Annotated in this window: 104 protein-coding genes and 1 pseudogene (1 of these 105 cut by a window edge); 54 read left to right on the forward strand and 51 right to left on the reverse strand. The window is 63.7% G+C overall.

All coding sequences use genetic code 11. The features are described 5' to 3' along the window. Positions 1-10: 10 nt before the first annotated feature. The 5 genes from N7607_RS21095 to N7607_RS21115 all read left to right on the forward strand — a co-directional run bounded on the left by N7607_RS21095 (position 11) and on the right by N7607_RS21115 (position 5,508). Positions 11-1,171 carry a GGDEF domain-containing protein gene (locus N7607_RS21095; protein ID WP_279868192.1) on the forward strand — a complete coding sequence of 387 codons (1,161 nt, stop codon included), beginning with the start codon at positions 11-13 and terminating at the stop codon, positions 1,169-1,171. A gap of 85 nt (positions 1,172-1,256) precedes the next feature. Beyond that, entirely contained in the window at positions 1,257-2,261 is a 1,005-nt protein-coding gene (locus N7607_RS21100) for a DUF2804 domain-containing protein (protein ID WP_279868190.1), read from the forward strand. A 118-nt stretch (positions 2,262-2,379) separates the two neighbouring features. Then, positions 2,380-2,814, forward strand: coding sequence for a MarR family transcriptional regulator (locus N7607_RS21105; RefSeq protein WP_192397500.1), 435 nt, complete (start codon positions 2,380-2,382; stop codon positions 2,812-2,814). Between the two features lie 254 nt (positions 2,815-3,068). Continuing rightward, positions 3,069-5,135: a FimV/HubP family polar landmark protein gene (locus tag N7607_RS21110; protein WP_279868188.1), complete on the forward strand. Its 2,067-nt coding sequence runs from the start codon at positions 3,069-3,071 to the stop codon at positions 5,133-5,135. A gap of 94 nt (positions 5,136-5,229) precedes the next feature. Then, the gene (locus N7607_RS21115; RefSeq protein WP_137971601.1) at positions 5,230-5,508 is read left to right on the forward strand and encodes a SelT/SelW/SelH family protein; all 279 of its coding nucleotides are present in this window, start codon (positions 5,230-5,232) and stop codon (positions 5,506-5,508) included. A 126-nt stretch (positions 5,509-5,634) separates the two neighbouring features. Here the strand turns inward: N7607_RS21115 and N7607_RS21120 are convergent, their stop codons facing one another. From N7607_RS21120 to N7607_RS21130, 3 genes are all read right to left on the reverse strand, one after another. Then, positions 5,635-6,507, reverse strand: a complete 873-nt coding sequence (locus N7607_RS21120; protein ID WP_279868187.1) for a DMT family transporter — start codon at positions 6,505-6,507, stop codon at positions 5,635-5,637. A gap of 58 nt (positions 6,508-6,565) precedes the next feature. Then, entirely contained in the window at positions 6,566-6,901 is a 336-nt protein-coding gene (locus N7607_RS21125; protein ID WP_279868186.1) for a tRNA-binding protein, read from the reverse strand. Positions 6,902-6,992: 91 nt separating this feature from the next. Continuing rightward, on the reverse strand, positions 6,993-7,742 hold the full coding sequence (locus tag N7607_RS21130) for an AraC family transcriptional regulator (RefSeq protein ID WP_279868185.1): 750 nt from the start codon (positions 7,740-7,742) through the stop codon (positions 6,993-6,995). Between the two features lie 133 nt (positions 7,743-7,875). On the opposite strand from N7607_RS21130, the gene N7607_RS21135 reads away from it, so the two are divergent. From N7607_RS21135 to N7607_RS21145, 3 genes are all read left to right on the forward strand, one after another. Next, positions 7,876-8,685 (forward strand): UDP-2,3-diacylglucosamine diphosphatase, encoded by an 810-nt coding sequence (locus N7607_RS21135; RefSeq protein ID WP_279868184.1) that lies wholly within the window; start codon positions 7,876-7,878, stop codon positions 8,683-8,685. Next, on the forward strand, positions 8,682-9,719 hold the full coding sequence (locus N7607_RS21140; RefSeq protein ID WP_279868183.1) for a glycosyltransferase family 1 protein: 1,038 nt from the start codon (positions 8,682-8,684) through the stop codon (positions 9,717-9,719). The genes N7607_RS21135 and N7607_RS21140 overlap by 4 nt, the downstream gene beginning before the upstream one ends. Positions 9,720-9,789: 70 nt before the next feature. Continuing rightward, the gene (locus N7607_RS21145) at positions 9,790-10,629 is read left to right on the forward strand and encodes a class I SAM-dependent methyltransferase (RefSeq protein ID WP_279868182.1); all 840 of its coding nucleotides are present in this window, start codon (positions 9,790-9,792) and stop codon (positions 10,627-10,629) included. On the opposite strand, the gene N7607_RS21150 is transcribed toward N7607_RS21145, so the two are convergent. The 3 genes from N7607_RS21150 to N7607_RS21160 all read right to left on the reverse strand — a co-directional run bounded on the left by N7607_RS21150 (position 10,626) and on the right by N7607_RS21160 (position 13,152). Next, on the reverse strand, positions 10,626-12,014 hold the full coding sequence (locus tag N7607_RS21150) for an adenylate/guanylate cyclase domain-containing protein (RefSeq protein ID WP_279868181.1): 1,389 nt from the start codon (positions 12,012-12,014) through the stop codon (positions 10,626-10,628). The genes N7607_RS21145 and N7607_RS21150 overlap by 4 nt on opposite strands. Before the next feature lie 145 nt (positions 12,015-12,159). Beyond that, entirely contained in the window at positions 12,160-12,747 is a 588-nt protein-coding gene (locus N7607_RS21155) for an HD domain-containing protein (protein WP_279868179.1), read from the reverse strand. An 87-nt stretch (positions 12,748-12,834) separates the two neighbouring features. Then, complete coding sequence (locus N7607_RS21160; protein ID WP_279868178.1) at positions 12,835-13,152, reverse strand: Mpo1-like protein; 318 nt, start codon at positions 13,150-13,152, stop codon at positions 12,835-12,837. Positions 13,153-13,280: 128 nt separating this feature from the next. Here N7607_RS21160 and N7607_RS21165 point away from each other — a divergent pair, with 128 nt between their 5' ends. After that, a complete protein-coding gene (locus N7607_RS21165) occupies positions 13,281-14,282 on the forward strand; it encodes an AraC family transcriptional regulator (RefSeq protein WP_279868177.1) in 1,002 nt (333 codons plus the stop codon). Positions 14,283-14,446: 164 nt separating this feature from the next. Here N7607_RS21165 and N7607_RS21170 read toward each other — a convergent pair whose 3' ends face one another. Then, positions 14,447-15,901, reverse strand: coding sequence for a TrkH family potassium uptake protein (locus tag N7607_RS21170; RefSeq protein ID WP_279868176.1), 1,455 nt, complete (start codon positions 15,899-15,901; stop codon positions 14,447-14,449). 193 nt (positions 15,902-16,094) lie between these two features. Here N7607_RS21170 and N7607_RS21175 point away from each other — a divergent pair, with 193 nt between their 5' ends. Beyond that, entirely contained in the window at positions 16,095-16,442 is a 348-nt protein-coding gene (locus N7607_RS21175; protein ID WP_192397487.1) for a YkgJ family cysteine cluster protein, read from the forward strand. Positions 16,443-16,472: 30 nt separating this feature from the next. Further along, positions 16,473-17,030 carry a nitroreductase family protein gene (locus N7607_RS21180; protein WP_279868174.1) on the forward strand — a complete coding sequence of 186 codons (558 nt, stop codon included), beginning with the start codon at positions 16,473-16,475 and terminating at the stop codon, positions 17,028-17,030. A gap of 22 nt (positions 17,031-17,052) precedes the next feature. Here N7607_RS21180 and N7607_RS21185 read toward each other — a convergent pair whose 3' ends face one another. The 7 genes from N7607_RS21185 to N7607_RS21215 all read right to left on the reverse strand — a co-directional run bounded on the left by N7607_RS21185 (position 17,053) and on the right by N7607_RS21215 (position 21,372). After that, positions 17,053-17,325, reverse strand: coding sequence for a hypothetical protein (locus N7607_RS21185; protein WP_279868173.1), 273 nt, complete (start codon positions 17,323-17,325; stop codon positions 17,053-17,055). A 37-nt stretch (positions 17,326-17,362) separates the two neighbouring features. Beyond that, positions 17,363-18,685 carry a HAMP domain-containing sensor histidine kinase gene (locus N7607_RS21190; protein WP_279868172.1) on the reverse strand — a complete coding sequence of 441 codons (1,323 nt, stop codon included), beginning with the start codon at positions 18,683-18,685 and terminating at the stop codon, positions 17,363-17,365. 57 nt (positions 18,686-18,742) lie between these two features. Then, positions 18,743-19,186, reverse strand: a complete 444-nt coding sequence (locus N7607_RS21195) for a Spy/CpxP family protein refolding chaperone (RefSeq protein ID WP_279868171.1) — start codon at positions 19,184-19,186, stop codon at positions 18,743-18,745. A 111-nt stretch (positions 19,187-19,297) separates the two neighbouring features. Then, complete coding sequence (locus N7607_RS21200) at positions 19,298-19,975, reverse strand: response regulator transcription factor (RefSeq protein WP_279868168.1); 678 nt, start codon at positions 19,973-19,975, stop codon at positions 19,298-19,300. Positions 19,976-20,003: 28 nt separating this feature from the next. After that, positions 20,004-20,429, reverse strand: a complete 426-nt coding sequence (locus tag N7607_RS21205) for a hypothetical protein (protein ID WP_279868167.1) — start codon at positions 20,427-20,429, stop codon at positions 20,004-20,006. A 51-nt stretch (positions 20,430-20,480) separates the two neighbouring features. Continuing rightward, positions 20,481-20,780: a YciI family protein gene (locus tag N7607_RS21210; protein ID WP_279868166.1), complete on the reverse strand. Its 300-nt coding sequence runs from the start codon at positions 20,778-20,780 to the stop codon at positions 20,481-20,483. Position 20,781: 1 nt separating this feature from the next. Then, complete coding sequence (locus N7607_RS21215) at positions 20,782-21,372, reverse strand: septation protein A (protein WP_279868165.1); 591 nt, start codon at positions 21,370-21,372, stop codon at positions 20,782-20,784. 65 nt (positions 21,373-21,437) lie between these two features. Here N7607_RS21215 and N7607_RS21220 point away from each other — a divergent pair, with 65 nt between their 5' ends. The 6 genes from N7607_RS21220 (at position 21,438) to rluB (ending at position 26,093) form a co-directional block, all read left to right on the forward strand. Continuing rightward, positions 21,438-22,298 (forward strand): PHP domain-containing protein, encoded by an 861-nt coding sequence (locus N7607_RS21220; RefSeq protein WP_279868163.1) that lies wholly within the window; start codon positions 21,438-21,440, stop codon positions 22,296-22,298. Positions 22,299-22,311: 13 nt separating this feature from the next. Beyond that, positions 22,312-22,944, forward strand: a complete 633-nt coding sequence (locus N7607_RS21225) for an L-threonylcarbamoyladenylate synthase (RefSeq protein WP_279868161.1) — start codon at positions 22,312-22,314, stop codon at positions 22,942-22,944. A gap of 110 nt (positions 22,945-23,054) precedes the next feature. Then, positions 23,055-23,753 (forward strand): ScpA family protein, encoded by a 699-nt coding sequence (locus N7607_RS21230; protein ID WP_279868209.1) that lies wholly within the window; start codon positions 23,055-23,057, stop codon positions 23,751-23,753. Next, complete coding sequence (scpB, locus tag N7607_RS21235; protein ID WP_279868159.1) at positions 23,754-24,545, forward strand: SMC-Scp complex subunit ScpB; 792 nt, start codon at positions 23,754-23,756, stop codon at positions 24,543-24,545. It begins immediately after the preceding gene. A gap of 91 nt (positions 24,546-24,636) precedes the next feature. Beyond that, positions 24,637-24,822 (forward strand): DUF1289 domain-containing protein, encoded by a 186-nt coding sequence (locus tag N7607_RS21240; RefSeq protein ID WP_279868158.1) that lies wholly within the window; start codon positions 24,637-24,639, stop codon positions 24,820-24,822. A 92-nt stretch (positions 24,823-24,914) separates the two neighbouring features. Further along, positions 24,915-26,093: a 23S rRNA pseudouridine(2605) synthase RluB gene (rluB, locus tag N7607_RS21245; protein ID WP_279868157.1), complete on the forward strand. Its 1,179-nt coding sequence runs from the start codon at positions 24,915-24,917 to the stop codon at positions 26,091-26,093. Between the two features lie 205 nt (positions 26,094-26,298). Here rluB and N7607_RS21250 read toward each other — a convergent pair whose 3' ends face one another. The 5 genes from N7607_RS21250 to N7607_RS21270 all read right to left on the reverse strand — a co-directional run bounded on the left by N7607_RS21250 (position 26,299) and on the right by N7607_RS21270 (position 30,935). Continuing rightward, the gene (locus N7607_RS21250; RefSeq protein WP_279868155.1) at positions 26,299-27,225 is read right to left on the reverse strand and encodes a GGDEF domain-containing protein; all 927 of its coding nucleotides are present in this window, start codon (positions 27,223-27,225) and stop codon (positions 26,299-26,301) included. Between the two features lie 203 nt (positions 27,226-27,428). Continuing rightward, positions 27,429-28,169: a YciK family oxidoreductase gene (locus N7607_RS21255; protein ID WP_279868154.1), complete on the reverse strand. Its 741-nt coding sequence runs from the start codon at positions 28,167-28,169 to the stop codon at positions 27,429-27,431. A gap of 30 nt (positions 28,170-28,199) precedes the next feature. Then, entirely contained in the window at positions 28,200-28,871 is a 672-nt protein-coding gene (mupP, locus tag N7607_RS21260) for an N-acetylmuramic acid 6-phosphate phosphatase MupP (protein ID WP_279868153.1), read from the reverse strand. A 5-nt stretch (positions 28,872-28,876) separates the two neighbouring features. Next, positions 28,877-29,575, reverse strand: coding sequence for a bifunctional 2-polyprenyl-6-hydroxyphenol methylase/3-demethylubiquinol 3-O-methyltransferase UbiG (gene ubiG / locus N7607_RS21265; protein WP_279868152.1), 699 nt, complete (start codon positions 29,573-29,575; stop codon positions 28,877-28,879). 31 nt (positions 29,576-29,606) lie between these two features. Continuing rightward, a complete protein-coding gene (locus N7607_RS21270; protein ID WP_279868150.1) occupies positions 29,607-30,935 on the reverse strand; it encodes a TRZ/ATZ family hydrolase in 1,329 nt (442 codons plus the stop codon). Between the two features lie 103 nt (positions 30,936-31,038). On the opposite strand from N7607_RS21270, the gene mtnA reads away from it, so the two are divergent. Both mtnA and N7607_RS21280 read left to right on the forward strand, forming a co-directional pair. Continuing rightward, complete coding sequence (gene mtnA, locus N7607_RS21275; RefSeq protein ID WP_279868147.1) at positions 31,039-32,115, forward strand: S-methyl-5-thioribose-1-phosphate isomerase; 1,077 nt, start codon at positions 31,039-31,041, stop codon at positions 32,113-32,115. A gap of 56 nt (positions 32,116-32,171) precedes the next feature. Then, on the forward strand, positions 32,172-33,353 hold the full coding sequence (locus tag N7607_RS21280) for a TylF/MycF/NovP-related O-methyltransferase (protein ID WP_279868146.1): 1,182 nt from the start codon (positions 32,172-32,174) through the stop codon (positions 33,351-33,353). Positions 33,354-33,372: 19 nt separating this feature from the next. On the opposite strand, the gene N7607_RS21285 is transcribed toward N7607_RS21280, so the two are convergent. The 12 genes from N7607_RS21285 to N7607_RS21340 form a co-directional block, all read right to left on the reverse strand. After that, a complete protein-coding gene (locus N7607_RS21285; RefSeq protein ID WP_279868145.1) occupies positions 33,373-34,305 on the reverse strand; it encodes a glycosyltransferase family 2 protein in 933 nt (310 codons plus the stop codon). Further along, entirely contained in the window at positions 34,298-35,635 is a 1,338-nt protein-coding gene (locus N7607_RS21290; RefSeq protein WP_279868144.1) for a glycosyltransferase family 4 protein, read from the reverse strand. The genes N7607_RS21285 and N7607_RS21290 overlap by 8 nt, the downstream gene beginning before the upstream one ends. Beyond that, positions 35,632-36,897 carry a glycosyltransferase gene (locus N7607_RS21295; protein WP_279868141.1) on the reverse strand — a complete coding sequence of 422 codons (1,266 nt, stop codon included), beginning with the start codon at positions 36,895-36,897 and terminating at the stop codon, positions 35,632-35,634. Before N7607_RS21295 ends, N7607_RS21290 begins: the two co-directional genes overlap by 4 nt. Positions 36,898-37,017: 120 nt before the next feature. After that, positions 37,018-37,596, reverse strand: a complete 579-nt coding sequence (pseH, locus tag N7607_RS21300) for a UDP-4-amino-4,6-dideoxy-N-acetyl-beta-L-altrosamine N-acetyltransferase (protein WP_279868140.1) — start codon at positions 37,594-37,596, stop codon at positions 37,018-37,020. A gap of 37 nt (positions 37,597-37,633) precedes the next feature. Then, complete coding sequence (locus tag N7607_RS21305) at positions 37,634-38,770, reverse strand: DegT/DnrJ/EryC1/StrS family aminotransferase (RefSeq protein ID WP_279868139.1); 1,137 nt, start codon at positions 38,768-38,770, stop codon at positions 37,634-37,636. A 2-nt stretch (positions 38,771-38,772) separates the two neighbouring features. Beyond that, positions 38,773-39,519, reverse strand: coding sequence for an ABC transporter ATP-binding protein (locus tag N7607_RS21310; protein ID WP_279868137.1), 747 nt, complete (start codon positions 39,517-39,519; stop codon positions 38,773-38,775). Between the two features lie 3 nt (positions 39,520-39,522). After that, positions 39,523-40,260 carry an ABC transporter permease gene (locus N7607_RS21315; RefSeq protein ID WP_279868135.1) on the reverse strand — a complete coding sequence of 246 codons (738 nt, stop codon included), beginning with the start codon at positions 40,258-40,260 and terminating at the stop codon, positions 39,523-39,525. A 63-nt stretch (positions 40,261-40,323) separates the two neighbouring features. Beyond that, positions 40,324-40,869: a dTDP-4-dehydrorhamnose 3,5-epimerase gene (rfbC, locus tag N7607_RS21320; protein ID WP_279868133.1), complete on the reverse strand. Its 546-nt coding sequence runs from the start codon at positions 40,867-40,869 to the stop codon at positions 40,324-40,326. Beyond that, positions 40,869-41,750: a glucose-1-phosphate thymidylyltransferase RfbA gene (rfbA, locus tag N7607_RS21325; RefSeq protein ID WP_279868131.1), complete on the reverse strand. Its 882-nt coding sequence runs from the start codon at positions 41,748-41,750 to the stop codon at positions 40,869-40,871. The genes rfbC and rfbA overlap by 1 nt, the downstream gene beginning before the upstream one ends. Then, entirely contained in the window at positions 41,747-42,655 is a 909-nt protein-coding gene (rfbD, locus tag N7607_RS21330; protein WP_279868130.1) for a dTDP-4-dehydrorhamnose reductase, read from the reverse strand. Before rfbD ends, rfbA begins: the two co-directional genes overlap by 4 nt. After that, positions 42,652-43,710, reverse strand: a complete 1,059-nt coding sequence (gene rfbB / locus N7607_RS21335; protein WP_279868129.1) for a dTDP-glucose 4,6-dehydratase — start codon at positions 43,708-43,710, stop codon at positions 42,652-42,654. The genes rfbD and rfbB overlap by 4 nt, the downstream gene beginning before the upstream one ends. 2 nt (positions 43,711-43,712) lie before the next feature. Continuing rightward, on the reverse strand, positions 43,713-44,687 hold the full coding sequence (locus N7607_RS21340; RefSeq protein ID WP_279868128.1) for a glycosyltransferase family 2 protein: 975 nt from the start codon (positions 44,685-44,687) through the stop codon (positions 43,713-43,715). A 229-nt stretch (positions 44,688-44,916) separates the two neighbouring features. On the opposite strand from N7607_RS21340, the gene gyrA reads away from it, so the two are divergent. The 15 genes from gyrA (at position 44,917) to N7607_RS21415 (ending at position 62,701) form a co-directional block, all read left to right on the forward strand. Beyond that, positions 44,917-47,688 (forward strand): DNA gyrase subunit A, encoded by a 2,772-nt coding sequence (gene gyrA / locus N7607_RS21345; RefSeq protein WP_279868127.1) that lies wholly within the window; start codon positions 44,917-44,919, stop codon positions 47,686-47,688. 7 nt (positions 47,689-47,695) lie between these two features. After that, positions 47,696-48,781 (forward strand): 3-phosphoserine/phosphohydroxythreonine transaminase, encoded by a 1,086-nt coding sequence (gene serC, locus N7607_RS21350; RefSeq protein ID WP_279868126.1) that lies wholly within the window; start codon positions 47,696-47,698, stop codon positions 48,779-48,781. Further along, on the forward strand, positions 48,781-49,878 hold the full coding sequence (gene pheA / locus N7607_RS21355) for a prephenate dehydratase (RefSeq protein ID WP_279868125.1): 1,098 nt from the start codon (positions 48,781-48,783) through the stop codon (positions 49,876-49,878). The genes serC and pheA overlap by 1 nt, the downstream gene beginning before the upstream one ends. A 26-nt stretch (positions 49,879-49,904) precedes the next feature. Then, positions 49,905-51,014 carry a histidinol-phosphate transaminase gene (hisC, locus tag N7607_RS21360; protein ID WP_279868123.1) on the forward strand — a complete coding sequence of 370 codons (1,110 nt, stop codon included), beginning with the start codon at positions 49,905-49,907 and terminating at the stop codon, positions 51,012-51,014. Continuing rightward, complete coding sequence (locus N7607_RS21365) at positions 51,007-53,244, forward strand: bifunctional prephenate dehydrogenase/3-phosphoshikimate 1-carboxyvinyltransferase (protein WP_279868122.1); 2,238 nt, start codon at positions 51,007-51,009, stop codon at positions 53,242-53,244. Before hisC ends, N7607_RS21365 begins: the two co-directional genes overlap by 8 nt. Further along, the gene (cmk, locus tag N7607_RS21370) at positions 53,241-53,909 is read left to right on the forward strand and encodes a (d)CMP kinase (protein WP_279868120.1); all 669 of its coding nucleotides are present in this window, start codon (positions 53,241-53,243) and stop codon (positions 53,907-53,909) included. The genes N7607_RS21365 and cmk overlap by 4 nt, the downstream gene beginning before the upstream one ends. 145 nt (positions 53,910-54,054) lie before the next feature. Beyond that, entirely contained in the window at positions 54,055-55,734 is a 1,680-nt protein-coding gene (gene rpsA, locus N7607_RS21375) for a 30S ribosomal protein S1 (RefSeq protein WP_137971638.1), read from the forward strand. Between the two features lie 158 nt (positions 55,735-55,892). Beyond that, the gene (ihfB, locus tag N7607_RS21380) at positions 55,893-56,177 is read left to right on the forward strand and encodes an integration host factor subunit beta (RefSeq protein WP_137971639.1); all 285 of its coding nucleotides are present in this window, start codon (positions 55,893-55,895) and stop codon (positions 56,175-56,177) included. A 33-nt stretch (positions 56,178-56,210) separates the two neighbouring features. After that, positions 56,211-56,456 carry a lipopolysaccharide assembly protein LapA domain-containing protein gene (locus N7607_RS21385; RefSeq protein WP_279868119.1) on the forward strand — a complete coding sequence of 82 codons (246 nt, stop codon included), beginning with the start codon at positions 56,211-56,213 and terminating at the stop codon, positions 56,454-56,456. An 85-nt stretch (positions 56,457-56,541) separates the two neighbouring features. Continuing rightward, on the forward strand, positions 56,542-57,507 hold the full coding sequence (locus N7607_RS21390; RefSeq protein ID WP_279868117.1) for an NAD-dependent epimerase/dehydratase family protein: 966 nt from the start codon (positions 56,542-56,544) through the stop codon (positions 57,505-57,507). Continuing rightward, on the forward strand, positions 57,501-58,511 hold the full coding sequence (locus tag N7607_RS21395) for a glycosyltransferase family 4 protein (RefSeq protein ID WP_279868114.1): 1,011 nt from the start codon (positions 57,501-57,503) through the stop codon (positions 58,509-58,511). The genes N7607_RS21390 and N7607_RS21395 overlap by 7 nt, the downstream gene beginning before the upstream one ends. A 26-nt stretch (positions 58,512-58,537) precedes the next feature. Further along, positions 58,538-60,532 carry a nucleoside-diphosphate sugar epimerase/dehydratase gene (locus N7607_RS21400; RefSeq protein WP_279868112.1) on the forward strand — a complete coding sequence of 665 codons (1,995 nt, stop codon included), beginning with the start codon at positions 58,538-58,540 and terminating at the stop codon, positions 60,530-60,532. Positions 60,533-60,621: 89 nt separating this feature from the next. Then, positions 60,622-60,939 (forward strand): helix-hairpin-helix domain-containing protein, encoded by a 318-nt coding sequence (locus N7607_RS21405; protein WP_279868110.1) that lies wholly within the window; start codon positions 60,622-60,624, stop codon positions 60,937-60,939. Positions 60,940-61,037: 98 nt separating this feature from the next. Continuing rightward, a complete protein-coding gene (locus N7607_RS21410) occupies positions 61,038-61,928 on the forward strand; it encodes an NAD(P)-dependent oxidoreductase (RefSeq protein ID WP_279868108.1) in 891 nt (296 codons plus the stop codon). Then, positions 61,925-62,701 (forward strand): TIM barrel protein, encoded by a 777-nt coding sequence (locus tag N7607_RS21415; RefSeq protein WP_279868107.1) that lies wholly within the window; start codon positions 61,925-61,927, stop codon positions 62,699-62,701. Before N7607_RS21410 ends, N7607_RS21415 begins: the two co-directional genes overlap by 4 nt. 16 nt (positions 62,702-62,717) lie before the next feature. Here N7607_RS21415 and N7607_RS21420 read toward each other — a convergent pair whose 3' ends face one another. Continuing rightward, positions 62,718-64,898, reverse strand: a complete 2,181-nt coding sequence (locus N7607_RS21420; RefSeq protein WP_279868106.1) for a hypothetical protein — start codon at positions 64,896-64,898, stop codon at positions 62,718-62,720. A gap of 258 nt (positions 64,899-65,156) precedes the next feature. Between N7607_RS21420 and N7607_RS21425 the strand changes: the two genes are divergently transcribed. The 5 genes from N7607_RS21425 to N7607_RS21445 all read left to right on the forward strand — a co-directional run bounded on the left by N7607_RS21425 (position 65,157) and on the right by N7607_RS21445 (position 68,627). Further along, positions 65,157-65,525, forward strand: a complete 369-nt coding sequence (locus N7607_RS21425; RefSeq protein WP_279868105.1) for a DUF3302 domain-containing protein — start codon at positions 65,157-65,159, stop codon at positions 65,523-65,525. Positions 65,526-65,528: 3 nt separating this feature from the next. Continuing rightward, positions 65,529-66,488, forward strand: coding sequence for an HlyD family secretion protein (locus tag N7607_RS21430; protein WP_279868104.1), 960 nt, complete (start codon positions 65,529-65,531; stop codon positions 66,486-66,488). A 108-nt stretch (positions 66,489-66,596) separates the two neighbouring features. Continuing rightward, positions 66,597-67,757 carry an MFS transporter gene (locus N7607_RS21435; protein ID WP_279868103.1) on the forward strand — a complete coding sequence of 387 codons (1,161 nt, stop codon included), beginning with the start codon at positions 66,597-66,599 and terminating at the stop codon, positions 67,755-67,757. Positions 67,758-67,854: 97 nt separating this feature from the next. Continuing rightward, positions 67,855-68,283 (forward strand): hypothetical protein, encoded by a 429-nt coding sequence (locus N7607_RS21440; RefSeq protein ID WP_279868102.1) that lies wholly within the window; start codon positions 67,855-67,857, stop codon positions 68,281-68,283. Positions 68,284-68,294: 11 nt separating this feature from the next. Then, positions 68,295-68,627 carry a YnfA family protein gene (locus N7607_RS21445; RefSeq protein WP_279868100.1) on the forward strand — a complete coding sequence of 111 codons (333 nt, stop codon included), beginning with the start codon at positions 68,295-68,297 and terminating at the stop codon, positions 68,625-68,627. A 15-nt stretch (positions 68,628-68,642) separates the two neighbouring features. On the opposite strand, the gene N7607_RS21450 is transcribed toward N7607_RS21445, so the two are convergent. From N7607_RS21450 to mnmC, 6 genes are all read right to left on the reverse strand, one after another. Continuing rightward, the gene (locus tag N7607_RS21450) at positions 68,643-68,873 is read right to left on the reverse strand and encodes a YheU family protein (RefSeq protein ID WP_192397445.1); all 231 of its coding nucleotides are present in this window, start codon (positions 68,871-68,873) and stop codon (positions 68,643-68,645) included. Between the two features lie 62 nt (positions 68,874-68,935). After that, entirely contained in the window at positions 68,936-71,686 is a 2,751-nt protein-coding gene (locus tag N7607_RS21455) for a hybrid sensor histidine kinase/response regulator (RefSeq protein ID WP_279868098.1), read from the reverse strand. Positions 71,687-71,788: 102 nt separating this feature from the next. Beyond that, the gene (locus tag N7607_RS21460; RefSeq protein ID WP_279868096.1) at positions 71,789-72,985 is read right to left on the reverse strand and encodes an osmoprotectant NAGGN system M42 family peptidase; all 1,197 of its coding nucleotides are present in this window, start codon (positions 72,983-72,985) and stop codon (positions 71,789-71,791) included. A 13-nt stretch (positions 72,986-72,998) separates the two neighbouring features. Next, entirely contained in the window at positions 72,999-74,735 is a 1,737-nt protein-coding gene (ngg, locus tag N7607_RS21465; protein ID WP_279868094.1) for an N-acetylglutaminylglutamine synthetase, read from the reverse strand. Positions 74,736-74,755: 20 nt separating this feature from the next. Then, on the reverse strand, positions 74,756-76,525 hold the full coding sequence (locus N7607_RS21470; protein WP_279868092.1) for an N-acetylglutaminylglutamine amidotransferase: 1,770 nt from the start codon (positions 76,523-76,525) through the stop codon (positions 74,756-74,758). Positions 76,526-76,654: 129 nt separating this feature from the next. Next, positions 76,655-78,598 (reverse strand): bifunctional tRNA (5-methylaminomethyl-2-thiouridine)(34)-methyltransferase MnmD/FAD-dependent 5-carboxymethylaminomethyl-2-thiouridine(34) oxidoreductase MnmC, encoded by a 1,944-nt coding sequence (gene mnmC / locus N7607_RS21475; RefSeq protein WP_279868090.1) that lies wholly within the window; start codon positions 78,596-78,598, stop codon positions 76,655-76,657. 95 nt (positions 78,599-78,693) lie between these two features. On the opposite strand from mnmC, the gene pap reads away from it, so the two are divergent. Continuing rightward, positions 78,694-80,181: a polyphosphate:AMP phosphotransferase gene (gene pap, locus N7607_RS21480; RefSeq protein WP_279868089.1), complete on the forward strand. Its 1,488-nt coding sequence runs from the start codon at positions 78,694-78,696 to the stop codon at positions 80,179-80,181. Here the strand turns inward: pap and N7607_RS21485 are convergent, their stop codons facing one another. Continuing rightward, a complete protein-coding gene (locus tag N7607_RS21485) occupies positions 80,182-80,391 on the reverse strand; it encodes a DUF6316 family protein (protein ID WP_279868088.1) in 210 nt (69 codons plus the stop codon). 210 nt (positions 80,392-80,601) lie between these two features. Between N7607_RS21485 and N7607_RS21490 the strand changes: the two genes are divergently transcribed. After that, the gene (locus tag N7607_RS21490; RefSeq protein ID WP_279868086.1) at positions 80,602-81,561 is read left to right on the forward strand and encodes a DMT family transporter; all 960 of its coding nucleotides are present in this window, start codon (positions 80,602-80,604) and stop codon (positions 81,559-81,561) included. A gap of 9 nt (positions 81,562-81,570) precedes the next feature. On the opposite strand, the pseudogene N7607_RS21495 reads toward N7607_RS21490, so the two are convergent. The 3 genes and pseudogenes from N7607_RS21495 to N7607_RS21505 form a co-directional block, all read right to left on the reverse strand. Beyond that, a pseudogene (locus N7607_RS21495) lies at positions 81,571-82,191 on the reverse strand (NAD(P)H-dependent oxidoreductase). Further along, a complete protein-coding gene (locus tag N7607_RS21500) occupies positions 82,184-83,578 on the reverse strand; it encodes a class II fumarate hydratase (RefSeq protein WP_279868084.1) in 1,395 nt (464 codons plus the stop codon). Before N7607_RS21500 ends, N7607_RS21495 begins: the two are co-directional and overlap by 8 nt. A gap of 67 nt (positions 83,579-83,645) precedes the next feature. Continuing rightward, positions 83,646-84,656 carry a DUF2804 domain-containing protein gene (locus N7607_RS21505; RefSeq protein WP_279868082.1) on the reverse strand — a complete coding sequence of 337 codons (1,011 nt, stop codon included), beginning with the start codon at positions 84,654-84,656 and terminating at the stop codon, positions 83,646-83,648. Positions 84,657-84,914: 258 nt separating this feature from the next. Here N7607_RS21505 and N7607_RS21510 point away from each other — a divergent pair, with 258 nt between their 5' ends. The 5 genes from N7607_RS21510 (at position 84,915) to N7607_RS21530 (ending at position 89,364) form a co-directional block, all read left to right on the forward strand. Then, the gene (locus tag N7607_RS21510; protein WP_279868080.1) at positions 84,915-85,412 is read left to right on the forward strand and encodes a DUF2059 domain-containing protein; all 498 of its coding nucleotides are present in this window, start codon (positions 84,915-84,917) and stop codon (positions 85,410-85,412) included. A gap of 12 nt (positions 85,413-85,424) precedes the next feature. Continuing rightward, positions 85,425-85,730 (forward strand): BolA family transcriptional regulator, encoded by a 306-nt coding sequence (locus tag N7607_RS21515; RefSeq protein WP_279868078.1) that lies wholly within the window; start codon positions 85,425-85,427, stop codon positions 85,728-85,730. 210 nt (positions 85,731-85,940) lie between these two features. Next, a complete protein-coding gene (locus tag N7607_RS21520) occupies positions 85,941-86,879 on the forward strand; it encodes a rhodanese-related sulfurtransferase (RefSeq protein WP_279868076.1) in 939 nt (312 codons plus the stop codon). A 105-nt stretch (positions 86,880-86,984) separates the two neighbouring features. Then, positions 86,985-87,593: a DsbA family protein gene (locus tag N7607_RS21525; protein ID WP_279868208.1), complete on the forward strand. Its 609-nt coding sequence runs from the start codon at positions 86,985-86,987 to the stop codon at positions 87,591-87,593. Further along, positions 87,586-89,364, forward strand: a complete 1,779-nt coding sequence (locus tag N7607_RS21530) for an ABC transporter ATP-binding protein (protein WP_279868074.1) — start codon at positions 87,586-87,588, stop codon at positions 89,362-89,364. The genes N7607_RS21525 and N7607_RS21530 overlap by 8 nt, the downstream gene beginning before the upstream one ends. A 405-nt stretch (positions 89,365-89,769) precedes the next feature. Here N7607_RS21530 and N7607_RS21535 read toward each other — a convergent pair whose 3' ends face one another. From N7607_RS21535 to ccoG, 3 genes are all read right to left on the reverse strand, one after another. Then, positions 89,770-90,378, reverse strand: coding sequence for a hypothetical protein (locus N7607_RS21535; RefSeq protein WP_279869260.1), 609 nt, complete (start codon positions 90,376-90,378; stop codon positions 89,770-89,772). Between the two features lie 83 nt (positions 90,379-90,461). Next, entirely contained in the window at positions 90,462-91,871 is a 1,410-nt protein-coding gene (gene mapR, locus N7607_RS21540; protein ID WP_279869292.1) for a GntR family transcriptional regulator MpaR, read from the reverse strand. 62 nt (positions 91,872-91,933) lie between these two features. Next, positions 91,934-93,349 carry a cytochrome c oxidase accessory protein CcoG gene (gene ccoG / locus N7607_RS21545; protein WP_279869261.1) on the reverse strand — a complete coding sequence of 472 codons (1,416 nt, stop codon included), beginning with the start codon at positions 93,347-93,349 and terminating at the stop codon, positions 91,934-91,936. Between the two features lie 408 nt (positions 93,350-93,757). Here ccoG and N7607_RS21550 point away from each other — a divergent pair, with 408 nt between their 5' ends. After that, positions 93,758-96,202, forward strand: coding sequence for an EAL domain-containing protein (locus tag N7607_RS21550; protein WP_279869262.1), 2,445 nt, complete (start codon positions 93,758-93,760; stop codon positions 96,200-96,202). On the opposite strand, the gene N7607_RS21555 is transcribed toward N7607_RS21550, so the two are convergent. After that, positions 96,199-97,173, reverse strand: coding sequence for a zinc-binding alcohol dehydrogenase family protein (locus N7607_RS21555; RefSeq protein ID WP_279869264.1), 975 nt, complete (start codon positions 97,171-97,173; stop codon positions 96,199-96,201). The genes N7607_RS21550 and N7607_RS21555 overlap by 4 nt on opposite strands. A 127-nt stretch (positions 97,174-97,300) precedes the next feature. Further along, positions 97,301-98,077, reverse strand: coding sequence for a helix-turn-helix transcriptional regulator (locus N7607_RS21560; protein WP_279869266.1), 777 nt, complete (start codon positions 98,075-98,077; stop codon positions 97,301-97,303). A gap of 307 nt (positions 98,078-98,384) precedes the next feature. Here N7607_RS21560 and hppD point away from each other — a divergent pair, with 307 nt between their 5' ends. The 4 genes from hppD to maiA all read left to right on the forward strand — a co-directional run bounded on the left by hppD (position 98,385) and on the right by maiA (position 102,553). Continuing rightward, complete coding sequence (hppD, locus tag N7607_RS21565) at positions 98,385-99,467, forward strand: 4-hydroxyphenylpyruvate dioxygenase (RefSeq protein ID WP_279869267.1); 1,083 nt, start codon at positions 98,385-98,387, stop codon at positions 99,465-99,467. A gap of 154 nt (positions 99,468-99,621) precedes the next feature. Further along, positions 99,622-100,764: a homogentisate 1,2-dioxygenase gene (locus N7607_RS21570; RefSeq protein WP_279869268.1), complete on the forward strand. Its 1,143-nt coding sequence runs from the start codon at positions 99,622-99,624 to the stop codon at positions 100,762-100,764. 153 nt (positions 100,765-100,917) lie between these two features. Further along, positions 100,918-101,901, forward strand: coding sequence for a fumarylacetoacetate hydrolase family protein (locus tag N7607_RS21575; protein ID WP_279869270.1), 984 nt, complete (start codon positions 100,918-100,920; stop codon positions 101,899-101,901). After that, positions 101,891-102,553 carry a maleylacetoacetate isomerase gene (gene maiA / locus N7607_RS21580; RefSeq protein ID WP_279869271.1) on the forward strand — a complete coding sequence of 221 codons (663 nt, stop codon included), beginning with the start codon at positions 101,891-101,893 and terminating at the stop codon, positions 102,551-102,553. The genes N7607_RS21575 and maiA overlap by 11 nt, the downstream gene beginning before the upstream one ends. A 903-nt stretch (positions 102,554-103,456) precedes the next feature. On the opposite strand, the gene N7607_RS21585 is transcribed toward maiA, so the two are convergent. From N7607_RS21585 to N7607_RS21595, 3 genes are all read right to left on the reverse strand, one after another. Further along, the gene (locus N7607_RS21585; RefSeq protein WP_279869273.1) at positions 103,457-103,879 is read right to left on the reverse strand and encodes a hypothetical protein; all 423 of its coding nucleotides are present in this window, start codon (positions 103,877-103,879) and stop codon (positions 103,457-103,459) included. Positions 103,880-103,887: 8 nt separating this feature from the next. Next, positions 103,888-104,322, reverse strand: coding sequence for a hypothetical protein (locus N7607_RS21590; RefSeq protein ID WP_279869274.1), 435 nt, complete (start codon positions 104,320-104,322; stop codon positions 103,888-103,890). Positions 104,323-104,736: 414 nt separating this feature from the next. Next, positions 104,737-105,204 carry an Lrp/AsnC family transcriptional regulator gene (locus tag N7607_RS21595; protein ID WP_192397419.1) on the reverse strand — a complete coding sequence of 156 codons (468 nt, stop codon included), beginning with the start codon at positions 105,202-105,204 and terminating at the stop codon, positions 104,737-104,739. A gap of 198 nt (positions 105,205-105,402) precedes the next feature. On the opposite strand from N7607_RS21595, the gene N7607_RS21600 reads away from it, so the two are divergent. The 3 genes from N7607_RS21600 to N7607_RS21610 all read left to right on the forward strand — a co-directional run bounded on the left by N7607_RS21600 (position 105,403) and on the right by N7607_RS21610 (position 111,665). Further along, positions 105,403-108,870 (forward strand): indolepyruvate ferredoxin oxidoreductase family protein, encoded by a 3,468-nt coding sequence (locus N7607_RS21600; RefSeq protein WP_279869276.1) that lies wholly within the window; start codon positions 105,403-105,405, stop codon positions 108,868-108,870. A gap of 163 nt (positions 108,871-109,033) precedes the next feature. Then, entirely contained in the window at positions 109,034-110,086 is a 1,053-nt protein-coding gene (locus tag N7607_RS21605; protein WP_279869277.1) for a Glu/Leu/Phe/Val dehydrogenase dimerization domain-containing protein, read from the forward strand. Positions 110,087-110,258: 172 nt separating this feature from the next. After that, entirely contained in the window at positions 110,259-111,665 is a 1,407-nt protein-coding gene (locus N7607_RS21610; RefSeq protein ID WP_279869294.1) for an amino acid permease, read from the forward strand. 175 nt (positions 111,666-111,840) lie between these two features. Here the strand turns inward: N7607_RS21610 and N7607_RS21615 are convergent, their stop codons facing one another. Beyond that, positions 111,841-113,185, reverse strand: the 3' portion of a protein-coding gene (locus tag N7607_RS21615; RefSeq protein ID WP_279869278.1) for a methyl-accepting chemotaxis protein. It continues 263 nt past the right edge of the window; the window shows 1,345 of its 1,608 coding nt (coding positions 264-1,608); its start codon lies off the right edge, out of view; its stop codon occupies positions 111,841-111,843.

Below are 113,185 nucleotides of genomic sequence, written 5' to 3' on the forward strand. Positions count from 1 at the left end.
CAGACCCTAAGTGTCGCTGCATCCCGACTGGCTGGCCGATGTCCCGCCCAACCCCTATGCCGAGCAGCTGTCTCGCGGCTACCGCCTGTTGCATTTCGCTCCGGCCCTGGAGCGGGAGTATCGCACTTACATGCTGCGCGACACCCTGGAGCTGAAGCGGGTCGCGGTGGTCTATGCCTTGCTGGTGTGGCTGGCCTTCGCCGGGGTCGATATCTGGATGATCGAGGGGCCGCTGCTGGCGGCCCTGCTGGCCATCCGCGCAGGGGTGGCGCTGCTGTTGCTGGCCTGCGGACGGGTGATCCTCAGTCGTCGCCACCCGCAACTGGCGGCGCCCCTGGGCATCGCCTGCATCGGTGCCATGGGCTTTGGCGCGGCAGCCATCATCGCCCTGGGGCATGGCCAGGACCCGTCCTTCCCCTACGAGGGGCTGCTGCTGGTGTGTATCGCCGCCTACTTCCTGGTCGGCCTGCGCCTGATCGAGGCAGTCGTCACCTCGCTGCTGGTGCTGCTCGCCTATGGCCTGTTCGAATGGCTCGGCGGTCTGGCGCCGGAGCGCCTGTTCAACAATCTGCTGTTCCTGCTGGCCGGCAACCTGATCGGTGCGATCGGCTGCTACCAGCTGGAGCTGAAGTCGCGCGAGCACTTTCTGGTCAGCGGCCTGCTGCGCGTGCTGGCCGATCAGGACGGCCTGACCGGCCTGCACAATCGGCGCAGTTTCCACCGTGAGCTGGGCCGCCTGTGGCGCCAGGCACAGCGCGAAGAGCGTTGTCTGGCGCTGCTGCTGTGCGATGTCGACCACTTCAAGGCGTACAACGACCGCTACGGCCACCAGGCTGGCGACCGCGCCTTGCAGCAGGTCGGCGAGGCGCTGCTGCAGGCGGCCCGGCGCCCGCTGGACATGGCGGCGCGCTTGGGCGGCGAAGAGTTCGCCGTGCTGCTGTACGACATCTCGGCGAGTGAGGCCAGGCAGCGCGCCGAAACCCTGCGCCAGAGCCTGGAGGCCCGTGCCATCGAGCACGCCGGCTCGCAGACGGCGGCGGTGCTGACGCTCTCGGTCGGCGTGTGTTGCCTGCAGCCGGCGGCGGACCTGGCCATGGACAGCCTGTTCGAGCATGCCGACCGCGCCCTGTACGAGGCCAAGGCCTTCGGCCGCAACCAGGTGGTGACCTGAAGCGCCCCCCGCGCTGGCGCGAATCGTCCCTCGCAGCCTTCGGCGCGACTGCTAGCATCGGCGCTTTCCTCTGTCGGCAATCATCATGGAACGACTGATCCAGGCCAACGGCCAACCGCATTACGGCATCTTTCCGGCCGCGCCGGGACAGGTGAACTGGCGCGACTTCGACTTCCGCTCGCCCATGGGCCGTCGCCTCGGCACCCTGGCCAAGTGGCGACGCTTCCACCAGTTCCAGTACTTCGGCATCGTCAGCGACGAGCTGATCGGCGGCTGCGCGCTGGCCGATATCAGCCTGCTCACCGCCGGCTTCGTCTACCTGTTCCATCCGGCCAGCGGGCGCATGATCGAGCGTGAGTTCAAGCGGCCGCTGGGGCATGGCACTGCGTTCTCGCAGCAGCCCAACGACGGCGTCTGCGAGCTGCGCAGCGGCGCCAACCTGTTGCGTCTGGACAACCACGGCAGCGACAAGCACCTGCTGGTGGAGTTGGACGACGGCACGCGCATCGAGGCGAGCTTCTCCGAACAGCAGTTCGAGCCCATGTGCATCTGCACGCCGACGGCGGTAAATGGCTGGGTCTACGCACAGAAGGTCGCCGGCGTGCGTTGCCGGGGCAGCGTACGCAGCGAGCTGGGTGACTTCGACCTGCGGGCGCTGAACGCCTTCGCCCACCACGACTGGTCGGCCGGCTACATGCGCCCGGAGACCTTCTGGAACTGGGCCTGCCTGTCCGGCGAGGTGGCCGGCACGCGGGTGGGGCTGAACCTGTCCTGCGGGGTCAACGAGACCAGCTTCAGCGAGAACTGCTATTGGCTGGACGGTGCCATGATGCCAGTCGGCGGCGTGCACTTCCAATTCGACCGCGACGACCCGTTGCAGCCCTGGCGCATCGTTTCCGGCGATGGCCAGGTGGAGCTGAACTTCCGTGGCCATGGCCTGCACCGTGAGCAGTTGAACCTGGGCGTGCTGGCCAGCAACTTCAAGCAGGTATTCGGCTGCTTCCAGGGCACCCTGCGCCCGCCGGGCAGGGCGCCGCTGGTGATCGACAACCTGTGGGGCTTCGTCGAGGATCAGTATGTCAAATGGTGACAGCGGGCTTGGCGAAGACCGTTCCCGGAGTTATGGTTAGTTGACTAATAATTAGGTTTTTCTGCTGTCCACAGGATTCGGGGAGTGGGCGGCGGCAAGGACCAGTGAGAGTCTTCTTATGCACAACTTCGCGCACCACAGTTTCGGTATGCAACTGGCCCAGCTTTCTCGCGCCTGGCGCGCCGAGCTGGACCGACGTCTTTCCGGCCTCGGCCTGTCCCAGGCGCGCTGGCTGGTTCTTTTGCACCTGGCCCTGCTCAAGGAGGCGCCGACCCAGCGCGAGCTGGCGCAGACCGTGGGGGTGGAGGGGCCGACCCTGGCTCGCCTGCTCGACGGTCTGGAGTCCCAGGAGCTGGTGCGGCGCATCGCCGTGCCGGAAGACCGCCGGGCCAAGAAGGTGGTGCTCAGTGCCAAGGCGCGGCCGCTGATCGAGCAGATCGAGAGCATTGCCCTGCAGCTGCGCAAGGAGCTGTTCGCCGGCGTCAGCGAAGAAGAGCAGCGCCTGTGCCAGAGCGTTCACGCACGCATTCTGGGCAATCTGGAAAAGACCTGAGCCTCAGGTCTTCCGGCTACATCCAGCCTTCTCCCTATCGCGATTTAGCATAAGCGGCCATTGGCGTTTGTTTCGGTGCTTTCTTAAGCTGCCCTTATGCCCGCCAGTTCGGTACTCGCGTATCACCTCTCTGGGCGGGCTTGCCGGGCCGCAAGGGAGCGCCTGCCCGACAAGTGTTGAGCACACGCCAGACCCGCCGGGGATAACCATTACGCCCAGGGATATGCCGGTCTGGCCGTGTCGGGGAGGGGCCCATGGCTCGCATCCGTCACCTGCTGCTGACCCTCCTGTCGGGGTCTGCCTTCTACTCGGGCCTGGTGCCCGCGCTGGGGTTGGGTGAAATCACTCTGCATTCGGCGCTGAACCAGCCGCTGGACGCGCAAATCGAGCTGCTCGAAGTCGGCGACCTGAGCGCCGACGAGATCAAGGTCCGTCTGGCCAGCGTCGAAGATTTCAATCGTGCTGGCGTCGATCGCTTCTACTTTCTCAACGACCTGCGTTTCACCCCGGTACTGGGGGGCGGACGCAACCTGATCCGCGTGGCCTCCAGCAAGGCGGTGCGCGAGCCGTACCTGAATTTCATCATCGAGGTGGCACGCCCGGGGGGCAGCCTGCTGCGCGAGTACACGGTGCTGATCGACCCGCCGGGCTCGGCCGCTTTCAGCCCGCAGGCGAGTCTGGTGCCGCAGCCCCGGGAAGCTGCGGCTCCACCGGTGCGCCCGGCCGCGCCGCCACGCGCGATGCCGCTGGCCAGCCGTGGCGAGCGTTACCGGGTGCAGCCTGGCGACAGCCTGTGGAGCATCGCCGGGCGCCTGCAGGCCGGTGGCAGCGTCAGCAGCCGCGAAGCGCTGATGGCCGATCTGCATGCGCTCAATCCCGACGCGTTCAGCGGTGGTGATCGCAACCGCCTGCGTGCCGAGGCCGAGCTGCTGTTGCCGGATTCGGCGCTGGCCGCGCCAGTCGCTAATGATGCGCCGGTCGAACAGTCGATTGGGCAACCCATTGAGCAACCGGCTGCGGTAGCACCGCTCGCGGCCGAGCAGCACCAGGTAGATGCCGAGCTGGCCGGCGTCACCGCGCAGAACCAGGAGTTGCGCAGCGCCGTGGACGCTCTGCAGAGTCAGCTGGCCCAGCTGCAGGCGCAGATGGCCGAGAAAGATCGCCAGCTACAGCAGATTCGCGACGACCTGCAGCGGCGACAGTCGACGCCCGCGCCCGTGGCTATCGAGCCGCAGCCGGTGGCGCCACCTGTCAGCCCGCCCGCGCCGGCACCGGCCGAGCGCGACTGGGGTTGGGCGCTGTGGCTGGGCAGCGCCTTGCTGATCCTCATCCTGCTGGTCGGTGCCTGGCTGCTGGGCCGCCGGCGCCCGGTGCGCGAGCCCGAGCCGCAGTCCCGCCCGGTCGTTCCCGAGGCCACGCCGCAAGCGCGCAAGGTCGCTGCGCCGCCGCCTGAGCCAGTTCCGGAGCCGCAGCCACGGGTCGAAACGCAGATCGAGGACGACGAGGAGGTTTTCCAGCCTGCTGCAGTCGCTGCGCCGCCCGCGCAGCGCCTGCCCGCCAGTGCGGCCGATCCGCTGGAGGGCGCCAATATCTATATCGCCTATGGACGCTTCGCCGATGCCGGCAATGTCCTGCGCAAGGCGTTGATCCAGCATCCGGAGCGACTCGATCTGCGCCTGCGCCTGTTCGAGGTGTACGGCGAGTTGGGCGATGCCGCCGCTTTCTTCGAGCAGGAGCGTCAGCTGCGCGAGCTGGGCGCCAGTCAGGTCCAGGTTGACCAGATCCGTGCGCGCTACGCCGCGCTGCAGCGTCCGCAGCAGGATGTGCCGCTGGCCGACGCGGTGCTACAGCTGGACGAGCCGGAGCCGGTCGTGGTGGCCCCCGACGAGTTCCAGCTCAACCTCGATGACCTGTCGCTGGATGCCGACTGGGATCTGGTCAGCCCGTTCCGGCCCGAGCAGTCGGGGCGGGCGCGCGCCGCGCAGGAGCAGGCGCCCGATCCGCACTTCCGCTCCAACCTGCAGGAGCTGCCGGAAGTGCTGGAGATGGAGGTGCTGGAGTCCTTCGCCGAGCTGCCCCAGGAGCAGGTGCTGGATACCGACCTGGCGCCAGAGCCGACCGAGAAGTCCCAAGGGCCGCTGCACAGCGACCTGGATCACCTGGCCGGCGACCGCGAGCACCTGGTCAAGTTGAACCTGGCGCTGGCCTATATCGAGCAGGGCGACATCGGCAGCGCCTGCGACATCCTCAACGAAGTGATCAGCGAGGGTGACGAGGAAGAGCGCGAGCGTGCCCGGGAGTTGTTGGCGAAGATCGCATGATCAAGGGCGGGAAGGCCGACGCCGTGGCATGACCACGGCGTTGTCCTTTCTACGGCGCTATCATGGCGCCCCGATTCAGGCCAGGAGCCGCCGCATGACCAGCAAACCCGAGGTGGTGATCACCTACTGCACCCAGTGCCAATGGCTGTTGCGGGCCGCCTGGCTGGCCCAGGAGCTGCTCAGCACCTTCGCCGACGAGCTGGGCATGGTCAGCCTGCAGCCGGGCACCGGCGGAGTGTTCCGCATCGTCTGCGACGGCGTGCAGCTGTGGGAGCGCAAGGCCGATGGCGGCTTCCCCGAGGCCAAGGTGCTCAAGCAGCGCCTGCGCGACCTGATCGACCCCGAGCGCGACCTGGGTCATAACGACCGCTAGCCTGTTGCCAAGTCCGCGACGGAGCCGATTTGTAGGAGCGAGCTCTGCTCGCGAAGCCTCGCCCTGGGCGACTCGCGAGCAGAGGCTCGGCGCCTCCCTCGTTCCGACGTTGTAGTGCCTGAGGCCCTAACCGATATCCTCGACGCTGGCCGCATGCTTGCTCAGGCGCGCCGAGATCACCGTGGCCAGCAGGATCAGCGCACCGCCGAACAGCATGCGCACGCCGGGCTGCTCGTTGAACAGCCACCAGGCGAAGGCGATGCCGTAGACCGGCTCCAGGGCGAACACCACCGAGGCGCTGCGCGCATTGAGCACGCGCAGGCTGGCGACGAACAGGCTGTGTGCCAGTGCCGTGCACAGCAGGCCGAGCAGGCCGATCCACAGCCAGTCCAGCGCACGCACCTCGGGCAGCGCCGACCAGGCCAGCGGCAAGGTCACCAGCAGGATCGCCAGGTTCTGCCACAGGGCGGCCTGGGCCGGTTTCACCCCCACCGTGGTGGCGCGGTTGGACACCGAGACCAGGGCGAACAGCAGGCCGGAGAAGATCGCCCAGGCCAGGCCGATGGTGGCGTCGCTGCCCAGGTCGAAATGCGGGGTCACCAGCACCAGGCCAAGGCTGACCAACGCCACCACGCCCCATTCGGCCAGGCGCACCTTCTCGCGAAACAGCAACCCTTCCAGCAGCACGGTGAAGGCGGGGAAGCTGGCGAAGCCGAGGGTGGCCACCGCCACGCCCGAGACTTTCACCGCGATGAAGAACGCCCACCAGTGCCCGCCCAACAGCAGGCCGGCGCCGGCCAGGGCCAGACGCCGGCGCCAGCTGATGGCCGCCAGCGGCTCGCCCAGGCGGGCGAACACGCCGAGGGCGGCCACGGCGAACAGGGCGCGGCCGAACACGATCACCAGCGGCGCGGCCAGCGCCAGCTTGCCGAAGATGCCGGACAGGCCGAAGAACAGGGCGCCCAGGTGCAGGGCGAAGAGGGCAGTGCGGTGTTGCATGGGGATTCCGGATCAGTAGGGCGGGTGAAACCCGCGTGATGGATAGCGTGGGTACGGGTCAAGCGAGGCGCGCGCCGTTGGGCAATGGCTTGTCGAAACTGGCCAGCACTACCTTGCCGTCCTGATCGTAGACGCCGGTGACCAGCACTTCGGAGCGCACGCCGGCGATGCGCTTGGGTGCGAAGTTGCACACGCACAGCACCTGGCGGCCGATCAGTTCTGCCGCGCCATAGTGGGCAGTGAGCTGGGCGCTGGAGGTTTTCACGCCGAGTTCGCCCAGGTCCACTTCCAGCACGTAGGCCGGCTTGATCGCCTTGTCGTTGGGGTAGGCGTTGAGCAGGGTGCCGACGCGTAGCTCCACGCGTTCGAAGTCCTGCCATTCGATGGTCTGCATGACGACAACTCTCCTGATGATCGGCAGAGTCTAGGCGTGCAGCGCCCGACGATCTGTCGCAGGACTCGCGGGCTTTGTCGCGCGACTCGCGTCAGCGGTCGGCGCGCAGCTGCCGCGGGGTCAGGCCGAACTCGCGAACCAGCGCCGCGGTGAAGGCGCTCTGCGAGCCGTAGCCGACCCGCGCGGCGATCTCGCCCACTGGCAGGGGGCTGTGCAGCAGCCACCTCCGCCCCAGCTGCAGGCGCAGTGCGCGCACATGCTCCATCGGCGTGTGACCGGTTTCGGCGAGGAAACGCGCGTGAAAGCGCGCCGCCGACAGGCCGCACAGGCGCGCCAGGTCGGCCACCTGCAGCGGATGGGCGCAGTGGCGTTCGATATAGGCATCGATCCTGGCCAGCGGCAGGCCGGCCGTGAGCGGCGCGGGCGCGGCGGCGTTGCTCAGGCTGGCCAGGAGCAGGGCGGCGCCTTGCTGGCCGATGACCTCGTCGTTGATCGGGCTGGCGGCCAGCCAGTTGACCAGTTGGCCCTGGGCCGGGTCGAGCTGCAAACGACCGGGCCTGTCCAGCAGGCGGCGGCTGGCATCGGCGTGGTGGCCGAGGCGCTGCTGCAGCCAGCCATCCATCGGCACGTCCAGCACCAGGCACTGGCTGCCCAGGACGCTGGCGCAGGCGTGGTGGGCTCCCGGCGGCACCACGGCCAGGCTCAGGCTAGAAACCTGGCAGCCACGCCCGCCCACTTCGAAGTCCAGCTGGCCGCTGAGGCCGAATACCAGCTGGGCATGTTCGTGGCTGTGGGCGATCTGTTCGTGGTGGTAGTGGCGCAGGGAGAGCAGCTGGGGCATGGCGGGCTCCTGATCGAGCGGTCAGTGTACATGCCGGGACAGTTGCGCTGGTCGTCATGTAATGGTCATTTGCCTGTCATGGTCATTTCACCGCGGGCGCGCAATCTCGGCTAAACCCAGCCGGAGGCCGCCCATGAGCATCGCCGAGCGCAGCAAGCCCAGCCGCAAGCAGCACGTTCGCACCCTGTGGATTTCCGATGTTCACCTAGGCACCCGAGACTGTCAGGCCGAGCGCCTGGCCGGTTTCCTCAAGCGCTATCAGGCCGACCGCATCTACCTGGTCGGCGACATCATCGACGGCTGGAAACTGCGCGGCGGCATCTACTGGCCCCAGGCGCACACCAACGTGATCCGCCGCCTGCTGACCATGAGCAAGCGCGGCACCGAGGTGATCTACGTCACCGGCAACCACGACGAATTCCTGCGCCGCTACTCGACGCTGATGCTCGGCAATATCCAGCTGGTCGACGAGGCCATCCACGAGACCGCCGACGGCCGCCGCCTGCTGGTGATCCACGGTGACCAGTTCGACGTGATCACCCGCTACCACAAGTGGCTGGCCTTCCTCGGCGACTCGGCCTACGAGTTCACCCTGACCCTCAACCGCTGGCTCAACCACTGGCGCGAGCGCTGGGGCTACGGCTACTGGTCGCTGTCGGCGTTTCTCAAGCACAAGGTCAAGACGGCGGTGAACTTCATCAGCGACTTCGAGGAGTCCATCGCCCACGAGTGCGTCAAGCGCGGGCTGGATGGCGCCGTCTGTGGCCATATCCATCATGCCGAGATCCGTAAGGTCGGCGGCGTCGAGTACATGAACTGCGGCGATTGGGTGGAGTCCTGCACGGCGCTGATCGAGCACCTGGACGGCAGCATCCAGCTCTACCGCCTGGCCGATGAGCAGGCCCAGGCCGACGCGCTGGCGACCCTCGGGCAGGCGGCATGAGGATTCTCATCGTCAGCGATGCCTGGCATCCCCAGGTCAACGGCGTGGTCACCAGCCTGCAGGCGCTGGTCGGTGAGCTGCGCGGCCTGGGCCATCTGGTCAAGGTGCTGTCGCCGCAGGACTTCAACCACCTGCCGTGCCCGAGCTACCCGGAGATTCCGCTGGCCTGGGACCTGTGGCGGGTCGGCCCGGCCATCCGCGACTTCCGTCCGGACGGCGTGCACCTGGCCACCGAGGGCCCGCTGGGCTGGGCCGCGCGGCGCTGGCTGACGCGGCGAGGGCTGCTGTTCTCCAGCGCCATCCACACCCGCTTCCCCGAGTACGTGCATACCCGCTGGCCGTGGCTGCCGCTGAGCTGGGGCTATGCCTACCTGCGCCGCTTCCACCGGCCCAGCCAGGCGGTGCTGGTGAGCACCGAGCGCCTGCGCGAGGAGTTCGCCGCCCAGGGCATCGGCCGCCTGCGGCTGTGGCGCAAGGGTGTGGACGGCACGCGCTTACGCCCGCAGCTGCAGGCCCCGGCCGAACCGGTGTTTCTCTATGTAGGCCGCCTGGCGGCAGAGAAGAACCTGCGCGCCTTCCTCGACCTGGACCTGCCGGGCGAGAAATGCGTGGTCGGCGATGGCCCGGAACGGGCAGTGCTGGAGCACGACTACCCGCAGGCACGCTTCCTCGGCTTCCAGCAGGGCGAGGCGCTGGCGCACTCCTTCGCCGGCGCCAGCGTGCTGGTATTCCCCTCGCGCACCGACACTTACGGCCTGGTGATGCTCGAGGCGCTGGCCTGCGGTACGCCGGTGGCGGCCTTCCCGGTGGCCGGGCCGCTGGATGTGTTGGAGCAGGGCGTGACCGGGGTGATGGACGAGGACCTGGGCCAGGCCTGCCGGGCCGCGCTGCAGCTGGATCGGGCGGTGTGCGCCGAACTTGCCGCGCGCCAGTCCTGGCGTGCCTCGGCCCTGGAGTTCCTCGCCGCGCAGCCGCTGCTGGATGGCGAGCCCTGTGTTGAGCAGGACATCGTGGCGGGTTTGCCGACGACCTGACAGGGCTTGACCTCAAGTCGGCTTGAACCGGCAGAGTGCTCTCATCGACCGCCATGCGAAGGAGCACGATATGACCCTGCAAGCCTTGTTCGACGAACAGAGCCGACTGTGGAACGGCGCCGCCGGCCAGGCCTGGGTGCAATCCCAGGCACTGCTCGACGCGCTGTTCGCCCCCCTGGAAGCGCTGCTGCTCGACGGCCTGCTGGGCCATGAGCGGGTGCTGGATATCGGCTGCGGCACCGGCGCCACCACCCTGGCCGCGGCGCGCCGCCAGAACGCCGGTTGCGTCGGTGTCGATGTCTCCGCGCCGATGACGACCCTGGCGCAGGCGCGTGCCGAGCGCGAGGGCAGCCGGGCGCGGTTCGTCTGCGCCGACGCGCAGAGCCACGCCTTCGAACCCGCCAGTTTCGATCGGCTGATCTCGCGCTTCGGCGTGATGTTCTTTGCCGATCCCCAGGCCGCCTTCGCCAACCTGCGCCGGGCTGCCAGCGACACCGCGAAGCTGCGCCTGATCGTCTGGCGCAGCGCGGCGGAGAATCCCTTCATGACCCTGGCCGAGCGCACGGCCGCGCCCTGGTTGCCGGAGTTGCCGGTGCGTCGTCCGGGTGCACCGGGGCAGTTCGCCTTCGCCGAGGCGCTGCGGGTGCGTGAGCTGTTGACGGCTAGCGGCTGGGAGGGTGTGGAAATTCGCGCGCTGGACGTGCCGCTGAGCATGCCGGAGTCTGCGCTGGTGCCTTATCTGAGCCGGCTGGGGCCGGTCGGCATCGCGTTGCAGGAGTTGGAGGAGGGCGCCAGGGCGGATCTGATCGAGCGCCTGCGCGCGGCCTTTGCGCCTTTCGTGCGGGGTGAGCGGGTGGAGTTCACGGCGGCCTGCTGGCTGGTTGAAGCTCAGGCAGGCCGTTTCGCTTAGAGGATGACCTTGTCGCGCAGCTTCTCGGCGGCCTGGTTGAGCGCCTGGATGACCTTCTCCTTGTCGTAGTTCTGGATGCCGTTGGTATCCAAGTACATGGAGAAGCCCGGCAGCTCGTGTTCGACGTAGCTGGAGCGGGCGCCCAGGTCGCGGCGGAAGTCCACCACCTGGTAGATCTGCACCGGGCGGCTGAAGCCCTTGACCACGATCTGACCCTTGTCGCGGCACATGATCACGTCCTTGATCAGCGAGTAGGTCTCGTGGGAGATGAGAATCTCGCCGGCCTCCGAGGAGCTTTCCAGGCGGCTGGCCAGGTTCACTTCGCGGCCGATGATGGTGTAGTCCATGCGCGTGTCGGCGCCGAAGTTGCCCACGGTGCAGTAGCCGGTGTTGAGGCCCATGCGGATCTCCAGTGGCTTGGTGATGCCCTGGGCGCGCCATTGCTGGCGCAGCACCTTCATGTGCTTGCGCATGGCGATGGCCATGGACACGGCGTTTACCGCGTCCTTCTTGGCGCCCTGGCTGGAGGGGTCGCCGAAGAACACCAGCACGCTGTCGCCGACGAACTTGTCGATGGTGCCGCCGTACTTGAGGGCGATCTTCGACATTTCGTTGAGGTAGGTGTTGAGCAGGTCGGTGAGCTGCTCGGCTTCCAGTTCCTCGGCCAGTTCGCTGAAGCCCTTGATGTCGGAGAAGAACACGGTGAGCTTCTTGCGTTGGGTCTCCAGACGCACGTGCTTCTTGCCGCTGAAGATCATTTCCCAGACCTGCGGCGACAGGTACTTGGCCAGGTTGCGCGCCAGGCGCGCGGCCTTCTCCTGCTCGCGTTTGATCTCGATGCGCGCCTGGGTCAGGCGCATGCCCTGCTCGTGCACGAAGAAGGCGGTGATGCAGATGTACAGGGTGGTCAGCAGGATGCTGGTCATCGACACCAGGCTGGGGCTGGCGATATTGATTTCCGGATGGATCAGCGCGGTGTTCAGCGCCATGCTGCCCAGGGCGATGAGCAGGGCCAGGCCCATGTTGCGCAGGCCGCCGGCGATCAGCGAGCTGAACGCCAGGGTCAGCAGGAACATCAGCGTCGGCACGATCGAGAAGCCCATCAGTACGCCGGCGGCACCGGCATGGATGGCGTCGAGGAACAGCAGGACCAGGTTGGTCTGCTGCGGATAATCGCGCTTGAAACGGTTGCCCAGGTGATAGGCCAGGTGCGGGTAGAGCAGGGCGTACGGCACCATCCACAAGATGTTGTAGCCGAAGTGGTTGCCATAGGTACCGGCCGCGACGGCAGCAGCGGGGGCGATGTAGGCCAGTACCCGCGAGTAGTATTCGCGGAGCAACGGGGCAGGCTGCGCCCTGGGTGTTTCCTGGACGTTGGACTTCATGGATGGAGCGATCCCTGATGTTTTTCTGACGCTTCTGATGAGCGCCTGAACGGCTGCAAGACCTGAGCCAAGGCCATGGCGGGTAGGGGATCATAACCAGCTGCCATTCGCCGGCCAAGCGTGGCCGCCGAATGGCAGAATGCAATCACGCCGGCTGGCGCTCCATGGCGGCCTTGTACAGCGACTGTCTGGGCTGGGCGAACACCCGGCGCAGCATGGGCTCGAAGAACTCCAGCGGCAACACCTCGCCTTGCGGGTCGAAGGCGGCAGCATCGTAGCGGGCGCAGAACTCGATGGTCGCCTGGTACCGCGGGTGGTCTTTGAACTGCTCGCGCAGATGGCGATCCATGCCCAGGTGATGGAAGAAGTAGTAGCCCTGGAAGATGCCGTGCTTCTCGACCATCCAGTGGTTCTCGGCGCTAACGAACGGCTTGAGTATGGCCGCGGCGATGTCCGGGTGGTTGTAGGTGCCGAGGGTGTCGCCGATGTCGTGGAGCAGGGCGCAGACCACGTATTCCTCGTCGCGGCCGTCACGGTAGGCGAGGGTGGCGGTCTGTAGCGAGTGGCTCAGGCGGTCGATGGGGAAACCGCCGAAGTCGCCGTCGAGCAGGCGCAGGTGGCTGAGGATACGGTCGGGCAGCAACTGCGCGTACTGAGCGAAATCCTTGGCGATGATGGCCCAGTCGTCTGCCGTGCCGTCTTCCATATGGGTGAAGCGAGCGTGAGCGTTCATCCGGCTGTTCTCTTGTTGTTATGCAGGATCACGGTGGCGCGGCGGCGGGCACGGACTCGCCACCAGAGCGCTGGTGTTGCCGTCGGCTCAGAAGCGAATACGGCCGGTGAAGGCGTCCTTGAGCATCACCCAGTCGCCCATCAAGCTGTACAGCGGGTACTTGAAGGTGGCCGGCTTGTTCTTCTCGAACACGAAGTGGCCGACCCAGGCGAAGCCGTAGCCGGCGAAGGGCAGGGCCAGCAGCCACAGCCACTGCTGTGTGACGATGGCGTAGGCGAGGATGCTCAGCACTAGCAGACTGCCGACGTAGTGCAGGCGGCGGCACACATCGTTGCTGTGCTCCTGCAGGTAATAGGGGTAGAACTCGGCGAAGCTGTTGAAGCGGTCGGTGGTTTCGGCGCTCATGGCGTACCTCCTGTCATTGTCGACGCCAGTCTATGCGGACTGTCTTCCGCGGCCAGTGACATACAGGGCCAGTTTAGTATCCTCTTGGCGCCAGACCGACCGTGCCGACCAACTTATAAGAACAAACCATGAGCGAACGTACCACTTCCTCCAGCTGGGCTTCCGGGATCGTCCAGGCCCTGGAGCTGGGCGGCGTCGACTGCCGCGCGCTGTTCGTCCGCCTGGGGCTCGACTACGCGGCCCTGACCGACCCGGACGCACGCTTCCCGCAGGACGCCATGACCCGCCTCTGGCACCTGGCGGTGGAGGCATCCGGCAATTCGGCCATCGGCCTGAACATGGCCAAGGTGGTCAGGCCGGCGTCCTTCCATGTGGTGGGCTATGCGCTGATGTCCAGCCGCAACCTGCTGGAGGGCTTCAACCGCCTGGTGCGCTACCAGCGCATCATCGCCGAGGGATCGGACCTGTGCCTGCGCCCCTCGCCCGATGGCTACGAGTTGATCCAGGCGATCCACGGCGACCGTCTGCCGCCGGCGCGGCAGAGTTCCGAGGCGTCGCTGGCTTACTCCCTGGCCTTCTGCCGCTGGCTCACCGGCAAGCCGATCACGCCGCTGCTGGTCAGTTTCCAGGGGCCGGCGCCGGCCAATCTGGAGCTGTACCAGCAGGTGTTCCAGGCGCCCTTGAAGTTCAATGCCGAGCACTATTCGCTGCTCTACGCCCGCGCCGATCTGGAGACTCCGCTGCCCTCGGCCAACGAGGCACTGGCGCAACTGCACGACCGCTTCGCCGGCGAATACCTGGCGCGCTTCTCGGAGAGCCGGGTGACCCATCAGGTGCGCCAGGTGCTCTGTCGCCTGCTGCCCCAGGGCGAGCCCAAGCGCGAGGCGGTGGCCCAGGCGCTGCTGCTGTCCGAACGTACCCTGCAGCGGCGTTTGCAGGAGGAGGGCACCAGCTACCAGCAACTGCTCGACGACACCCGCCGCGAGCTGGCCGATCAATACCTGGCCCAACCCAATCTGACCCTGCTGGAAGTCGCCTACCTGCTCGGCTTCGCCGACCCCAGCAACTTCTTCCGCGCCTTCCGCCGCTGGTTCGATGCGACCCCGGGCGAGTACCGCGCGCGGCTGTGAGCTCTTGCCGGCAACTCGGTGTGCGCAGCGTGACAAAGCGTAGCGAGCGGCCTGCTGGCTAGGCGCCCCGCAGCGAAAGGCGAGACATAGCGTCTGCTAGGCGAGCCTTGAGCGAGGACGCAACGACGCCAGCGGGACGCGCAGTAGCTTTGCCACGCTGCGAGTCAGTGGCGCCAGAAGGCGGGGAGCAGCAGCACCAGTACTGTGAGGATTTCCAGCCTGCCCAGCAGCATGCCGGCGCTCAGCAGCCACTTGGCCGTGTCCGGCAGGCTGGAGAAGTTGCCGGCCGGGCCGATGATCGGCCCCATGCCCGGTCCCACGCCGGACACCGTGCTGGCCGCGCCGGACAGCGCGGTGATCCAGTCCAGCCCGCACAGGCTCAGGGCCAGCGCCAGGGCGGCGATGGTGATGGTGAAGAAGAACGAGAAGGCCAGGATCGAGCGCACGATGTCCTCGTCCAGGCGATGGCGGTTGTACTGTTGCTTGATCACCGCGCGCGGGTGCACCAGCTGCATCAGGTTGGCCTTGAGCAGGATGAAGGCGACCTGGAAGCGGAACACCTTCAAACCGCCGGCGGTGGAGCCGGAGCAGCCGCCGATGAAGCCCAGGTAGAAGAACAGCATGGTCGAGAAGCCGCCCCACAGGCTGTAGTCGCCGAGGGCGAAGCCGGTGGTGGTCATGATCGAGGTGGTGTTCACCGCCACGTGGCGTAGCGCCTCGAACCAGTGCAGTTGGGTGGTCAGGGTGTACCAGGTGGCCAGTACCAGCCAGCTGCCGAGCAGCACGAACATGAAGCCGCGCACCTGCTCGTCGCGGATCAGCGCCCGGTAGTTGCCGCGCAGGGTGGAGACGTACAGCACGAACGGCAGGCTGCCGAGAATCATCACCACCACTGCCACCCAGTGCACGGCCGGCTGCTGCCACTTGGCCAGGGAGGCGTCGGAGGTGGAGAAGCCGCCGGTGGAGATCGCCGACATGGCATGGTTGATGGCGTCGAACAGGTTCATCCCGGCCAGCCAGAAGCCCAGCACCGCCAGGGCGCTGAGGCCGACATAGGCCACCACCATGTACTTGGCCACCATGTGCGAGCGCGGCATGACCTTGTCCGAGCGGTCCGAGGATTCGGTCTGGAACAGGCGCATGCCGCCGATGCGCAGCATCGGCAGGATCGCCACGGCCATGGCGATGAAGCCGATGCCGCCCAGCCAGTGCAGCAGCGAGCGCCAGATCAGGATGCCCGGCGACATGCTGTCCAGCCCGGTGAAGATGGTGGCGCCAGTGGCGGTGATGCCGGACATGCTCTCGAAGTAGGCGTCGGTGAAGCTGGCGTGCTGGGTGAAGATGAACGGCAGGGTGGCGAAGATCGACACCAGCACCCAGCTCGACACGGTCAGCATGTACATGTCGCGCGGGCGCAGTTGGCCGTGTTGCGGGCGACCCTGGGCGATCATGGCGATGCCGGCGACGAAGGTGATCAGGCTGGACCAGAGAAAGGCGTTGATGCCCTGCGGCTGCTCGAACACCAGCAGGGTGCCGACGGGCACCAGCATGCTCACGGCCAGGGTGATCAGGAAAATGCCATTGATAAAGGCGAGGATGCGTAGGGTAGGCAGAGACATCGGGTTCCTTTCCGCGTGGTTGCCTTGAGTCTAGTGCGCCGGCAGTGCGGGAGCCGGCGAGGCTGCGGTGGGGCGCCATTCTACCTTGGCGCCATGCCCTGTAAATCCGCCGTGTGGGGCTTCACAGCGGCAAGCCGATTCATAGAATACGGCTCCATATCGCCGGCCATGCCCGGTTCATCGTGTTCTCGTCATGTCCGCCAATCATCCCTGCCTCGCCTGCGGCGCCTGCTGCGCCAACTTCCGCGTGTCCTTCTACTGGGGCGAATGCCAGTCCGCCGGCGGTACGGTGCCCGATCATCTGGTCGAGCAGATCGGTCCCTACCATGTGGCCATGCTCGGCACCACGGCCAAGCCGGTGCGCTGCATCGGCCTGCAGGGCGAGGTGGGCTGCGGCACCCGCTGCACGGTGTATGAGCAGCGCTCCAGCACCTGTCGCGAGTTCACCGCTAGTTGGGAAGATGGTCAGCACAATCCGCATTGCGATGCGGCGCGTGCCGCCTATGGCCTGCCGCCGCTGACGCCTGAACACTTCGGCTAGAATGCCCGCCTGCTTCCCTTGGAGATGGCCATGCAAGCCCTCGATCTGCTGCTCAACCGCGTATCCGTCGGCCGTCTGCTGGAGCCGGCGCCCGATGCCGCCCAGCGCGAGCTGATGTTCCGCGCCGCCCTGCGCGCACCGGACCATGGCCAGCTGCGGCCCTGGCGCTTCCTCACCGTCGAGGGCGATGCCCGCGTGCGCCTCGGCGAGCTGTTCGCCGCGGCCATGGCCAGTGATCCGGCCAACAAGGCCGAGGCACTGGACAAGGCTCGCGCCATGCCGCTGCGTGCGCCGCTGCTGATCGTGGTGATCGCGCGCCTCAGCGAGCATCCCAAGGTGCCGCAGGAAGAGCAGGTGCTGTCCGCCGGCTGCGCTGCCCACAGCCTGCTGCTGGCCGCCCAGGAACTGGGCTTCGGCGCCATCTGGCGCACCGGCGCCCTGGCTCACCACCCGCAGGTGCTGGCCGGGCTCGGCCTGCACGCCAGCGAGCGGATCGTCGGCTTCCTCTATGTCGGCAGCTTCGAGGGCGAGCGGCGCACGCCGCCGGCGCTGGAACCGGTGCAGTTCGTCAGCGTCTGGCAGGGTTAGCTCTTATTGTGTCTGCGGGCGACTATTGCAGCCTGGTGAGCGCCCAGTAGAACCCGAATACGCTGCATCCGGCATAGCCAATAACGCCTACCCAGTAGACAAGCGGTTGCTCGCTCAGCGAAAACCAGCCGCCTTGTCCGAAAACCTCACGCGTATAAAAGCTAAATAGAACGTCAATAGCCATGGCTAGCGCCATTGAATACGCTCCCCAGTAGTTCGAGTTCTGGCCCATCAATAGAGCCATGCCGGTCAACATTAGGGAAAAGAAAAGTAGTTTTCTGAAACCTCTGAGCATCCGTGTTCCTCGGGTATCGATTGGGTGGTGTGACCAGTCAGCAGCTTGTCGGCAACTCCAGGGTGGCGACAAAGCCGCCCTGTGGGTGATTGGCCAGCAACAGCCGCCCTTCATGGCGCTCCGCCGCACGGCGGGCGATGGCCAGGCCGAGGCCGTGACCCGGCGCGCTCTGTTGCGGGGCGCGGAAGAAGGGTTCGCCCAGGCGCTCGATGATCTCCGCCGGGGCGCCGGGGCCGTGATCGCGCACGGCGATGCGCAGTTGGCCATCCTGCTGACTCACCTCGATCTCGATCGGCTGTTCCGGCGGATTGAAGCGCAAGGCGTTGCGCAGCAGGTTGTCCAGCGCGCGGCCGAGCATGTCCGGCCAGCCCTGCAGGGCCAGCGGGCGGCTGTCCATGCGTACCTGCAGGCGCTGCTCGGGGGCGGCCAGGGCGGCATCTTCCAGCAGGCTGTCGAGCAACCCGCGCAGATCCACCGGCTGCGGTGTACCGGGGTCGGCATCCAGGCGGGCGAGGGCGAGGATCTCGGCGATCAGCGCCTCCAGCCGATCGCATTCCTGGGTCAGGCGGCCCCACAGCTGGTCGCGCTGGGCCGGCTCGGCGCGCTCGGTCAGGGCCAGGGCCACGCGCAAACGCGCGAGCGGCGAGCGCAGCTCGTGGGAGACGTCGCGCAGGAGCTGGCGCTGGCTGCCGATCAGGTCCTGCAGGCGCGAGCCCATGCGATTGAAGTCGCGGGCCAGCACGCCGAACTCGTCGCCGCGGTCGGCCAGGCGCGCCAGGCTGTTCTGCTGGTAAGCGGTCTGCCCCAGGTCATGCACCGCGCCGCGCAGGCGGCCGAGCGGGCGGGTGATGGACAGGGTCAGCATGAGACTGATGGCGGTCAGTACCACCAGGGCGATGGCCAGGGCGCTGAGCGGCCAGGACAGGCTCTCGCGATGCCAGGCCATCATCTCCGGGTGGGGAATGCGGTAGATGAACAGATAGGTCTCGCCCGTGGTCGGGCTGTGGTATTCCTCGGTGATGCGGCGCCAGGGCAAGCGCTTGGGATTGTCATGGCGCGCCTCGAAAGCCGCCGCGCGCGGCGGGAAGGTGCCGTAGACCAGGGCCTGGCCTTCCTCGTTGAGCACCTGGATGTTTACCCGGTAGCGCTGCTTGCGCTTTTCCAGAAACTGCTGGGCGGCTTGCGGGCCCTTGCGCTCGTAGATCTGGCTCCAGCGTTCGGCGACATCCTGCAGCGCCGGATGGCGGCCGAGCACCCAGGCGTCCTGGTCCAGCGCACGGCCCAGCAGCATGGAGAGGCCGGCGACCAAGGCGACGGCCAGCCAGAAGCTGGCGAAGATGCGCCAGAACAGTGAACGCATGGGAACTCCTCAAATGGCAAAAGCCCGGCTCAGGGAGCCGGGCCGGATAACGCCGGATTATTGGGCCTGCTTGTCCTTCTCGGCCTTCCAGGCCTCGAATTCGGCACGCTCGGCGCGGCGCTTGTCCATCTCCGCCTTGCGCGCGTCGAAGGTCTTCTGCTGCTCGGGCGTGAGGATGGCACGGAAGGCCTTGTCATGCTCCAGGCGGGCGGTTTCCAGTTCCTTCTTCAGCGCGTCCTGATCGGCCTGCGGCAGCTTGCTCAGGTACTTCTGGGTGATTTCGCGCGGATCGTTCTTGCGCTCGCGCATGAGCTTGCCCATCTGCTCGCGCTGCTCGGCGCTGAGGTCAAGGTCCTTGAGCATCCGCATGCCGTGACCGCGGTGCTCGCCGTGCATGGCCTTGTTGCAGTGCCCCGGTTCGCCGGGTGCGCCCTCGGGCATGGCCAGGGCGATGGTCGGCAGGCTGGCGGCCAGGAGCAGGGCGGTGAGGGTCTTGCGCATGATGTGTCTCCTTGTCTCGAAACCGGCGGGTTACCGGATGAGCCCAGTCTAGGGAGGGCAAGGTCAAGCGCGGTCAGTGGAGGGTAAAGGCAGCGTAAAGGGCGAAGCTTCTCAGGGCGCGTAGTAGTACCCGCGGCTACGCAGGGCGACGATGCGCGGGCGGCCATCCGGGTGCGGGCCGAGCTTCTTGCGCAGGTTGCTGACGTGCATGTCCAGGCTGCGGTCGTAGAGAGTCAGCTTGCGGCCCAGCGCCAGTTGCGCCAGGGCCTGCTTGTCCAGTGGCTCGCCCGGTTGTTGCAGCAGCGCCTCGAGGATGCGGCCTTCGGACAGGGTCAGGGTGATCTCGTGCTCACCGAGGCTGGCCACACCGCGCTGCGGGCTGTAGCTGATGTCGCCCAGCTCGACGCGGCTGGGTGTGGCCACCGGCAGGCTGCGGCGCAGCACGGCGCGCAGGCGGGCGGTCAGTTCGCGCGGGTCGCAAGGTTTGGCCAGGTAGTCGTCGGCGCCCAGTTCCAGGCCGAGGATGCGATCCAGCGGCTCGCCACGGGCCGAGAGCATCAGCACCGGCAGCTCGGCGTGTTCGCTGCGCAGCTGCTTGAGCAGCTCCAGGCCGCTGCCGTCCGGCAGCATTACGTCGAGGATCACCGCCGCCGGGCTCTGCTCGGCCAGCGCGGCGCGGGCGCTGGCGCCGTCATGGCTGGCGCGCACGTTGAAGCCTTCCTGCTGCAGCCAGCTGGCCAGCAGCTCGCAGAGTTCGCGGTCGTCGTCGATCAGCAGCAGGTCGGTCATGGTGGGGTCGGTTGGTCAGGTGGAGCGGTCAGACCCACTCGCTGCGGCGTTTGTTCCGCCCACCCGCGCTCAGGCGACCGACGACGAAGGCCAGCAGCGCGGTGCCGGCGCCGATGGCGAACCACAGCTGCTGCTCGCTGAACAGACGCGGCGGTTGCTCGGCCTGAGCCTGCTTGAGCTGCAACTTGAGGCGCTGGTTGTCCTGGCGCAGGCGGCCGATCTGCGCGGTCTCGCGCTCGCCGGAGGTGGCGGCTTGCAGCTCGCTGCGCTGGCGCTCGCTCTCCGCCAGTTGCTGCTGCAGCGCGGCGATTTGCGCGGCGCTATCGCTGATCTGGGGGCTGACCGGGGCGCTGGCCGGCGTCGGGTTGAGGGCCAGCGGCTGGGATTCTTCGGCGTGCAGCGCGGGGGTGATGCACAGAGCGGTGAGCAACAGGTAGAGCGGGCCTTGGCGCATGGGGGACTCCAGGTTTCGAATTATTGTTATGGGCCTGCGTCGTGTGTGGGGTTAGGGCAGCACCTGCTTGAAAGGCTTGACCAGCACGCTGGCATAGACGCCCGCGGCGCGATAGGGGTCGGCGTCGGCCCAGCTCTGGGCGGCGGCCAGGGATTCGAATTCGGCGACGATCAGGCTGCCGGAGAAACCGGCCGGGCCGGGATCGACGCTGTCCACCGCGGGGTGCGGGCCGGCCAATACCAGGCGGCCTTCGTTCTTCAGCTGCTCCAGGCGGGCCAGGTGGGCGGGGCGGGTAGCCAGGCGCTTTTCCAGGGACTCGGGGGCATCGCTGGCAATGATGGCGTAGAGCATGTCAGTCCTTGCTTTGCTGCGGGGTTTCGTCGTGGATGTGGCGCGCCAGGTAGACGCCCTGGGCGACCAGGAACAGCACGGTCATGCCGAGGCTGCCGAAGACTTTGAAGTCGACCCAGATGTCGTGGAAGGTGAAGGCGACGAACAGGTTGGCGCAACCGCTGAAGATGAAGAAGGCCACCCAGGCCAGGTTCAGGCGCGTCCAGACCTGCTGCGGCAGCTGCACCGCGTGGCCCATGACGCGCTGGATCAGCACCTTGTCGCCGATGAAGTGGCTACCGGCGAAGCCTGCGGCGAACAGCCAGTTGACCACCGGCGCCTTCCACTTGAGGAAGGTCTCGCTGTGGAAGGCCAGGGTCAGGCTGCCGAACACCAGGCAGGCGACCAGGGTCAGCCACTGGCTTTTCTCCAGCTTGCGCTGCAGCAGGAACAGGACGCCATACACCAGGATCGAACTGATGATCAGCACCGCGGTGGCGCTGAAGATGCCGCCCAGCTCGACGCTGTGGCCGGCCAGTTCGACGGTGCGGGGATCGAGCTTGTAGACGATGAAGAACAGGATGAGCGGGATGAAATCGATGAATTGTTTCACGGCGGCAGCCAGAAGCGGGATGTGGCGGCATAATAACAAACAACCTCATTAACGAAAGACGCGCCATGAAGGTCGATCTGCACTGCCACAGCACCGCGTCCGACGGCGTTCTCGCACCCGCCGCGGTGGTTGCGCGCGCCCATGAAAGGGGCGTGCAGCTGCTGGCGCTGACCGACCACGACACCCTCGAAGGGCTGGACGAGGCGCGCCGTACCGCCGGCGAGTTGGGCCTGCGCCTGGTCAACGGTATCGAGCTGTCCTGCACCTGGGGTGGCGCGACCATCCATGTGCTCGGTTATGCCTTCGCCGCCGATGCGCCGGCCCTGGCCCAGGCCATCGCCGAGCTGCACCAGGGCCGCTGGCTGCGCGCCGAGGAAATCGACCGACGCCTGGCGGCCAAGGGCATGCCCGGTGCCCTGGAAGGGGCGCGCGCCATCCAGCAGGGCCTGGGCGACAGCGGCAACGCGCCGGCGCGCCCGCACTTCGCCGAATTCCTGGTGCGCGCGGGGCACGTGCGTGACCACGCCGAGGCGTTCCGCAAGTGGCTGGGCTCGGGCAAGCTGGGCGACGTCAAACAGCACTGGCCGACCCTGGAACAAGCGGTCGGCACGCTCAAGGCCGCCGGTGCCTGGATCAGCCTGGCGCATCCCTGGCAGTACGATTTCACCCGCAGCAAGCGGCGCCGCCTGGTGGCCGATTTCATCGCCGCGGGCGGACATGCATTGGAAGTGGTGAATGGTCTGCAGCCGGCCGAGCAGGTCGGCGGCCTGGCCATCCTGGCCCGTGAATTCGGCATGCTGGCCAGTGTCGGCAGCGATTTTCACGCCCCGGGCGACTGGTCGGAGCTGGGTATGTATCGTCCGTTGCCGGAAGACCTGTCTCCTCTATGGGAGCGCTTCGACCATGCACGCGCTACTACCGCCTGAGCAGGGAGAGTTCATGAGTCAGTTCTTCCAGGTCCACCCGGAGAATCCGCAGCCGCGCCTGATCAAGCAGGCGGTGGAAATCCTGCGTAGCGGCGGGGTGATCGTCTATCCGACCGACTCTTCCTACGCCATCGGCTGCCTGCTCGGCGACAAGGGCGCGGTGGAGCGTATCCGCCGCCTGCGCCAGCTGGACGACAAGCACAACTTCACCCTGGTCTGTAGCGACCTGTCGCAGATCGGCCTGTTCGCCAAGGTCGACACCGGCGCCTTCCGCCTGCTCAAGGCGCACACGCCCGGGCCCTATACCTTCATTCTCAGCGCCACCCGCGAAGTGCCGCGCATGCTGCTGCACCCCAAGCGCCGCACCATCGGCCTGCGCGTGCCGGCCCACCCCATCGCCCTGGCCCTGGCCGAGCAGCTGGGTGAGCCGCTGATGAGCGTAAGCCTGATCATGCCCGGCGAAGACCTGCCAATGAGCGACCCCTACGAGATGCGCCAGATTCTCGAACACCAGGTGGATCTGATCATCGATGGCGGCTACGGTGGCCTGGAGGCCTCCACCGTGATCAACCTGGCCGAGGGCGAGCCCGAGGTGATCCGCGTGGGCTGCGGTGACCCGACTCCCTTCCAGGAGGACGAGGCGTGAGCGAGCAGGTCGACAGTCAGGCTGGCGCCCAGCAGGAACTGCCATTCGCACTCGTTTACGGCGAGGCCGTCACCGAACTGCCGATCGACCTGTACATCCCGCCGGACGCCCTGGAAGTGTTCCTCGAAGCCTTCGAGGGCCCGCTCGACCTGCTGCTGTACCTGATCCGCAAGCAGAACATCGACATCCTCGACATCCCGGTGGCCGAGATCACCAAGCAGTACATGGGCTACGTCGAGCTGATGAAGTCGGTGCGCCTGGAACTGGCCGCCGAGTACCTGGTGATGGCCGCCATGCTGGCCGAGATCAAGTCGCGCATGCTGTTGCCGCGCTCCGCCGAGGCGGAGGAAGAGGAAGACGACCCACGCGCCGAGCTGATCCGCCGCCTGCAGGAATACGAGCGCTACAAGGCCGCCGCCGAGGGTCTGGACGAGATTCCGCGCCTTGGCCGCGACCTCAGCGTGCCGCGCCTGGACGCCCCCGAGGCGCGGGCGCGCAAGCTGTTGCCGGACGTCAGCCTGGAGGAAGTGCTGCTGTCCATGGCCGAGGTGCTGCGCCGCGCCGACATGTTCGAGAGCCACCAGATCACCCGCGAGACGCTGTCCACCCGCGAACGCATGAGCGAAGTGCTGGAGCGCCTCAAGGGCAATGGCTTCGTGCCTTTCGTCACTCTGTTCACGGTGGAGGAGGGGCGCCTCGGGTTGGTCGTCACCTTCATGGCAGTGCTCGAACTGATCAAGGAACAACTGGTGGAACTGGTGCAGAATGAGCCCTTCGCGCCTATCCACGTCCGTGCCCGAGCCGAATAGATGAACCTGTCCGACCCGCAAGAACTCGCCTCCCTGATCGAAGCCTGGCTGCTGGCCCTGGGCCGGCCGTTGTCGCTGGAGCGCCTGGGCGAGCTGTTCGAGGAGGGCGAGCGCCCGGAGCCGGCACAGATTCGCGAGGCCCTGGAAGTGCTGCGCCTGTCCTGCGAGGGGCGCGCCTTCGAGCTGAAGGAAGTGGCCAGCGGCTACCGCCTGCAGGTACGCGAGAAGTTCGCCCCCTGGGTCGGCCGGTTGTGGGAAGAACGCCCGCAGCGCTACTCGCGCGCCATGCTCGAAACGTTGGCGCTGATCGCCTACCGCCAGCCGATCACTCGCGGCGAGATCGAGGATATCCGCGGCGTGGCGGTCAACAGCCAGATCATCAAGACCCTGCAGGAGCGCGACTGGATTCGCGTGGTCGGCTACCGCGACGTGCCCGGCAAGCCGGCCATGCTGGCCACCACCAAGGTGTTCCTCGACTACTTCAACCTGAAGAGCCTGGAAGAGCTTCCGCCACTGGCCGCCCTGCGCGAGCTGGAGCCCGAGCCGATGCTGGCGCTGGACGACGACATGCCGGTACCGGCCGGCCTGCAGGCGCGGGTCGACGCTGAGCTGGGTGAAGACGTGCCTGCCGAGCCGCGCGAAGAGACCAGCTTCCGCAGCCTGCTGGTCGAGCTGGACGAGATGGAGCAGGGCCTGAAGACCGACTTCGACGATTTGGCCCGGGCCGAAGAAGAGATTGCGGTCGAAGAGCACCAGGACGAGACCCTGGGCGCCGGCGACTCTCTGCATTGAGGAATAGGCCATCGGGGGCATTGAGACTTTCAATCCCGGCCTGATCCGCTTCCGCCCTATGCTGTCGGCGCCTTCCCCTACAGGTGCCGCCATGAGCAAGAATCCCTGCATCAAGGTCTGCGAGTTCGACGCCGATATCTGCGTCGGCTGCGGGCGCAGCAAGCGCGAGATCAAGGCCTGGAAGAAACTCGGCAAGGAGCAGCGCTTCGCCCTGCTGGCCGAGGCCGATATGCGCCTGCTGGCCTTCGAGGCGACCGGCCGGCGCCAGACCCGCTGAGCGGTCTATAGTCAGTCAGCCGTGCGCAGTACTGGCGATCCGCGTATGATGCGCGACCTTTTTCATCCTCAGTTACACCGGGAGGTGCCCAGATGAGTGAGTCCGAACTAGATCCCCGTCCCAGCGGCGAGAAGCTGCAGAAGGTCCTGGCCCGCGCCGGCCTCGGCTCGCGCCGCGACATCGAGCAGTGGATCACCGATGGCCGCGTCAAGGTCAATGGCGCAGTCGCCACCCTCGGCGCCCGCGTCGAACTGCGCGACGCCATCAGCGTCGACGGCCAGCTGCTCAAGCGCGAAGACATCCAGCAGACCGTGCGCCGCGTGCTGATCTACAACAAGCCGGAAGGCGAGATCTGCACCCGCGACGACCCGGAAGGTCGCCCCACCGTGTTCGATCGCCTGCCGCGCCCGAAAGAGGGCCGCTGGATCAACATCGGCCGCCTGGACATCAACACCACCGGCCTGCTGCTGTTCACCACCGACGGCGAACTGGCCAACCGCCTGATGCACCCCTCCTTCGAGATGGACCGCGAGTACGCCGTGCGCGTGCGTGGTGAAGTCACCGAGGAGATGCTCGAGCAGCTCAAGGCCGGCGTGATGCTGGAAGACGGCCCGGCCAAGTTCACCGACATCAAGGAAGCCCCCGGCGGCGAAGGCTTCAACCGCTGGTTCCACTGCGTGGTGATGGAGGGCCGCAACCGCGAAGTGCGCCGCCTGTGGGAGTCCCAGGGCGTGGTGGTCAGCCGCCTGAAGCGCGTGCGCTTCGGCCCGGTGTTCATGACCTCCGACCTGCCGATGGGCCGCTGGCGCGAAATGGGCCAGCGCGAGCTGGACATCCTCAGCGAGGAGGTCGGCCTCAAGCCCATGGCCCTGCCGGCGATGAACGAGAAAATGCGCGACAAGCTCGACCGCCTGCAGCGCAAGGCGGCTCGCCCGATGAGCCGCAACGAGCGGCCCAAGCGCGTGCTGCGTCCGGCCCAGGATGGCGCCGCGGAAACCAGCGAACAGCGTCCGGCCCGCGCCCCGCGTGGCGAAGAGCGTCCGCAGCGCGTGCCGCGCAAACCGAGTGGCGAGCGTGGTGAACGTCGCGAAGGTGGTCGTGGCACGCCGGTGGCGGAACGTCCGGCCGATGTGAACAAGAAGCGCGCCCCGCGTCCGGCTGGCGACGCCGCCGAGCGTCCGGCGCGCAAGCCACGCCCGGCTGCGCCTGGTGGCAACAAGCGGCCGCCGAGTGGTGATGGTCAGCGCCCAGGCTTCGGCCGCAAGCGCTGAGAACCTGCCCACGATCTGCTGCGCGTCGGCTAAACGGCGTTGAAAACAGTCCGGGACGCGCGTCTCGGACTGCTCATTTACCATTCGTAAACTGCGCGTCCTCGGCCATTTTCACCACCGTTTATCTCTAGCTCGCGAGATCGTAAACAGGTTCTGAAAATGAAAAGGGGCTCCCAGGAGCCCCTTTTTTGTTGGCTGGCGTTTCTCAGCCGGCCATGGACAGGCGATTGCGGCCTTCGCGCTTGGACACATACAGGGCGTTGTCCGCGCGGCGTTGCAGGCTCTCCGACGATTCGCCCGGCAGCAGGGTGGCGCAACCCAGGCTGATGGAAATCTCCAGGGCACGGCCTTCTTCCAGGTATTGCAGGCCCAGCACGGCCAGGCGCAGGCGCTCGCCGATGATCTGCGCGGCCTCGCGGCTGGTGTTGGACAGCAGCACCAGGAACTCCTCGCCGCCGTAGCGGAACACCATGTCGATGTTGCGCAGGCTGCCTTTCAGCGCGGCGGCCACGGCCTTCAGCACTTCGTCGCCGGTGGCGTGGCCGAAGCGGTCGTTGATGCTCTTGAAGTGGTCGATGTCGAGCATCAGCACCGACAGCGGCTGCAGGCTGCGGCGGGCCAGATCGATCTCGCGCTGCATGGCCTGGTTCATGGCGATGCGATTGCCGGTATCGGTCAGCGGGTCGCGCAGGGCGCTCTGCAGGGCGGCGCGGTAGAGCAGGGCGTTGCGCAGGGGGAACAGCAGGCTGGCCAGCAGCGACTCCAACTGGCCCAGCTCGTCATCGCTGAAGCGCTGGGTGCGGCGGAAGGTCAGCTCGCCCAGGTATTCGCCCTGATGGCTGAGGCGGTAGCTGGCCGAATGGTTGGCACGTTCGCCCAGTTCCAGGCGCAGATCGCTGGCGGCCAGCTGGTAGCTCAGCGCGCTCAGCGGCACCAGGCGCTGCACTTCCTGGAAGAACAGACCGAGGATGCGGTCGAATTCCAGGGAAGTCTGCAGCTGCAGGTTCAGCTGCTGACGCAGCTGGGCCAGGCTGACCGGCTTGAGCAGCGGCTGATTGCGGCTGGCATAGCCCAGGCGCTGCAGCTTGGCGGCATCGAAATCGATGGTGTTGGAGGGGTTGTGCGGAACCATAGTGCTCGACCTCTGGCGCTTGAGCGCCTTGTTGACGGAGGTAGAGCGAATTCTGTGCCACTTTTGGAAAGTGCTTTTATTTCAGCGTCTTAAGCGGTTTTATCAGGGCTGAAGCGGCAAGGGCTTGCCGCTCTATTGACGCGAGTGCTGGCAATTTGATGCCTTGTCACCGGCTGCGACGGAAAACCGGCAGCCAGTCACTTTTACTGGGCGTCGAAGGCCTGGCCGTTGACGCCCTGGCTGTCCGGGCCCATCAGGTACAGATAGACCGGCATGATGTCTTCCGGCAGCGGGTTGTTGGCCGGGTTCTCGCCGGGGTAGGCCTGGGCGCGCATGTCGGTGCGGGTGGCGCCGGGGTTGATGCTGTTGGAGCGAACCGGGGCGATGCCGTCTATTTCGTCGGCCAGGGTCTGCATCAGGCCCTCGGTGGCGAACTTCGACACACCATAGGCGCCCCAGTAGGCGCGGCCCTTGCGGCCGACGCTGCTGGAGGTGAACACCACCGAGGCATCCTCGGACAGCTTGAGCAGCGGCAGCAGGGTGCTGGTCAGCATGAACATGGCGTTGACGTTGATCTGCATGACGCGCATGAAGTTGTCGCCGGACAGCTGCTCCAGCGGTGTGCGCGGGCCGACGATGGCCGCGTTGTGCAGCAGGCCGTCGAGGCGGCCGAACTCGGCTTCGATGGTGGCGGCCAGTTCGTCGTACTGGTGCGGCAGGGCGGTTTCCAGATTGAACGGAATCACCACCGGCTGCGGATGACCGGCGGCCTCGATCTCGTCATACAGCTGGTTCAGGTTGCCCTCGGTCTTGCCCAGCAGCAGCACGGTGGCGCCATGGGCGGCATAGGTCTTGGCGGCGGCGGCGCCGATGCCGCGGCCGGCACCGGTGACCAGGATCACGCGACCCTTGAGCAGGTCGGGGCGGGCGCTGTAGTCGAACATGGGCGAAATCTCGTTATTGCGTGAATAGGGTCAGCAGCTGCACAGGGCGTGATCGAGCACGGCGCGCAGCTCCAGGGGATGGTCCACCACCACGTCGGCGCCCCAGTGGCGCGGATTGTCTTCGGGGTGGATGTAGCCGTAGGTGACGGCGGCGGTCTTGCAGCCGGCGGCGCGGCCGGCCTCGATGTCGCGGGCGTCATCGCCGACGAAGAGGACATCGGCGGGGGCGATGCCCATCTGCTCGCAGGCCAGCAGGAGCATGTCCGGCGCCGGCTTGCTGCGCGGTACGTGGTCCGGGCAGACCAGCACGGCCGAGCGCTCACTCAGTCCAAGCTGCTGCATGATCGGCTCGGCGAAGGTCACCGGCTTGTTGGTGGCCACGCCCCAGATCAGACGCGATTGTTCGATGTCGCTAAGCAGCTCCAGCATGCCGTCGAACGGCTTGCTGAGTACCGCGCAGTGCTGCTGGTAGCGTTCGAGGAACTCCAGGCGCAGGGCCTCGAAGCCTTCGGCGCCGACTTCCAGATCGAAGGTGGCGGAGACCATGGCGCGGGCGCCGCCGGAGACCACGTCGCGGATCAGCTGCTCGTCCACTGGAGCCAGGTCGCGCGCGGCGCGCATGGCCTGGCACACGGCGACGAAGTCCGGCGCGGTATCCAGCAGGGTACCGTCCATGTCGAAGAGAACCGCTCGCAGGGCCATGCGCCTTACTCCTCGCGCAGGGTCTGGATCATGTAGTTGACGTCCACATCCGCTTCCAGCTTGTAGTGCTTGGTCAGCGGGTTGTAGGTCAGCCCGATGATGTCCTTGACCTGCAGGCCGGCGGCGCGGCTCCAGGCACCCAGCTCGGAGGGGCGGATGAACTTCTTGAAGTCGTGGGTGCCGCGCGGCAGCAGGCGCATCACGTATTCGGCGCCGACGATGGCGAACAGGTAGGCCTTGGGATTGCGGTTGATGGTGGAGAAGAACACCTGGCCGCCGGGCTTGACCATCCTGTAGCAGGCGCGGATCACCGAGGACGGGTCGGGCACGTGCTCGAGCATCTCCAGGCAGGTGACCACGTCGAACTGGCCGGGCATTTCCTCGGCCAGGGCCTCGGCGGTGATCTGCCGGTACTCGACATTGACCCCGGACTCCAGCTGATGCAGCTGGGCCACGCCCAGCGGTGCCTCGCCCATGTCGATGCCGGTGACGGTTGCCCCCCGCTGGGCCATGGATTCGCTGAGGATGCCGCCGCCGCAGCCGACATCCAGCACCTTCTTGCCGGCCAAGCCGACGCGCTCGTCGATCCAGTTGACGCGCAGCGGGTTGATGTCGTGCAGCGGCTTGAACTCGCTCTCGCGGTCCCACCAGCGGTGGGCGAGGGCCTCGAATTTGGCGATTTCGGCGTGGTCGACGTTGCTCATGGCGTGCTCTTAAAAAGTCTCGAAAACGAATTCAGTGTTTGCCGGCGATGCGCTCGCCCCAGGCGCGCGCGTTGGCGACGATGCGCTGCTCGTCCAGGCGCGTCAGGCGGCCGTCGTCGAGCAGCTGCTTGCCGCCGACCCACAGGTGCTTCACGCAGCTGCGGCTGCCGGCGTAGATCAGTTGCGACACTGGGTCGTAGACCGGTTGCTGGGCCAGGCCGGACAGGTCGAAGGCGGCCAGGTCGGCCAGCTTGCCCAGTTCCAGCGAGCCGGTGCAGTCGTCCAGGCCCAGGGCGCGGGCGCCGTTCAGGGTGGCCATGCGCAGGGCGCTGTGGGCGCCGAGCGCGGTGGCGCTGCCGGCCACGGCCTTGGCCAGCAGGGCGGCGGTGCGGGTCTCGCCGAGCAGGTCCAGGTCATTGTTGCTGGCGGCGCCGTCGGTGCCGATGGCGACGTTGACGCCGGCCTGCCAGAGCTTCTCCACCGGGCAGAAGCCGCTGGCCAGCTTGAGGTTGGACTCGGGGCAATGGATCACGCTGCTGTTGCTTTCTACCAGCAGGGCGATGTCTTCGTCGCTGATCTGGGTCATGTGCACGGCCTGGAAGCGCGGGCCGAGCAGGCCCAGGCTGGCCAGGCGCTGCAGTGGGCGTACGCCATGCAGCTCCAGGCTCTGCTGCACTTCGAAGGCAGTCTCGTGGACGTGCATGTGGATGCCGGCGTCCAGCTCTTCGGCCAGCATCAGTACGTTCTTGAGTTTGTCGTCGCTGACCGAGTAGGGCGCATGGGGGCCGAAGGCCACCTTGATCCGTGGGTGCTGCTTGAGATCGTCGAACAGGCGCAGGCCCTTGCGCAGGGCCTCCTCTGCATCGCGGGCGCCGGGGGTGGGGAAGTCCAGCACCGGGATGGTCACCTGGGCGCGGATGCCGCTCTTGTGCACCAGCTCGCAGGCCACTTCGGGGAAGAAGTACATGTCGGAGAAGCAGCTGATGCCGCCCTTGAGCTGCTCGGCGATGGCCAGCTCGGTGCCGTCGCGCACGAATTCCTCATCGACCCACTTGGCCTCGGCGGGCCAGATGTGGTCCTGCAGCCAGCTCATCAGCGGCAGGTCGTCGGCCAGGCCGCGGAACAGCGTCATGGCCGCGTGGCCGTGGGCGTTGACCAGGCCCGGGGTGAGCACACAGTCCGGCAGTTCGCGCACTTCCGTGGCCGGATGGCGCAGGGCTTCGGCGCGCGGCGCGATCAGGGCGATGCGCCCGTCGCGGATGCCCAGACCGTGATCGCGCAGTACCACGCCAGCGGGTTCGACCGGCACCAGCCAGGTGGGCAGGAGCAGCAGATCGAGCGGCTGGCGCGGTTCGGGCATGGCATTTATCCGGGCAATAAAGAGGTGGCGGCAGTATAACTGAGCCATGTAACAGGCGGCTCGCTATAATCCGCGGCTTTTCGTTTCACCTTGTGGGGATGTCATGCGCGACGAACTGTTGGCGGCAGAGAAGGTAAAAGCCATCGAGTGGCGCGAAGGCACGTTGTATCTGCTGGATCAGCGCGTACTGCCGCGCGAGGAAACCTGGCTGGCCTACGATTCGGCCGCCGGTGTGGCCGAGGCCATTCGCAGCATGGTGGTGCGCGGCGCGCCGGCCATCGGCATCGCCGCCGCTTTCGGTCTGGTGCTGGGCGCGCGGGCGCGCCTGGCGGCCGGTGGCGACTGGCAGGCGGCGCTGGAGGAAGACTTCAAGGTGCTGGCCGAGTCGCGGCCGACCGCGGTCAACCTGTTCTGGGCTCTGGACCGCATGCGCGAGCGCCTGCAGCGCCTGAAAGAGGGTGAAAATGTCCTGGCGGCGCTGGAGGCGGAGGCTGTCGGCACCTTCGACAGCGATCGCGAGGCCAACCTGACCATGGCCCAGCTGGGCATGGAGCTGATCCGCAAGCACCAGGACAGCCCGCAGAAGCTGCTGACCCACTGCAATACCGGCGCCCTGGCCACTGGCGGTTTCGGCACCGCGCTGGGTGTTATCCGCGCCGCGCACCTGGGCGGGCTGGTCGAGCGGGTGTTCGCCGACGAGACTCGTCCCTGGCTGCAGGGCTCGCGCCTGACCGCCTGGGAGCTGGCGGGCGAGGGCGTGCCGGTCAGCCTGAACGCCGACTCTGCTGCCGCGCACCTGATGAAGACCGAGGGCATCACCTGGGTCATAGTCGGCGCCGACCGCATCACCGCCAATGGCGACGTGGCCAACAAGATCGGTACCTACCAACTGGCGGTCAACGCCATGCACCACGGCGTGCGCTTCATGGTGGTGGCGCCCAGTTCGACCATCGACATGAACTTGGAGGATGGCGAAGACATCCCGATCGAGGAGCGCGACGGCCGCGAGCTGCTGGATATCGGCGGTCAGCGCATCGCCGCCGACGTGCATGCGGTCAATCCGGTGTTCGACGTGACCCCGGCCGACCTGATCGACGCGATCGTCACCGAAAAGGGCGTGGTCGAGCGGCCGGATGCGGCGAAAATGGCGCAACTCATGTGTAAAAAAAGATTGCATTAGCTAGCAGGTAGCGCGCATGAATAATTTCTCTGAACCCTATCAAAAGGATTAGTGGCATGAACAAAGATATGGAAAATCCTAATGCCTACACCACAAGTCTTATCGAGCGGGTTCGAAATGTTGGTGCAGGTCTTTATGCAGATAGTCTCAATACGATGCCGTTTTGTTTTTCTGGTGATGGACTGAATGTCGTCGGTAGAAATATGGGATTTCTTACTGATGATCAATTTGTTTCAGCATTTAAGTTTGCTTTGGATAGGTTCGAGGTACCAGAGCTGAGAGGGGTGCTGGAGTCAATCATTTGGAGGAAACATATTTCATGCTCTTTGGCTTCACAGGTAATCGGTATTGATGGCGACTTCGTTGAGTGTGGTGTGGAGTGGGGGTTTGGTGTTGATGTGGTGAGCCGCTTTCTGGATTTTTCCAATATAGACAAGAAATGGTTTCTATATGATACCTATACCGGGGTTCCGGATGAACATAAGGATGAGGGTTTTGTTGTCTCGGATTTAGTCACCAAGTCCTCACAGTTCGAAAAAGTAAAGCAGAAATTTTCTTGTGTCGAAAACATAGTACCTGTTCAAGGGAAGTTGCCAGAGATTTTACGCGAGCAGTGCCCGGAAAAAATTGCATTTCTTCATATCGATTTGAATAATGCTATTGCTGAAATAGAGACTTTTACTGCTCTATACCCAAAGGTAAGTGTTGGGGGAGTTATTTTATTTGATGATTATGGGGCGTTGCTTTTTGCCAAACAGCACGTGGTTGAGAGAGAGTATATTCGTAAGCTTGGATTGACTATTACGGAGCTTCCGACAGGGCAGGCACTATTAATTAAGTCGAAGGAGCTGGACTTTTCATTAGATCCTCAAGACGAATTGGAAACCTATCAGTTCAAGAATCATGTGCGAAGGATGGAGTCTTACGCTTGCCAGTTTAGCGAGATTGAGCGTGCCGGTCTTAATGATGTGCTCGGCGCATATGAGTACTTTAAGCGGCAACTTAGATACATTTCCGAGTGTTCGAAGGCTTGTACAGATTCTGAGCTTTCTAAGAATCTGCAAGGTGTTTGCAATAAATTCTCTAGCGTGAGTTTCGAATCGCGTGATGATGGGTATAAGTACACGACTTTGATTGAGTATGAGCTTATAAAGCTTGGAGAGATTCGTTTTGATCTGCAGCGTAAGATTGATTATCTACAGGGGGTGATTGATTATAAGTGCGTGGGGGCGGTATAAGCCATCGATATAGTTAAAATCAATGATCGGAAAGTCTTCCCATGCGATTTCTTATGCCGTCTATGAATCCTTTAAACATCATTTTTAGGACAGATGTACGGTCTTTTGAAAATAAGCTATAGAAGAAAAGTGCGCGCAGATTTCTTGAAAAATCAGAAACCTTCCAGCTGAGCGGCATATAGCTGCGTCTCATCAAAATGATGCTATTTCTGAAAATATAATAATAGCGGAAAGGGGAGTGATACGGGACCGTTCGCCAACGTAGAAACCAGATTCTAGTTCTGTGATTACCTAGGGAGTGTTTCATCGTTGCGTCAGCTACACCAAAGAGCCGGTAGCCTTTGGAAAGTGCGCGAAAACACCACTCAGTATCGATATGATCAATGAAAAAATTTTCCTCCATCAACCCTATTTCGTTCAATGCACTTATAGGAATGAGCGTGCCTGATGAGATTAGGAAGTCCGCTTCCACAATAGGCTCAGAGGGTGTCGAGAAAACGCGCTTGAATCCCAAGAAGCCCGTTCTGACGAATCCGGATAATGGGGAGTCTGGATTATCGCGATAGGAAGGGGCGACCGCAGCCACCTTTAAACCTTTGTCCTGTTGTGAGTAAAGAGCAGCAAGCAGGCGTGGGATCATATCGCAATCAGGCAAGCTATCTTGATCGAATATAGCTACGTGGGTAGCATTGGACAATCGGGCATGCTCAATTCCTATGTTCTGTGCATATGCAAGGCCGTGATTTTTATCCAGTTGGATGGCGCTCACGCTATCTGATAGCTTAATCTCACTAATCCATTCCGCGAGTGAATTGTCCGGCCCGTTGTTTACGAGAATAACCTTACTTGCCTGTTTGGAAAGTATACGGAGTTGCCGCTCAAGGAAATTGGTGTCCGGATAATAGGTTACTACGATACCGTAGATGCAAGAGGTCGCTTTTGTGCTATCCATTGATTTTCAACCTGCGGCCAATAGCATTGAGTAACGCTCCTATGCCTCCACGGCTGTAGGCTCCTTTCAAACGTTGCAGGAGGGTTGATGTTGGCGAGGCGGCAAAGTTCTTCCTGATGAAGTCCCTGTCAGGAGAGGGGCTTAGATTTCGGCATCGATCCGAGAATTTGGAGACAAGCGTTTCCCAGCGGAATTGCTCGGCGAATCTTCTGCTGCCTTCACGTAGTTTCTTCAGTTCGTCTGGACTGTGGATCAGAGAGTTCAAGGCTGAAGTCCAGCCGTCAACGCTTTCATAGTCGACAGAAATACCGCATTGCTCCTTAGCTAATGCGTCTCCGAACACATCGCCCTTGGTCGCGACTATAGGTAGGCCACACCAGAGATAGTCCAGCATACGGGTTCTAAAGGAGAAAACCGTTTCTGGATTGTTGTAGTGGGCACTGACGCCGATATCTGCATCCAGCAGATAGTTATGTCGCTCTTTGTAATCAATCCATCCAAAGTTGAAATGCACGTACGAGCCATTCAAGCCAAGCTCTTTTGCGAGAGCCAGTGCCTGGGCACACATGTCGTGTTGTTCGATACTCGGATTGGGGTGCTTGACACCAATGAAGACGAGATGAACCCTGTTTCCAGTTTGTATGAGTCGATGTATTGCTCGAATGATTGTCAGGGGGTCAAACCACTGATAGATGCCGCCGCCCCATACCATGACAAATTCATCAGCCGGAATGCCGAACATCTCACGCAGGGCGCTACGCTCAAGTACTGGCGGGGTGTTCGCTAAGCCAAAGGGTAGAAGCGATATAAGCTCGTCCACATTCGCGTGGTTCGCCTGTGGCCAACGCAATGCATTGATGCGGCCTGCTGTGGTTAACGCCCCCAGCCAGTAGTTACGCTGCCGCTCGCTTGCGCAGATGAAATGGTCAGCATAAGCAAGCTGCTCACGTAGAATGTCTGCAAGGTAGGCGCTCGTAAAGGTTCTGATGTCGGTATCAAGGCCATCAGAAACCTGATGGTACTCAAGGGGGATGGGGCAATATAGATCAGCAATCAGAGCTGCTTTACATCTCTTTAAAAAGGGATGAGTGCGTAGGGCGTCACCTTGAATAATAATGATGTCGGCCGCTTCTGCGCAGAGATAGAATCTATCGTTGGAAAATTCGAATATATCGATTCCCGCGTGATGATTCGCTTGTACGCTCCGGGCAACTACAGACACAGAGAAATCATGCCCAAGATGTGCGGCTATTTCCATGCATCTGATGGCTGGTCCAGCCATCTTTTCGCCAACAACGTCATTGCATACAATTAAAATTCTTTGTTTCAAGACAAAATTTCTCGCACTAAATAAATATTCAAATTAATTAATGTTAGCGCGGCAAGTAGTCCTAGAAGGATGATTGAGAGCTTTTTTGCTTTTGTGATTGTAAAAATATACCGGAATAGCTCGTAAAGTCTTCTCTTGTATAGAATTAGCTGGTTGGCGGTTTCAGCTTGGAGAGCGAGACTTGGTGAGTGAGTTTGATGGTGGAATTTAATATAGTTCAATCGCATTCTCTGAGTTGTAGAGAGCCCAAGTTCAGGTCTTGCCGGAGGGGCTTTTTTAAGAGCTTTCATCCAGAGAGGGGCTATCGCTTGATGTGAGTAGTTTTTCTTTACAAAGCCTTTGGCGACTGCTGAAATCTTCAGGCGCTGTGCTGGATTTTCTGCCGCAGCTACTATTGCGTTAGTCCATGAGGCCACATCATTGTTAGTAAGGTAGCCTGTTTCTCTATGTATAACGCTTTCCCTGTATGGCGAGACATTGCTATACAGGCCGACGATGCCACATCCTCCGTACTCTCTAAATTTATTATTTGTTTTGGATGCATTGAATGGGCTGTCAAGTAAGGGGGCTAGTCCAAGATCCCATTGACGAGATATTTTGAATTTGATGAATTCGTGGTAGTCGTCAAAGCCAGGGAACCATTGGACGTTATTAAGGCCACGCAAGCGCTCTGTAATGCCGCCGATAAATTCGAATCTGATATCTGGTCGCTTGCTGCATAGGTCTAATACTGATTTTTCAATTATTTCTAATTCGGTCGCTTTGTAGCTGCCTGCATATCCAACCACAAAATTAGAAGATGCTCTTTTCTTGGGCTGTATGTGTTTATCTGCTAGTTCAGAATCAAAGGGCGGAGGGAGTAATTCGCACTGTGCCTCGGGGAATCTAGTTGCGATGAATTCCAAGATTGAAGGGGAGTTTACGATTATTAAAGACGCGTGGCGGACAAATTCATCAAGAGTATCGATGGTGGATTTAGATTGATAGAATTTTGCTAGTTCACTATTGCCCTGTATGCGCCAGAAATTATCATCTAAATAATAGATGTATGATATGTTATTGCGCTTTAAGTAAGCTGGTATCCAGGATATGTTTGGATGGGCGGCGCGGGAGAATATATTCAGGCTGGAGTGAAGCGTTTTCCAGCTTATATCACTAATAGTCCGGGTGGTGCAGACTGTTTCGCTAGATATATCATTTAAGAAATTGGAAAGTACGCGGTCTGTGGCAATACTGCTCTCTACCCATAGATTTATATTCAAAGCGATAGCTCCTGGCATGCAATGCTAGAGATCATAGTTTAGTAATCAGTCTGCTGCTGGGTAGGAATTTCGGGTAGATCAGCTAAAGCCTTCTTTCTGAAGGCTCTAACTGGCAAGCTATTACTTGATGGCCATGCGTTGAAGCATTACCGACATCCGACCGTTCTTGCAAGATTCGAGATATTCCTCATCAAGCATGGATAGAACGGCTACATCTGCATAGGTTCCTGCTTTAAACGCATGATCTCGCAGGATGCCTTCTTGCTTAAATCCAAATTTTTTGTGCAGCTCGACAACAGAGGAGTTGTCAACCAGTACTTCGCAGTAAAGTTTGTGGAGATTAAGGTGCTCAAATGAATACTGCAAAATAAGTGCTTCGATTTCAGCGCCATAGCCACCGGAACGCATTTCCTTGTCACCAATAATCAGGCGTCCCCATTCGGCTTTGCGATTCCTTCTGTCGATGTGGTATATGCTAACAGTGCCTATCGCTTTATTGTCATCTGCGCGAGATACAATGAAATTGATTTCTGAAGAGTCTTGCAGTTGCTTTTCGTACCAGTTTTTTTGTTGTCTTGTAGATATTGGCAAGTACTCATAGAAATATTCATAGACTTCGGGATTGCTGCGCCATTCAGCCATAATACATAGATCGGCTTCTTCTATTGCGCGTAAGCGAATGCGTTTCGATATAAGCATATAAAAACCGTATTTTAGGTTGAGCCAAATTATTCGATCAAATGGCAATTCGAACTATGGATTTAAGCTTTTCGCAGATGAACTCTACATCGCTCCGCGTAATCCCCATGTGCATGGGCAGAGACAGGATTTCTTTGCTGGCTTGATGTGCTTTAGGACAAGTGTCGGCGGCATAGTTATACAGGCGGTATTCGGTATTGTCCCGGTAGTGTACGCCAGGATGAATTTCATACTCATTCAGCGCCATTAGTACCTGCTCTCGCTTTGCTACGCGAACTTGGAATAGGTGGCGTGAGGACTCGCAGCCTGGCGCAATCGGAACAATTTGAATCAGTTCGTCCCCACTCAGCAGTTCTTCATACCAAGTGGCCAACTGGCGGCGATAAGCATTGTCACGATCGAGGTATTTCAGCGAGACGAGTGCCATGGCGGCCATTATCGAGTTGCCGTGATACTTGAAGCCCAGCTCTTCTACGTCATACATCCACTTGTATGCGCCTTGGGTAACGGTGCGCGCGTAAGTGTCCTTGTTGATGCCAAGCCAGGTCAGCTTTCTTGCGCGCTCGTCGTCTTCTGCTTCGGCGAAGCAGATCATGCCGGAGTCCGCTGTCGCGAGGTTTTTGACAGCCTGATAACTAAAGACCGCGACATCTGCATCTGCGCCAACATGTGCGCCATTCAAGCGCGAGCCGGACATGTGCGCCGCATCCAGAATCAGCTTGAGATCATGTTTCTTGCACAGTTTGACGATTTCTTCATAGCGCCCAGTGTTGCCACCAAGGCCAACAAAAATCAGAGCCTTGGTTTTCGGGGTTATTTTTTTCTCTACATCCTCGGGGTCAAGGCAGAGAGATTCGTCGACATCTGCAAAAACGGGCTTCAGGTTTGCCTGAATGATTGCATGGTTGGTGGAAATGAAGGTCAGCGGTGTGGTGATGATCTCGGCGTCATCATCCCAGCCACATTTCTCTTTAAAGAGATGGAAGGCCAGATGCAGGCCGACAGTGTTCGAACTCAGAAAATGTGCATGTGGGAGTCCGGTATACTTCTTCCATTCATTCTCAATTTCAACGGTCTTGAACCCTAGCCCGGTCCAGCCTTTCTCGAGGCATTCACGAATGCCCTCGAGGCATTCATCGACACGGAAGTTAGGTACGAATAATTGAATGGCCATGTTTATTCTCCTCTAATATTGTTTAGATAACGTTCAATCGTGATTTCTGGATCACCGTCGGCTATGATTTTGCCATGATCTAGCCATATTATGCGGTTACAGAGTCTTTGTAAGAGTGCCGGCTGATGTGAAACAAAGACCATTATGCTCGAGCTTGCGATGAATTCATGCATGCGTTCTAGCGCCTTGTCTATGAACTCCGCGTCGCCGCCTGCAAACAATTCATCGAGAATCAAGATGTCGGGTTTTACAGCGGTTGCAATAGCAAAGGCTAGCCTCATATACATGCCGGTTGAATAATATTTCACCGGTGTGTCGATAAACTCTTCCAGTCCAGTGAAATTTATTATCTCAGGTTCGATTTCTTTCAGCTTGGCTGTTCCATATCCGAGAATAGCTCCGTTAAGATAAATGTTCTCACGGCCACTCAGTTCAGGGTTGAAGCCAGCGCCGATTTCCAGTAGTGGGGCTATTCTCCCTTCTACTTCTACGGAGCCTTGGTCAGTGTGATAAATCCCACATATAGTCTTTAATAGCGTACTCTTGCCCGCGCCGTTATGGCCGACAATACCAATTCGGTCACCGTGTTTGATCTCCAGTGAAATATCATCCAACGCTTTGAATTGACTGTAGCGATTTATTTTTTTTCGCTTGAGAAGATCGGCAAAGAATTCTTTTAGCGATATTCCTTTGCTGTGATACAGCCTGAAATTCAGGCTTACATTCTTAATCGATATGCTTGAGTTCATTGTTCACAGCTTAAATACGATGTAAGGGTCGTTTTTCTTGAAAGTGTAAATGCCTAGAATGAGGCTGAGGGTGGCCAAGAGTGCCACTTTCCAGTAGGTATCTATACCGGCTACGCTCCCCTCATATAAAGGTAGTCTAAATATTTCGACAAATAGTGTCATTGGGTTAAGGTCGAAGAGCCACCGATAATTTTCCGGAACGAAAGATAGTGGATAAATAATCGGGGTTAGGTAGTAGAGTGCCTGCAGTGCTACCCCGACTAGATTGGGGAGGTCGCGGAAGGACACGGTGGCAACAGATAAGGCCAGCGCCAATCCAAGAGCGAAGATAAAGATCAGCAGGAAATTGATCGGCAATATCGTCAATGACCATGTGAGGGGGGCGCCGATTGCCAATGCAATCAGGAACAAGCAAAGCGTGCTCAACAGCGCATCTACAAGCAGGCTGATCGATTGTGATACGACAAATATCTGTTTGGGGACCTTGATCTTTTTGATCAGTGCTTCGCTGTTAAGCAGTGACTGCATTCCCTGCGATAAGCAGTTCGAGAAGAAGGTATACGGCACCAGTCCGGAGAAAAGAAAGATGGCGAAGGTTTTCAGCGGCCATCGCATTATCATGGAAAAAACTATTGACGTGACGATCATAGTCAGCAGCGGGTTCAGCAGCGTCCACAGAAAACCGAGAGCGGTCCTTCGGTAACGCATCGTAAGCTGCTGCCAAATCAACTGCTTAAGCACAAGCTTTGATTCGTACAAATCCCTGAAGAAATTTATAAACACTGTGAGGGCTCGCCTGGAAAGTTACTCGAAAATCTCTGCTTCGGACAGGCGTAAACCCTTCGAATCTTTAGCGGACAGTTGTGGGGGGTGGCTAAGCGGCCATTCGATTCCAATCATTTCGTCATCCCAAATGATGCAGCGCTCGTTTTCGGGAGAGTAGTAGTCAGTGGTTTTGTATAAAAATTCGGCTGTTTCACTCAATACAACGAAGCCGTGTGCAAAACCTGCTGGAATCCAAAGTTGCTTCTTGTTTTCGGCGCTTAGGTGGATTCCGACCCATTTGCCAAAGGTCGGCGAGGATCTGCGAATATCTACAGCGACATCGAAAACTTCGCCTTGTACAACTCGAACAAGCTTCCCTTGGGGTTGCTTGAGTTGATAGTGAAGGCCGCGCAGTACGTCTTTTACAGACTTCGAGTGGTTATCCTGCACAAAGTTAACGTTGACTTTGGTAGCCTCTCGAAATTGCTCGCCATTAAAGCTCTCATAAAAGAAGCCGCGCTCATCGCCAAAAACTCTTGGCTCGATCACAATTACATCAGGCACTTCTGTTTTGGTGATTTTCATCACATCAGTTTCTCTGTAAGTAGGCTCAGTAGGTATTGCCCATAGCCATTTTTGGTCAGCGGCTGTGCTAGTGATTTAAGCTGTTCTCCGCTGATCCAGTTTTGTCGGTATGCAATCTCTTCGGGGCAAGCCACTTTCAAACCCTGGCGGTGTTCCAGTGTGGCGATAAACTGACTGGCTTCGAGGAGCGAATCGTGCGTGCCTGTATCAAGCCAGGCATAGCCACGTCCCATGATCTCAACACTGAGTTGCCCCTGTTCGAGATAAAGGCGGTTCAGGTCGGTAATCTCCAATTCGCCGCGGGCAGAGGGCTGGAGGTTTTTTGCAAGCTCTACGACTTGGTTGTCATAGAAATAGAGGCCCGTCACGGCATAGCTGGACTTAGGGTGTTGTGGCTTTTCCTCGAGAGACAGCACCTTGCCGCTGGTGTCGAACTCAGCCACGCCGTAGCGTTCGGGATCATGCACGTGGTATGCAAAGACACTGGCGCCTTTCTCTCGGCTCATCGCATTACCCAGCAGATGATCGAAGTCGTGGCCGTGGAAGATGTTGTCCCCTAGAACCAGCGCTGACGGGGAGTCTCCAATGAAATCCTCGCCGATGATGAAAGCCTGCGCGAGACCATCCGGTGAGGCTTGTACTGCGTATTGAAGGTTAAGCCCCCACTGGCTGCCGTCACCGAGCAATTGTTCGAAACGCGGGGTGTCTTGCGGGGTGGAAATAATCAGAATATCGCGGATGCCGGCCAGCATCAGGGTGCTGAGTGGGTAATAGACCATGGGCTTGTCGTATACCGGCAGCAGTTGCTTGGAAATGGCCAGGGTGGCCGGGTGCAGCCGGGTGCCAGAGCCGCCGGCGAGGATGATTCCTTTGCGTTTCATAATGTGCTCTGTTGGATAGTTTCTTGAACCATGCGTTTGACGTGGTATTCCCAGTTGGGCATCACCAAGTCGAAGGTTCTTTGCAATTTACTGTTGTTAAGGCGCGAGTTTGAGGGGCGCTTTGCCGGCAGAGGGAACTCGTTTGTGCTGATAGGGATGATGCGCTCTGAATTAGTGCGTAGTTTCAGACCAAGACGACTGGCTTCTGCAATAACGAACTGTGCATATTGGTGCCAATTCGTTTCGCCACTGGCGACAAGATGGTAGGTACCACTCGCGCGAGCGCTCTGCTCCGAGTCCTGAGCAAGGCGCTGCAGGGCTAGGGCGGTAACGTCTGCAATCAACTCGGCGCTGGTTGGGGCTCCATATTGATCCGCAATCACGCGAAGCTCATTTTTCTCCTGAGCTAGGCGGAGCATGGTTCTGGCGAAGTTTGAGCCTCGTGCCGCATAGGCCCAACTGGTTCTGAAGATTAGATGATTGCAACCGCTGTCGCGGATGGCCTGCTCTCCTTCCAGTTTGGTTTTACCGTAGATGCTCAGGGGTAAGGTAGGGGAGTCTTCTGAGTTCGGGGTGTTTCCGCTGCCATCGAATACGTAGTCGGTGGAATAGTGAACAAGCCAGATGCCGAGTTCGAGTGCCAGCTTTGCTAATGCGGATGGGGCCTCGGCATTGATTCTTCGAGCGAGAGCGATTTCGCTCTCGGCTTTGTCTACCGCTGTATAGGCGCCGGCATTTACGATGATGTCGGGCTGTTCTCGGCGAATCAATTGTTCCAGATGCGGCAGGTCGCCCAGGTCGGCTTGCTGGCGGTCGCATGCTAGAAGATTTCCCAGTGGGGCAAGCGAACGTTGTAGCTCCCAGCCCACCTGACCGTTGCTACCCAGTAGAAGTATCTTTCTCAAGTGTATTGCTGGCCGACCCATTCGCGATAGCTGCCACTAGTTACGTTCTGGACCCAGTCCTGGTTGTCCAAGTACCAGCGAACAGTCTTGCGGATGCCTGTTTCGAAGGTTTCTGCGGGCTTCCATCCGAGCTCGCGCTCTAAGCGTGTGGCGTCAATGGCATAGCGGCGATCGTGGCCAGGGCGGTCTTTCACGAAAGTGATCTGTTCGCGATAGCTTTTCCCATCGGCTCTAGGTTGCTCTTGGTCGAGGATGGTGCAGAGGGTGTGCACCACATCAATATTGGATTTTTCATTCCAGCCGCCGACGTTGTAGGTTTCGCCTAACTGACCTGCCTCCAATACTCGACAGATGGCCGCGCAATGGTCTTTGACATATAGCCAGTCACGAATTTGTTGCCCGTCGCCGTAAATTGGAAGGGGCTTGCCGGAGAGGGCGTTGTGGATGATCAGAGGAATCAACTTTTCCGGGAAATGATAGGGGCCATAATTGTTGGAGCAATTTGTGGTGAGTACGGGAAGGCCGTAAGTGTGGTGATACGCTCTCACCAAATGGTCTGAAGCTGCCTTGGAGGCGGAGTATGGGCTGTTGGGTTCGTACTTGTTATTTTCCGTGAAGGCTGGATCGGTCGGGCTTAGAGAGCCGTATACTTCATCGGTGGAAACATGTAGGAAGCGAAACGCTTTCTTCTCGGCATCAGGCAGGATACCCCAGTAGGCGCGAACTGAATCCAATAGGCGGAATGTTCCAACGATATTGGTTTGAATGAATTCTTCTGGGCCATGGATGGAGCGGTCAACGTGAGATTCTGCAGCAAAATTGACAATGGCCCTTGGTTTGTATTTGGCAAGAAGGTCAGCGACTAGCGCCATATCTCCTATGTCGCCATGAATGAAAATATGCCGAGAGTCGTTTTTTAGGTTGGCCAAGTTCTGCAGATTACCTGCATAGGTTAGCTTGTCTAAGCTGATTACGGTCTCGGTTTCTTGTGTGAGCCAGTCGAGCACGAAGTTTGCGCCAATGAAACCTGCACTTCCAGTAACTAAAATGGTCATGACTACATCCTTTTCAATATGGCTGCGAGCAGGAGTCCTACTGCGTCAGAGAGAGATTGTCTATAAACGCCAGATCGTAGTAGCAAGCTGATGCGCTTTGGCAGTATAGCTTGTCGGCTCTCGGCAAAAAGATCTAAGGCGTTTTTATTTTGCGTCGGGAGAGATTGGCGAAAGTTATCAAGTTCGCTGATGTTTCTTTCATTCCAGTCTCGGAAAGTTCCTTGAAATATCTTTGATATACGAACTAGGCGCTCTCGAAGAGATGAGTTTGAGCCAACTAGATTCTTTCTGTGTTGGCGATAATTGACGAGCGCTTTATCGCTGTATTCAAGTATGCCGTTGTGCGCGCTAACTAAAATATAGGCCCACCAGTCGTGCGATACAACGAGCTCTATCTTGCGCGTTTGAGCAAGCAATTGGCGGCTTGTTTTATTTAGCAGCATGGTATTGCCGCCAGCAATACTTTGAACGAGAGCATTTCTGAAGCAGGGCTGCTTTTTGAATAAGGGGGAAAAACCGATTGGTTTTCCCTGGGCATTTACTAAGCGGGTGCGGGAGCAGAATAGAGCGGGTAGGTGCGGAGGTACATCGCGCATCCACTGAACTCCCGTCTCGAGGCGGGCGGGTTCCCAGATATCGTCTTGGTCGCAAAATGCGAAATATTCAGCCTGAATGTGCTCGTTTTGCAGCAGGCTCATAAAGTTTGCGGCAAAGCCTTTGCGCGGGCCGGTAAGAATTTTTAGTCGGAATGGACCGAGTTGTGCCTGATACTCTGAAAGTATTTTCAAGGTTGCGTCGCTAGACCCATCGTCGGACGCATAAATAGTCCAATTGGAATAGCTTTGGGTCACTAGCGAGTCAAGTTGCGCTCGCAGAAACTCCTCTCCATTAAAAGTCGACAGCAGGATGGCTACTTGGTCGATCGGTTGGATGGTAGGTGAGGAGGTAGTTGTGTCTGTCTTGAGTCCGTTCAGCATGGCCTTAGCGCCTTGGTGGTGCGGGTACTGCTCTTGGCTGGCGCGTTGGCCTTCACAAATTTTAACGGATACCGTTGCTAGGGGGCAATCCAGGCTGAATAGCGTGCGTCTGAGCTTATGGCGGTGTTCCTTGCCTGTGGTAAGCTGCCCGGCTTCCATAAGGGGTCGCAAAGGCTCTTCATGTTGAGATCCCTCCTGCGGGGCATTCATAAAAGGAACTAGGCTTCTCATGGGCGAACTGGCCAAAGAAATCCTCCCGGTCAATATCGAAGACGAGCTGAAACAGTCCTACCTCGACTACGCCATGAGCGTGATCGTCGGGCGTGCGCTGCCGGATGCGCGCGACGGCTTGAAGCCCGTGCACCGCCGCGTGCTCTACGCGATGAGCGAGCTGGGCAACGACTGGAACAAGGCCTACAAGAAGTCCGCCCGTGTGGTCGGTGACGTGATCGGTAAGTACCACCCGCACGGCGACACGGCTGTCTACGACACCATCGTGCGTATGGCTCAGCCCTTCTCCTTGCGCTACATGCTGGTCGACGGCCAGGGCAACTTCGGTTCGGTGGACGGCGACAACGCCGCGGCCATGCGATACACCGAAGTGCGCATGGCCAAGCTGGCCCACGAGCTGCTGGCCGACCTGGACAAGGAAACTGTCGACTGGGTGCCCAACTACGACGGCACCGAGCAGATCCCGGCGGTCATGCCGACCAAGATCCCCAACCTGCTGGTCAACGGCTCGTCCGGTATCGCCGTGGGCATGGCGACCAACATTCCGCCGCACAACCTGACCGAGGTGATCGACGGCTGCCTGGCGCTGATCGACAACCCCGAGTTGACCGTCGATGAGCTGATGCAGTTCATCCCCGGTCCGGACTTCCCGACCGCGGGCATCATCAATGGCCGTGCCGGCATCATCGAGGCCTATCGCACCGGTCGTGGCCGCATCTACATGCGGGCCCGCGCCACGGTCGAGGACATGGACAAGGGCGGTAGCCGCCAGCAGATCATCGTCACCGAGCTGCCGTACCAGCTGAACAAGGCGCGTCTGATCGAGAAGATCGCCGAGCTGGTCAAAGAGAAGAAGATCGAAGGCATCACCGAGCTGCGCGACGAGTCCGACAAGGACGGCATGCGCGTGGTCATCGAGCTGCGCCGTGGCGAAGTCGGCGAGGTGGTGCTGAACAACCTCTACGCCCAGACCCAGATGCAGAGCGTGTTCGGCATCAACGTCGTGGCCCTGGTTGATGGCCAGCCGCGCACGCTGAACCTGAAGGACATGCTCGAAGTGTTCGTCCGTCACCGCCGTGAAGTGGTGACCCGTCGGACCGTCTACGAGCTGCGCAAGGCCCGCGAGCGTGGCCACATCCTCGAAGGTCAGGCCGTCGCTCTGTCGAACATCGACCCGGTGATCGAGCTGATCAAGACCTCGCCGACCCCGGCCGAGGCCAAGGAACGCCTGATTGCCACCGCCTGGGCCTCCACTGCCGTGGAAGCCATGGTCGAGCGCGCCGGTGCCGATTCCTGCCGTCCGGAAGACCTGGACCCGCAATACGGCTTGCGTGACGGCAAGTACTACCTGTCGCCCGAGCAGGCTCAGGCCATCCTCGAGCTGCGCCTGCACCGCCTGACCGGTCTGGAACACGAGAAGCTGCTGTCCGAGTACCAGGAGATCCTGACTCAGATCGGCGAGCTGATCCGCATCCTGACCAGCCCTGAGCGCCTGATGGAAGTCATCCGCGAGGAGCTGGAGAAGGTCAAGGCCGAGTTCGGCGACGTACGTCGCACCGAGATCATGGCCTCGCAGATGGACCTGACCATCGCCGACCTGATCACCGAGGAAGAGCGTGTCGTCACCATCTCCCACGGCGGCTACGCCAAGTCCCAGCCGCTGGCCGCCTACCAGGCCCAGCGTCGCGGCGGTAAAGGCAAGTCGGCCACCGGGGTGAAGGACGAGGACTACATCGAGCATCTGCTTGTCGCCAACAGCCACGCCACCCTGCTGCTGTTCTCCAGCAAGGGCAAGGTCTACTGGCTGCGCACCTTCGAGATCCCGGAAGCCTCGCGTACCGCGCGTGGTCGCCCGCTGGTCAACCTGCTGCCGCTGGACGAGGGTGAACGCATCACCGCCATGCTGCAGATCGACCTCGAGGCGGTGCGTGCACGCTTCGCCGACGAAGAGAACGATGACGACGACGTAGTCGCCGAGCAGGTCGCTGAAGTGGTCGAGGTGGAGGAGGCCGAAGAAGGCGACGACTCCGACTTCAGTCAGGACGAGCCGACCGGTGCCTACATCTTTATGGCGACCGCCTACGGCACGGTGAAGAAGACCCCGCTGATCCAGTTCACCAAGCCGCGTTCCAACGGCCTGATCGCCCTGAAGCTGGAAGAGGGCGACTCGCTGATCGCCGCCGCCATCACCGATGGTTCGAAGGACGTGATGATGTTCTCCGACGCCGGCAAGGTGATCCGCTTCAAGGAGAGCAAGGTGCGCATCATGGGTCGTCTGGCCCGTGGCGTGCGTGGCATGCGTCTGGCTGGCGAGCAGCGCATCATCTCCATGCTGATCCCGGAAGCCGGCGCGCAGATCCTCTCCGCTTCCGCGCGCGGCTACGGCAAGCGCACCCCGCTGGCCGATTACCCGCGTCGCGGGCGTGGTGGCCAGGGCGTGATCGCCATGGTGATCAACGAGCGTAACGGCAATCTGGTCGGCGCCGTGCAGGTGTTGGATGGCGAGGAAATCATGCTGATTTCCGACCAGGGCACCCTGGTGCGTACCCGTGTCGATGAAGTCCGTGGCGCCGGCCGTAACACCCAGGGCGTGATCCTGATCAAACTGGCCGACGACGAGACCCTGGTTGGCCTGGAGCGAGTCCAGGAGCCATCCGGCTCGGATGACGACATCGAAGGCGAAGTGCTGGCCGAAGGCGCCGAAACCGAACAAGTGGAAGCGGCGGACGAGGGTGAGACCCCGGTAGACGCCCCAAGCGACGAAGAGTGAGATTGACGTGAGCAAACGCGCCCATAACTTCTGCGCCGGCCCGGCCGCGCTGCCGACCGCTGTGCTGCAACGCGCCCAGGCCGAGATGCTCGACTGGCAGGGCAAGGGCCTCTCTGTGATGGAGATGAGCCACCGCAGCGACGAGTACGTGGCCATTGCCGAGAAGGCCGAACAGGACCTGCGCGACCTGCTGAGCATCCCGAGCGACTACAAGGTGCTGTTCCTGCAGGGCGGCGCCAGCCAGCAGTTCGCCGAGATTCCGCTGAACCTGCTGCCGGAAGACGGCACCGCCGACTATATCGAGACCGGCATCTGGTCGAAGAAGGCCATCGAGGAGGCGCGTCGCTACGGCAACGTCAATGTCGCCGCCAGCGCCAAAGGCTACGACTACTTCGCCATTCCCGGGCAGAACGAATGGCAGCTGTCGAAAGACGCCGCCTACGTGCACTACGCCAGCAACGAGACCATCGGCGGTCTGCAGTTCGACTGGATTCCCGAGGTGGGCGACACCCCGCTGGTGGTGGACATGTCCTCGGACATCCTTTCCCGCGAAGTCGACGTGTCCAAGTTCGGCCTGATATACGCCGGCGCGCAGAAGAACATCGGCCCGAGCGGCCTGGTCGTCGCGATCATCCGCGAAGACCTGCTGGGCCGTGCCCGTAGCGTCTGCCCGACCATGCTCAACTACAAGATCGCCGCCGACAACGGCTCCATGTACAACACCCCGGCGACCTATTCCTGGTACCTCTCCGGCCTGGTCTTCGAGTGGCTGAAGGAGCAGGGCGGCGTCGCCGCGATGGAGCAGCGCAACAAGGCCAAGAAGGACCTGCTGTACAAGGCCATCGACGCCAGCGACTTCTACAGCAACCCGATTCAGCCGAGCGCCCGCTCCTGGATGAACGTGCCGTTCCGCCTGGCCGACGAGAAGCTGGACAAGGCCTTCCTCGCCGGTGCCGATGCGCGCGGTCTGCTCAACCTCAAAGGCCATCGTTCGGTGGGCGGCATGCGTGCCTCCATCTATAACGCCACCGGTCTGGACGCGGTCGAGGCCCTGGTTGCCTATATGGCGGAGTTCGAGAGGGAGCACGCCTGATGAGTGACGCCGATCAGCTCAAGGCGCTGCGGGTGCGCATCGACAGCCTCGACGAGAAGATTCTCGATCTGATCAGTGAGCGTGCGCGCTGCGCCCAGGACGTGGCGCGGGTGAAGATGGCCTCCCTGCCGGAAGGCGAGAAACCGGTGTTCTACCGCCCCGAGCGTGAAGCCTGGGTGCTCAAGCACATCATGGAGCTGAACAAAGGCCCGTTGGACAACGAGGAAATGGCGCGGCTGTTCCGCGAGATCATGTCCTCCTGCCTGGCCCTGGAGCAGCCGCTGAAGATCGCCTACCTGGGGCCGGAAGGTACTTTCTCCCAGGCCGCGGCGCTCAAGCATTTCGGTCATGCGGTGATCAGCCAGCCGATGGCGGCGATCGACGAGGTGTTCCGCGAAGTGGCCGCCGGTGCGGTCAACTTCGGCGTGGTGCCGGTGGAAAACTCCACCGAGGGTGCGGTGAACCACACCCTGGACAGCTTCCTCGAACACGACATGGTCATCTGCGGCGAGGTGGAGCTGCGCATCCACCATCACCTGCTGGTCGGCGATACCACCAAGACCGACAAGATCACCCGCATCTATTCCCACGCCCAGTCCCTGGCCCAGTGCCGCAAGTGGCTGGACGCGCATTACCCGAACGTCGAGCGCGTGGCGGTGCCCAGCAATGCCGATGCGGCCAAGCGGGTGAAGAGCGAATGGAACTCGGCGGCGATCGCCGGCGACATGGCGGCCAACCTCTACGGCCTGAGCAAGCTGCAGGAGAAGATCGAGGACCGCCCGGACAACTCCACGCGCTTCCTCATCATCGGCAGCCAGGAAGTGCCGCCGACCGGCGACGACAAGACCTCGGTGATCGTCTCCATGCGCAACAAGCCGGGCGCGCTGCACGAGCTGCTGGTGCCGTTCCACACCAACGGCATCGATCTGACCCGCATCGAGACCCGCCCGTCGCGCAGCGGCAAGTGGACCTACGTGTTCTTCATCGACTTCGTCGGTCACCACCAGGACCCGCTGATCAAGGACGTGCTGGAAAAGATCAACGGCGAAGCCGTCGCCCTGAAAGTGCTGGGTTCCTACCCGAAAGCGGTTCTCTGAGCCGCGTGAGTGTCTGAGGAGAGCTCATGAGTTGCGATTTCCTCGCCCAGGCCGTGCCGGGCGTGCAGAAACTTTCGCCCTATGTGCCGGGCAAGCCGGTCGATGAGCTGGCCCGTGAGCTGAATCTCGACCCGGCCGGCATCGTTAAGCTGGCCAGCAACGAGAACCCGCTGGGCCCGTCGCCCAGGGCGCTGGAAGCGATCCGCGCCGAGCTGGCCGAGCTGACCCGCTACCCGGATGGCAATGGTTTCGAGCTGAAGTCCAGGCTGGCCGCACGCTGCGGCGTGACGGCGGCCCAGGTGACCCTGGGCAACGGCTCCAACGACATCCTCGACCTGGTCGCCCGCGCCTGGCTGGCACCGGGCCTGAATGCCGTGTTCAGCCAGTACGCCTTCGCCGTGTACCCGATCGCCACTCAGGCCGTCGGCGCCCAGGGCAAGGCGGTACCGGCCAGGGACCATGGTCATGATCTGGAAGCCATGCTGGCGGCCATCGACTCCAACACCCGCGTGGTGTTCATCGCCAACCCGAACAACCCGACCGGCACCTGGTTCGGCCCGGACGCGCTGGAGTCCTTCCTCGCTCGCGTGCCGGAGAACGTGCTGGTAGTGCTGGACGAGGCCTATATCGAGTACGCCGAGGGTGACGAGCTGCCGGATGGCCTCGACTACCTGGCGCGCTACCCGAATCTACTGGTCTCGCGCACCTTCTCCAAGGCCTACGGCCTGGCCTCGCTGCGCGTCGGCTATGCGCTGAGCTCGCCGCAGGTGGCCGATACGCTCAATCGCGTGCGCGCGCCGTTCAATGTCAACAGCCTGGCCCTGACCGCTGCCTGCGCGGCGCTGGACGATACCGATTACCTGGCCGCCAGCCGCCGCACCAACGACGCCGGCATGGCGCAGTTGGAGGCTGGCTTCCGCCGTCTGGGGCTGAGCTGGATTGCCTCCAAGGGCAACTTCATCGCCGTCGATTTCGCCCGCGACGCCGCGCCGATCAACCAGGCGCTGCTGCAGGCCGGGGTGATCGTGCGCCCGGTGGCCGGTTACGGCATGCCGACCTTCCTGCGTGTGTCCATCGGCACCGAGCAGGAGAACGCCCGCTTCCTCGAGGCGCTGGAGCAGATTCTCCGTGGCTGATGCAATGCCGCTGCAACAAGCTGCGAGCAAACTCGGCCGCCTGGTGGTGGTTGGGCTCGGCCTTATTGGCGGCTCCTTCGCCAAGGGGATTCGCGAGAAAGGGCTGTTCAGCGAAGTGGTGGGGGTGGATCTGGACGCCGAGTCGCGTCGCCTGGCCGTGGAGTTGGGCGTGGTCGACCGCTGCGAGACCGAGCTGGCCGCCTGTCAGGGCGCCGCGGTGATCCAGTTGGCGGTGCCTATCCTGGCCATGGAAAAGGTGCTGGCCCAGCTGGCGCGCCTGGATCTGGGCAATGCCGTGCTGACCGATGTGGGCAGCGCCAAGGGCAATGTGGTGCGCGCCGCGCGTTCGGCCTTCGGTGGCGATGTGGCGCGTTTCGTTCCGGGTCATCCCATCGCCGGTTCCGAGCAGAGCGGGGTGGAAGCCTCCAATGTCGAGCTGTTCCGTCGTCACAAGGTGATCCTCACGCCGCAAGCTTGCACCGATGCCGAGGCGCTGGCGCTGGTCGACGGCTTGTGGCGCGCTCTGGGGGCCGACGTGGAGCACATGGAGGTGGAGCACCACGACCAGGTGCTGGCCGCTACCAGTCATCTGCCGCACCTGCTGGCCTTTACCCTGGTCGACTCGCTGGCCAAACGCAGCGAGAACCTGGAGATCTTCCGTTACGCCGCCGGCGGCTTCCGCGACTTCACGCGGATTGCCGGCAGCGATCCGGTGATGTGGCACGACATCTTCCTCGCCAACCGCGAGGCGGTGTTGCGCACGTTAGATGCATTTCGCGATGACCTCGACGCCCTGCGCGGCGCGGTCGACGCAGGGGACGGGCATCAGTTGCTGGGCGTGTTCACCCGCGCCCGGCATGCCCGCGAGCATTTCAGCAAAATCCTGGCCCGCAGGGCCTATGTGGACGCCATGCACTCGAATGATCTGATCTACCTCGCCAATCCCGGTGGCTCTCTCTCCGGTCGCATCCGCGTACCGGGCGACAAGTCCATCTCGCACCGCTCGATCATGCTCGGCTCGCTGGCCGAGGGCACCACTCAGGTGGAAGGCTTCCTCGAGGGCGAAGACGCCCTGGCCACTCTGCAGGCCTTCCGCGACATGGGCGTAGTGATCGAAGGTCCGCATCATGGCAAGGTGACCATTCACGGCGTCGGTCTGAATGGCCTGAAGCCGCCGCCCGGCCCACTGTACCTGGGCAACTCCGGCACCTCCATGCGCCTGCTCTCCGGTCTGCTGGCCGCGCAGCCGTTCGATACCGTGTTGACCGGCGATGCCTCACTGTCCAAGCGCCCGATGAACCGCGTGGCCAAGCCGCTGCGCGAGATGGGTGCGGTGATCGAGACCGGTCCGGAAGGCCGTCCGCCGATGCACATCAAGGGTGGTCAGCGCCTGACCGGCATGAGCTACGAGATGCCGATGGCCAGCGCCCAGGTCAAGTCCTGCCTGCTGTTGGCTGGTCTCTACGCCGCTGGCGAAACCGCGGTGACCGAGCCGGCGCCGACTCGTGACCACACCGAGCGCATGCTGCGCGGCTTCGGCTATCCGGTGGCGGTGGATGGCAATGTCGCCACCGTTGAGTCTGGCCACAAGCTCAGCGCCACTCATATCGAAGTGCCGGCCGATATCTCCTCGGCTGCCTTCTTCCTGGTCGCCGCCAGCATTGCCGAAGGCTCCGAGCTGGTGCTGGAGCATGTCGGCATCAACCCGACCCGTACCGGCGTGATCGACATCCTCAAACTGATGGGCGCTGACCTGACCCTGGAAAACCAGCGTGAAGTGGGTGGCGAGCCCGTCGCCGATATCCGTGTGCGTGCCGCCAAACTCAAGGGCATCGATATCCCGGAAGATCTGGTGCCGCTGGCCATCGATGAGTTCCCCGTGCTGTTCGTCGCCGCCGCCTGTGCCGAAGGCCGCACCGTGCTGCGTGGTGCGGAAGAGTTGCGGGTCAAGGAGTCCGACCGTATCCAGGTCATGGCCGATGGCCTGATCGCCCTGGGCGTCAAGGCTGAGCCGACGCCAGACGGCATCATCATCGAGGGTGGCGCCTTCGGCGGTGGTGAGGTGTGGAGCCATGGTGATCACCGCATCGCCATGTCCTTCAGCGTGGCCTCGCTGCGCGCCGGCGGCGCTATCCGCATCCACGATTGCGCCAACGTCGCCACTTCCTTCCCGAATTTCCTCGGGCTGGCGGCGCAGGTCGGCATCCGCGTGGCGGAGGAGGGCAAATGAGCGCCGTAGTCATCACCATCGACGGGCCGAGCGGTTCGGGCAAGGGCACCATCGCCGGCCTGCTGGCCGCCAAGCTGGGCTGGAATCTGCTGGATTCCGGCGCGCTCTACCGTCTGCTGGCCTTTGCTGCCGGCAACCACGGCATCGACCTGACCAACGAAGAGGCGCTGAAGACCCTGGCTGCCCATCTGGACGTGCAGTTCATCGGTAAGCGCATCATCCTCGAGGGCGATGAAGTCACCGACGACATTCGCAACGAGCAGGTTGGCGCCGGTGCTTCCATGGTCGCTTCCCTGCCTGCGGTGCGCGAAGCGCTGCTGCAGCGCCAGCGTGCCTTCCGCGAGGCGCCGGGCCTGGTGGCCGACGGTCGCGACATGGGCACCGTGGTATTCCCCGAGGCGCCGTTGAAGATTTATCTGACCGCCAGTGCCGAGGAGCGCGCCCGTCGCCGCTACCTGCAGTTGAAAGGTAAGGTCGAAGGTGTTAGCCTGCCGAGTCTGCTAGACGAGATTCGTGCGCGCGATGAGCGCGACATGCAGCGTGCGGTGGCTCCGTTGAAGCCGGCAGTCGATGCCATTCAACTGGACTCCACCGAGCTGAGCATCGAGCAGGTGATGGAAAGAATTCTCAGCGAGGTCGCCAGTCGCGATCTTGCGGGTAACTGAGCCGCGGCTGTCTTAAGTCGAAAGGCTCGCAAGGAGGCATGCGGGAGACCAGTCATAGTCCCGCAGGCCTCTTTTTACATAACGAACCCACATTGTCTGGAGTGTGGTTTGGGCGAATCCCCGCCCTTGATCAACAGGAATCAACATGAGCGAAAGCTTTGCAGAACTTTTTGAAGAAAGCCTGAAATCCCTCGACATGCAGCCGGGTGCCATCATCACCGGCATCGTGGTCGACATCGACGGTGACTGGGTCACCGTGCATGCCGGCCTGAAGTCCGAGGGCGTCATCCCGCTCGACCAGTTCTTCAACGAACAAGGCGAGCTGACCATCAAGGTCGGTGACGAAGTCCACGTTGCGCTGGACGCTGTGGAAGACGGCTTCGGTGAAACCAAGCTGTCCCGCGAGAAAGCCAAGCGCGCCGAGTCCTGGCTGGTTCTGGAAGCCGCTTTCAATGCTGAGGAAGTAGTCAAGGGCGTTATCAACGGCAAGGTCAAAGGCGGCTTCACCGTTGACGTCAACGGCATCCGCGCGTTCCTGCCGGGCTCCCTGGTCGATGTTCGTCCGGTGCGTGATACCACTCACCTGGAAGGCAAAGAGCTGGAGTTCAAGGTCATCAAGCTGGACCAGAAGCGCAACAACGTTGTCGTTTCCCGTCGCAGCGTGCTGGAAGCCGAGAACAGCGCCGAGCGCGAAGCTCTGCTGGAATCCCTGCAGGAAGGCCAGCAGGTCAAAGGTATCGTCAAGAACCTCACCGACTACGGTGCGTTCGTTGACCTGGGCGGCGTAGATGGTCTGCTGCACATCACCGACATGGCTTGGAAGCGCATCAAGCACCCGTCCGAGATCGTCAACGTTGGCGACGAGATCGACGTCAAGGTCCTGAAGTACGATCGCGAGCGCAACCGCGTCTCCCTGGGTCTGAAGCAGCTGGGCGAAGATCCATGGGTTGCCATCAAAGCGCGCTACCCGGAAGGTACCCGTGTTACCGCCAAAGTCACCAACCTGACCGACTACGGCTGCTTCGCCGAGCTGGAAGAGGGCGTGGAAGGCCTGGTACACGTATCCGAGATGGATTGGACCAACAAGAACATCCACCCGTCCAAGGTCGTTCAGGTCGGCGACGAAGTGGAAGTTCAGGTTCTCGACATCGACGAAGAGCGTCGTCGTATCTCCCTGGGCATCAAGCAGTGCAAGTCGAACCCGTGGGAAGACTTCTCTGGCCAGTTCAACAAGGGCGACAAGATCTCCGGCACCATCAAGTCGATCACCGATTTCGGTATCTTCATTGGTCTGGACGGCGGCATCGACGGTCTGGTTCACCTGTCCGACATCTCCTGGAATGAAGTGGGCGAAGAAGCCGTACGTCGTTTCAAGAAGGGCGACGAGCTGGAAACCGTCATCCTCTCCGTTGATCCGGAGCGCGAGCGCATCTCCCTGGGCATCAAGCAGCTGGAAGACGATCCGTTCTCCAACTACGCCTCCCTGAACGAGAAAGGCACCATCGTGCGCGGTACCGTCAAGGAAGTGGACGCCAAAGGCGCTGTAATCAGCCTGGGCGGCGATATCGAAGGCATCCTGAAAGCCTCCGAAATCAGCCGTGATCGTGTTGAAGACGCCCGTAACGTGCTGAAAGAAGGCGACGAAGTCGAAGCCAAGATCATCAGCATCGACCGCAAGTCCCGCGTGATCAGCCTGTCCGTCAAGTCCAAAGACGTCGAAGACGAAAAGGACGCGATGAAAGAGCTGCGCACCAAGCAGGAAAGCGAAAGCACTGGTCCGACCACCATCGGTGATCTGATCCGCGCTCAGATGAACCAGAACTAAGTTCCGGTGCTTCTGGAAAAAGGGCGACTTCGGTCGCCCTTTTTCATTTCCTGAGGGCTGGTATTTTCCCCCTTGACATTCGGGCTACCCAAACATCGACAGGCGTGCTAAAAACACCCTACTAGATGATCTAGCCGCTTGAAAAAGAAGGGAAAACCATGACCAAGTCGGAGTTGATCGAGCGCATAGTCACCCACCAGGGGCTGCTGTCCTCCAAGGATGTGGAGCTGGCGATCAAGACCATGCTGGAGCAGATGTCCCAGGCTCTGGCGACCGGCGATCGCATCGAGATCCGCGGCTTCGGCAGCTTTTCCCTGCACTACCGCGCACCTCGCGTGGGGCGTAATCCCAAGACCGGCGAGTCCGTACGCCTAGACGGCAAGTTCGTGCCGCACTTCAAGCCCGGCAAGGAATTGCGTGACCGTGTCAATGAGGATGAATGAGCTGAGCTGGTCACGGCTCGCAAGGAGCTGAATATGCTTGGCAGTATTAAGCGTTTGATTTTGCTGGGAACGCTTTTGCTGGTTGGAGTAGCGATCCTGCTGCTCATGCTGCAAAATCCGCAGCGTTCTGAGTTCCACATTCTATTCTGGGTTACTCCGGAGCTACCCTTTTCTGTTTTCCTGATTCTGGCTTTTGTGTTCGGCGCCGTCGGCTCGCTTTTGTTGAGCCTTTTGGCGGCGAGACGCAGTGCTATCCGAACGAAGCCGAAGGCTGGTTGAGTTTTTTTATGAGTTGTTGCGTCCTCGGGCTCCTTCCAAATGAATGGCACACGCTTATCCAAGTCGTCTCGTTAGAGTCTGAACAATGATGCGGGTGCTGGTGACGGGCGCCTCAGGTTTTGTTGGGGGGGCGCTGGTTCGCCGTCTTATCACTGAGCCGGAGATCCAGGCGGTTGCAGGCGTGCGCGAGCCAACTCGTGCGCCGGGTGATATGGCATGCGATTTCCTGGAGTTGGGTAATCTGGAAGATTGTCGGCTCGAGGCTCAGCAGCTACAGGGCGTGCAGGTTGTCGTGCATACCGCGGCCCGTGTCCATGTGATGCGCGAGCGCTCTGCTGATCCACTGGCGGAGTTTCAGCGGGTCAATGTCGACGGCACCCTTTCTCTCGCCAGGGCTGCTGCAGCGGCTGGCGTTCGGCGATTCCTATTTGTCAGTTCCATCAAGGTCAATGGAGAGTCGACACCGGCTAACTCGCCGTTCCGAGCGGATGACTTGCCCGCGCCTATGGATTCCTATGGAATCTCCAAGCTCGAGGCTGAGCAGGGACTGTTCCAGATCGCGCGCGAATCTGGAATGGAGGTGGTAATAATTCGCCCCCCCTTGGTTTACGGGCCAGGTGTACGCGCCAACTTTCTCAGCATGATGCGCTGGCTGCATCGAGGTATTCCGCTGCCGCTCGGTGGAATCGATAACCGTCGGAGTCTGGTGGCTCTGGATAATCTCGTCGATCTGCTGGTGCGCTGCCTCGCACATCCGGCCGCCGTCAATCAGGTGTTCCTCGTCAGTGATGGCGAAGATCTCTCCACTAGCGAGCTGTTGCGTCGTCTTGGTCTCGCCCTCAAGCAATCGGCCCGCCTTTGGAGTTGGGCGACTCCCATGTTGCATACGCTGTTGCGGATAACGGGGCGCGATGCGTTGATACAGCGGCTGTATGGTTCCCTGCAGGTGGATATCGACAAGACGCGAACGCTATTGGATTGGGCTCCGCCGATTAGCTCTGATGAAGCTTTGCGCCTGACCGCGGAGAGCTTTCGGAGGAATGCATGCTGATCTTGGCCCTGCTTCTGTCTGCGGTGTTGCTGCTTTCCTGGGGGTTGACTGGGGGGCTGCGGCGGTATGCGCTGCAGCGCAACGTCCTGGACATGCCCAATCAGCGCAGCTCTCATAGCGTGCCCACCCCACGGGGCGGGGGCATGGCCATAGTGATGAGCTTTTTACTGGCCTTGCTAGTCGCGTTGGCGCTTGGGTGGCTCGCCTTAGGGCCAGCTATGGCGCTGTTGGGGGCTGGATCCCTGGTGGCTGTAATTGGTTTTCTCGACGATCACGGCCATGTGCCGGCTCGCTGGCGCCTGTTTGTCCATTTTACGGCCGCTATCTGGGGGCTTTGTTGGCTTGGCGGTATGCCCCCTATGAAGCTCGGCGACACAAATATCGAGCTGGGCTGGTTGGGTGGCATCTTCGGGGCAGTGTATTTGGTCTGGCTGCTCAACCTGTATAACTTCATGGATGGTATCGACGGCATTGCAGGTGTCGAGGCAGTGACATGCTGCCTGTCTGTGGTATTGATCTGCATCCTGCTGGGCAATTGGCAGGCGGCGCTGCTGCCCGCTGCGTTAGGACTGGCTGCGATGGGGTTCCTCATATGGAATTTCCCGCCGGCGAGAATCTTCATGGGGGACGCCGGCAGCGGCTTTCTTGGTCTGATACTGGGGCTGATCTCGCTGTACATGACTTGGCTCGAGCCCCAGTTGTTTCTGGTGTGGCTGATTCTGCTTGGCGTCTTTCTGGTTGATGCCAGCATCACCCTGCTACGCCGGTTTGTCCGAGGAGAGAAGGTTTATCAGGCGCACCGCAGTCATGCCTATCAACATGCCTCTCGCCAATATGGGAAGCATCTGCCTGTTACCCTGGCGGTGGTTGCTATTAATTTATGCTGGCTTACACCTCTGGCTGTCTGGGTGGCTTTGGATGGGAATGCCTGGTTGGCGTTGCCGCTAGCCTATGTACCGTTGGTCTGCTTGGCTCTTAGGTATCGTGCTGGTCTTGCAGAGTAGTCTGAATCGATAGGGGCATGGAGCCTATGAATGTGCGTCTCTGGCTAGTGAGCTGGCCGCGCCGCTATAAGCGTTTACTGCAGCTTAGCGCCGACGTCCTGATCTGCTGGGTGGCCCTGTGGTTGGCCTTCTGGGTACGCCTGGGATCCGACAAACTGATCAACCCCTTGGGTGAGCACCTATGGCTATTCGCGGCGGCTCCGCTTATTGCCATACCTATCTATATTCGTTCTGGAATGTACCGGGCGGTACTGCGTTATCTGGGCAATGATGCGCTGGTGACCATCTTCAAGGCGGTGACCGTCTCGGCGTTGTTGCTCGCGCTCGTGGTTTATTGGCACAAGGCTGCACCCGCCGTTGTTCCGCGCTCTCTGGTCTTCAATTACTGGTGGCTGAGCCTAGTCATGGCAGGTGGCTTGCGACTGCTGATGCGTCAGTATTTCATGGGGGACTGGTTCAACGTCCGTGCGGCCATGAGTTTTTCGAGCAAGGATGATGCCCTGCCTCGGGTCGCTATCTATGGTGCAGGTACTGCTGGCAATCAGTTGGTGGCGGCCCTGCGCATGGGGCGCTCGATGCGGCCAGTGGCCTTCATCGACGACGATGACAGTATCGCTACGCGTGTGATCGCAGGGCTGAAGGTCTATAAGCCCAAGCATATTGCCCAATTGATCAACGAGACTGGTGCACAGGAGATTCTCTTGGCGATTCCGTCTACCAGTCGGGCTCGGCGCAAGGAAATTCTGCAGCATCTCGAGGCTTTCCCTCTGCACATTCGTTCTGTGCCAGCCATCGTGGACTTAGCCAGTGGGCGGGTGCGAGTCGACGATATCCAGGAGGTCGATATTGCCGACCTACTTGGTCGTGATGCGGTTCCTCCCCAGGTCGAATTATTTGAGCGTTGCATTCGCGACAAGGTCGTCATGGTCACTGGCGCGGGTGGTTCGATCGGATCGGAGCTATGCCGTCAACTGATTGGCAGTCAGCCTCGTACGTTGGTGCTGTTTGAGCATGCCGAGTTCAATCTCTACAGCATCCACAGCGAACTGGAAGCGGCCATTCGGCGAGAATCACTACCCATCCGCCTGGTACCGATACTCGGTTCTGTGCGCTCGCAGGACTATCTACTGGAGGTGATGCGCGCTTGGGGGGTCCACACCCTGTATCACGCTGCGGCCTACAAGCATGTGCCCATGGTCGAGCACAACATTGCCGAAGGTGTTCGCAACAATGTGTTTGGTACTTTGAGTGCCGCGCAGGCGGCGCTTAAAGCTGGTGTTGAGAATTTCGTGTTGATTTCCACCGATAAGGCTGTCAGGCCTACCAATATCATGGGCAGCACCAAGCGTTTGGCGGAATTGGTGCTGCAGGCACTGAGCCTGGAGTCCGCTCCCGTACTGTTCGATGATTCGGGGACAGTGCATCAGGTCAACAAGACGCACTTCACCATGGTTCGCTTCGGTAATGTGCTGGGTTCTTCTGGCTCCGTCATTCCACTGTTCCGCGAGCAGATCAAGCGCGGCGGGCCGGTTACGGTGACCCATCCCTCCATCACCCGTTACTTCATGACCATCTCCGAGGCGGCTCAGCTCGTGATCCAGGCTGGCGCCATGGGGCAGGGTGGAGATGTCTTCGTGTTGGATATGGGACCACCCGTGAAGATTCTGGAGCTGGCGGAGAAGATGATTCATCTCTCCGGTCTCAGTATCCGTTCGGAACGCAATCCTCAGGGTGATATCGATATCGAGTTCACCGGTTTGCGGCCCGGTGAGAAGCTTTACGAGGAACTGCTGATTGGCGACAACGTCAGCCCTACCTGTCATCCGATGATTATGAGAGCGAGCGAGGAGCATTTGTCCTGGGAGACAATGAAAGGGGTTCTCGACGAAATGCGGACTGTTCTGGCAAAGGACGATTACGACAGGGTCCGGCAACTGTTGCGCGAAACTGTGAGTGGATATGCGCCGGAAGGAGAAATAGTCGACTGGATGCATGTGCAGCACCGCACAGAACCCAGGTAGTGGCTGTTTGACAGCTTTCTGGCGAGGGCTAGCCTCTTCGAGACGTGATCAGGAGTTCACGTTCCCCTCAAATGAAATGGAGCTTCGCCATGTACAAGAAATCGCTCGCCGTTCTGTTGTTCTCTTGCTTTGCATCGCTGTCTGTCAATGCAGCGACCACCGAGTCCGCCAAGGCCGTTGACCCTGTAGAGCAGGTCCAGCACGTTGAAGGCCAGATCAATCTCAATACTGCCGATGCCGCAACCCTCGAGGCAGGGCTAGTGGGGATTGGCTCGACCAAGGCACAGGCCATAGTCGATCACCGCAATAGCAATGGTCCTTTCGCTTCGGTCGATGAGCTATTGGAGGTTAAGGGGATTGGTCCGGCGACGCTGGAAAAGAACCGCGACAGGATCAGCGTCAACTAAACGCCTGATGTCCTGAGAAAGCCGGTCCATGACCGGCTTTTTTGCTTTCTGTGGGGCGGAGATACAATGCCTTATCACAATCCATCAGGGAGTTAGCCGTGCCTTCAATGCAACCTTCGCTCGCATTCGCCGGTATCGGCCTGATGGGGCTTCCGATGGCACGGCGCTTACTTTCGGCAGGCTATTCCTTGAGTGTCTGGAATCGCTCGGCGGAGAAATGTGCTGCCTTGGCAGAGGAGGGCGCGATGATTGTGCCTTCTGCCGGCCAGCTATGTGAGCAGGCGGATGTTGTGATGCTCTGCCTGGCCGATACGGCGGCCGTGCAACAGGTGGTCTTCGGGCCGACAGGAATAGCAGAGCGGGCGCGGCCCGGCCAGTTGCTGGTCGATTTCTCCAGCCTGGAGCCTACGGCCACTCGTGAGATGGCAGAGGAGCTGCAGGCTCGCACCGGCATGCGATGGGTAGATGCGCCGGTATCCGGCGGAACGCCTGGCGCCGAGGCCGGTACGCTGGCAATCATGGCCGGTGGGAGTCTTGATGACATAGAACGAGTTCGCCCGATCCTGGCGCACCTCGGTCAGCGCCTTACGCGCATGGGGCCTGTTGGTGCCGGCCAGGTCACCAAGGTCTGCAATCAGATGCTGGTCGCCTGCAACGCTCTGGTAATTGCCGAGGTGGTAGCTCTGGCGGAGCGTTCGGGGGTCGATGCCGCCTTGCTCGCACAGGCTTTGGCCGGCGGATTTGCCGACTCCAGACCGCTGCAGATACTGGCTCCGCAGATGGCCGAGAATCGCTTCGAGCCCGCCAAATGGCATGTTAGGACTCTTCTGAAGGACCTGGACACGGCGGTCAAGCTGGCCCGTGAAAAAGAGGGATCAATCCCCATGAGTGGTCTGGCGGCCCAGTTAATGCGCCTGCACGGCAACCAAGGCAATCTCGAGCAGGACCCTTCGACATTGATCCAAATGCTGCGTGGGGAACTCCCATGAAAGTAAGCGCCAATCTATCTCTTTTATTCGACGAGCTGCCAATGCAGCAGCGTCCTCAGGCGGCTGCTGCGGCTGGCTTCGATGGAGTGGAGATCCAATTCCCCTACGAGGTACCTGCGCTGATATTGCGGGAGGAGCTGAAGCGATGTGCAATGCCGCTGGTGCTTTTCAATCTGCCAGCGGGCGATCTGATGTCCGGTGGCCCCGGGTTAGCCGCAGTACCTCATCGCCAAAGCCAATTCGATGCGGCTCTGGAGGAGGCACTGAGGTATGCGGCAATAGCCCGCCCGCTTTGCATCAATGTATTACCTGGGCGGCTCGCCGAGGGTGTGGCCCAAGAGGAGGCGATGTCCACTCTGGAGGCCAATCTGCGCAAGACCGCCGAGCAATTCCAGGCGTTGGGTGTTCGCGTGGTATGCGAGGCCATAAATCCGTTGGATATGCCCGGTTTCCTGATCAACACCGCAGAGCAACTGGAAGAGTTGCTGTGCCGGGTTGATCACCCCAACTGCCTGGCGCAACTTGACTTCTATCATATGGCCCGACAGGGACTGGATATCGCCGAATGCATTGTTCGTCTGAAGGACAGGTTAGGTCATGTGCAGTTCGCCGACTGCCCGGGGCGGGGAGCCCCGGGGGCGGGTGAGCTAACATTCGCCCCTTTGCTGGAGGCGCTGGAGGCTGCCGGGTACCGAGACTGGCTCGGCGCGGAATATCGCCCGGCTGGTGACACCTCGGCCAGCCTGGGGTGGCTGGCTGAATGGCGTCTCTGAAAGCCCCGCTAGAAACTCAGTCCTTGCCGCCATCATAGTCATTGAGCGAAATGACCCGGGTCTTGCCAACGCGGTGGCGGTAGATCTCGCGCAGGTACTTGATGGCCTTCTTCACGCTCTCGCGGGACAGGCGGATGTCGTTGATCGAGACGAACTTGTCCTGGTCGTGGATCAGCTCGCGGTACTTCTTCTCGTACATCGGTTTGATCGCGTACCAGTTGGTATCGAGGATCTTCGCCGGGTTTTCGTATTCGTTGAGCATGGCCTCGATGCGTGCCTCGTCGAAGTCCTCGGAGACGATGAAGTCGAGCATGGCGTTGTCCAGGCTCTCGTCGTAGCGGTACTGGTCGCGGGCGAAGCAGCGCTTGATGAAGGCGACGATCAGGGTCAGGAAGTCGTCCGACAGGCACGGGCTCTTGACGATCAGGGTGGTCAGCGACAGGTTGGCCGAGGCGCCGATCACCAAGGCGTAGCGCTTCAGGGTGGTGTTGGGGAACAGGCTGTTGAGGTGGGTCTTGAGCCGGTTCAGGTCCATGTAGGACAGCTTGTAGTCCTTCGGCAGGGAGACAATGGACACCACCGAGGAGCAGTTCTTGAAGAAGTGCAGGTCGCTCAGGGCACTGGCGTCGAAGTTGGACTTCTTGTACTGCTCCAGGGCCGCGCGGTAGCGCTTGGCCTCGATCGGCAGCAGGCTGATGCCCTCGATCGCCTGGGTCACCTTGTTGAAGTGCGGCAGGTCGATGGAGCGGAAGAACAGGTCGTCGATGTTGAGCTTGGGCTGCTCCTTCTCGAACACCTTGAACTTCTCGGTGGTGGTCGGCGGCGTCTGTTCGGCTACCACGGATTCCGCATAGGCCACGGCCACTGGGCCGGCCAGGCTCATGAACAGGTCGTTGGCGTCGAGGCGGATGGTCTCGCCGATGTCGATGCCAGCGCGGCGGAAGTAGTTCTGGTCGTAGTCGGTGGTCACCGCCTGGGCGGTAAGGATGTTGAAGATTTGCTGCGAGATGTACTGGTTGGCGTGGCGCTCCATGGCGTTCACGTCGATGTTCTGTACGTTGCCGCCGTCGCTCTCTTCGGCGTAGCGCATGATGTCGTTGGAGATCAGCATCATGGCGTTCCACGGGCGGATGCGGCGCATCACGCTCTCTTCGCCGGTTTCCTCGCTATCGAAGTTGTAGGAGAAGTCCCACTCCTCCGCGAGGTACTTGCACAGTAGGCGGCCGGCGTTGATGTGCAGTGCCTCGGACATCTCGATGCGCTGATCGGAAATGTTCGGCAGGATGCAGATGCCACTGGTGAAGATCGGCTCGAAGACGAAGGAGTGGCCGCGGTTGTCCTCGCTGCTGCTCTCCTGCTTGGTCTCGAAAGTCTTGCTCATGTAGGCGAACTGCTGGGCCAGGCCGAACTCCGAGGCCATGCCCGAGCCAGTGCCGCCGCCAGCGCTGAAGATGTAGAAATACAGGCGCGACTGGTTGGCCTTGATGCCGCAGGAGTCGATCAGGTAGCTGTGGATGAACTTCCAGTCGGCGTTGGAGAAGCGCTGGGTGTCCTTGTTGAGGATGATCTTGGCCAGGTACTGGCCGAGGATCGGCGCGTTACCGGCGCCACCAGCGTGAACCTCGGACAGGTCCATGATCTTCATCTTGCTGTAGTCGTCGAGGAAACCACTGGTCTCGGCCTTGCGCGAGAAGCGGATGCGCCCCTCGATGTCCTTGTCCAGGTCGCCCAGCATCACCAGTGGCTCGATCAGGAAAACCGGTTTGGCGGCGCGACTGCCGGACAGGCGCAGGTTGCTGCGCAGCCAGCCGGCCGGGCGCTGCTCGCCGCCGCTCTTTTCCTGGCTGCTGAATTCGTTGAGGTAGAAGCGCCGCGCGTTGTACACCAGCGAGGCCACGTCCAGGGCGATGTTGGAGCCACAGCGGCCGAGGCCGATCAGGCACACCGAGGGAAAATGCTGGGCGTGACGTGCGTCGAGGGCGTCCTCGCCGTGCAGTTTGGGGAAGACCCGTTCGCGCAGGCCATCGAGGTTTTCCAGAATGCGGTCGATGTCGCGTTCGGTGAAGTACATGTACTGCTCGCCGCCGACCTGCAGGGAGGTGGGGGCCGGTAGCGGGAGGGGCTCGATCTCGGTATGTGCAACGGTCCGGGGTTCGGAAACGGTGGAATCTGTGTCTTTGTCTTTAGTTGTTTTCATCGTCGACATTCCGGGCTGTTGGCGGCAGCTTTTCTTATTAATGGAACTGGAGCAGGGAAATGCTTAGTTACATGAGCTAGCACTATATACAGCGAACAGGCATTGTTCGAGGCGGGCAGAGGCTCTTTTTCACCGCTTCACGCCGCGTCTGCTCTGTGTTAGCGCGAACAACTGGCGAAACGCTATGATGCTCGCCGCTTGGCCGATTCTGGCTGGCCTTTCAACCGATCTGGTTGTTTCTGGGGAGGGGAGATCCACATGCTCGACTACTTTGCGCTTGGCCTGCTGGTGTTCGTGGGGCTGGTGCTGTTCTACGGCGTCATCGTGATTCACGACATTCCTTACGAGATCGCGGTGCACCGCAAGCATCCGCACCAGGATGCGATCCACGCCACCGGCTGGGTCAGCCTGTTTACCCTGCATGCCCTGTGGCCCTTCCTGTGGATCTGGGCCACCCTCTATCGCCCCGACCGCGGCTGGGGCTTCAGCGATGGCAAGTCCACCGAGAGCCATGTGGCAGGTCTGGAGCAACAGGTCGCCGAGCTGCGTGAGCGTCTGCAGGTACTGGAACAGCGCCACAGCGCAGGCGAGCCGCCGGTCGAGTCCGCGCCGGCAGAGGAGGTGTAAGCCATGGATCTTCTACTGATACTCACCTACACCGCCATCTGCGTCGCCGTCTTCAAGATCTTCCGCATCCCGCTGAACAAATGGTCGGTACCCACCGCCGCTCTGGGTGGTGTGGTGCTGATCGGCACGCTGATCTTCCTGATGAACTACAACCATCCGTACTCGGAAGTGAGCCGGATGTACTTCGTCTCCACCCCGGTGATACCGGTGGTCAGCGGCCGGGTGATCGAAGTGCCGGTGCAGGCCAACCAAGTGCTGAAGAAAGGTGACGTACTGTTCCGTCTGGATCCGATTCCGTTCGAGAACAAGCTGAAGTCGCTGAAGGCGCAGATGGTTTCGGCCAGGGCCGACAAGTTCCGCGCCAGCGAGCTGGTCAAGCGCAATGTCGGCAATCGCCGTGACCTGGATATCACCACCGCGCGGGTGGATGACCTGCAGGGGCAGATCAACATCGCCCAGTACGAGCTGGACAACACCGTCGTACGCGCACCGTCGAGCGGCTTCGTCACTCATGTCTCGCTGCGTCCCGGCATGTACGCGGCCAAGTTGCCTCTGCGACCTACGATGGTATTCGTGCCCGACGAGAGCCATTACTTCATCGCCTGGATGCGTCAGAACAGCCAGCTGCGCCTGACCGTGGGCGATGAGGCCGAAGTGGCCTTCGACGGGGTTCCCGGCAAGGTCTTCAGCGGCAAGGTCAAGACGGTGGTGGGGGTGATCGCCGAGGGGCAGGTGCAGCCTTCCGGTAATCTGGTTGGCTTCACGGGATCGCCGCCCCCAGGGCGAGTACCGGTGCGGATCGAGATCGACGACCCTGACTTCGAGCAGTACCGCGCCCTGGTTCCGGGCGGCGCCTATGGCCAGGCGGCGCTGTACAGCCAGCACTTCCACCACGTGGCGGTGATGCGCAAGATCCTGCTGCGCATGGCGGCGTGGATGAACTACATCTTCCCGTTCCACTGAGGCTGTCTGTATGGTCAGATTTCTTCCGAACTGACCTTGCCTGAGCCGTCCGCCGGGGAGTAGGGTTGCTGCCCCGGCCGGACCGGCCGCCATGCCGTTGGATGTACCGTGAAACCTGTATCCCGGGCTCTGCTGATGCTGGCGCTGGTGTTGGCGGCAATCAACCTGCGCCCCGGCATCACCTCCTTCGCCCCGCTGATCGAGCGCATCGCCGCCGAGCTGTCGCTGAGCCGCGGCCTGATCAGCCTGACCACCGCCTTGCCGGTCCTGTGCATGGGCCTGCTGGCGCCACTGGCGCCGCGCCTGGCCGTGCGCTTCGGCCTGGAACGCACCATCACCTGCTGCCTGGGGCTGATCATGCTGGCCCTGCTGCTGCGCATCGGCGGCCATGCCAGCGTGCTGCTGATCGGTAGCGCCGTGCTGCTCGGTGCCGGTATCGCAGTGGCCGGGCCGCTGCTGTCCGGCTTCATCAAGCGCCACTTTCGTGACCATGTCGGCCAGGTGGTTGGCTGGTATTCCTTCAGCATGGCCATCGGTGGCGCCGGCGGTGCGGTGCTCACCGTGCCGCTGACCCAGAGCCTGGGCGATGACTGGAGCCTGGGCCTGGCGGCCTGGTTCGTGCCGGCGCTGCTCGCTGGCCTGCTCTGGCTGCGCCTGCCCAACCGCACCGAGGAGGCGTTAGCCGGCGATGGTCAGGGCCTGCCGTGGCGCGAGCCGCGGGCCTGGCTGGTGACCGGCTTCTTCGCCATCCAGGCCGGCTTCTTCTACACCATGGCCACCTGGCTGGTGGCGCGCTACCACGAGGCGGGGCTGAGCCTGCTGTACAGCAACGGCCTGTTCAGCCTGTTCATGCTGGTTGGCCTGCCCAGTTCCTGGCTGATGCCCTGGCTGGCCCAGCGCTTCGATATCCGCCAGCCGCTGCTGGTGGCTTGCGGCCTGAGCCTGACCCTGTGCCTGACCATGATCACCTTCCAGCCGACCCAGCTGCCCGAGGTCTGGGCGGTGCTGATGGGCTTCGCCCTCAGCGGTTCCTTCGCCCTGTCGCTGGTGCTGCCGCTGTACGAGGTGCATACGCCGCTGGCGGTCAGTCGCTGGACCGCGATGATGCTCTGCGCCGGTTACTGCATGGCCTGCCTGGCGCCGATCCTGGCCGGCCTCGGTCGCGACCTGGCCGGCCACTACCAGGCGCCGTTCATGGTGCTGATCGGCCTGGGCGCGCTGATGACCGTCATCGCCTGGGCCCTGCGCACGCCGAAGCGCCCGGCCTAGGGCTGGCGCCACGGTTTTTCCGCAAGCGGCGCACTGGTTCCTTTGCAGGGCCGATGCCCTGTGTTAGAAGGCAGCCTGCACTTTCTGGAGTACCCGCGTGGAGTCCGAATCCATCGTCTATGGCTGCATCCGCGACTGGCCGTCCGGTGACCGCGAACAACGCCAGTTGCGCCGCGGCACCAACCGCCGGGTGCTGGAGCAGTTGCCCGACGGCGACGCCTGGCCGTTCCTCGGCCGCGAGATGTTCTCCTTCTGCGGCACCGAGGGCGAGGGCCTGTACCAGACCCAGGTGATCCATTTCGGCGCCAGCTACCAGGCCATCGAGTACGAGTGGGCGCTGTGGGTCAAGGAGTTCGAGGCGCTGCTCAAGCGCCTGTACTGGGCCAGCGCCGTGGTGCACCTGGAAACCGAACTGAACGGCCTGCACACCTTCCGCTGGGAGTCCGAAAGCGGCTTCCACAGCCCCCAGGAAGAAGACCTGCGCATGCGCTGCGTATGGGAGCGCGAGGGCAGCCTGCGCGGCTGACGGACAACGCCATGCTCAACTACGTCTGGTTCTTCCTCGCCGCGCTGTTCGAGATCGGCGGCTGCTACGCCTTCTGGATGTGGCTGCGCCTGGGCAAGAGCGCCTGGTGGATCGCCCCCGGCCTGCTCAGCCTGACCCTGTTCGCCGTGTTGCTGACCCGCGTCGAGGCGGCCTATGCCGGGCGCGCCTATGCGGCCTATGGCGGGGTCTACGTGGTGGCTTCGCTGCTCTGGCTGGGGGTGATCGAGCGCACCCGCCCGTTGGTCTCGGACTGGCTCGGCGCGGTGCTGTGCCTGGTCGGGGCGGGCATCATCCTGCTCGGCCCGCGCTTCACCAGTCACTAGCGGTCGCCCAGACCGCTAATCCTCCAGCCACTCCTTTGGCACTTCCTCGCGCAGCATCAGCTGGCACTGCTGGCTGTCCGGGTCGAAGGCGATCACCGCCTGGCCTTTTTCCAGTGCGCGCCGGGCCCGCTCGACGCGGGTGTCCAGCGGTGTCTCGTCGCCGTTATCGGTGCCCTCGCGGGTGACGAAGTCTTCCAGCAGGCGGGTCAGGGTCTCTGCTTCGAGCATCTGGTGGGGAATCAGCATGGCGGCTCCTGGGGCCAGTTTCTGCGCCGGCCCGTCAACAGGCGCCACGGCGGGCCGCCATGCTAATCGGTCGCGCGCGCCTGGGCGAGCAGATAGCGGTCGAGCAGGGCGTATAGCTGCTGGCAGTCCAGCGGCTTGCCGAGGAACTCGTTCATGCCGGCGGCCATCCCGCGGTCGCGGTGCTCGTCGAGGATGTGTGCGGTGAGGGCGACTATCGGCACGGCCGACAGGTGCCGGCTGGCCTCCAGGCGGCGGATCTGCCGGGTGGCCTCGAAGCCGTCCAGCTCGGGCATCTCGCAGTCCATCAGGATCAGCTGAATGGCGTTCGGATCGCGGCGGTATTCGTCCACCGCGCTCTGCCCGTCGGCGACCATGCGCACCGAGTAGCCGCGCTTGCGCAGGAAGCCCTGCACCACCATCTGGTTCACCCGGTTGTCCTCGGCCACCAGGATGCACGGCGTGTTGCCGCTGCGCTGGTCCAGTGCGGGCAGCTGCGTGGGGGATTCCTGGCGGCGCTCGCTGTACAGCTCCAGCAGGGTGTCGCGCAGGCCGGTGACCGACAGCGGCAGGGCCAGGTGCAGCAGGCGCAGGCCCTGGCTTTCCGGCAACTGCTGGTGCTGCTCCGGCGGGCTCAGCAGCAGCACGCGCTGGCCCTGTTCCAGGTGCGGGCGCAGGCTGTCCAGCCAGTGCCCGCTGCTGCCCGGCCAGGGCGACATCAGGACCAGCAGCGGCGGGGTGGCGAAGTCTTCCAGGTAGTCCTGCAGGCGCTCCGGGTCCTGGCAGCGCTGGGTGCGCATGCCCCAGCGGCCAAGCAGGTGGCCCAGGCAGTCGAGACCCTGGCCGTCCAGCGAGCAGAGCAGGGCGACGCGGTTCTCCAGCAGGGTGGCCAGGTCGTCCTCGCCGGCGGCGGCGCGCAGGGGAATGTCGAAGGCGAAGCGCGAGCCCTGGCCCGGCGTGCTCTGCACCTCGATGCGGCCGCCCATCATCTCCACCAGCTCCTTGCTGATGGCCAGGCCCAGGCCGCTGCCGCCGTAGCGGCGGGTGGTGCTGGAGTCGCCCTGGGCGAATGACTTGAACAGCTGGGTGAGGGAGTCGTCGTGGATGCCGATGCCGCTGTCGCTGACGGCGAACACCAGGTGCTGCTGGCCCTGGCTGTCGCTGCGCCGGCTTAAGGTCAGCGCCACGTTGCCTTCCTGGGTGAACTTCAGCGCGTTGCCCAGCAGGTTCATCAGCACCTGCTTGAGACGGGTCGGGTCGCCCTGCACCCGGCGCGGCACGCCGCCTTCCAGGCTGACGTAGAGGCGCAGGCGTTTCTCCAGGGCCTGGGCGGTGAACAGCGCCAGGGTTTCGGAGACCATCTGCTCAAGGTCGAACTCGATCTCTTCCAGGCTCAGCTTGCCGGACTCGATGCGCGCGTAGTCGAGGATGTCGTTGATCACCGCCATCAGCGAGCTGCCGGAGCTGCTGATGGTGTCCACGTAGAAGCGCTGGTTGCGCTCCAGCGGCGTCTCGCGCAGCAGCTGCAGCATGCCCAGCACGCCGTTGAGCGGGGTGCGGATCTCGTGGCTCATCTTGGCCAGGAAGCGGCCCTTGGCCTGGTTCTCGTACTCGGCCTGCTCGGCGGCCTGGCGTGAGCGGAAGCCTTCCTCCTTGAGCAGGTTGATGCGGTCGGCCAGGCCGATGGACAGGCTGAGCAGCTCGATGGTCACGCCCATCTTCACCACCGCCGAGCCGTAGATGCCGAAGATCTCCAGGCCCAGCGAGCCGCTGGTGACCAGCATGAAGGCCACCAGCAGCACGCTCCAGGCCAGCACGTAGTAGGAGCCGTGGCGCACGCCGCGGCGCCAGGCGTAGATACCGGTGAGCAGCAGGATCAGCGACACCCCGAGTACGGCGACGCTGGCCAGGATGTTCCAAGCGGCCAGGCCGATCAGTGGCACCGACAGCAGGCAGCCGACGATGCCCAGCATCAGCAGGCGCAGGCCCTGGTCCAGGCGCGGGAAGTGCTGCGGGATGTGCAGGAAGTAGCGGCTGAACTGGGCGGCGCTGAGGCAGTGCAGATACATCAGCACGTAGATGCTCACCGACTGCAGGCCCACGCTGTTGGGCAGCAGCTTGAACAGCATGCCGTCGAAGCAGGCGGCGAACAGGCCGACGTTGACGTTGTACACCAGGTACCAGAAGTAGGCCCGCTCGCGCAGCGAGATGAACAGGAACAGGTTGTAGATGAACATGGCGAACAGCACGCCGTAGAAGGCGCCGTTGATGCCCATCAGGTTTTCCTGGACCGCCGCGCTGGCGCCGTAGGTGCTGAAGAACAGCGGCACGAAGATGGTGCTGGTGCTCTCCACCCGCACCAGCAGGGTGTTGCTGCCGTGGGGCAGGCTCATGGGGAACCAGAAATGGCGCACCTGCACCGGGCGTTGGGCGAAGGCGAAGCTGTCGCCGCTGTGCTGGCGCTGCAGGCGGCCGTCGCTGTCCTGCAGGTAGACGTCGATGCGGTCGAGCAGCGCGTAGTTGACTTCCAGATAGCCATTCAGCGGTTGCGGACGGCCGTTGACCAGGCGCACCTTGAACCACCATGCCGAGGCATTCTTGCCCAGGTTGGCGTGGTCGCCGTTAACCCGTTCGAAGGCATTGTCTGGCAGGCGTTGCACGGCTTCGGCATCCAGCTTGCCGTCGCGGTCCTGGTAGTAACCCATGTAGGGCGCCAGCGACAGACGCAGTTCGTCGCGGTCCAGGGGGGCCGGGGAGAGTGCCCACAGCGGCCCGCTCAGGCAGAGCAACAGCACAGCCAGACACACGCGAGGCATCCGCAACCTCATGCTTCTTATGGGTGATTGCCAGCACTTTGCCTAGTTGCCGCCCAGGCTTCAAGAGAGCATTGCAGAGCCTGTGCGGCCCTGCGCTGAAGCTTAGTCGGAAGACTCGCCGCGCGCTCCGAGCACGCTTTCGACGGTGGGCACCTGGGTGTCGCTGGCCATCTGCGCGTCGTGCTCGATCTGGTGGCTGAAGCGTTCCAGCGAGTGCTCGCGGGCCGGCTGGGCGTCGCTGGCGAACACCGGCGGGCTGAGCAGGTAGGCGCCGATCAGGCGGGTGAGGGCGGCCAGGCTGTCGATATGGGTGCGCTCGTAGCCGTGGGTGGCGTCGCAGCCGAAGGCCAGCAGGGCGACGCGGATATCGTGGCCGGCGGTCACGGCCGACTGGGCGTCGCTGTGGTAATAGCGGAACAGGTCGCGGCGCACCGGGATCTCGCCCTCGGCGGCCAGGCGCAGCAGGTGGCGCGACAGGTGATAGTCGTAGGGACCGCCGGAGTCCTGCAGCGCCACGCTCACCGCATGTTCGCTGGACTGCTGGCCGGGCGCGACCGGCGCGATGTCGATGCCGACGAACTCGCTGACGTCCCAGGGCAGGGCGGCGGCGGCGCCGGAGCCGACCTCCTCGGTGATGGTGAACAGCGGGTGGCAGTCGATCTGCGGTTCCAGGCCGCTCTCGGTCACCGCCTTGAGCGCCGCCAGCAGTGCCGCCACGCCGGCCTTGTCGTCCAGGTGGCGGGCGCTGATATGGCCGCTCTCGGTGAACTCGGGCAACGGGTCGAAGGCCACGAAGTCGCCCACCGACACACCCAGCGCCTCGCACTCGGCGCGGCTGGCGCAGGGGGCGTCGAGACGCAGCTCGATGTGATCCCAGCTCACCGGCAGGCTGTCGACCTGGGTGTTGAAGGCGTGCCCGGAGGCCATCAGCGGCAGCACGCTGCCGCGCAGCACGCCGTTGTCGGTGAACAGGCTGACCCGGCTGCCCTCGGCGAAGCGGCTGGACCAGCAGCCCACCGGCGCCAGGGCCGGGCGGCCGCTGTCCTTGATCTCGCGGACGATGGCGCCGATGGTGTCCAGATGCGCGGACACCGCCCGGTCCGGGCTGGACTGGCGGCCCTTGAGCGTGGCGCGGATGGTGCCACGGCGGGTCAGTTCGAAGGGAATGCCGAGCTCTTCCAGGCGCTCGGCGACATAGCGCACCGCGGTGTCGGTGAAGCCGGTGGGGCTGGGGATGGCCAGCAGCTCCAGCAGCACCTGGCGCAGATACGCCAGGTCGGGTTCGGGCAGGCGATGCATAGGGCCTCCTCTGTCACGGATGCTGGCGGCTGAGCGGGAACAGCAGATCGATGAAGCGCTCGGCCGTCGGTTGCGGCTGGTGGTTGGCCAGGCCGACCCGCTCGTTGGCCTCGATCACCACGTAGTCCTCGCTCTCGGCGGATTCCACCAGCAGGTCCAGGCCCACCACCGGAATCTCCAGGGCGTGCGCCGCCTGCTCGGCGGCCTTGCGCAGGGTCGGATGCAGGCGCTCGGTCACGTCCTCGAGGATGCCGCCGGTGTGCAGGTTGGCGGTCTTGCGCACGGCCAGGCGGGTGCCGGCGGGTAGCACGCTGGAGTAGTCGTAGCCGGCGTCGTGCAGGGTGCGCTGGGTCTCGGCGTCCAGCGGGATGCGGCTCTCGCCGCCGGTGGCGGCCTGGCGCCGGCGACTCTGCGCCTCGATCAGCGCGCCGATGCTGTGCACGCCATCGCCGATCACCTCGGCCGGGTGGCGGATGGCCGCGGCCACCACCTGGTAGCCGATCACCACGATGCGCAGGTCCTGGCCGCGGTGGTAGCTCTCCAGCAGCACGCGCTGGTCGAAGCGCCGGGCGCGCTCGATGGCTTCCTGCACCGCGTCTGCGGTGCGCAGGTCGACGGCCACGCCCTGGCCCTGTTCGCCGTCCACCGGCTTGACCACGATGCTGCCGTGCTCGGCGAGAAAGGCGGCGTTGTCCTCGGCGCTGCCGGCCAGGCGCTGGGCCGGCTGGCGCAGGCCGGCGCGGTCCAGGGCGCGGTGTGTCAGGCGTTTGTCCTGGCACAGGGTCATGCTCACCGCGCTGGTCAGATCGGACAGCGACTCGCGGCAGCGAATCCGCCGGCCGCCCTGGGCGAGGGTGAACAGGCCGCCTTCGGCGTCGTCCACGCGCACCTCGATGCCGCGGCGGCGCGCCTCGTCGACGATGATCCGCGCATAGGGATTGAGCTCCGCCTCCGGGCCCGGCCCGAGGAACAGGGCCTGATTGATGCCGTTGCGCCGTTTCACCGCGAAGGTCGGCAGCTCGCGGAAGCCGAGTTTGGCGTACAGGCTCTTGGCGCTGTCGTTGTCGTGCAGTACCGACAGGTCCAGGTAGTTGAGGCCACGGCCCATGAAATGCTCGACCAGGTGCCGCACCAGCGCCTCGCCAACCCCGGGGCGCTGGCAGCTCGGCGCCACGGCCAGGCACCACAGGCTGCTGCCGCCCTCGGGATCGTTGAAGGCCTCGCGGTGGTTGAGCCCCATCACGGCGCCGACCACCCGACCGTCCGCCTCGTCTTCGGCCAGCCAGTAGTCGGGGCCACCGGCCTCGCGCGGGGTCAGCTGCTCGGTGTCGATCGGCAGCATGCCGCGCTGCAGGTAGAGGCCGTTGATGCCCTCCCAGTCCTGCTCGCCCTGCACCCGGCGGATGCGGAAGCCGCGGAAGCTGGCGCGCGCCGGGCGGTAGTCGGTGAACCACAGGCGCAGGGTGTCGGAGGGATCGAGGAACAGCTGCTGCGGCGCCTGGGCCAGCACCTGGTGCGGCGCGGCCACGTACAGGGCGATGTCACGCTCGCCCGGGCGCTCTTCCTGCAGCGCATTGGCCAGGGCCTCGGCGTCCGGGTAGGTGTGGCCCAGCAGCAGGCGGCCCCAGCCGCAGCGCACGCTCTGCGGCTCCGGCTGCTCGATGCCGTCCTTGGCCAGGTGCGCCTGCAGGCGCTGGTAGGACGGCGGCTGGCCGCGCTGCAGGCGTTGGTTGTAGGCGGATGCACGCATGATGAAGCTCCTTGTGTCGTTCACAGGCCCTGTTCACTGAGCCACAGATTGAGTGCGGCCAGCTGCCAGAGCTTGGAGCCGCCTAAGGGGGTGAGTTGGCCATCCGGCTCGCTGAGCAGGCGATCGAGCACGGCGGGCTGGAACAGGCCACGGTCCTGGCTGGGGTCGAGCAACAGCTCCTGCACCCAGTCCAGGGTGGCGCCTTGCAGGTGCTTGAGGCCGGGCACTGGGAAGTAGCCCTTGGGCCGGTCGATGACCGCATGCGGGATGACCTTGCGCCCGGCTTCCTTGAGCACGTACTTGCCGCCATCCGGCAGCTTGAAGCGCGCCGGGATGCGTGCGGACAGCTCCACCAGGCGGTAGTCGAGGAACGGCGTACGGGCCTCCAGGCCCCAGGCCATGGTCATGTTGTCCACCCGTTTCACCGGGTCGTCGACCAGCATCACCGTGCCGTCCAGGCGCAGGGCCTTGTCCACCGCCGCGTCGGCGCCGGGCATGGCGAAGTGTTCGCGCAGGAACTCGCCGGCCCAGTCCGGGCCATGCCAGCGTGGGCGCAGGGTGGCCAGGGTCTCTTCCCGCGAGCGGTCGAAGAAGGCGGCACGGTAGGCGGCCTGCGGGTCCGCGGCGCCATCCACCTGCGGGTACCAGTGGTAGCCGGCGAGCAGCTCGTCGGCGCCCTGGCCGCACTGCACCACGGTGCAGTGCTTGGCCACCTCGCGACCGAGCAGGTAGAAGGCGATGCAGTCGTGGCTGACCATCGGCTCGCTCATGGCGCGGAAGGCGTCCGGCAGCTCGGCGAGGATTTCCGCCTCGGCGATGCGCAGCTGCTGGTGGCGGGTGCCGTAGTGGCGGGCGATCAGGTCCGAGTAGAAGAACTCGTCGCCGCGCTCGCCGCCGGCATCCTCGAAGCCGATGGAGAAGGTTGCCAGGTTGGCCACGCCGGCCTCGTGTAGCAGGCCGACCAGCAGGCTGGAGTCGAGTCCGCCGGAGAGCAGCACGCCGACATCCAGTGCCGCGCGCTGGCGCACCTGCACGGCCTGGCGCAGGCCTTCGAGCACCCGTTCGCTCCAGTCCTCCAGCTGCAGGCCGGTCTCGTCGGCACGCGGGCCGAAGTCCAGCTGCCACCAGCGCCGCTCGACACGCCGGCCGTCGCGCTCAATGCGCAGCCAGGTGGCCGGTGGCAGCTTCTTCACCCCGGCCAGCAGGGTGCGCGGCGCCGGCACCACGGCGTGGAAGTTGAGGTAATGGTCGAGCGCGACCGGGTCCAGCGCCGAGTCGATGTCGCGGCCCTGCAGCAGGGCCGGCAGGGTGGAGGCGAAGCGCAGGCGAGTGCCGTCGTCGCTGAGGTACAGCGGCTTGACGCCGAGGCGGTCGCGGGCGAGGAACAGGCGCTCCGTGTCGCGCTCCCAGATGGCGAAGGCGAACATGCCATTGAGTTTCGGCAGCACCTCTTCACCCCAGGCGTGGTAGCCCTTGAGCAGCACCTCGGTGTCGCCGTCGGAGTGGAACTGGTAGCCCAGGGCGCGCAGCTCGTCGCGCAGTTCCGGGTAGTTGTAGATGGCGCCGTTGAACACCATGGCCAGGCCGAACTGCTGGTCGACCATCGGCTGGCCGGAGGCCGGTGCCAGGTCCATGACCTTCAGGCGGCGGTGGCCGAGGCCCAGTGAACCGCTGCTATGGAAGCCGCAGGCATCGGGGCCCCGCGGGGCCAGGTGGTGGGTGATTCGGGCGAGGGCGGCCAGATCGGCCGGTTGGTGATCGAAACGTAATTCTCCAGCTATTCCGCACATGGTTCCTTACCGGTTTTGCCGTTGGGGATGGCCCCGCCAAGGCAGGAGCACAGATTCCGACAGGCGTATTCCCGGAAAGGTCTAGTCCATTTGGTTATATGGACGGCGATGCCATCACGCCCAGCCGGCCTAGCCGCGGATCAGCCGGCGCAGCATGAAGCGGTTGGGGTGGCAGGCCTCGGCGACCGCACGCGGCAGGGGCAGCGGCTCGTCGCCGAGCCAGGCGGCCAGCAGTTCGCCGCACAGCGGCGCGCTGATCAGCCCGCGCGAGCCGTGGCCACTGTTGACGTACAGGTCGTTCAGCCAGGGGCAGGGTGTATCCGGCACCTGGCGCGCATCCTTGCCGAGCACCGCGTAGGCCTCGGCGAAGGCGGTCGGATCGGCCAAGGGGCCGACTATCGGCAGGTAGTCCGGGCTGGTGCAGCGGAATGCGGCGCGGCCTTGCAGCTGTGCCGGGGCGAGGGCATCGGCGCCCAGGCGAGCCGCCAGGTCGGTGGAGATTTCCCGCAGCAGATCGAGATTGCCGGCATGCTCGGCGGCGGTCGGCGCCAGGTCCTCGGCATGGAAGTCGAAGCTGGCGCCGAGGGTGTGTTCGCCGGCGCGCGGCGGCGCCACGTAGCCCTCGGCGCACAGCACGCAGCCCAGTGCGGCGCTGGCCGCGGTCTGCGGCAGGCGGCTGATCTGCCCGCGGATGCGCTTGAGCGGCAACTCGGCGAAGCGCTGCACCTCGGCGGCGCCGGCCAGCACCGCCACCGGCGCCTCGGCCAGCAGGCGTTCGCCGTTCCAGGCCTGCCAGTTGCCGTCGACGCGGCGCAGGTCGAGGGCTTCGCTATGCGGCAGCAGGCGGATGCTCGGATGGTCGGCCAGCAACCGGCACAGGGCAGGCGGATGCACCCAGCCGGCTTCGGGGTAGAACAGGCCACCGGCCGGCAGCGCGACCCCGGCGATGGTCTCGGCCTGCTGGCGATCCAGGCTCTGCAGCAGGTCGCTGGGGAAGGCCTCGGCCAGTTTGGCCTGGCGCTCGGCCTCCTTGGCGTCGAAGGCCAGCTGCAGCACGCCGCAGGCCGCCCAGTCGCCCGGCTGCAGGCGCTGCAGCAGGCGCCGGGTGTGGCCGAAGCCGGCCAGCACCAGCTGCGACAGCGCGGTGCCATGGGCGGAGAGCTTGAGGTAAAGCACGCCCTGGGGGTTGCCCGAGGCCTCGCGGGCCAGCGCATCGTGGCGTTCCAGCAGGGTCACCTGCCAGCCGCGGCTGGCCAGGCTGGCGGCCGTGGCGCAACCGGCCAGGCCGGCGCCGATCACCAGGGCCTGGCGCTTCTTCTGCTGGGCAGGGCGGGCATACCAGGGCTTTTCCGCTGGCGCCGGGGCGCCCTCGAAACGACCAAGCAGGATTTCCCATTTCTTGCCGTAGCCCGGCGCGCGGCGCATGACGAAGCCGGCCTCGATCAGCGCGCGACGCACGTAGCCGGTGCTGGTGAAGGTGGCCAGGCTGGCGCCAGGAGCGGACAGCCGCGCCAGCTGCTGGAACAGCGGCGGGGTCCACATCTCCGGATTCTTGGCCGGGGCGAAGCCGTCAAGGAACCACAGGTCGATGCGCGCATCCAGCTGCGGCAGCATCTGCAGCGCATCGCCGATCAGCAGGGTGAGGATCACCCGGCCGCCGCCCAGTACCAGGCGCTGGAACCCTGGGTGAATGGCGACATACTGTTCCAGCAGCGGCGCGGACCAGGGCGCCAGTTCCGGCCACAGGGCCAGGGCGCGTTGCAGGTCGGCGGCGGCCAGCGGGTACTTCTCGACGCTGACGAAGTGCAGCTGGGCATCGGCCGGCGCGCTGCGCTCGAACTGGCGCCAGGCGCAGAGGAAATTGGTGCCGGTGCCGAAGCCGGTCTCGCCGATCACCAGGCGTCCGTCGGCGGGCAGGGCGGCGCAGCGGGCCGCCAGGTCGGTGCCTTCGATGAACACGTGGTGGGTCTCGCCGAGCCCGTCCTGGCTGGCGAAGTAGATGTCGCCGAACTGGCGCGAGCGGGGCTGGCCCTGGTCGTCCCAATCGAGCTGGGCGTGGTGAAAATCGGTCATGCGCGCACTCGGATGCAAGGTGGCGCATTGTAACGGCATGCCCAGGGGCACTGGGAATCCGCTAGGCTGAGCGAATTATTGGCAGGGAGATGGATATGTTCGAGTCCGCCGAATTGGGACATGCAATCGACGAAGAGACCTTCGACAAGGAGGTGCCGGCGCTGCGCGAGGCGCTGCTGGAGGCGCAGTTCGAGCTGAAGCAGCAGGGGCGCTTCCCGGTGATCATCCTGATCAACGGCATCGAGGGCGCCGGCAAGGGCGAGACGGTCAAGCTGCTCAACGAGTGGATGGACCCGCGGCTGATCCAGGTCAGCACCTTCGACGTGCAGACCGACGAGGAGCTGGCGCGGCCGCCGGCCTGGCGCTTCTGGCGTCAGCTGCCGCCCAAGGGGCGGATCGGCATCTTCTTCGGCAACTGGTACAGCCAGATGCTGCAGGGCAGGGTCCACGGCCACTTCAAGGATGCGGTGCTGGACCAGGCCATCGACAGCGCCCTGGCCCTGGAGCAGATGCTCTGCAACGAGGGCGCGCTGATCTTCAAGTTCTGGTTCCACCTGTCCAAGAAGCGCATGAAGACGCGCCTCAAGGAATTGCAGGACGATCCGCAGCGCGCCTGGCGCATCAGCCCTTTGGACTGGCAGCAATCGAAGACCTACGACAAGTTCGTGCACCACGGCGAACGGGTATTGCGCCGCAGCAGCCGCGACTTCGCGCCCTGGTACGTGGTGGAGGGCAGCGACGAGTGCTATCGCAGCCTGACGGTGGGGCGCATCCTGCTCGACGGCCTGCAGGCCGCCCTGCGCCACACCGGCCCGCGCACCGCGCAGCCGCATGTGGCGCCCATGGTCGCCAGCCTGGACAACCGCGGTCTGCTGGACTGCCTGGACCTGTCGCAGAGCCTGGAGAAGGACGAGTACAAGGACATGCTCGCCGTCGAGCAGGCGCGCCTGGCCATGCTGATGCGCGACAAGCGCATGCGCCGGCATGCCCTGGTGGCGGTGTTCGAGGGCAACGACGCGGCCGGCAAGGGCGGCGCCATCCGCCGCGTGGCGGCGGCGCTGGACCCGCGCCAGTACCGCATCGTGCCGATCGCCGCGCCGACCGAGGAGGAGCGCGCCCAGCCCTATCTGTGGCGTTTCTGGCGGCACATTCCGGCGCGCGGCAAGTTCACCGTGTTCGATCGCTCCTGGTACGGCCGGGTGCTGGTGGAGCGGGTGGAGGGTTTCTGCGAGCCGTCCGACTGGCTGCGTGCCTACGGCGAGATCAACGACTTCGAGGAGCAGCTGAGCAATGCCGGCGTGGTGCTGGTGAAGTTCTGGCTGGCCATCGACCAGGACGAGCAGTTCAAGCGTTTCCAGGAGCGCGAGGAGATCGCCTTCAAGCGCTTCAAGATCACCGAGGAGGACTGGCGCAACCGCGACAAGTGGGGCGAGTACCGCGATGCGGTGGGCGACATGGTCGACCGCACCAGCACCTCGATCGCGCCCTGGACGCTGGTGGAGGCCAATGACAAGCGCTTCGCCCGGGTGAAAGTGCTGCGCACGATCAACGAGGCCCTGGAACGGGCCTTCGCCGGAGACTGACTAGAACGCGCGGCTCTCGATGATGTCGGCGGCCTGGCGCATGCGGCGGATATAGAAGGCGATTTCCCGCTCGGCATCGACGCGCGTGAAGTACGGGCCTTCGAGGGTACCCTCGCGGGTGGAGAAGAAGTACTGACCGTTGACCGCGCTGACCCTCTCGCTCCGGTAATGGGTGCCGGGAGTGGGGTCGATATGGCGTTGACCGAACATGGCGAAGCCTCCTGCAGCAGCGTGCACTGTTGTGAGTGTAGTGGCTGGTCCCAGGCGAGCCGGGGCGCGCGACAAGTGGTCATTTTTTAGCCATATTGGGGCGTGCGCAGCACAGTTGCATGCTGTCCGACTGGTCAACTGTGGCTGCCGGAGCCGCGGGCCAGGGCCTAGAATGACGGGCTATTTCGCTGTTGCGCTGTCGAGGCTGTCATGCACGTTTCCTCCGGCCGCTGGCTGTTCGGCCTGCTGCTCGCCCTGACCACCGCCGTGCTCTGGGGCATCCTGCCGATCAAGCTCAAGGAAGTGCTGCAGGTGATGGACCCGGTCACGGTCACCTGGTATCGCCTGCTGGTCTCCGGCCTGCTGTTGCTGATCTGGCTGGGCGCCACCCGCCGCCTGCCGCGCATCGCCCCACTGGGTCGCCGTGGCCAGGGCCTGCTGGCGCTGGCCGTCGCCGGGCTTGCCAGCAACTATGTGCTGTACCTGCTCGGCCTCAACATGCTCAGCCCCGGCACCACCCAGCTGGTGATCCAGATGGCGCCGATCCTGTTCCTGGTGGCCAGCCTGCTGGTGTTCCGCGAATCCTTCAGCCTCGGCCAGGGCATCGGCATGGCCATCCTGCTGCTGGGCTTCGGCCTGTTCTTCAACCAGCGCCTGGAAGAGCTGCTGACTTCGCTGACGACCTACACCACCGGGGTGCTGGTGATCCTGCTGGCGGCCTTTCTCTGGGTGTTCTACGGCCTGGCGCAGAAGCAGCTGCTGACCCAGTGGAGTTCGCCGCAGATCATGATGGTGCTGTACCTGGCCTGCGCGCTGCTGCTATCGCCCTGGGCCCATCCGCTGCAGGTGCTGCAGCTCAGCTCCCTACAGTTCTGGCTGCTGCTGGCCTGTTGCCTGAACACCCTGGTGGCCTATGGCGCCTTCGCCGAGGCGCTGGCGCACTGGGAGGCTTCGCGGGTCAGCGCGACCCTGTCGATCACCCCGCTGGTGACTTTCGTCGCCGTGGCCCTGGCCGCCGTCTGGTGGCCGGACCACGTGCAGCCGGAGCAGATCAATCCGCTCGGCTACGGTGGTGCGCTATTGGTGGTGCTGGGTTCGGCGCTGACCGCGCTGGGCCCGTCGCTGCTGGCCGGCTGGAGGGCGCGGCGCGCGCGCCTGGCCCTCCGGTAAGCGCTGACGTCAGACCCTGACGCCCAGATTCTCGGCCTTGCGCAACCAGCCCTGGCGCTGTTCCTCGGAGGAGGGGCGCACCGGGGCGAACTCGGTCAGGCGGCGGGTCTTGATGCCGCAGAAGCCGAGGATGGTGCGCACCATCTGCCGATGCGCCGGTGCGCCGTAGATCCAGCGGAAGTACCAGGGCGGCGTGTCCAGGGTCACCAGCAGGTCGGCGGTGCGCCCGGTCAGCAGCTTGTCCCACAGCTGCGAGCGGTTGCGGTATTTGAAGGCGAAGCCGGGCAGGAAGGTGCGATCGAAGAAGCCCTTGAGCAGCGCCGGCACGCCGCCCCACTAGACCGGATAGACGAACACCAGGTGTTCGGCCCAGTGGATATGCCGCTGAGCCTCCAGCAGGTCCGGCTCCAGCGCCTGGTTCTGCCCGTAGCCCTCGCGCAGGATGGGATCGAACTGCAGCTCGCCCAGCTTGATCTGCCGCACCACATGGCCCTGGCCGCGGGCGCCGTTGCTGTAGGCATCGGCGATGGCGTGGCACAGGCTGTCGTGCTTGGGTGTGCCGAGGATCATCAGAATGCGCTTGCCGTCGCCTTCCAGCGGCGTGGCGCCGCTCTTCGCTTCTTCAGCCATGTTGCCCGGACTCCAGCATGTTTTCCGGGCGTACCCAGGCGTCGAACTGCTCGTTGCTCAGATGGCCGAGCTGCAGCGCCGCCTCGCGCAGGCTGAGGCCTTCGGCATAGGCCTTCTTGGCAATCTCCGCGGCCTTGTCGTAGCCGATGTGCGGGTTCAGCGCGGTGACCAGCATCAGGCCGCGCTCCAGGTGCTCGGCCATCTGCCGGGCGTCCGGTTCCATCCCCGCCACGCAGTGCTGGGCGAAGTTGCGGCAGCCGTCCGCCAGCAGGCGGGTGGATTGCAGCAGGTTGTGGATGATCACCGGCTTGAACACGTTGAGCTGCAGGTGGCCTTGGCTCGCGGCGAAGGCGATGGTGGCGTCGTTGCCCAGCACCTGGCAGGCCAGCATGGACAGCGCCTCGCACTGGGTCGGGTTGACCTTGCCGGGCATGATCGAGCTACCCGGCTCGTTGGCCGGCAGCTTGACCTCGGCGAAGCCGGCGCGCGGGCCGGAGCCGAGCAGGCGCAGGTCGTTGGCGATCTTCATCAGCGCCACGGCCAGGGTCTTCAGCGCACCGGATAGCGCGGTGAGTGGCTCATGCCCGGCGAGGGCAGCGAACTTGTTCGGCGCCGAGATGAAGGGCAACCCGGCCAGCGCCGCCAGTTCGGCGGCCATGGCTTCGGCGAAGCCCTTGGGTGCATTCAGGCCGGTGCCCACGGCGGTGCCGCCCTGGGCCAGCTCGCACACCGCCGGCAGGGCGGCGCGAATGGCCTTGTCGGCGTAGTCGAGCTGGGCGACGAAGGCCGATAGTTCCTGGCCGAAGGTCACCGGCGTGGCATCCATCAGGTGCGTGCGCCCGGTTTTGACCAGGTGCATGTGGCGGGCCGACTGGTCCGCCAGGGCGCCGGACAGCTCGGCGATGGCCGGCAGCAGTTGCTGCTGCACGGCCTGCACGGCGGCGATGTGCATGGCGGTGGGGAAGCTGTCGTTGGAGCTCTGCGCGCGGTTGACGTGGTCGTTGGGGTGCACCGGGCTCTTGCCGCCGCGGCCCTGGCCGGCCAGTTCGTTGGCGCGGCCGGCGATCACCTCGTTGACGTTCATGTTGCTCTGCGTGCCGCTGCCGGTCTGCCACACCACCAGCGGGAACTGTGCGTCGTGCTGGCCGGCGAGTACCTCGTCGGCGGCCTGTTCGATCAGCCGGGCGACCTCCGGAGGCAGCTCGCCGATACGGTTGTTGACCCGCGCGGCGGCCTTCTTGATCAGCGCCAGGGCATGCACCACGGCCAGTGGCATGCGCTGCTCGCCGATGGCGAAGTTGATCAGCGAACGTTGGGTCTGGGCGCCCCAGTAGGCGTCCTCGGGTACTTCGATGGCGCCGAGGCTGTCGGTTTCGATGCGGCTCATGAACTCTCTCCGGACTGTTTCCGGCAGTTTAGGCCGCCGCTACCGAGGCGGGTTCCCTGACCGGGGATTACCAGCGGGCGTGGGTCGCGCCCAGCCAGCCATAAGCGCTGCTGACCGGCACTTTTTCGCCCTGGGGGCCGCGCAGCAGACCGTCGAAACGGCCGAACCACTGGCGGGTGTCGGCGTAGAAGGGACCGAACTTGGGACAGGCCTGGTGCAGCTGGCGCGGGGTGAAACACAGGTCCACCTGGCCGCTGGGGCTGGACAGGCGCCAGGGCTCCAGCGAGTTGGGCGAGCCCTGGGTGATCTCCACTCGCTCCTCCAGGTGCAGCAGCTCGCCGCCGAACCACAGGGCGTTTTCCGAAAGGCCGCTGTAGTCGCACCAGCCGCTGCCGAAGTTGCCGGCGATGCCACCGGGGGCGGCGAAGGCGGCGCGGGTCCAGTGGCTGTTCAGCGGCCACACGCCACGGGCGAAGTCCAGCGAGGCGAAGCTCTGCCCCGGCGTGCACAGGTACTGCAGCTTGCCCAGTTGCAGGTTGCCGCTCACCGGCAGGCCGAGCTGGCGGCTGGTGGCGTGGAAGGTGCGGCGGCCCATGGGGCAGACCAGGTTGACCGAGTCCAGGTGCGGCGGACGCTGGATGTCCAGGGCCACCTGCAGTGGCTGGCCGCCGATGTCCGGCGCCACCACGGTGAGACGGACCGAGCTGCCGCGATCGTCGGCGCGCAGCTGCAGGTGGCTGTGGCTGAACTCGTGGCTGTCCAGCGGCGAGTCGGGCAGGGTGCAGCCCAGGCCGAACGGGCGCAGCTGGGTGTGGCTGGCGGACTTGCCGCTGTGCAGGTCGAGGAAATAGGCGGCGCCGTAGCCCAGGTAGTCGAGGTCGGCAAAGGTCAGCGCCAGCATCCAGTCCGGCGTGGTGATGCACCAGTGATTCCAGCGCTTGCGCCGCCCACGGTTGCCGGGCAGGGCGCAATGCACGCGCGGCCGCGGCGACCAGCCGACGGCACCTTCCGCGAGGCGGCCACGGGCGTCGCACAGCGGCTGGGAAAGTGGGGCGAGCGGATTGGTGAAGCTGTTCATCAGACACGTCCGTGTGTGGGGCCGCGAGGGTGGTGCGGCCTCAGAGCCTGTTGGCGATCTGCCGTGCCTGGCCATGCATGGTAAAGACAGCTGGCTAGCCCGTGCGATTGCTGAACAGGGTCTTGGGAGAATGGTAAGCATGCCCATTTGCCGGGGCATGAGGCAAGTACTGGCTTTTTGCCCGGCCGCGTCGCGCTTGAGCGGCGCGAGCTGGGCGCGCAGAATGGCCGCCGCTTTATTTGCCTGAGGATGTACCCCATGACCCGTCTGCGCGCCCTGTTTTCCTGCCTGCTGCTGGTCGCCAGCAGCCCGCTGCTGGCCGACGCCGCCAGTCACGCCGCCGAGGCCAAGCGTTTCGTCGAGATGAGCCGCGCCGACAAGCTGGCCGTACCGGCGCACATGCAGGTGCGCCAGATGTTCGCCCAGCGCTTCGCCCAGGCCGGCGGCAGCGAGGCGAAGAAGGCCGTGCTGGAGCGCTACCAGGCCCAGGCCGATGCGGCCATCGAGCGCGTGGTCGGCCAGGGCAAGCTGGAGTCGGAACTGGTCAGCCTGTACACCGACGCCTTCACCGAGGCCGAGCTGAAGGAGCTGCTGGCCTTCTACCAGACCCCGGTCGGGCGCAAGGTGCTGGAGCAGATGCCGCAGCTGATGGCCCATGCCGCCCAGCTGACCCAGGAGCGCCTGCAGCAGGCCGTGCCGGAAGTGGACAAGCTGCTCGGCGAGATGACCGCCGAACTGCAACCCGCCAAGCAGTAAGGAGTGCCCGACATGAGCATGCGCGACAAGATCCAGCAGGCCCTGAGCGACCTGCAGCCCGAACACCTGGATGTGCTGGACGAGAGCCACATGCACAGCCGCGGCCAGGAGACCCACTACAAGGCGGTGATCGTCAGCCCGGCCTTTGCCGGCCTCAATGCGGTCAAGCGCCACCAGAAGGTCTACGCCACCCTCGGCGAGCTGATGCAGCAGTTCCACGCCCTGGCGCTGCACACCTACACCCCCGAAGAGTGGGCGCAGCAGGGCATGGCGCCGGATTCGCCGACCTGTCGTGGCGGCAGCAAGCACGACCACTGATGCTGGCTAGAGAAGCCTTGTGGGAGCGGCCTTGGCCGCGATGCAGGCAGCGCGGCGCTATTGCGGCCAAGGCCGCTGCCACCATTGCTCTGCGACAACTGCAGGGAAGCGCCCATCTGAGGTAGAATCGCCCCCGCGCCGGCCTCAGCCGGCGCTTTCATTTCATCCCCGGTCCGCCCTTTGCGAGGGTGACCACTGGAGAGAGTCCGCATGACCGACAAGATCGTCGTCGCGGCGCTGTACAAGTTCGTCTCCCTGCCGGACTACCAAGCGCTGCGTGAACCCCTGCTGCAAACCCTGCTCGACAACAACGTCAAAGGTACCCTGCTGCTGGCCGAGGAGGGCATCAACGGCACCGTGTCCGCCAGCCGCGCCGGCATCGATGCGCTGTTCGCCTGGTTCCGCCTGGATCCGCGCCTGGCCGATGTCGACCACAAGGAATCCTACTGCGACGAGCAGCCGTTCTATCGCACCAAGGTCAAGTTGAAGAAGGAAATCGTCACCCTCGGCGTGCCGGGCGTGGACCCCAACCAGCGCGTCGGCACCTACGTCGAGCCGCAGGACTGGAACGCCCTGATCAGCGATCCCGAGGTATTGCTGATCGATACCCGCAACGACTACGAAGTGGCCATCGGCACCTTCGAGGGCGCTATCGACCCGAAGACCAAGTCGTTCCGCGAGTTTCCGGACTACATCAAGGCCCACTACGACCCGGCCAAGCACAAGAAGGTCGCCATGTTCTGCACCGGCGGCATCCGTTGCGAGAAGGCTTCCAGCTACATGCTTGGCGAAGGCTTCGAAGAGGTGTTCCACCTCAAGGGCGGCATCCTCAAGTACCTGGAGGAAGTGCCCCAGGAGCAGACCAAGTGGCAGGGCGACTGCTTCGTCTTCGACAACCGGGTGACCGTGCGCCACGACCTCTCCGAGGGCGACTACGACCAGTGCCACGCCTGCCGCAACCCGATCTCCGTCGAGGACCGCCAGAGCCAGCACTACTCGCCGGGCATCAGCTGCCCGCACTGCTGGGACTCGCTGCCGGAGAAGACCCGCATGGCCGCCCGCGAGCGCCAGAAGCAGATCGAGATCGCCCAGGCGCGCAACCTGCCGCACCCGATCGGTTTCAACTACAAGGCCCTGCAGGAAGGCTGAACCGCTGCCCCAAATGGCTGCTCTGTACGTACACTGCAGCCATTCCCACCTCGTCGCCTGCCGACTAAGGACCGCCTCGTGCGCCCAGACCGCCTGCTCTACGTGATGGACCCCATGTGTTCCTGGTGCTGGGGCTTCGCCCCGGTGGTGCAGGCCCTGGCCGAGCAGGCCTCCGCGGCCGGCGTGCCGCTGCAGCTGGTACTCGGCGGTCTGCGCCGCGAGCGCGCGGCGCTGGACCCGGCGATGCGCGTGCGCATCCTCTCCCACTGGCAGGCGGTCAACGCCAGCACCGGCCAGCTGTTCAACTTCAACGACGCGCTGCCCGAAGGCTTCGTCTACGACACCGAGCCGGCCTGTCGCGCCCTGGTCACCGCCCGTGGCCTGGACGAGCAGAGCGTCTGGCCGCTGCTGCAGCTGATCCAGGAAGGCTTCTATGCCGAAGGGCTCGACGTCACGCGCGCCCAGGTACTGGTGGAGCTGGCCGAACGCGCTGGCATCCCACGCATCGAGTTTGCTGCGGCCTTCGATAGTGATGAGGCCGCGGAGGCCACCGCAGCCGATTTCACCTGGGTGCAGGATCTCGGCATCTCCGGCTTCCCGACCCTGCTGGCTGAGCGCGATGGCCGCCTGGCCCTGCTGACCAATGGCTACCAGCCGCTGGAAGCCCTGGCGCCGTTGCTGGGGCGCTGGCTGGAGCACCGTGCGCATGCCTGATCGTTTGACCTGGGCGGAGATCCGCCGCCTCGCATTGCGCCATCGCAAGGGCCTGATTCTGGCCAACCTGATCGCCTTCGTCGCCACCCTGTGCAGCGTGCCGATTCCGCTGCTGCTGCCGCTGCTGGTGGACGAGGTGCTGCTCAAGCAGGGCGACGCCGCGCTCAAGGTGATGGACCGCTTCCTGCCCGCCGGCTGGGAAACCGCCGCCGGCTACATCGGCCTGATGCTGGCGCTGACTCTTGTGCTGCGCGTAGGCGCCCTGGTCAGCAACGTGCTGCAGGCGCGGCTGTTCGCGCGCCTGTCCAAGGACGTGATCTACCGCCTGCGCGTGCGCCTGATCGAGCGGCTCAAGCGCATCGCCCTGGGCGAGTACGAGAGCCTCGGCGGCGGCACCGTCAGCGCGCACCTGGTCACCGATCTGGACACCCTCGACAAGTTCATCGGCGAGACCCTGAGCAAGGTGCTGGTGGCCGTGCTGACCCTGACCGGCACCGCCGCCGTGCTGATCTGGATGCACTGGCAGCTGGCCCTGCTGATCCTGCTGTTCAACCCGCTGGTGATCTTCGCCACCGTGCAGCTGGGCAAGCAGGTCAAGCATCTGAAGAAGCTGGAAAACGACAGCACCTCGCGTTTTACCCAGGCGCTGACCGAGACCCTGGAGGCGATCCAGGAAGTGCGCGCCGGCAACCGCCAGGGCTATTTCCTCGGCCGCCTCGGCCTGCGTGCCCGCGAGGTACGCGACTACGCCGTGGCTTCGCAGTGGAAGAGCGATGCGGCGGGGCGTACCAGCGGCCTGCTGTTCCAGTTCGGTATCGACATCTTCCGCGCCGCGGCAATGCTCACCGTGCTGCTCTCGGACCTGTCCATCGGCCAGATGCTGGCCGTGTTCAGCTACCTCTGGTACATGATCGGCCCGGTCGAACAGCTGCTCAGCCTGCAGTACGCCTACTACGCCGCCGGCGGTGCGATGACGCGCATCAACGAGCTGCTGGCGCGCGCCGACGAGCCACAGCACGAGGGCGTGGTCGACCCGTTCAAGGGCCGCGACACGGTGGGCATTGAGGTGCGCGGGCTGAGCTTCGCCTACCGCGACGACCCGGTGCTGCACGACCTCGACCTGAGCATCGCCCCCGGCGAGAAGGTCGCCCTGGTCGGCGCCAGCGGCGGCGGCAAGAGCACCCTGGTGCAGCTGCTGCTCGGCCTCTACACGGCCCAGGCCGGGACCATCCGCTTCGGCGGTGCGAGTCTGGAAGAGATCGGCCTGGAGCGGGTGCGCGAGCATGTAGCGGTGGTGCTGCAGCATCCGGCGCTGTTCAACGACACGGTACGCGCCAACCTGTGCATGGGCCGCGAACGCAGCGACGAGGCCTGCTGGCAGGCCCTGGAGATTGCCCAGCTGGCGGCCACCATCCGCGCCCTGCCGGATGGCCTGGACAGCATGGTCGGTCGCTCCGGCGTGCGCCTGTCCGGCGGCCAGCGCCAGCGTCTGGCGATTGCCCGCATGGTGCTGGCCGAGCCCAAGGTGGTGATTCTCGACGAGGCCACCTCGGCCCTGGACGCCGCCACCGAGTACGCGCTGCATGAGGCGCTCGGCCGCTTCCTCAACGGCCGCACCACGCTGATCGTCGCGCACCGCCTCTCCGCAGTGAAGCAGGCCGACCGGGTGCTGGTGTTCGATGGCGGCAGCATCGCCGAGGACGGCGACCACCAGCAGCTGATCGCCGAGGGCGGTCTGTACGCCAAGCTCTACGGCCACCTGCAGCACTAGGTTGTAGGAGCGAGCTCTGCTCGCGAAGCTCTGCGCGATAACTCGCGGCCAATCGGAATGCCGCTCGGCCGCGCCGATCTGCGCCAACCGTGGCCCGGATGCAATCCGGGAAACAGCAGACTCCGCCCCCGGATTGCATCCGGGCTACCAGGCGACGGCAAGAGCTTCGCGAGCAGAGCTCGCTCCTACACAGAAAAAAACGCCGCGCTCCTGTGCAGGGGCGCGGCGTTTGCTGCAGTCGTAGCCCGGATGCAATCCGGGAAACAGCAGACTCCGCCCCCGGATTGCATCCGAGCTACCAGGCGACGGCAAGAGCTTCGCGAGCAGGGCTCGCGCCTACACAAAAAACGCCGCGCCCCCGTGCGGGGGCGCGGCGTTTCGTTGCCGCGAGCTGGCGGTCGGTTGCTACTTGGTCTGTTCCCCCGACCACTTCTGCAGCGCCTTGACCCTGGCCTGGCTGTCCGCCATCGGCTTGGCCAGGGACTCCTCATAGAAGTCCAGCCAGCTGCGCGAGCCGGGCGTCATGCCGGCCAGTTCGCGCATGCCTTCCTTCAGCGCGTTGAGCGTGTGCTGATAGTTGTTCTCCTGGCCGATCAGGGTGCGCGCCACCATGCGCACGTTCTCGCGGTCCTGCTCGCGGTTATCGGTGACGGCGACCGGAGCCTCGGCCTCGGTTGGAGCGGCGGTCTGCTGCTGGGCCTGCAGCAGGATCAGCTTCTGCTGATCCTTGATCTGCTGTTGCAGCGGCGCGATCTGCAGCTGCAGGGCGCCGAGCTCCTTCTGCAGGGCTTCGACGCTGGCCAGGGTGGCCAACTGGGCCTGGTCTTCCGCGGCCTCCTCGGCGGAGGAGGAGAGCAGGGCGACCAGCAGCCAGGCGAGCAGGGTCAGCAACAGCGCGCCGGCCAGGCCGAAGATCAGCAGGCGATTGAGCTTGCCGGCCTTCTCCAGCTTCTCGATGCGTTGCTGGTCGGTGAGGAGCGCGTCGGTGCTGACGGCTTCGGTGTCGCTGCTCATGCGGTCTGTCCTTGTCTTGATGGCGCGTGGCCAGTATCGCCGATGGCGGGCCCACTGCCTATCCGCAGCATAGCCGCGGAGCTCTAGAACGTGGCGAGGATGCGCCCGAGCACTTCCATCGCCCTCTCGCTTTGGGCATCCCAGGGGTGGCCATGGTTCAGTCGCGCGCAATGGCGGAAGCGACGGGTGGCGGAGAAGATCGGCCCCGGCGCCAGGCTGATGCCCTGGGCCAGGGCGAGCTGGAACAGCTGCAGCGAGTCGACCCGCTCGGGAAACTCGAACCACAGGAAGTAGCCGCCGCTAGGCCGGGTGACCCGGGTTTCCGCCGGGAAATGCCGTGCGGCCGAGGCGAGCATGGCCGCCTGCTGGGTCTCCAGGGCGATGCGCAGCTTGCGCAGGTGGCGGTCGTAGCCGCCGTGCTGCAGGTAGTCGGCGATGGCCGCCTGGGCTGGCACCGAGGGCGAGATGGTGGTCATCAGCTTGAGCCGGCTGATCTGCTCGGCATAGCGCCCGCCGGCCACCCAGCCGACCCGGTAGCCCGGCGCCAGGCTCTTGGAGAAGGAGCCGCAGTGCATCACCAGGCCGCCATCGTCGAAGCTCTTCACCGGCCGTGGCGGCTGGGCGCCGTAGTACAGCTCGGCGTACACGTCGTCCTCGATCAGCGGCACCTGGTGCCGTTGCAGCAGGGCGTACAGCTCGGCTTTCTTCGACTCGGTGAGGCTGGCGCCCATGGGGTTCTGCAGGCTGCTCATGAACCAGCAGGCCTTGATCGGCAGGCTTTCCAGGCGCTCGGCCAGCACGCCGAGGTCGATGCCCTCGCGCGGGTGCACGGGGATTTCCACGGCCTTGAGCTTGAGGCGTTCGAGCACCTGCAGGGTGGCGTAGAAGGCCGGCGCCTCGATGGCCACCAGGTCGCCCGGCTGGGTCACCGTCTGCAGGCACAGGTTCAGCGCTTCCAGGGCGCCGTTGGTGATCACCAGTTCCTCCAGCGGCAGGCGTACGCCGGCGACCATGTAGCGCAGGGCGATCTGCCTGCGCAGGTCGGGGTTGCCGGCGGTCATGTCGGCGATCACCGCATGGCTGGGCATGTCGCGCAGGGCGTGGGCCATGGAGCGGGCCAGGCGCGGCAGGGGGAATAGTTCCGGGCTGGGGAAGGCCGAGCCGAAGGGCACGGTGTGCGGGTCCTTCAGCGAGCCGAGCACGGAGAACACCAGCTCGCTGACGTCCACCTCGGTGCTGGTGGTCGGTGTGGTGCTGATCTGTGGCTCGGCCAGTGGCTGGTGGGCCAGTTCGCGGACGAAGTAGCCGGAACGCGCGCGGGCCTGGATCAGGCCGCGATCCTCCAGTAGGTAATAGGCCTGGAAGATGGTGGACGGGCTGACCCCGTAGGTGTGGCGGGCCTGGCGCACCGAGGGCACCCGCTCGCCGGGGGCGAGTACGCCGGAGCGGATCAGCTCGGCGATCTGGTCGGCGAATTGCTCGTAGCGCTTCATCTTGTCCGTGACGGTGGCTGCAGGTGCGCCACAGTCTACGGGCAGTGAGCGGGCGTCGGCCATCAGCGCCCGCTCGGCGCGATAAAGGTGCTGTTGGCCACCTGGCGCTCGCTGGCGTCCGCCTGGTTGACCACCTCGAACCGCACCGGCGCCGGGCTGCTTGCCAGCGGCTCGTGGACCAGGGCCACGCTGACCGGCACTTCGAGGATCTCGCCGGCGGCCAGGCTGAGGTCGCCGGGGCCGCCGAGGCTGAATGGCTGGCCGTCGACCAGACGCAGGTGGTAGCGCTGCGGCTGCTGGGTCTTGTTGATCAGCTTGAGGCGGTAGACGTTCTCGATCTGGCCGATGGCGTTCTCGCGGTACATGCCGCGGTCCTTGGCCACGTCCAGCGACACCAGCGAGCGGGCATGCAGGGCCCAGGCGAAGGCGCCGATCATCAGCAGCAGCGCCGCCGCGTAGCCGACCAGGCGCGGCCGTAGCAGGTGGGTGCGGCCGCCCTGCATCTCGTGCTCGGAGCCATAGCGGATCAGGCCGCGTTCGTAACCCATGCGGTCCATGATGCTGTCGCAGGCGTCGATGCAGGCGGCGCAGCCGATGCAGTCCACCTGCAGGCCGTCGCGGATGTCGATGCCGGTGGGGCAGACCTGTACGCACATCGTGCAGTCGATGCAGTCGCCGAGGCCCTCGGCCCTGTAGTCGCTGTCCTTCTTGCGCGGGCCACGGCCTTCGCCGCGGGCGGCGTCGTAGGAGACGATCAGGGTGTCCTTGTCGAACATCACCCCCTGGAAGCGCGCGTAGGGGCACATGTATACGCAGACCTTCTCGCGCAGCCAGCCGGCGTTGAGGTAGGTGGCGGCGGTGAAGAACAGCACCCAGAACAGCGCGGCGCCTTCCAGCTGGCCGCCGAACAGTTCCAGCGCCAGTTCGCGGATCGGCGTGAAATAGCCGACGAAGGTCAGCGCCGTGAGCAAGCTCACCGCCAGCCACAGGCCGTGCTTGGCGCCGCGCCGCAGCAGCTTGGCCGGGCCCCAGGGCGCGGCGTCGAGCTTGATGCGCTGGTTGCGCTCGCCCTCGGTGAGCTTTTCCACCCACATGAACACCCAGGTCCACACACTCTGCGGGCAGCTGTAGCCGCACCACACACGACCGGCGAACACGGTGATGGTGAACAGGCCGAAGGCGCAGATGATCAGCAGCGCCGAGAGCAGGATGAAGTCCTGCGGCCAGAAGGTGGCGCCGAAGATGTAGTAGCGGTGCTCGGCCAGGTTCCACAGCACGGCCTGGCGACCGTCCCAGTCCAGCCAGGCGGTGCCGAAGAAAATCAGGAACAGCAGGCCCGCGCCATACAGGCGCAGGTTGCGGAAGCGGCCGCTGAAACTGCGGGTGTGGATCGGCCCGCCGGCCTGCGACGGCGTCAGGCGCAGCGGTTGGCGCGGGTCGATGGTTTCGATGATCTGCGCCGGTATGCGCTCGCTCATGGTGGGCCTCTTCGGGCGGTAATCAGGCTGAGCGAACTGTGCGCGTCGGGCTGTTTGGATAACAGACTCAGGTTTATCGAGAAAAACCGTATCAGATGCCTGGCAGAGCCACCTGTCGGAGCACCCCGAGCTGCTTGCCGCCGGGCCGGTCAGTTCGCTGACGAGGGCTGTGGCCCTGCGCTGTCAGGCGTGGATGAAGGATTCCATCCGGGCGCGTTGCGTGGTGGCCGACCAGCCTAACGACGCCAACCGGCAGTTCGTCGGCGCCTGAGGCTCCAGCCAATCTGGCGCGAGAAAGCTGATGGCGCCTGCGACGCGGCAAAAAGCCATCTATACCTGACTGGTACGCCAGTACCCGCGCTGTGGGCCTGGCGCGGCCGTCAGTTCGCCCCGGGGAGACAGGGATAGATGAGTCAGGAGACGGACGCCCCGCGGGCGCGCATCACTTCGCAGCTGCTGCGGCTGGTCTGGCCCTTCGCGCTGGTGGTGCTGCTGCAGGCGCTGCTGGCCGGCGGCAGCCTTTATCTGCACTCGGCGGTGCGCGGCTATGTGGCGGGCGAGAGCCTGTGGTCCAAGGGCCTCAAGGATGCCATCCGTTATCTCGACCTCTATGCGCAAAGCGGCGCCGACCATCATCTGCGCCTGTATCGCGAGGCCATCGAGGTGCCGCTCGGCGACCATCAGTTCCGCATCGCCCTGGAGCGCCCCGAGCCGGATCTGGACGCTGCCCGCGCCGGCATCCTGCAGGGCAAGAATCACCCCGACGACATCGAGGGCATGATCTGGCTGTACCTCAACTTCCGTCAGTTCAGCTATCTGCAGCGCGCCATCGAGCAGTGGGAGCGGGGTGATCGCTATGTGTTCGAGCTCACCCTGCTGGCTGGGGAGATCGAGCAACAGAGCCTGATCGGCGCGGCGCCGGATGGGCTGCGGCGCAGCTGGCGCGAGCAGATCGAGGGCATCAACCTCGGCGCCACCCGGGCCGCCGAGCGCTTCTCGCAGATACTCGGCGAGGCCTCGCGGGTGGTGCTGTGGCTGCTGGTGCTGGGCAACCTGCTGACCGGCGCGCTGCTGATCAGCCTGGCGGTGCTGCGCACCCGGCGCCTGCTGATCCAGCGCGCGGAGGTGGACCAGGCGCTGGCGCTGGTCAAGCAGCGCGCGCAGACCATCCTCGCGTCCATCGGCGATGCGGTGATCAGCCTGGACCGCGACGGCCGCATCGCCTATATGAACGCCGCCGCCGAGCAGCTCACCGGCTGCGCCCTGGCCCAGGCCGAGGGGCGCGCCTTCGAGCAGCTGTTCACCATCGTCGACGAGAATTCCGAGGCCAATGCCGTCTCGCCGCTGCAGCAGATCCTCGCCGGCCAGGAGGATGGCGACTACGCCAAGCTGGTGGTGCGTCCGGATGGCAGCAAGGTGGCGGTCAACCTGGTCGGCGCGCCGATCCAGGAGCGCGGTCTGGTCAGCGGCGTGGTGATGGTGCTGCACGACATGACCCGCGAGCGGCAGTTCGTCGCCAGCCTGTCCTGGCAGGCCAGCCACGACGCGCTGACCGGCCTGGCCAATCGCCGCGAGTTCGAATACCGCCTGGCTCAGCTGCTGGCGCGCATGCTGCGCCAGCCGGGGCGGCACGCGCTGATGTTCATCGACCTGGACCAGTTCAAGCTGGTCAACGACACCTGCGGCCACGCCGCGGGCGACGAACTGCTGCGCAAGGTCTGCCAGGAGCTGCAGTTGCACCTGCGCGAGGGCGACACCCTGGCCCGCCTGGGCGGCGACGAGTTCGGCGTGATCCTCGAGAACTGCCCGACCGAGGCCGCCCTGCGCGTGGCCGAGGCCCTGCGCAAGGCGGTGCAGGAGCTGCGCTTCGCCTGGGGTGGGCGGCTGTTCTCGGTCAGTGCCAGCATCGGCCTGGTGCAGATTCCGCCGGGGCAGACCAGCCTGGTGGAGCTGTTGCGCACCGCCGATCTGGCCTGCTACTCGGCCAAGGAGCGCGGCCGCAACCGGGTGCATGCCTACCAGCCGGACGATTCCGAGCTGTCGCACCGGGTCGGCGAGATGAGCTGGGTGCAGCGCATCCACCGCGCCCTGGAGGAGAACCGCTTCCGCCTGTACGCCCAGCCCATCGTGCCGCTGCATGGCGGCGAGGACGGCGGCCATGTGGAAATCCTCCTGCGCCTGCAGGACGAGGCGGGCGAGCTGATCGCCCCCGGCGCCTTCATCCCCGCCGCCGAGCGCTACGGCCTGATGCCGCAGATCGACCGCTGGGTGGTGCGCCATACCCTGGCCGCCCTGGCGCGCTTCCATGCCGAGCATCCCCATGCGCCGGCGCTGCACTGTGCGATCAACCTGTCCGGCGCCAGCATCGGCGACCGCGACTTCCTCGCCTACATCCGCGAGCAGCTGGCCAGCCAGCCGGTGCTGCCCCAGGCCATCTGCTTCGAGATCACCGAGACGGCGGCCATCGCCAACCTGGCCGACGCCACCCACTTCATCAACGAGCTGAAGGCCCTCGGCTGCCGCTTCTCGCTGGACGACTTCTGCGCCGGCATGTCGTCGTTCATGTACCTCAAGCATCTGCCGGTGGATTACCTGAAGATCGACGGCAGCTTCGTCCGCGACCTGCTGGACGACTCTATCGACCGGGCCATGGTCGAGATGATCAACCAGATCGGCCACGTCATGGGCAAGCGCACCATCGCCGAGTTCGTCGAGTCGGCGGAGATCCTCGCGGTGCTGGAGGAAATCGGCGTGGACTTCGCCCAGGGCTACCACCTGGGCAAACCGACCCCGTTCAGTACCTTCGTGGCGCAGCACACGCCGGCGCTGGAGGTGCCCGATGCCGCCCGCTAGGCAGTCGCCCAGGGCAGCAGGATGATCTTCTCGCAGCTGCCCGGCGTGTTGACCGCGGCATAGGCCTCGGGGCCGGCGCTCAGAGGCAGTTCCTTGAATGCGGTGGGCGGCGTCAGCAGGCCCTGTTCGAACAGCTTGCCGAACGCGTCGAGCATGCGTGCGCAATCGGTCGGCGTGTAGAGCAGGGTGTTGACCCCGACCAGGCTGCCGCCACGGCGGTACAGGTTGAGGGCGGGCAGGTTGACCATGCCGTCCACCGGCGCGGCGATGTAGGCGATGCGGCCGAAGCTGGCCAGCGCGCCGACGGCAGCCGGCAGCCAGAAACCGGTGGTGTCGAAGATCACCTCGGCGCCGCCGGGGAACATCGCCTCGACCTGCTGGCCCAGCTGTTCGGCCTCCCCGAGCAGCAGGCAGGCGACGCCGCTGTCCAGCAGGCGCTCCTGTTCCTGCGGGTTGCGCACCGCGGCCAGCACCTCGGCGCCAAGCGCCTTGGCCAGACCCAGGGCGGCCGTGCCCACCGCGCCATTGGCGCCGATGATCAGCAGGCGCGTGCCCTGGCCGACCTGGCTGCGGGTGAGGCCGTCCCAGGCGGTGGTGTAGGGCACGCCTAGGGCCGCGGCCTGGCTGAAGCTCAGCACCCGCGGTTTGAGCGCGACGCCTGCGGCGGGCAGGCAGATGTACTGCGCATGGCTGCCATCGCGGCTGAAACCGAGACCCTTGCCGGTGCCCCACACGGCCTTGCCCTGCAGGTGTTCCGGGCCTTCCACCACCACGCCGGCGAAGTCACGGCCGGGCACGCGCGGCAGGGTGGTGTAGGGGAAGCGGCTGAGCACGTTCTTCACGTCGCTGGGGTTGAGGCCGGCGGCGCGGACCTCGACCAGCACCTCGCCGTCTTCCGGGATGGGGCGGTCCAGTTCGACCGGGCGCAGGGCGGCGAGGTCGCCGATGCTGGAAAATTGCAGAGCGTGCATGGAGTGGTCCTTGGCGAGAGACGATCTGTCGGCGCCGCCGTTGGCGCTGACGGGGTGGGCGCAGTGTATGGCTGGTCAACCCGGGCAGTCGGCCAAGGACTTCAGGCTATCGGCCAACTTATGGCGTTCAGGCACCGAGGCTGTCGCGGTACTCGCTGGGCGTCAGGCCCAGTTCGCGGCGGAACATGTCGCTGAAGCTGGCCGGCTGGTAGCCCAGCTCGCGGGCGATGCGCCCCACCGGCACACCCTGGATCAGCGCGGCGGCGGCGGTGGCCAGCTGCACCTGGCGGCGCCATTCGGCGAAGCCCATGCCCAGATCGCGCAGCAGCAGGCGCGACAGGGTGCGCACGCTGGCACCGGCATTGGCGGCGTGCTGCTCGAAAGGCACCTCCAGCGAGGGCGCGGCCATCACCGCCTGGCACAGCTGCAACAGGCGGCGATCGGCGCCGTCGGGCAGCGGCACGCGCAGCTGCGAGCGGCGCGCGCGGCCCAGTTCCAGCACGGTCAGTTCGGCCAGAGCGGCGTAGTAAGGCGCGTCGTTCTGTTGCTCCTGCTCGACCAGGGCGACGATCAGCTCGCGCAGCAGCGGGCGCACTTCGAACACCTGCACCTGGCTGTCCAACTCCCGCGCCAGGGGTGGGCTCAGGTAGATATTGCGCATCTGCAGCTCGGACACCACACGGATGCCATGCGGCACGCCCGGCGGCAGCCACACGCCGCGCAATGGCGGTACCAGCAGCGCCTCGCCGGGGGTTTCCACCCACATGATGCCGGACATGGCGTAGAGCAACTGGCCCCACTCGTGCTGGTGCGGCTCGATGAACAGCCCACGCGGATAGCTGCGGGCCAGGGCGCGCAGGGGAATGCTGGTGTTGCTCAGATCGGGAGGCGTGGCGCGGGCCATGGGCATCTGCTGTCGGGTTGGCTGGCGCGATCTTAGCCCAGAGCAGACTTAGCTATACGACTGCGGCTGTCGCACTGGCAAGCAGGCTGTCCAGCTTGTAAATAAATCGTGACGCCAGCGGCGGAGGACCCAGCGGACCACGGCGGCCTGTCGAGCTGTAAGGAAAATTTGCCAAATGCACTGGCGAGCGGCCTTCCCAGGCCCGGTCCACACGGCTTGTGCGGCGACCTGCCGCGGGCTGTCATGGGAATAACCCAAACCGCCGGCCTGACCGGTGGACGCCCCAACAATAACAACAGGAGGCCGGATGAACGCCGTGGCCAAGATCGATCAGCACAACCCCATCGGAACCGACGGTTTCGAGTTCGTCGAGTTCACCGCGCCGACGCCCGAAGGCATCGAACAGCTGCACCAGCTGTTCAGCGCCATGGGCTTCACCGAAACCGCCAGGCACCGCTCCAAGCAGGTCTGGCTGTTCCAGCAGAACGACATCAACTTCGTGCTCAACGGCAGCCCCACCGGACACGTCCGCGCCTTCGGCGAGAAGCACGGGCCGAGCGCCTGCGCCATGGCCTTCCGGGTGAAGAACGCGGCCCAGGCCGCCGCCTACGTGAAAGAGCAGGGCGCCACCCTGGTCGGCAGCCACGCCAACTTCGGCGAGCTGAACATTCCCTGCGTCGAGGGCATCGGCGGCTCGCTGCTGTATCTGGTCGACCGTTACGGCGACAGGACCATCTACGACGTCGACTTCGAGTACATCGAGGGCCGCAAGCCGAGCGACAACGCAGTCGGCCTGCAGCAGATCGACCACCTGACCCACAACGTCAAGCGCGGGCAGATGGATGTCTGGTCCGGCTTCTACGAGCGCATCGCCAACTTCCGCGAGATTCGCTACTTCGACATCGAGGGCAAGCTCACCGGCCTGTTCTCCCGCGCCATGACCGCGCCGTGCGGCAAGATCCGCATCCCGATCAACGAGTCGGCCGACGACAAGTCGCAGATCGAAGAATTCATCCGCGAGTACCACGGCGAGGGCATCCAGCACATCGCCATGAGCACCGACGATATCTACGAGACGGTGCGCAAGCTGCGCGCCAATGGCGTGGATTTCATGACCACCCCGGACACCTACTACGAGAAGGTCGACAGCCGCGTGGCCGGCCATGGCGAGCCCACCGCCACCCTGCGCGACCTGAACATCCTCATCGATGGTGCGCCCGGTGACGACGGCATCCTGCTGCAGATCTTCACCAACACCGTGATCGGCCCGATCTTCTTCGAGATCATCCAGCGCAAGGGCAACCAGGGCTTCGGCGAAGGCAACTTCAAGGCGCTGTTCGAATCCATCGAAGAGGACCAAGTTCGTCGTGGCGTGATCTCCGAGGAGTAGTCATGTACCGATTTTCTACTACGCTTGCCCTGGCGGTGTTGCCGCTTCGCTCAGGTTGTTCATTGACCGGCATGTCAACTGCGCACCTTCGCGAGGCGGCGCCTAGCCAGGCCTGCGCTCGCGACGAAACTCGATACATGACAGGAGCTCCGCGATGAGCCGCAAATGGATCAGCTTCCCCCTGCGCGAGGGCGAGCACTCGCGCCAGGCCCACTGCGACTTCCCCGAGGGCACCTATGAGCGGGAGATGGGCCGCGAGGGCTTCTTCGGCCCGGTGACCCACCTGCACCACAAGCACCCGCCCACCGGCTGGATCGATTGGCAAGGGCCGCTGCGTCCGCACGCGTTCAACTTCAACAAGATATCCAGCGAGTGTGCTTGCCCGCTGGAGGCGCCACTGACCCTGCATAACGCCGATGTGAAGCTGCGCGTGTGGAAGACCCACGGCGCCATGCGCCACCTGGTGCGCAACAGCGACGGCGACGAGCTGCTGTTCGTGCACGACGGCGCCGGGCATTTCTACTGCGACTTCGGCCACCTGGAATACCGCGACGGCGACTACCTGCTGATCCCGCGTGGTACCGCCTGGCGCATCGAGCCGACGGCGCCCAGCCACTTCCTGCTGATCGAGAACACGGACGGCGCCTACCAGCTGCCGGACAAGGGCCTGCTCGGTCCGCAGGCGATCTTCGACCCGGCGGTGCTCGAACATCCGCACATCGACGACGCCTTCAAGGCCCAGCAGGACGAGCAGACCTGGCAGATCCGCATCAAGCGGCGCAACCAGATCAGCACCGTCACCTATCCGTTCAACCCACTGGATGCGGTGGGCTGGCATGGCGACAACACCGTGGTGCGCCTCAACTGGCGCGACATCCGCCCGCTGATGAGCCACCGCTACCACCTGCCGCCCTCGGCCCACACCACCTTCGTCGCCAACGGCTTCGTGGTCTGCACCTTCACCCCGCGCCCGGTCGAGTCCGATCCAGGTGCGCTGAAAGTGCCGTTCTTCCACAACAACGACGACTACGACGAGGTGCTGTTCTATCACCGTGGCAACTTCTTCAGCCGCGACAACATCGAGGCCGGCATGGTCACGCTGCACCCCTGCGGCTTCCCCCACGGCCCGCACCCCAAGGCGCTGAAGAAGGCCCAGGAAGACCCGGCCACCTTCGCCGAGGAAGTGGCGGTGATGATCGACACCCGCCGCGCGCTGGAGGTGGCCGAGGCCGCCGCCGCCGTGGACGTGCCCGAATACGTGAACTCCTGGCGTGCGCCTGGCACTTACTTGAAGTGACATAGAACTACTCCCTCTCCCTCCGGGAGAGGGTTGGGGTGAGGGGCCAGCAGGCTGCTCGGTGCAGTCTGGGACTCCCTCATCCTACGCGGCCCGCCCCGGCCCCTCTCGCAAAGGGCGAGGGGGGAACAGCTCAATGCATAGGAACAACCCATGAAACTCGCATCACTCAACCAAGGCCGAGACGGCGAACTGGTCGTAGTCTCCCGCGACCTGGCCCGCGCCGTGAAGGTGCCGCAGATCGCCGCCACCCTGCAGGCCGCGCTGGACGACTGGGAGGTCAAGCGCCCGCTGCTGGAGTCGGTATACCAGCGCCTCAACGATGGCCTGATCGACGAGTCTTTCGTCTTCGACCAGGCCGACTGCCACAGCCCATTGCCACGTGCCTACCACTGGGCCGACGGCAGCGCCTACGTCAACCATGTCGAGCTGGTGCGCAAGGCCCGTGGCGCGGAGATGCCGGAATCCTTCTGGCACGACCCGCTGATGTACCAGGGCGGCGCCGACAGCTTCATCCCGCCGCACGCAGCGATCCAGATGGCCGACGAGGCCTGGGGCATCGACCTGGAAGCCGAGATCGCGGTGATCACCGACGACGTACCCATGGGCGCCACGCCAGCCCAGGCGGCCGAGCATATCCAGCTGCTGATGCTGGTCAACGACGTGTCGCTGCGCAACCTGATCCCCGGCGAGCTGGCCAAGGGCTTCGGTTTCTACCAGAGCAAGCCGTCGTCGAGTTTCTCGCCGGTGGCGGTGACTCCCGACGAACTGGGCGAATCCTGGAAGGACGGCAAGGTGCACCGGCCGCTGGTGTCGCATATCAACGGCGCACTGTTCGGCCAGCCCCATGCCGGCACCGACATGACCTTCAACTTCCCGATCCTGGTCGCTCACGCCGCCAAGACCCGCCCGCTGGGCGCCGGCACCATCATCGGCTCCGGCACTGTGTCCAACTACGACCGCAGCGCCGGCTCGAGCTGCCTGGCCGAGAAACGCATGCTGGAAATCATCGAACAGGGCGAGGCGAAGACGCCGTTCCTCAAGTTTGGCGACCGGGTGCGCATCGAGATGTTCGACGCCGCCGGCCAGAGCATCTTCGGCGCCATCGACCAGGCGGTGGAGCGTTATGAGCAGTGAGCTGACGCTCTACGGCTATTGGCGCTCCAGCGCCGCCTACCGGGTACGCATCGCGCTGAACCTCAAGGGCCTGGCCTACCGCCAGGAGTCGGTGCATCTGGTCAAGGATGGCGGCCAACAGCACAGTGCCGAGTACCAGGCGCTGAACCCACAGGAACTGGTGCCGCTGCTGGTGGATGATGCCAACGGTGGTGCGCGCATTGCCCAGTCGCTGGCGATCCTCGAATACCTGGACGAGGTCTTTCCTGTGCCGGCGCTGCTGCCGGCCGATCCGGTGCATCGTGCCCAGGTGCGCGCCCTGGCGCTGCATATCGCCTGCGATGTCCATCCGCTAAATAACCTGCGGGTGCTGCAGTACCTGAGCGCCGAGCTGGGTGTCGGCGACGAGGCGAAGAATGCCTGGTATCGGCATTGGGTGGAGAAGGGGCTGGCGGCGGTGGAGCAGGGTTTGGGTGGGCTCAAGGGTGGCCTGTCGCTGGGCAACCGGCCGGGCTATCTGGAGGCCTGCGTGATTCCGCAGTTGTATAACGCGCGGCGCTTCGCCTGTTCGCTGGATGCTTTCCCGCGTCTGCTGGAGATGGAGGGGCGTTGCCAAGTGTTGGACGCCTTCAAGGCCGCCGCGCCCGAGGCCCAGCCAGACGCAGTGCTTTAGCTCCCTCTCCCTCTGGGAGAGGGTTGGGGTGAGGGGCCCGAGTCGCACAGGGTGATCGTTCCCATGCTCCTGATGCTCCAGTCTGCCGCTTGTAGCTGGTGTAGTTAGATGTGCGCGCCGCTGCTCATTTCCGCGTTGGTTTCGGCATCAGTTCCGCCCTGCTGGGCGGGTCCCTTTTGGCAGTCGCCCCAAAAGGAACCAAAAGGTCTCGCCCCCGCCATCCGGGTCTCGCTGCGCTCGACTTCCCTCACTCCATCATTGCTCCAGGGGCCCGCCGCGAAGGGCCATCCCTGGCCCATCGCGGCTCTCGCGACATCCATGCCGCTCAACCCCTTACGCAACGATTCCGTTCGGCCTCCTGAAGGGGGCGGGGAGTTGCCTGCGGGTGCGGTGCTGCTTTTGTAGGATGTTACTCGCCCGAAGGGCAGTACACCGTTCCGGTGTGGTGGGCTGCCTGCGGCGAGACCACCCTACGAAAGCGAGTCCGCAAGGGGCGGAAAGAACTATCAAGCAACTCGGAGCCCGAGTCCCCGTCAGGAGGCCGAGTGGAGGTGTTGCGCAGGGGGACGAGCCGCATGGATGCGGCGAGAGGCTTAAAGGGCCAGGGATGGCCCTTGTAAGCCGGCCCCCGGAGCAGCACCGGAAGGAGGGAACCGCGCCGCAGGCGGGGCCGGATGCCGGGGTGGCCTTCTCTTTGGTTACTTTCTCTTGGCCAGACAAGAGAAAGTGACTCGCCGTAAGGGCGAAAAGAGAGGATTCGTTCAGCGCAATGGTTTGATTTATGCCTTTTCCCCCAAGGCTACGATTTCGAGTGTCTGGCTCTTGGTTTGTGCACGCAAGGGAAGTGGCTTCTATAAGGGCGAAGTGCGCATTTGCTCTGAAAGATATAAAAATTTCCGCTCTTCAATTGTTCATTCGCTTTTTAGATGAAGGTTTCTTCAGGTCACCTGTCTGTCCCATGGTCGAGTCTGCCCCTGAGGTCAGGTTTCTAAGGATGGCCAACTGTGTCTGCTTTATGGCGGTGTTAAATTCCTGCATGACCTCGGGGTCGGGGTTCTCTTTCTTTGAATATTCGTCATATTCAAAAGAAAGATCCTTGTGTTGGCTTTTTAAGTTTCTTCGCTCCCACTTTCTCTTTCCCGAGGCAAATAAAATGACAAAGACATTGTTAGCTGCTAGGGCGACAAAAGTCATCGAATATAACAAGAGTTGCTTGGCATCGCTCCCGTCAGGTAGTTTTTGTATGAAATATAAGAATGCTGCGCCGACGAAGCCCGCAGATGCGTCAGCAAGAGATAAGACCTTATCTTCCTTTTCTTTGGTCATATATTGGCCTATACAACGTCAGGGAATTTTGCGCTTGCCGAAATATAGGCATTATCTAGGGTTTTGACGGCAGTGTGCGCGCAGCGAATAAAGTCGGACTCATTTACAAACATCAGGTCGCATGCAAATTGGATGCTGTCGTCGCCATCGGAGTCAGTTTCAAAATGACACTTCACATATCTATAGCTTGAATTTATAAACTGAGCTAGTTCGTATCTGGCTGAGGTTTCTTTGTTTTTGCTTGGGTCAATTGCTGCGCCTAACCCAAAAGATAAATATTCCGGTAGATCTGGCTGGAAGTTCAAGCTGTAAGCGTAACTTATTAGTTTGAACATGATTACGCCCTCCCAGACATGGATTAGTTCAAATCCGGCTGCCTTGAGAAGTGCTTCGTATTTGGCTGTAAGCCGCTCATTGGTTGCAACTGGTTTCTCTGTATCCATACAAGCTCCAAAGGAATTGAGAATTCTGTATTGTTATAGGTTGGTGAGAGATAAAGCTTTGACGTTTATAGTTGTTAGCTTGATCGGTCCGCTTCGCCGGGCTCGCAATGCATGAGTGATATATGGCCCATTTTAAGAGTGCCTTCGTAAGGGGGGCTTGAGTTGCTAGTCAATCTCGACGAGTTTCATAAAGATTTTTCATGTAGTCCCGGAAGGTGGCTAATATTCTGAGGTTGGAGGAGTTGCTGTCGTAGTACATGTCACTCGTCTTTCCAGTCGACCTGTTCGTGTGCTGTTATGAGTTCAGTGCCAATATATTTCGCTTATTATCGATGCAGCTTCTTGCGGTATTGCTGATTACAAAACAATAAATGCCAATGTCCCGAACGCCTTGTGATCCTAAATAGTATACGATCAATCCAACGGCAACTCCGTAGTCCGCTTCACCTCACTCATCGCAATATGCGAGTGCGCCTCGTGCACATGCGGGCGTTGCAGCAGGTGGTCACGCAGGAAACGCTCGTAGTCGGCGATGTCCTTGGCCACCACCTTGAGCAGGTAGTCCGAGCCGCCGGCCATGGTGTGGCACTCCAGCACTTGGGGATAGCCGACCACCGCCTGCTCGAACTCCTCCAGGTTGCTGCGGCCATGGGCCGAGAGCTTGATGTCGACGAACACGGTGATGCCCAGGCCGAGCTTCTTCGGGTTGAGCAGGGCGACCTTGCGTTCGATCAGCCCTTCTTCCTGCATACGGTGGATGCGGCGCCAGCAGGGTGATTGCGACAGTTCCACCTTCTCGGCGATCTCGGCGGCGGAGAGGTCGGCGTTGTGCTGCAGCAGGCGCAGAATGCGCCGGTCGATGGGGCTCAGATTTTCCTGCATGATTTTTTCTCTTTATTGGTCATGGCGGGATAAGTCATGCGCAGTATCCCGCTGGAAGCCCGAAAAAAGAAAGAAAAAGCCAAAACCACTCGGTCATAGTCTTGGTCATACGACCCGCTGCGGTGATCCCGCGGCAGGGTTAATCGGCGACCTCCAAGAAAGGTCGCGTCGCTCACACAAGAATAAAAGGAGCGCACCATGTCTCTGGCCGAAATCCGCCTGGACGACAAGTACCGTGTAGCCACAGGTCAGCTGTACCTCACCGGCACCCAGGCCCTGACCCGCCTGCCGATGCTGCAGAAGCAGCGCGATACCGCCTTCGGTCTCAATACCGCCTGCTTCATTTCCGGGTACCGGGGTTCACCCCTGGGCAACCTGGACAAGAGCCTGTGGGAGGCCAAGCAGTTCCTCCAGGAAAACCACATCCACTTCCAGCCCGGCGTCAACGAAGAGCTGGGCGCCACCGCCGTGTGGGGCAGCCAGCAGGCCAACCTGTTCCCCGGCGCGCGCTACGACGGCGTGTTCGCCATGTGGTACGGCAAGGGCCCGGGCGTGGACCGTTGCGGCGACGTGTTCAAGCACGGCAACTCGGCCGGTGTAGCGGAGAAGGGCGGCGTGCTGGTGCTGGCCGGCGACGACCATGGCTGCAAGTCCTCGACCATCGCGCACCAGAGCGAGCATGCCTTTATTGCCGCGTCGATGCCGGTACTGAACCCGGCCAACGTCCAGGAAATTCTCGACTACGGCATCATCGGTTGGGAGCTGTCGCGCTACAGCGGCTGCTGGGTGGCGCTGAAGACCATCGCCGAGAACGTCGATTCTTCGGCCGTGGTGGAAGTCGACCCGCTGCGTGTGCAGATCAAACTGCCGACCGACTTCCAGCTGCCGGAAGACGGCGTGCACATCCGCTGGCCGGACCCGCCCCTGGCCCAGGAAAAGCGCCTCAACCAGTACAAGATCTACGCCGCCCGGGCCTTCGCCCTGGCCAACAACCTGGACCAGATCAAGCTCGACTCGCCCAACCCGCGCCTGGGCATCATCACCACCGGCAAGTCCTACCTGGACGTGCGCCAGGCGCTGAACGACCTGGGCCTGGACGACGAGCTGTGCGCCAAGGTCGGCCTGCGAGTGCTGAAGATCGGCATGAGCTGGCCGCTGGAGCCGGTATCCGTGCACAACTTCGCCGAAGGCCTGGACGAGATCCTGGTGGTGGAAGAGAAGCGCAGCATCATCGAGGACCAGCTCACTGGCCAGCTGTACAACTGGCCGGTCGGCAAGCGCCCGCGGGTTGTCGGCGAGTTCGACGAGGAGGGCAACTCGCTGCTGCCGAACCTGGCCGAGCTGACCCCGGCGATGATCGCCCGGGTGATCGCCAAGCGCCTGGCGCCGATCTACACCAGCGCCACCATCGACGAGCGCCTGGCCTTCCTCGCGGCGAAAGAAGCCGCGCTGGCCGCGCCCAAGCACGACACCAAGCGCACCCCGCACTTCTGCTCCGGCTGCCCGCACAACAGTTCCACCCAGCTGCCGGAAGGTAGCCGCGCTCTCGGTGGCATCGGCTGTCACTACATGACCCAATGGATGGATCGGCGCACCGACACCTTCACCCAGATGGGCGGCGAGGGCGCCACCTGGATCGGCCAGGCGCCGTTCACCGAAACCAAGCACGTGTTCCAGAACCTCGGCGACGGCACCTACTTCCACTCCGGCCAGCTGGCTCTGCGCGCCGCCGTGGCCTCCGGGGTGAACATCACCTACAAGATCCTCTACAACGACGCGGTGGCCATGACCGGTGGCCAGCCGATCGACGGCGAGCTGCGCATCGACCAGCTCAGCCAGCAGGTGTTCGCCGAGGGCGTGAAGCGCATCGCCCTGGTCAGCGACGAGCCGGACAAGTACCCGACCCGCGCTACCTTCGCGCCCATCGTCACCTTCCACCATCGCCGTGAACTGGACGCCGTGCAGCGTGAGCTGCGCGAGGTCAAGGGCACCTCGGTGATCCTCTACGACCAGACCTGCGCCACCGAGAAGCGCCGTCGCCGTAAGCGCGGCAAGCTGGTCGACCCGCAGAAGCGTGCCTTCATCAACCCGGCCGTGTGCGAGGGTTGCGGCGACTGCAGCGTGAAGTCCAACTGCCTCTCCGTGCTGCCGCTGGAGACCGAGCTGGGGCGCAAGCGCGAGATCGACCAAAACGCCTGCAACAAGGACTTCTCCTGCGTCGAGGGCTTCTGCCCGAGCTTCGTCACCGTGCATGGTGGTGGCCTGCGCAAGCCCGAGGCGGTCGGCGCCAAAGCGTTGTTCGTGGCTCTGCCGGAGCCGCGCCAGCCGAGTCTCGACCGGCCCTGGAACATCCTCCTGCCGGGTGTCGGCGGTAGCGGCGTGACCACAGTCGGCGCATTGCTGGGCATGGCCGCGCACCTGGAAGGCAAGGGCTGCACCGTGCTCGACCAGGCGGGTCTGGCGCAGAAGTTCGGCCCGGTGATCAGCCATATCCGCATCGCCGCGAAGCAGGACGATATCTACGCCGTGCGCATCGCCGCCGGCGAGACCGACCTGCTGCTGGCCTGCGACCTGGTGGTGGCAGCCGGTGAGGAATCCCTGGCCAAGCTCAACGACAAGATCGCCCACGCCGTGGTCAACAGCCACGAGGCGGCCACCGCCGAGTTCACCCGCAATCCGGACGCCCAGGTGCCCGGCGCGGCCATGCGCGAGGCGCTGGTGGAGGCGGTAGGCGAGAGCAAGACCCACTTCATCGACGCCACCCGCCTGGCCACCGCGCTGCTCGGCGATACCATCGCCAGCAACCTGTTTATGCTCGGTTACGCGTACCAGAAAGGCCTGGTGCCGGTGTCCGCCGAGGCTATCGACAAGGCCATCGAGCTCAATGGCGTGTCGATCAAGCTCAACCAGCAGGCCTTCCTCTGGGGCCGCCGCGCCGCCCATGACCCGGCCGCCGTTGAGCAGTTGGCCAAGCCGAAGAACCCCGAGGCGCCGCGTTGCGAAACCTTCGACGAGATCGTCGCCGACCGCATGGCCCGTCTCACCGCCTACCAGGACGCCGCCTACGCCCAGCGCTACCTGGAACTGGTGACCCGCGTGCGCCAGGCCGACAGCGGCGCCGACCAGGCCCTGAGCCGCGCGGTGGCGCGGTACTACTTCAAGCTGCTGGCCTACAAGGACGAGTACGAAGTGGCGCGGCTGTACAGCGAGCCGGCCTTCCGCCAGCGCCTTGAGGCCCAGTTCGAGGGCGACTATCGCCTGCACTTCCACCTGGCACCGAGCTGGCTGGCCAAACCCGACCCGCGCACCGGCGCGCCGATCAAGCGCGAGTTCGGCCCGTGGATGCTCAAGGTGTTTGGCGTGCTGGCGCGCTTCAAGTTCCTCCGCGGCAGCCTGTTCGACCCCTTCGGCCACAGCGCCGAGCGCAAGGTCGAGCGCGAGCTGATCGGCGAGTACGAGGAGCTGGTCGAGCTGCTGCTCAAGGAGCAACGCCCGGACAACTACCGCACCGCGGTGGCCCTGGCCGAGCTGCCGGAGCAGATCCGCGGCTACGGCCACGTCAAGGAACACTCCCTGGCCAAGGTCCGCGAGCAGGCCGAGCAGCTCAAGGCCCGCCTGCTGGTCAGCGAGATCTCCGCCGTGCAGCTGTTCTCGCCGGCCGCCTAACCGACTCGCTGAGGTTCCCCTCTCCCTCCGGGAGAGGGACTAGGGGTGAGGGGCTCCCAGGCGCCTGGGAATCCCTCATCCGGCCTTCGGCCACCTTCTCCCGGAGGGAGAAGGGTGTTCGTGACCACTCAACATTCCATTTCAACAAGAACAGAGAACTCCCATGCCTGTCTTCACCCATATCGATTTCGACCACCACGAGCAGGTGGTCTTCGGCCACGACCAGGCCAGCGGCCTCAAGGCCATCATCGCCGTGCACGACACCACCCTCGGCCCGGCCTTGGGCGGTTGCCGCATGTGGAACTACGCCAGCGACGACGAAGCCCTGCGCGACGTGCTGCGTCTGTCCCGCGGCATGACCTACAAATCGGCCCTGGCGCGCCTGCCGCTGGGCGGTGGCAAGGCGGTGATCATCGGCGACCCGCGCAGCGGCAAGAGCGAGGCACTGTTCCAGGCCATGGGCGACTTCGTCGACAGCCTCGGCGGACGCTATATCACCGCCGCCGACTCCGGCACCGGGGTGGCCGAGATGCAGATCATGGCCGAGCGTACCCGCCACGTGGCCGGCGCGGGCCAGCGCGAGGCCATCGGCGGCGGCACCCGTGATGGCGACCCGTCGCCGGCCACCGCCTATGGCGTGTTCGTCGGCATCCGCTCGGCGGTGCGCCATCGCCTCGGGCGTGACAATCTCAACGGCCTCAAGGTGGCCATCCAGGGCGTCGGCCAGGTCGGCTTCGGCCTGGCCAAGCACCTCAAGGATGCCGGCGCAGAACTGTGGGTGACCGACATTCACGAGGCCAACCAGCGCCGCGCCGTGGAGCAGCTGGGCGCCCGCGCCGTGGGCCAGCAGGAGATCTTCGGCCTCGACGTGGACGTGTTCGCCCCCTGCGCCCTGGGCGCGATCATGAACCCGCAAACCCTGGAAGCGCTGCGTGCGCCGATCATCGCCGGCGCCGCCAACAACCAGCTGGCCAGCGCCGAGCTGGCCGAGGAGCTGCGCCGTCGCGACTGCCTGTACGCGCCGGACTACGCGATCAACGCCGGCGGCATCATCGACGTGTGCTACGAGCGCACCGGCGGCAGCGCCGAGCAGCTGAAGGCGCATATCGAGGGCATCGAGGCTACCCTGGACGAGATCTTCCAGCGTTCCAAGGCTGAGGGTGCGACCACCACCGCGGTTGCCGATCGGATGGCCCAGGAGCGCCTGGGCCGCTAAGCGCAGCGCCTGCCGACGGCGCGCCATGCGGGTGTATACTCGCCGCGCCCCGGCGCCCAAGGCCTGCGGGCCACTGCCAATGGCCACGACCCCTGCCGCCGGACCACGAGCCCGGCGGCATACTTCGACAGACAGGTGATCCCATGCCTTGCCTTTCCCTGCGGAGCGTTCGCTGATGTCCGAACACCTGCACACCGGCCCGCTCAAGCGCGGCCTGAAGAATCGCCATATCCAGCTGATCGCCCTTGGCGGCGCCATCGGTACCGGCCTGTTCCTCGGCTCGGCCGGGGTGCTGCAGAGCGCTGGCCCGTCGATGATCCTGGGCTATGCGATAGGCGGTTTCATCGCCTTCCTGATCATGCGCCAGCTCGGCGAGATGATCGTCGAGGAGCCGGTCGCCGGCTCCTTCAGCCACTTCGCCCATAGCTACTGGGGCCCGTTCGCCGGCTTCCTGTCCGGTTGGAACTACTGGGTGCTCTATGTGCTGGTGGGCATGGCCGAGCTCACGGCCGTGGGCAAGTACGTGCAGTACTGGTACCCGGACATCCCCACCTGGGCCACGGCGGCCGCGTTCTTCGTGCTGATCAACCTGATCAACCTGGTCAACGTGAAGGCCTTCGGCGAGACCGAGTTCTGGTTCGCCATCATCAAGGTGGTGGCGATCATCGGCATGATCCTGCTTGGCGGCTACCTGCTGTTCAGCGGCGCCGGCGGCGAGCAGGCCAGCGTCAGCAACCTGTGGAGTCACGGCGGCTTCTTCCCCAACGGCGTGTCCGGGCTGGTGATGATGATGGCGATCATCATGTTCAGCTTCGGCGGCCTGGAGCTGGTGGGCATCACCGCCGCCGAGGCCGACCAGCCGAAGACGGTGATCCCCAAGGCGATCAACCAGGTGGTCTGGCGCATCCTGATCTTCTATATCGGCGCGCTGACCATCCTGCTCTCGCTGTATCCGTGGGACAGCCTGGTGCAGACCCTCACAGCCGGTGGCGACTCCTACGGCAGCAGTCCGTTCGTGCAGATCTTCTCGCTGATCGGCGAGGACACCGCCGCGCACATCCTCAACTTCGTGGTGCTGACCGCTGCGCTGTCGGTCTACAACAGTGGCGTGTACTGCAACAGCCGCATGCTCTACGGCCTGGCCGAACAGGGCGACGCACCGAAGGCGCTGATGAAGGTCAACGCCCGCGGCGTGCCGGTGCTGGCCATCGGCCTGTCGGCCCTGGTGACGCTGCTCTGCGTGCTGGTCAACTACCTGGCGCCGAAGAGCGCGCTGGAGCTGCTGATGTCGCTGGTGGTGGCGTCCCTGGTGATCAACTGGGCGATGATCAGCCTGGCCCACCTGAAGTTCCGCAAGGCCATGGTCGCCAAGGGCGTGCAGCCGAGCTTCAAGGCCTTCTGGTTCCCCTTCGCCAATTACCTGTGCCTGGCCTTCGTGTTGTTCATCCTCGGCGTGATGCTGATGATCCCGGGCATCAAGGTGTCGGTGTACGCCATCCCGTTCTGGCTGCTGTTCCTCTGGGCCTGCTACCGCATCAAGCTGGCGGCCGGTTCGGCGCCCGTCGCCACTCAAGGTTGATCCCGGCGGCATGAAAAAAGCCCGGCTTCGGCCGGGCTTTTTCTTGGTGGGCGTCTCCGCTCTGGAGCTGCGTAGGGCGGGTGAAACCCGCGTGCGGTGGCACAGGGGAACGCGGGTTTCACCCGCCCTACGGTCTATCCATCCACCGGGCAGTACCGATGTGGGTGATCCAACGTCAGGTCTGGAACTGCAACACCGAGTTCTGCATGCTGCGCGCCACGCTGTCCAGGCGCTGGGCGGCGGCGGCCAGTTCGCCCACCGTCTGGCTGTTCTGCTGCGACATGCGGGCGATCTGCTCGACCCGCTGGGCCACCTCGCTGGACGCCTTGCTCTGCTCGCCGATGGTGTGGGAAATCTCCTCCACCACCGAGGCCGCGCGTTGGGCGCCGCCACGGATCTCGCTGATCGACTCGCCGGCCTGGCGCGCCAGGTTGACCCCGTCGTTCACCCGCGTCACCCCGGCCTGCATGCTGTTCACCGCCTGCGCCGTGCTGTTGCGGATGCGCTCGATCATGCCGGTGATCTCCTGGGTCGACTGCGCCGTGCGCGCGGCCAGGTTGCGTACCTCGTCGGCCACCACGGCGAAGCCGCGCCCGGCCTCGCCGGCCCGCGCCGCCTCGATGGCGGCGTTGAGGGCGAGCAGGTTGGTCTGCTCGGCGATGCTGTTGATCACCTGGATGATCGAGTGGATCTCCTCGGATGACTGGCCCAGCGCGGTGATGGTGTCGGACGACTCGTTGACCGCCTCGGAGATACGGCTCATGCCGTCCACCACGCCGAGAATCACCTGGCCGCCGCTGCTGGCCAGCTGCTCGGACTGGGAGGAAATGTCCTGGGCGTTGCGCGCGTGGTCGGCGATCTGCGCGATGTTCTGGATCATCTGCTCCATGGCCGCGGCCATGCTGGTGGCGTTGTCCGACTCCTCGCGCGAGCTGTGCACGATGCTCTGCGAGGCGCCGCTCAGGTGCTGGGCGGTGCTCTGCAGCTGCTCGCTCTCGTGGCGGATGGTCTCGATCATCTGGCGCAGGTAGTTCTGCATGTCGGCCAGGGACTGCTGCAGCTGGCCGGCCTCGTCGTTGCTCTCGATCTGGATCGCGCTGCGCAGGTTGCCCTGGGCGATGGCGCGGGCCACGGCGATGGTCTTGCCCAGCGGGCGTAGCACGGTCTTCATCAGATGACTGGTGAGCAGGCCGAGCAGCAGGCACACCAGCAGGATGCCGGCGAGCATCAGCCAGGTGGCCTGGCTGATGGTGACGGCGCCGCCTTGGCGGATGTCTGCGGCGTTCTGTTCCAGCAGCTCGCTGAGGGTCTCGTTCTTCTCCTCCAGGTCCTCGAAACTGCGGGTGAACTCGGCCATCTTGGCGCGCGCGGCCTGCGGGTCGGCCAGGGCCTGATCGATGATGCTGTTGGCCTCGCGGATGTAGCTGACCAGGGCCGGCTCAAGGTCGGCGATGGCGGTGCGGATATCTTGGTTCAGCGGCAGCGAAGCGTTGTCCGCGAGCAGGCGCTGGAAGCGTTCG

Origin of the sequence: Pseudomonas sp. GD04019 (assembly GCF_029837695.1) — a bacterium.
Lineage (GTDB): Bacteria > Pseudomonadota > Gammaproteobacteria > Pseudomonadales > Pseudomonadaceae > Aquipseudomonas.

Bases quoted from the DNA above. Each gene is read 5' to 3' on its own strand.
- N7607_RS21100 (WP_279868190.1), top strand. From the start codon at position 1,257: ATGGAACGACTGATCCAGGCCAACGGCCAACCGCATTACGGCATCTTT.
- N7607_RS21105 (WP_192397500.1), top strand. From the start codon at position 2,380: ATGCACAACTTCGCGCACCACAGTTTCGGTATGCAACTGGCCCAGCTT.
- N7607_RS21110 (WP_279868188.1), top strand. From the start codon at position 3,069: ATGGCTCGCATCCGTCACCTGCTGCTGACCCTCCTGTCGGGGTCTGCC.
- N7607_RS21115 (WP_137971601.1), top strand. From the start codon at position 5,230: ATGACCAGCAAACCCGAGGTGGTGATCACCTACTGCACCCAGTGCCAA.
- N7607_RS21120 (WP_279868187.1), bottom strand. From the start codon at position 6,507: ATGCAACACCGCACTGCCCTCTTCGCCCTGCACCTGGGCGCCCTGTTC.
- N7607_RS21125 (WP_279868186.1), bottom strand. From the start codon at position 6,901: ATGCAGACCATCGAATGGCAGGACTTCGAACGCGTGGAGCTACGCGTC.
- N7607_RS21130 (WP_279868185.1), bottom strand. From the start codon at position 7,742: ATGCCCCAGCTGCTCTCCCTGCGCCACTACCACCACGAACAGATCGCC.
- N7607_RS21135 (WP_279868184.1), top strand. From the start codon at position 7,876: ATGAGCATCGCCGAGCGCAGCAAGCCCAGCCGCAAGCAGCACGTTCGC.
- N7607_RS21140 (WP_279868183.1), top strand. From the start codon at position 8,682: ATGAGGATTCTCATCGTCAGCGATGCCTGGCATCCCCAGGTCAACGGC.
- N7607_RS21145 (WP_279868182.1), top strand. From the start codon at position 9,790: ATGACCCTGCAAGCCTTGTTCGACGAACAGAGCCGACTGTGGAACGGC.
- N7607_RS21150 (WP_279868181.1), bottom strand. From the start codon at position 12,014: ATGAAGTCCAACGTCCAGGAAACACCCAGGGCGCAGCCTGCCCCGTTG.
- N7607_RS21155 (WP_279868179.1), bottom strand. From the start codon at position 12,747: ATGAACGCTCACGCTCGCTTCACCCATATGGAAGACGGCACGGCAGAC.
- N7607_RS21160 (WP_279868178.1), bottom strand. From the start codon at position 13,152: ATGAGCGCCGAAACCACCGACCGCTTCAACAGCTTCGCCGAGTTCTAC.
- N7607_RS21165 (WP_279868177.1), top strand. From the start codon at position 13,281: ATGAGCGAACGTACCACTTCCTCCAGCTGGGCTTCCGGGATCGTCCAG.
- N7607_RS21170 (WP_279868176.1), bottom strand. From the start codon at position 15,901: ATGTCTCTGCCTACCCTACGCATCCTCGCCTTTATCAATGGCATTTTC.
- N7607_RS21175 (WP_192397487.1), top strand. From the start codon at position 16,095: ATGTCCGCCAATCATCCCTGCCTCGCCTGCGGCGCCTGCTGCGCCAAC.
- N7607_RS21180 (WP_279868174.1), top strand. From the start codon at position 16,473: ATGCAAGCCCTCGATCTGCTGCTCAACCGCGTATCCGTCGGCCGTCTG.
- N7607_RS21185 (WP_279868173.1), bottom strand. From the start codon at position 17,325: ATGCTCAGAGGTTTCAGAAAACTACTTTTCTTTTCCCTAATGTTGACC.
- N7607_RS21190 (WP_279868172.1), bottom strand. From the start codon at position 18,685: ATGCGTTCACTGTTCTGGCGCATCTTCGCCAGCTTCTGGCTGGCCGTC.
- N7607_RS21195 (WP_279868171.1), bottom strand. From the start codon at position 19,186: ATGCGCAAGACCCTCACCGCCCTGCTCCTGGCCGCCAGCCTGCCGACC.
- N7607_RS21200 (WP_279868168.1), bottom strand. From the start codon at position 19,975: ATGACCGACCTGCTGCTGATCGACGACGACCGCGAACTCTGCGAGCTG.
- N7607_RS21205 (WP_279868167.1), bottom strand. From the start codon at position 20,429: ATGCGCCAAGGCCCGCTCTACCTGTTGCTCACCGCTCTGTGCATCACC.
- N7607_RS21210 (WP_279868166.1), bottom strand. From the start codon at position 20,780: ATGCTCTACGCCATCATTGCCAGCGATGCCCCCGAGTCCCTGGAAAAG.
- N7607_RS21220 (WP_279868163.1), top strand. From the start codon at position 21,438: ATGAAGGTCGATCTGCACTGCCACAGCACCGCGTCCGACGGCGTTCTC.
- N7607_RS21225 (WP_279868161.1), top strand. From the start codon at position 22,312: ATGAGTCAGTTCTTCCAGGTCCACCCGGAGAATCCGCAGCCGCGCCTG.
- scpB (WP_279868159.1), top strand. From the start codon at position 23,754: ATGAACCTGTCCGACCCGCAAGAACTCGCCTCCCTGATCGAAGCCTGG.
- N7607_RS21240 (WP_279868158.1), top strand. From the start codon at position 24,637: ATGAGCAAGAATCCCTGCATCAAGGTCTGCGAGTTCGACGCCGATATC.
- rluB (WP_279868157.1), top strand. From the start codon at position 24,915: ATGAGTGAGTCCGAACTAGATCCCCGTCCCAGCGGCGAGAAGCTGCAG.
- N7607_RS21250 (WP_279868155.1), bottom strand. From the start codon at position 27,225: ATGGTTCCGCACAACCCCTCCAACACCATCGATTTCGATGCCGCCAAG.
- N7607_RS21255 (WP_279868154.1), bottom strand. From the start codon at position 28,169: ATGTTCGACTACAGCGCCCGCCCCGACCTGCTCAAGGGTCGCGTGATC.
- mupP (WP_279868153.1), bottom strand. From the start codon at position 28,871: ATGGCCCTGCGAGCGGTTCTCTTCGACATGGACGGTACCCTGCTGGAT.
- ubiG (WP_279868152.1), bottom strand. From the start codon at position 29,575: ATGAGCAACGTCGACCACGCCGAAATCGCCAAATTCGAGGCCCTCGCC.
- N7607_RS21270 (WP_279868150.1), bottom strand. From the start codon at position 30,935: ATGCCCGAACCGCGCCAGCCGCTCGATCTGCTGCTCCTGCCCACCTGG.
- mtnA (WP_279868147.1), top strand. From the start codon at position 31,039: ATGCGCGACGAACTGTTGGCGGCAGAGAAGGTAAAAGCCATCGAGTGG.
- N7607_RS21280 (WP_279868146.1), top strand. From the start codon at position 32,172: ATGAACAAAGATATGGAAAATCCTAATGCCTACACCACAAGTCTTATC.
- N7607_RS21285 (WP_279868145.1), bottom strand. From the start codon at position 34,305: ATGGATAGCACAAAAGCGACCTCTTGCATCTACGGTATCGTAGTAACC.
- pseH (WP_279868140.1), bottom strand. From the start codon at position 37,596: ATGCTTATATCGAAACGCATTCGCTTACGCGCAATAGAAGAAGCCGAT.
- N7607_RS21305 (WP_279868139.1), bottom strand. From the start codon at position 38,770: ATGGCCATTCAATTATTCGTACCTAACTTCCGTGTCGATGAATGCCTC.
- N7607_RS21310 (WP_279868137.1), bottom strand. From the start codon at position 39,519: ATGAACTCAAGCATATCGATTAAGAATGTAAGCCTGAATTTCAGGCTG.
- rfbC (WP_279868133.1), bottom strand. From the start codon at position 40,869: ATGAAAATCACCAAAACAGAAGTGCCTGATGTAATTGTGATCGAGCCA.
- rfbA (WP_279868131.1), bottom strand. From the start codon at position 41,750: ATGAAACGCAAAGGAATCATCCTCGCCGGCGGCTCTGGCACCCGGCTG.
- rfbB (WP_279868129.1), bottom strand. From the start codon at position 43,710: ATGACCATTTTAGTTACTGGAAGTGCAGGTTTCATTGGCGCAAACTTC.
- N7607_RS21340 (WP_279868128.1), bottom strand. From the start codon at position 44,687: ATGCTGAACGGACTCAAGACAGACACAACTACCTCCTCACCTACCATC.
- gyrA (WP_279868127.1), top strand. From the start codon at position 44,917: ATGGGCGAACTGGCCAAAGAAATCCTCCCGGTCAATATCGAAGACGAG.
- pheA (WP_279868125.1), top strand. From the start codon at position 48,781: ATGAGTGACGCCGATCAGCTCAAGGCGCTGCGGGTGCGCATCGACAGC.
- hisC (WP_279868123.1), top strand. From the start codon at position 49,905: ATGAGTTGCGATTTCCTCGCCCAGGCCGTGCCGGGCGTGCAGAAACTT.
- cmk (WP_279868120.1), top strand. From the start codon at position 53,241: ATGAGCGCCGTAGTCATCACCATCGACGGGCCGAGCGGTTCGGGCAAG.
- rpsA (WP_137971638.1), top strand. From the start codon at position 54,055: ATGAGCGAAAGCTTTGCAGAACTTTTTGAAGAAAGCCTGAAATCCCTC.
- ihfB (WP_137971639.1), top strand. From the start codon at position 55,893: ATGACCAAGTCGGAGTTGATCGAGCGCATAGTCACCCACCAGGGGCTG.
- N7607_RS21385 (WP_279868119.1), top strand. From the start codon at position 56,211: ATGCTTGGCAGTATTAAGCGTTTGATTTTGCTGGGAACGCTTTTGCTG.
- N7607_RS21390 (WP_279868117.1), top strand. From the start codon at position 56,542: ATGATGCGGGTGCTGGTGACGGGCGCCTCAGGTTTTGTTGGGGGGGCG.
- N7607_RS21395 (WP_279868114.1), top strand. From the start codon at position 57,501: ATGCTGATCTTGGCCCTGCTTCTGTCTGCGGTGTTGCTGCTTTCCTGG.
- N7607_RS21400 (WP_279868112.1), top strand. From the start codon at position 58,538: ATGAATGTGCGTCTCTGGCTAGTGAGCTGGCCGCGCCGCTATAAGCGT.
- N7607_RS21405 (WP_279868110.1), top strand. From the start codon at position 60,622: ATGTACAAGAAATCGCTCGCCGTTCTGTTGTTCTCTTGCTTTGCATCG.
- N7607_RS21415 (WP_279868107.1), top strand. From the start codon at position 61,925: ATGAAAGTAAGCGCCAATCTATCTCTTTTATTCGACGAGCTGCCAATG.
- N7607_RS21420 (WP_279868106.1), bottom strand. From the start codon at position 64,898: ATGAAAACAACTAAAGACAAAGACACAGATTCCACCGTTTCCGAACCC.
- N7607_RS21425 (WP_279868105.1), top strand. From the start codon at position 65,157: ATGCTCGACTACTTTGCGCTTGGCCTGCTGGTGTTCGTGGGGCTGGTG.
- N7607_RS21430 (WP_279868104.1), top strand. From the start codon at position 65,529: ATGGATCTTCTACTGATACTCACCTACACCGCCATCTGCGTCGCCGTC.
- N7607_RS21445 (WP_279868100.1), top strand. From the start codon at position 68,295: ATGCTCAACTACGTCTGGTTCTTCCTCGCCGCGCTGTTCGAGATCGGC.
- N7607_RS21450 (WP_192397445.1), bottom strand. From the start codon at position 68,873: ATGCTGATTCCCCACCAGATGCTCGAAGCAGAGACCCTGACCCGCCTG.
- N7607_RS21455 (WP_279868098.1), bottom strand. From the start codon at position 71,686: ATGCCTCGCGTGTGTCTGGCTGTGCTGTTGCTCTGCCTGAGCGGGCCG.
- N7607_RS21460 (WP_279868096.1), bottom strand. From the start codon at position 72,985: ATGCATCGCCTGCCCGAACCCGACCTGGCGTATCTGCGCCAGGTGCTG.
- ngg (WP_279868094.1), bottom strand. From the start codon at position 74,735: ATGCGTGCATCCGCCTACAACCAACGCCTGCAGCGCGGCCAGCCGCCG.
- N7607_RS21470 (WP_279868092.1), bottom strand. From the start codon at position 76,525: ATGTGCGGAATAGCTGGAGAATTACGTTTCGATCACCAACCGGCCGAT.
- mnmC (WP_279868090.1), bottom strand. From the start codon at position 78,598: ATGACCGATTTTCACCACGCCCAGCTCGATTGGGACGACCAGGGCCAG.
- pap (WP_279868089.1), top strand. From the start codon at position 78,694: ATGTTCGAGTCCGCCGAATTGGGACATGCAATCGACGAAGAGACCTTC.
- N7607_RS21485 (WP_279868088.1), bottom strand. From the start codon at position 80,391: ATGTTCGGTCAACGCCATATCGACCCCACTCCCGGCACCCATTACCGG.
- N7607_RS21490 (WP_279868086.1), top strand. From the start codon at position 80,602: ATGCACGTTTCCTCCGGCCGCTGGCTGTTCGGCCTGCTGCTCGCCCTG.
- N7607_RS21500 (WP_279868084.1), bottom strand. From the start codon at position 83,578: ATGAGCCGCATCGAAACCGACAGCCTCGGCGCCATCGAAGTACCCGAG.
- N7607_RS21505 (WP_279868082.1), bottom strand. From the start codon at position 84,656: ATGAACAGCTTCACCAATCCGCTCGCCCCACTTTCCCAGCCGCTGTGC.
- N7607_RS21510 (WP_279868080.1), top strand. From the start codon at position 84,915: ATGACCCGTCTGCGCGCCCTGTTTTCCTGCCTGCTGCTGGTCGCCAGC.
- N7607_RS21515 (WP_279868078.1), top strand. From the start codon at position 85,425: ATGAGCATGCGCGACAAGATCCAGCAGGCCCTGAGCGACCTGCAGCCC.
- N7607_RS21520 (WP_279868076.1), top strand. From the start codon at position 85,941: ATGACCGACAAGATCGTCGTCGCGGCGCTGTACAAGTTCGTCTCCCTG.
- N7607_RS21525 (WP_279868208.1), top strand. From the start codon at position 86,985: ATGGACCCCATGTGTTCCTGGTGCTGGGGCTTCGCCCCGGTGGTGCAG.
- N7607_RS21530 (WP_279868074.1), top strand. From the start codon at position 87,586: ATGCCTGATCGTTTGACCTGGGCGGAGATCCGCCGCCTCGCATTGCGC.
- N7607_RS21535 (WP_279869260.1), bottom strand. From the start codon at position 90,378: ATGAGCAGCGACACCGAAGCCGTCAGCACCGACGCGCTCCTCACCGAC.
- mapR (WP_279869292.1), bottom strand. From the start codon at position 91,871: ATGAAGCGCTACGAGCAATTCGCCGACCAGATCGCCGAGCTGATCCGC.
- ccoG (WP_279869261.1), bottom strand. From the start codon at position 93,349: ATGAGCGAGCGCATACCGGCGCAGATCATCGAAACCATCGACCCGCGC.
- N7607_RS21550 (WP_279869262.1), top strand. From the start codon at position 93,758: ATGAGTCAGGAGACGGACGCCCCGCGGGCGCGCATCACTTCGCAGCTG.
- N7607_RS21555 (WP_279869264.1), bottom strand. From the start codon at position 97,173: ATGCACGCTCTGCAATTTTCCAGCATCGGCGACCTCGCCGCCCTGCGC.
- N7607_RS21560 (WP_279869266.1), bottom strand. From the start codon at position 98,077: ATGGCCCGCGCCACGCCTCCCGATCTGAGCAACACCAGCATTCCCCTG.
- hppD (WP_279869267.1), top strand. From the start codon at position 98,385: ATGAACGCCGTGGCCAAGATCGATCAGCACAACCCCATCGGAACCGAC.
- N7607_RS21570 (WP_279869268.1), top strand. From the start codon at position 99,622: ATGAGCCGCAAATGGATCAGCTTCCCCCTGCGCGAGGGCGAGCACTCG.
- N7607_RS21575 (WP_279869270.1), top strand. From the start codon at position 100,918: ATGAAACTCGCATCACTCAACCAAGGCCGAGACGGCGAACTGGTCGTA.
- maiA (WP_279869271.1), top strand. From the start codon at position 101,891: ATGAGCAGTGAGCTGACGCTCTACGGCTATTGGCGCTCCAGCGCCGCC.
- N7607_RS21585 (WP_279869273.1), bottom strand. From the start codon at position 103,879: ATGACCAAAGAAAAGGAAGATAAGGTCTTATCTCTTGCTGACGCATCT.
- N7607_RS21590 (WP_279869274.1), bottom strand. From the start codon at position 104,322: ATGGATACAGAGAAACCAGTTGCAACCAATGAGCGGCTTACAGCCAAA.
- N7607_RS21595 (WP_192397419.1), bottom strand. From the start codon at position 105,204: ATGCAGGAAAATCTGAGCCCCATCGACCGGCGCATTCTGCGCCTGCTG.
- N7607_RS21600 (WP_279869276.1), top strand. From the start codon at position 105,403: ATGTCTCTGGCCGAAATCCGCCTGGACGACAAGTACCGTGTAGCCACA.
- N7607_RS21605 (WP_279869277.1), top strand. From the start codon at position 109,034: ATGCCTGTCTTCACCCATATCGATTTCGACCACCACGAGCAGGTGGTC.